The 114,651-nt window shown below is 56.8% G+C and carries 121 protein-coding genes, 1 tRNA gene and 1 riboswitch (2 of these 123 cut by a window edge); of the genes, 98 read left to right on the top strand and 24 right to left on the bottom strand.

Annotation, left to right across the window (positions count from 1 at the left end):
- On the bottom strand, positions 1 to 241 hold the 5' portion of the coding sequence (locus BN1190_RS14120; RefSeq protein WP_244898739.1) for a YusW family protein. It extends 221 nt beyond the left edge of the window; only the first 241 of its 462 coding nucleotides appear in the window; the start codon lies at positions 239 to 241; the stop codon falls past the left edge of the window.
- A 96-nt stretch (positions 242 to 337) separates the two neighbouring features.
- Positions 338 to 1,357, bottom strand: coding sequence for a DUF2804 domain-containing protein (locus BN1190_RS14115; protein WP_040287624.1), 1,020 nt, complete (start codon positions 1,355 to 1,357; stop codon positions 338 to 340).
- Between the two features lie 111 nt (positions 1,358 to 1,468).
- On the opposite strand from BN1190_RS14115, the gene BN1190_RS14110 reads away from it, so the two are divergent.
- The 4 genes from BN1190_RS14110 to BN1190_RS15125 all read left to right on the top strand — a co-directional run bounded on the left by BN1190_RS14110 (position 1,469) and on the right by BN1190_RS15125 (position 2,999).
- Positions 1,469 to 1,540, top strand: a tRNA-Ala gene (locus BN1190_RS14110).
- A gap of 94 nt (positions 1,541 to 1,634) precedes the next feature.
- Positions 1,635 to 2,120: an amidase domain-containing protein gene (locus tag BN1190_RS14105; protein ID WP_040287623.1), complete on the top strand. Its 486-nt coding sequence runs from the start codon at positions 1,635 to 1,637 to the stop codon at positions 2,118 to 2,120.
- 83 nt (positions 2,121 to 2,203) lie between these two features.
- Positions 2,204 to 2,788 carry a nitroreductase family protein gene (locus BN1190_RS14100; RefSeq protein ID WP_040287622.1) on the top strand — a complete coding sequence of 195 codons (585 nt, stop codon included), beginning with the start codon at positions 2,204 to 2,206 and terminating at the stop codon, positions 2,786 to 2,788.
- 37 nt (positions 2,789 to 2,825) lie between these two features.
- A complete protein-coding gene (locus BN1190_RS15125) occupies positions 2,826 to 2,999 on the top strand; it encodes a hypothetical protein (protein WP_179860802.1) in 174 nt (57 codons plus the stop codon).
- A gap of 312 nt (positions 3,000 to 3,311) precedes the next feature.
- Here BN1190_RS15125 and BN1190_RS14090 read toward each other — a convergent pair whose 3' ends face one another.
- Positions 3,312 to 4,709, bottom strand: coding sequence for a dipeptidase (locus BN1190_RS14090; RefSeq protein ID WP_040287620.1), 1,398 nt, complete (start codon positions 4,707 to 4,709; stop codon positions 3,312 to 3,314).
- Positions 4,710 to 5,057: 348 nt separating this feature from the next.
- Between BN1190_RS14090 and BN1190_RS14085 the strand changes: the two genes are divergently transcribed.
- The 3 genes from BN1190_RS14085 (at position 5,058) to BN1190_RS14075 (ending at position 8,556) form a co-directional block, all read left to right on the top strand.
- Positions 5,058 to 6,308, top strand: a complete 1,251-nt coding sequence (locus tag BN1190_RS14085; protein WP_040287619.1) for a hemolysin family protein — start codon at positions 5,058 to 5,060, stop codon at positions 6,306 to 6,308.
- Between the two features lie 109 nt (positions 6,309 to 6,417).
- A complete protein-coding gene (locus tag BN1190_RS14080; protein WP_040287618.1) occupies positions 6,418 to 6,963 on the top strand; it encodes an RNA polymerase sigma factor in 546 nt (181 codons plus the stop codon).
- 111 nt (positions 6,964 to 7,074) lie between these two features.
- Positions 7,075 to 8,556, top strand: a complete 1,482-nt coding sequence (locus tag BN1190_RS14075) for a phospholipase D family protein (protein WP_052461902.1) — start codon at positions 7,075 to 7,077, stop codon at positions 8,554 to 8,556.
- Between the two features lie 80 nt (positions 8,557 to 8,636).
- On the opposite strand, the gene BN1190_RS14070 is transcribed toward BN1190_RS14075, so the two are convergent.
- Together BN1190_RS14070 and BN1190_RS14065 are read right to left on the bottom strand one after the other, a co-directional pair.
- The gene (locus BN1190_RS14070) at positions 8,637 to 8,822 is read right to left on the bottom strand and encodes an SE1832 family protein (protein ID WP_040287617.1); all 186 of its coding nucleotides are present in this window, start codon (positions 8,820 to 8,822) and stop codon (positions 8,637 to 8,639) included.
- 26 nt (positions 8,823 to 8,848) lie between these two features.
- Entirely contained in the window at positions 8,849 to 9,898 is a 1,050-nt protein-coding gene (locus tag BN1190_RS14065; RefSeq protein WP_052461901.1) for a hypothetical protein, read from the bottom strand.
- Between the two features lie 121 nt (positions 9,899 to 10,019).
- Between BN1190_RS14065 and BN1190_RS15120 the strand changes: the two genes are divergently transcribed.
- The 9 genes from BN1190_RS15120 (at position 10,020) to BN1190_RS14020 (ending at position 19,639) form a co-directional block, all read left to right on the top strand.
- Positions 10,020 to 10,184 carry a hypothetical protein gene (locus BN1190_RS15120; protein WP_179860801.1) on the top strand — a complete coding sequence of 55 codons (165 nt, stop codon included), beginning with the start codon at positions 10,020 to 10,022 and terminating at the stop codon, positions 10,182 to 10,184.
- Positions 10,185 to 10,221: 37 nt separating this feature from the next.
- Positions 10,222 to 12,162 carry a cation:proton antiporter gene (locus BN1190_RS14055; protein ID WP_052461900.1) on the top strand — a complete coding sequence of 647 codons (1,941 nt, stop codon included), beginning with the start codon at positions 10,222 to 10,224 and terminating at the stop codon, positions 12,160 to 12,162.
- Positions 12,163 to 12,230: 68 nt separating this feature from the next.
- Entirely contained in the window at positions 12,231 to 12,794 is a 564-nt protein-coding gene (locus tag BN1190_RS14050; RefSeq protein WP_040287615.1) for an NADPH-dependent FMN reductase, read from the top strand.
- A 113-nt stretch (positions 12,795 to 12,907) separates the two neighbouring features.
- Positions 12,908 to 15,079 carry a DNA topoisomerase III gene (locus BN1190_RS14045; protein ID WP_098060142.1) on the top strand — a complete coding sequence of 724 codons (2,172 nt, stop codon included), beginning with the start codon at positions 12,908 to 12,910 and terminating at the stop codon, positions 15,077 to 15,079.
- 81 nt (positions 15,080 to 15,160) lie between these two features.
- Entirely contained in the window at positions 15,161 to 15,721 is a 561-nt protein-coding gene (locus tag BN1190_RS14040; RefSeq protein WP_040287613.1) for a hypothetical protein, read from the top strand.
- A gap of 72 nt (positions 15,722 to 15,793) precedes the next feature.
- Positions 15,794 to 16,267: a Cys-tRNA(Pro) deacylase gene (ybaK, locus tag BN1190_RS14035; RefSeq protein WP_040287612.1), complete on the top strand. Its 474-nt coding sequence runs from the start codon at positions 15,794 to 15,796 to the stop codon at positions 16,265 to 16,267.
- Positions 16,268 to 16,583: 316 nt separating this feature from the next.
- Entirely contained in the window at positions 16,584 to 17,216 is a 633-nt protein-coding gene (locus BN1190_RS14030) for a membrane protein (RefSeq protein WP_040287611.1), read from the top strand.
- Positions 17,217 to 17,303: 87 nt separating this feature from the next.
- Positions 17,304 to 18,377: a hypothetical protein gene (locus tag BN1190_RS14025; RefSeq protein ID WP_144036119.1), complete on the top strand. Its 1,074-nt coding sequence runs from the start codon at positions 17,304 to 17,306 to the stop codon at positions 18,375 to 18,377.
- A gap of 71 nt (positions 18,378 to 18,448) precedes the next feature.
- On the top strand, positions 18,449 to 19,639 hold the full coding sequence (locus BN1190_RS14020) for a glycine C-acetyltransferase (protein WP_040287610.1): 1,191 nt from the start codon (positions 18,449 to 18,451) through the stop codon (positions 19,637 to 19,639).
- Between the two features lie 169 nt (positions 19,640 to 19,808).
- On the opposite strand, the gene BN1190_RS15115 is transcribed toward BN1190_RS14020, so the two are convergent.
- Together BN1190_RS15115 and BN1190_RS14015 are read right to left on the bottom strand one after the other, a co-directional pair.
- The gene (locus BN1190_RS15115; protein ID WP_179860799.1) at positions 19,809 to 19,979 is read right to left on the bottom strand and encodes a hypothetical protein; all 171 of its coding nucleotides are present in this window, start codon (positions 19,977 to 19,979) and stop codon (positions 19,809 to 19,811) included.
- A gap of 11 nt (positions 19,980 to 19,990) precedes the next feature.
- Complete coding sequence (locus BN1190_RS14015) at positions 19,991 to 20,659, bottom strand: hypothetical protein (protein WP_040287609.1); 669 nt, start codon at positions 20,657 to 20,659, stop codon at positions 19,991 to 19,993.
- 187 nt (positions 20,660 to 20,846) lie between these two features.
- Between BN1190_RS14015 and BN1190_RS14010 the strand changes: the two genes are divergently transcribed.
- Positions 20,847 to 21,791, top strand: a complete 945-nt coding sequence (locus BN1190_RS14010; protein ID WP_040287608.1) for an L-threonine 3-dehydrogenase — start codon at positions 20,847 to 20,849, stop codon at positions 21,789 to 21,791.
- 577 nt (positions 21,792 to 22,368) lie between these two features.
- Here the strand turns inward: BN1190_RS14010 and BN1190_RS14005 are convergent.
- From BN1190_RS14005 to BN1190_RS13985, 5 genes are all read right to left on the bottom strand, one after another.
- Positions 22,369 to 23,724, bottom strand: a complete 1,356-nt coding sequence (locus tag BN1190_RS14005) for a YjiH family protein (RefSeq protein ID WP_040287607.1) — start codon at positions 23,722 to 23,724, stop codon at positions 22,369 to 22,371.
- A 170-nt stretch (positions 23,725 to 23,894) separates the two neighbouring features.
- Positions 23,895 to 24,563, bottom strand: coding sequence for a bacillithiol biosynthesis deacetylase BshB2 (gene bshB2 / locus BN1190_RS14000; protein ID WP_040287606.1), 669 nt, complete (start codon positions 24,561 to 24,563; stop codon positions 23,895 to 23,897).
- 25 nt (positions 24,564 to 24,588) lie between these two features.
- Complete coding sequence (locus BN1190_RS13995; protein ID WP_040287605.1) at positions 24,589 to 24,939, bottom strand: YojF family protein; 351 nt, start codon at positions 24,937 to 24,939, stop codon at positions 24,589 to 24,591.
- Positions 24,940 to 25,065: 126 nt separating this feature from the next.
- Positions 25,066 to 25,899 carry a bifunctional hydroxymethylpyrimidine kinase/phosphomethylpyrimidine kinase gene (thiD, locus tag BN1190_RS13990; protein WP_040287604.1) on the bottom strand — a complete coding sequence of 278 codons (834 nt, stop codon included), beginning with the start codon at positions 25,897 to 25,899 and terminating at the stop codon, positions 25,066 to 25,068.
- A 74-nt stretch (positions 25,900 to 25,973) separates the two neighbouring features.
- On the bottom strand, positions 25,974 to 26,222 hold the full coding sequence (locus BN1190_RS13985; protein ID WP_040287603.1) for a hypothetical protein: 249 nt from the start codon (positions 26,220 to 26,222) through the stop codon (positions 25,974 to 25,976).
- A gap of 118 nt (positions 26,223 to 26,340) precedes the next feature.
- Between BN1190_RS13985 and BN1190_RS13980 the strand changes: the two genes are divergently transcribed.
- From BN1190_RS13980 to BN1190_RS13960, 4 genes are all read left to right on the top strand, one after another.
- Positions 26,341 to 27,123, top strand: coding sequence for a DUF4230 domain-containing protein (locus BN1190_RS13980; protein ID WP_040287602.1), 783 nt, complete (start codon positions 26,341 to 26,343; stop codon positions 27,121 to 27,123).
- Positions 27,124 to 27,128: 5 nt separating this feature from the next.
- Entirely contained in the window at positions 27,129 to 27,806 is a 678-nt protein-coding gene (locus BN1190_RS13975; RefSeq protein WP_040287601.1) for a uracil-DNA glycosylase, read from the top strand.
- 197 nt (positions 27,807 to 28,003) lie between these two features.
- A complete protein-coding gene (locus BN1190_RS13965; RefSeq protein ID WP_040287599.1) occupies positions 28,004 to 28,276 on the top strand; it encodes a YwdI family protein in 273 nt (90 codons plus the stop codon).
- Between the two features lie 36 nt (positions 28,277 to 28,312).
- Positions 28,313 to 28,693 (top strand): DUF423 domain-containing protein, encoded by a 381-nt coding sequence (locus BN1190_RS13960; protein WP_040287598.1) that lies wholly within the window; start codon positions 28,313 to 28,315, stop codon positions 28,691 to 28,693.
- Between the two features lie 49 nt (positions 28,694 to 28,742).
- On the opposite strand, the gene gerQ is transcribed toward BN1190_RS13960, so the two are convergent.
- Positions 28,743 to 29,099 (bottom strand): spore coat protein GerQ, encoded by a 357-nt coding sequence (gerQ, locus tag BN1190_RS13955; protein ID WP_052461917.1) that lies wholly within the window; start codon positions 29,097 to 29,099, stop codon positions 28,743 to 28,745.
- Between the two features lie 72 nt (positions 29,100 to 29,171).
- The gene (locus BN1190_RS13950; RefSeq protein WP_040287597.1) at positions 29,172 to 29,591 is read right to left on the bottom strand and encodes a cell wall hydrolase; all 420 of its coding nucleotides are present in this window, start codon (positions 29,589 to 29,591) and stop codon (positions 29,172 to 29,174) included.
- Between the two features lie 477 nt (positions 29,592 to 30,068).
- On the opposite strand from BN1190_RS13950, the gene BN1190_RS13945 reads away from it, so the two are divergent.
- A complete protein-coding gene (locus BN1190_RS13945) occupies positions 30,069 to 31,022 on the top strand; it encodes a nuclease-related domain-containing protein (RefSeq protein ID WP_040287596.1) in 954 nt (317 codons plus the stop codon).
- Positions 31,023 to 31,347: 325 nt separating this feature from the next.
- Here the strand turns inward: BN1190_RS13945 and hemQ are convergent, their stop codons facing one another.
- Complete coding sequence (gene hemQ / locus BN1190_RS13940; protein WP_040287595.1) at positions 31,348 to 32,100, bottom strand: hydrogen peroxide-dependent heme synthase; 753 nt, start codon at positions 32,098 to 32,100, stop codon at positions 31,348 to 31,350.
- Between the two features lie 213 nt (positions 32,101 to 32,313).
- Here hemQ and BN1190_RS13935 point away from each other — a divergent pair, with 213 nt between their 5' ends.
- Positions 32,314 to 33,156 (top strand): lipoate--protein ligase family protein, encoded by an 843-nt coding sequence (locus tag BN1190_RS13935; RefSeq protein ID WP_052461898.1) that lies wholly within the window; start codon positions 32,314 to 32,316, stop codon positions 33,154 to 33,156.
- A gap of 29 nt (positions 33,157 to 33,185) precedes the next feature.
- On the opposite strand, the gene BN1190_RS13930 is transcribed toward BN1190_RS13935, so the two are convergent.
- Positions 33,186 to 33,821: an RsfA family transcriptional regulator gene (locus BN1190_RS13930; RefSeq protein WP_040287594.1), complete on the bottom strand. Its 636-nt coding sequence runs from the start codon at positions 33,819 to 33,821 to the stop codon at positions 33,186 to 33,188.
- Positions 33,822 to 33,998: 177 nt separating this feature from the next.
- On the opposite strand from BN1190_RS13930, the gene BN1190_RS13925 reads away from it, so the two are divergent.
- Positions 33,999 to 35,297: an HD domain-containing protein gene (locus BN1190_RS13925; RefSeq protein WP_040287593.1), complete on the top strand. Its 1,299-nt coding sequence runs from the start codon at positions 33,999 to 34,001 to the stop codon at positions 35,295 to 35,297.
- Positions 35,298 to 35,312: 15 nt separating this feature from the next.
- Complete coding sequence (locus tag BN1190_RS13920; protein ID WP_040287592.1) at positions 35,313 to 35,816, top strand: YwgA family protein; 504 nt, start codon at positions 35,313 to 35,315, stop codon at positions 35,814 to 35,816.
- Between the two features lie 53 nt (positions 35,817 to 35,869).
- Here BN1190_RS13920 and BN1190_RS13915 read toward each other — a convergent pair whose 3' ends face one another.
- Positions 35,870 to 36,055: a 2-hydroxymuconate tautomerase gene (locus BN1190_RS13915; protein ID WP_040287591.1), complete on the bottom strand. Its 186-nt coding sequence runs from the start codon at positions 36,053 to 36,055 to the stop codon at positions 35,870 to 35,872.
- Between the two features lie 68 nt (positions 36,056 to 36,123).
- On the opposite strand from BN1190_RS13915, the gene BN1190_RS13910 reads away from it, so the two are divergent.
- Positions 36,124 to 36,654, top strand: a complete 531-nt coding sequence (locus tag BN1190_RS13910) for a YwhD family protein (RefSeq protein ID WP_040287590.1) — start codon at positions 36,124 to 36,126, stop codon at positions 36,652 to 36,654.
- A gap of 622 nt (positions 36,655 to 37,276) precedes the next feature.
- Here BN1190_RS13910 and BN1190_RS13905 read toward each other — a convergent pair.
- Entirely contained in the window at positions 37,277 to 39,334 is a 2,058-nt protein-coding gene (locus tag BN1190_RS13905) for a transglycosylase domain-containing protein (RefSeq protein WP_040287589.1), read from the bottom strand.
- Positions 39,335 to 39,495: 161 nt separating this feature from the next.
- On the opposite strand from BN1190_RS13905, the gene BN1190_RS13900 reads away from it, so the two are divergent.
- The 25 genes from BN1190_RS13900 to BN1190_RS13785 all read left to right on the top strand — a co-directional run bounded on the left by BN1190_RS13900 (position 39,496) and on the right by BN1190_RS13785 (position 68,128).
- Entirely contained in the window at positions 39,496 to 39,933 is a 438-nt protein-coding gene (locus BN1190_RS13900; protein ID WP_052461897.1) for a DUF1934 domain-containing protein, read from the top strand.
- Positions 39,930 to 41,597 (top strand): arginine--tRNA ligase, encoded by a 1,668-nt coding sequence (gene argS / locus BN1190_RS13895; RefSeq protein WP_040287588.1) that lies wholly within the window; start codon positions 39,930 to 39,932, stop codon positions 41,595 to 41,597. Before BN1190_RS13900 ends, argS begins: the two co-directional genes overlap by 4 nt.
- A 512-nt stretch (positions 41,598 to 42,109) precedes the next feature.
- Positions 42,110 to 42,295, top strand: a riboswitch (cobalamin riboswitch).
- A 118-nt stretch (positions 42,296 to 42,413) separates the two neighbouring features.
- Positions 42,414 to 43,421: an ABC transporter substrate-binding protein gene (locus tag BN1190_RS13890; RefSeq protein WP_040287587.1), complete on the top strand. Its 1,008-nt coding sequence runs from the start codon at positions 42,414 to 42,416 to the stop codon at positions 43,419 to 43,421.
- Positions 43,418 to 44,413: a FecCD family ABC transporter permease gene (locus BN1190_RS13885; protein ID WP_040287586.1), complete on the top strand. Its 996-nt coding sequence runs from the start codon at positions 43,418 to 43,420 to the stop codon at positions 44,411 to 44,413. Before BN1190_RS13890 ends, BN1190_RS13885 begins: the two co-directional genes overlap by 4 nt.
- Positions 44,410 to 45,879 (top strand): adenosylcobinamide amidohydrolase, encoded by a 1,470-nt coding sequence (locus tag BN1190_RS13880; protein ID WP_338066441.1) that lies wholly within the window; start codon positions 44,410 to 44,412, stop codon positions 45,877 to 45,879. The genes BN1190_RS13885 and BN1190_RS13880 overlap by 4 nt, the downstream gene beginning before the upstream one ends.
- Entirely contained in the window at positions 45,867 to 46,835 is a 969-nt protein-coding gene (gene cbiB, locus BN1190_RS13875; protein WP_040287585.1) for an adenosylcobinamide-phosphate synthase CbiB, read from the top strand. Before BN1190_RS13880 ends, cbiB begins: the two co-directional genes overlap by 13 nt.
- Positions 46,822 to 48,471 (top strand): threonine-phosphate decarboxylase CobD, encoded by a 1,650-nt coding sequence (gene cobD, locus BN1190_RS13870; protein WP_082023430.1) that lies wholly within the window; start codon positions 46,822 to 46,824, stop codon positions 48,469 to 48,471. Before cbiB ends, cobD begins: the two co-directional genes overlap by 14 nt.
- Positions 48,468 to 49,304 carry a cobyric acid synthase gene (locus BN1190_RS13865; RefSeq protein ID WP_052461896.1) on the top strand — a complete coding sequence of 279 codons (837 nt, stop codon included), beginning with the start codon at positions 48,468 to 48,470 and terminating at the stop codon, positions 49,302 to 49,304. The genes cobD and BN1190_RS13865 overlap by 4 nt, the downstream gene beginning before the upstream one ends.
- The gene (gene cobS / locus BN1190_RS13860; RefSeq protein ID WP_040287584.1) at positions 49,301 to 50,062 is read left to right on the top strand and encodes an adenosylcobinamide-GDP ribazoletransferase; all 762 of its coding nucleotides are present in this window, start codon (positions 49,301 to 49,303) and stop codon (positions 50,060 to 50,062) included. Before BN1190_RS13865 ends, cobS begins: the two co-directional genes overlap by 4 nt.
- Positions 49,999 to 50,334, top strand: coding sequence for a histidine phosphatase family protein (locus BN1190_RS13855; protein ID WP_082023429.1), 336 nt, complete (start codon positions 49,999 to 50,001; stop codon positions 50,332 to 50,334). The genes cobS and BN1190_RS13855 overlap by 64 nt, the downstream gene beginning before the upstream one ends.
- Positions 50,334 to 50,963 carry an adenosylcobinamide-GDP ribazoletransferase gene (locus tag BN1190_RS13850; RefSeq protein ID WP_040287583.1) on the top strand — a complete coding sequence of 210 codons (630 nt, stop codon included), beginning with the start codon at positions 50,334 to 50,336 and terminating at the stop codon, positions 50,961 to 50,963. Before BN1190_RS13855 ends, BN1190_RS13850 begins: the two co-directional genes overlap by 1 nt.
- Entirely contained in the window at positions 50,936 to 51,523 is a 588-nt protein-coding gene (locus tag BN1190_RS13845) for a histidine phosphatase family protein (protein ID WP_040287582.1), read from the top strand. Before BN1190_RS13850 ends, BN1190_RS13845 begins: the two co-directional genes overlap by 28 nt.
- Positions 51,475 to 51,867, top strand: coding sequence for a bifunctional adenosylcobinamide kinase/adenosylcobinamide-phosphate guanylyltransferase (locus tag BN1190_RS13840; protein WP_040287581.1), 393 nt, complete (start codon positions 51,475 to 51,477; stop codon positions 51,865 to 51,867). The genes BN1190_RS13845 and BN1190_RS13840 overlap by 49 nt, the downstream gene beginning before the upstream one ends.
- Positions 51,868 to 51,881: 14 nt before the next feature.
- Positions 51,882 to 52,475, top strand: coding sequence for a cob(I)yrinic acid a,c-diamide adenosyltransferase (locus BN1190_RS13835; RefSeq protein ID WP_040287580.1), 594 nt, complete (start codon positions 51,882 to 51,884; stop codon positions 52,473 to 52,475).
- Complete coding sequence (locus BN1190_RS13830) at positions 52,472 to 53,155, top strand: hypothetical protein (RefSeq protein WP_052461894.1); 684 nt, start codon at positions 52,472 to 52,474, stop codon at positions 53,153 to 53,155. Before BN1190_RS13835 ends, BN1190_RS13830 begins: the two co-directional genes overlap by 4 nt.
- Before the next feature lie 658 nt (positions 53,156 to 53,813).
- Positions 53,814 to 55,964, top strand: coding sequence for a (Fe-S)-binding protein (locus BN1190_RS13825; RefSeq protein ID WP_040287579.1), 2,151 nt, complete (start codon positions 53,814 to 53,816; stop codon positions 55,962 to 55,964).
- Positions 55,965 to 56,156: 192 nt separating this feature from the next.
- Positions 56,157 to 57,353: an acetyl-CoA C-acetyltransferase gene (locus tag BN1190_RS13820; RefSeq protein ID WP_040287578.1), complete on the top strand. Its 1,197-nt coding sequence runs from the start codon at positions 56,157 to 56,159 to the stop codon at positions 57,351 to 57,353.
- A gap of 548 nt (positions 57,354 to 57,901) precedes the next feature.
- Positions 57,902 to 58,753, top strand: a complete 852-nt coding sequence (locus BN1190_RS13815; RefSeq protein ID WP_040287577.1) for a 3-hydroxybutyryl-CoA dehydrogenase — start codon at positions 57,902 to 57,904, stop codon at positions 58,751 to 58,753.
- Positions 58,754 to 58,767: 14 nt separating this feature from the next.
- Entirely contained in the window at positions 58,768 to 59,904 is a 1,137-nt protein-coding gene (locus BN1190_RS13810) for an acyl-CoA dehydrogenase (protein WP_040287576.1), read from the top strand.
- Positions 59,905 to 60,030: 126 nt separating this feature from the next.
- On the top strand, positions 60,031 to 61,170 hold the full coding sequence (locus tag BN1190_RS13805) for an acyl-CoA dehydrogenase (protein ID WP_040287575.1): 1,140 nt from the start codon (positions 60,031 to 60,033) through the stop codon (positions 61,168 to 61,170).
- 15 nt (positions 61,171 to 61,185) lie between these two features.
- Positions 61,186 to 61,821: a TetR/AcrR family transcriptional regulator gene (locus BN1190_RS13800; protein WP_040287574.1), complete on the top strand. Its 636-nt coding sequence runs from the start codon at positions 61,186 to 61,188 to the stop codon at positions 61,819 to 61,821.
- 29 nt (positions 61,822 to 61,850) lie between these two features.
- Positions 61,851 to 65,120 (top strand): fused isobutyryl-CoA mutase/GTPase IcmF, encoded by a 3,270-nt coding sequence (icmF, locus tag BN1190_RS13795; RefSeq protein ID WP_040287573.1) that lies wholly within the window; start codon positions 61,851 to 61,853, stop codon positions 65,118 to 65,120.
- Between the two features lie 191 nt (positions 65,121 to 65,311).
- A complete protein-coding gene (locus BN1190_RS15110) occupies positions 65,312 to 65,479 on the top strand; it encodes a hypothetical protein (RefSeq protein ID WP_179860798.1) in 168 nt (55 codons plus the stop codon).
- A gap of 52 nt (positions 65,480 to 65,531) precedes the next feature.
- Positions 65,532 to 66,089 carry a DNA-directed RNA polymerase subunit delta gene (gene rpoE, locus BN1190_RS13790; RefSeq protein ID WP_040287572.1) on the top strand — a complete coding sequence of 186 codons (558 nt, stop codon included), beginning with the start codon at positions 65,532 to 65,534 and terminating at the stop codon, positions 66,087 to 66,089.
- Between the two features lie 437 nt (positions 66,090 to 66,526).
- On the top strand, positions 66,527 to 68,128 hold the full coding sequence (locus tag BN1190_RS13785; RefSeq protein ID WP_040287571.1) for a CTP synthase: 1,602 nt from the start codon (positions 66,527 to 66,529) through the stop codon (positions 68,126 to 68,128).
- A gap of 253 nt (positions 68,129 to 68,381) precedes the next feature.
- Here the strand turns inward: BN1190_RS13785 and BN1190_RS13780 are convergent, their stop codons facing one another.
- Complete coding sequence (locus tag BN1190_RS13780; RefSeq protein ID WP_040287570.1) at positions 68,382 to 68,897, bottom strand: DUF2529 family protein; 516 nt, start codon at positions 68,895 to 68,897, stop codon at positions 68,382 to 68,384.
- A 148-nt stretch (positions 68,898 to 69,045) separates the two neighbouring features.
- Here BN1190_RS13780 and BN1190_RS13775 point away from each other — a divergent pair, with 148 nt between their 5' ends.
- The 33 genes from BN1190_RS13775 (at position 69,046) to BN1190_RS13615 (ending at position 99,121) form a co-directional block, all read left to right on the top strand.
- A complete protein-coding gene (locus tag BN1190_RS13775) occupies positions 69,046 to 69,417 on the top strand; it encodes a response regulator (protein ID WP_338066440.1) in 372 nt (123 codons plus the stop codon).
- 107 nt (positions 69,418 to 69,524) lie between these two features.
- Entirely contained in the window at positions 69,525 to 70,382 is an 858-nt protein-coding gene (locus BN1190_RS13770) for a class II fructose-bisphosphate aldolase (protein WP_040287568.1), read from the top strand.
- Between the two features lie 103 nt (positions 70,383 to 70,485).
- Positions 70,486 to 71,133, top strand: coding sequence for a fructose-6-phosphate aldolase (gene fsa, locus BN1190_RS13765; RefSeq protein ID WP_040287567.1), 648 nt, complete (start codon positions 70,486 to 70,488; stop codon positions 71,131 to 71,133).
- Positions 71,134 to 71,152: 19 nt separating this feature from the next.
- Positions 71,153 to 72,436: a UDP-N-acetylglucosamine 1-carboxyvinyltransferase gene (locus BN1190_RS13760; RefSeq protein ID WP_040287566.1), complete on the top strand. Its 1,284-nt coding sequence runs from the start codon at positions 71,153 to 71,155 to the stop codon at positions 72,434 to 72,436.
- Positions 72,437 to 72,535: 99 nt separating this feature from the next.
- Positions 72,536 to 73,501, top strand: coding sequence for a class II fructose-bisphosphatase (gene glpX / locus BN1190_RS13755; protein WP_040287565.1), 966 nt, complete (start codon positions 72,536 to 72,538; stop codon positions 73,499 to 73,501).
- Positions 73,502 to 73,628: 127 nt separating this feature from the next.
- Positions 73,629 to 74,912 carry a transcription termination factor Rho gene (gene rho / locus BN1190_RS13750; RefSeq protein WP_040287564.1) on the top strand — a complete coding sequence of 428 codons (1,284 nt, stop codon included), beginning with the start codon at positions 73,629 to 73,631 and terminating at the stop codon, positions 74,910 to 74,912.
- 1,153 nt (positions 74,913 to 76,065) lie between these two features.
- On the top strand, positions 76,066 to 76,290 hold the full coding sequence (gene rpmE / locus BN1190_RS13745; RefSeq protein WP_040287563.1) for a 50S ribosomal protein L31: 225 nt from the start codon (positions 76,066 to 76,068) through the stop codon (positions 76,288 to 76,290).
- 104 nt (positions 76,291 to 76,394) lie between these two features.
- A complete protein-coding gene (locus BN1190_RS13740) occupies positions 76,395 to 76,997 on the top strand; it encodes a thymidine kinase (protein WP_040287562.1) in 603 nt (200 codons plus the stop codon).
- Between the two features lie 109 nt (positions 76,998 to 77,106).
- Positions 77,107 to 78,183 (top strand): peptide chain release factor 1, encoded by a 1,077-nt coding sequence (prfA, locus tag BN1190_RS13735; protein ID WP_040287561.1) that lies wholly within the window; start codon positions 77,107 to 77,109, stop codon positions 78,181 to 78,183.
- On the top strand, positions 78,176 to 79,027 hold the full coding sequence (prmC, locus tag BN1190_RS13730) for a peptide chain release factor N(5)-glutamine methyltransferase (RefSeq protein ID WP_082023426.1): 852 nt from the start codon (positions 78,176 to 78,178) through the stop codon (positions 79,025 to 79,027). Before prfA ends, prmC begins: the two co-directional genes overlap by 8 nt.
- Before the next feature lie 46 nt (positions 79,028 to 79,073).
- On the top strand, positions 79,074 to 79,649 hold the full coding sequence (locus tag BN1190_RS13725) for a stage II sporulation protein R (RefSeq protein WP_040287560.1): 576 nt from the start codon (positions 79,074 to 79,076) through the stop codon (positions 79,647 to 79,649).
- Between the two features lie 56 nt (positions 79,650 to 79,705).
- Positions 79,706 to 80,734 (top strand): L-threonylcarbamoyladenylate synthase, encoded by a 1,029-nt coding sequence (locus BN1190_RS13720; RefSeq protein ID WP_040287559.1) that lies wholly within the window; start codon positions 79,706 to 79,708, stop codon positions 80,732 to 80,734.
- A 92-nt stretch (positions 80,735 to 80,826) separates the two neighbouring features.
- Complete coding sequence (locus BN1190_RS13715; protein WP_052461893.1) at positions 80,827 to 81,327, top strand: manganese efflux pump MntP family protein; 501 nt, start codon at positions 80,827 to 80,829, stop codon at positions 81,325 to 81,327.
- Between the two features lie 55 nt (positions 81,328 to 81,382).
- Entirely contained in the window at positions 81,383 to 81,823 is a 441-nt protein-coding gene (locus BN1190_RS13710; protein WP_040287558.1) for a low molecular weight protein arginine phosphatase, read from the top strand.
- Positions 81,823 to 83,115 (top strand): methyl-accepting chemotaxis protein, encoded by a 1,293-nt coding sequence (locus BN1190_RS13705; RefSeq protein WP_040287557.1) that lies wholly within the window; start codon positions 81,823 to 81,825, stop codon positions 83,113 to 83,115. Before BN1190_RS13710 ends, BN1190_RS13705 begins: the two co-directional genes overlap by 1 nt.
- 118 nt (positions 83,116 to 83,233) lie before the next feature.
- Positions 83,234 to 83,674: a ribose 5-phosphate isomerase B gene (gene rpiB / locus BN1190_RS13700; RefSeq protein ID WP_040287556.1), complete on the top strand. Its 441-nt coding sequence runs from the start codon at positions 83,234 to 83,236 to the stop codon at positions 83,672 to 83,674.
- Positions 83,675 to 83,690: 16 nt separating this feature from the next.
- A complete protein-coding gene (locus BN1190_RS13695; RefSeq protein WP_040287555.1) occupies positions 83,691 to 84,236 on the top strand; it encodes a TIGR01440 family protein in 546 nt (181 codons plus the stop codon).
- 55 nt (positions 84,237 to 84,291) lie between these two features.
- Entirely contained in the window at positions 84,292 to 85,545 is a 1,254-nt protein-coding gene (gene glyA / locus BN1190_RS13690; RefSeq protein ID WP_040287554.1) for a serine hydroxymethyltransferase, read from the top strand.
- 312 nt (positions 85,546 to 85,857) lie between these two features.
- The gene (gene upp, locus BN1190_RS13685) at positions 85,858 to 86,487 is read left to right on the top strand and encodes a uracil phosphoribosyltransferase (protein ID WP_040287553.1); all 630 of its coding nucleotides are present in this window, start codon (positions 85,858 to 85,860) and stop codon (positions 86,485 to 86,487) included.
- A 40-nt stretch (positions 86,488 to 86,527) separates the two neighbouring features.
- Entirely contained in the window at positions 86,528 to 87,628 is a 1,101-nt protein-coding gene (gene wecB / locus BN1190_RS13680) for a non-hydrolyzing UDP-N-acetylglucosamine 2-epimerase (protein ID WP_040287767.1), read from the top strand.
- 627 nt (positions 87,629 to 88,255) lie between these two features.
- The gene (locus tag BN1190_RS13675) at positions 88,256 to 88,627 is read left to right on the top strand and encodes an ATP synthase subunit I (protein WP_040287552.1); all 372 of its coding nucleotides are present in this window, start codon (positions 88,256 to 88,258) and stop codon (positions 88,625 to 88,627) included.
- Between the two features lie 29 nt (positions 88,628 to 88,656).
- Positions 88,657 to 89,367: a F0F1 ATP synthase subunit A gene (gene atpB / locus BN1190_RS13670; RefSeq protein ID WP_040287551.1), complete on the top strand. Its 711-nt coding sequence runs from the start codon at positions 88,657 to 88,659 to the stop codon at positions 89,365 to 89,367.
- Between the two features lie 66 nt (positions 89,368 to 89,433).
- Positions 89,434 to 89,658 (top strand): F0F1 ATP synthase subunit C, encoded by a 225-nt coding sequence (gene atpE, locus BN1190_RS13665; protein WP_040287550.1) that lies wholly within the window; start codon positions 89,434 to 89,436, stop codon positions 89,656 to 89,658.
- A gap of 241 nt (positions 89,659 to 89,899) precedes the next feature.
- Positions 89,900 to 90,451 (top strand): F0F1 ATP synthase subunit B, encoded by a 552-nt coding sequence (gene atpF / locus BN1190_RS13660; protein ID WP_082023423.1) that lies wholly within the window; start codon positions 89,900 to 89,902, stop codon positions 90,449 to 90,451.
- Complete coding sequence (locus BN1190_RS13655; RefSeq protein WP_040287549.1) at positions 90,448 to 90,984, top strand: F0F1 ATP synthase subunit delta; 537 nt, start codon at positions 90,448 to 90,450, stop codon at positions 90,982 to 90,984. Before atpF ends, BN1190_RS13655 begins: the two co-directional genes overlap by 4 nt.
- Positions 90,985 to 91,011: 27 nt before the next feature.
- A complete protein-coding gene (gene atpA, locus BN1190_RS13650; protein WP_040287548.1) occupies positions 91,012 to 92,523 on the top strand; it encodes a F0F1 ATP synthase subunit alpha in 1,512 nt (503 codons plus the stop codon).
- Between the two features lie 50 nt (positions 92,524 to 92,573).
- A complete protein-coding gene (atpG, locus tag BN1190_RS13645; protein WP_040287547.1) occupies positions 92,574 to 93,431 on the top strand; it encodes an ATP synthase F1 subunit gamma in 858 nt (285 codons plus the stop codon).
- A 42-nt stretch (positions 93,432 to 93,473) separates the two neighbouring features.
- A complete protein-coding gene (gene atpD / locus BN1190_RS13640) occupies positions 93,474 to 94,889 on the top strand; it encodes a F0F1 ATP synthase subunit beta (RefSeq protein WP_040287546.1) in 1,416 nt (471 codons plus the stop codon).
- Between the two features lie 24 nt (positions 94,890 to 94,913).
- A complete protein-coding gene (locus BN1190_RS13635) occupies positions 94,914 to 95,309 on the top strand; it encodes a F0F1 ATP synthase subunit epsilon (protein WP_040287545.1) in 396 nt (131 codons plus the stop codon).
- A gap of 103 nt (positions 95,310 to 95,412) precedes the next feature.
- Positions 95,413 to 95,646 carry a DUF1146 family protein gene (locus BN1190_RS13630; protein WP_040287544.1) on the top strand — a complete coding sequence of 78 codons (234 nt, stop codon included), beginning with the start codon at positions 95,413 to 95,415 and terminating at the stop codon, positions 95,644 to 95,646.
- Between the two features lie 410 nt (positions 95,647 to 96,056).
- Positions 96,057 to 97,358, top strand: coding sequence for a UDP-N-acetylglucosamine 1-carboxyvinyltransferase (gene murA / locus BN1190_RS13625; RefSeq protein ID WP_040287543.1), 1,302 nt, complete (start codon positions 96,057 to 96,059; stop codon positions 97,356 to 97,358).
- 112 nt (positions 97,359 to 97,470) lie between these two features.
- Positions 97,471 to 98,421: a stage II sporulation protein D gene (gene spoIID, locus BN1190_RS13620; RefSeq protein ID WP_040287542.1), complete on the top strand. Its 951-nt coding sequence runs from the start codon at positions 97,471 to 97,473 to the stop codon at positions 98,419 to 98,421.
- A gap of 31 nt (positions 98,422 to 98,452) precedes the next feature.
- Positions 98,453 to 99,121 (top strand): M23 family metallopeptidase, encoded by a 669-nt coding sequence (locus BN1190_RS13615; protein ID WP_040287541.1) that lies wholly within the window; start codon positions 98,453 to 98,455, stop codon positions 99,119 to 99,121.
- Here the strand turns inward: BN1190_RS13615 and BN1190_RS13610 are convergent.
- Complete coding sequence (locus BN1190_RS13610) at positions 99,090 to 99,293, bottom strand: hypothetical protein (protein WP_144036118.1); 204 nt, start codon at positions 99,291 to 99,293, stop codon at positions 99,090 to 99,092. The two genes, BN1190_RS13615 and BN1190_RS13610, sit on opposite strands and share 32 nt — an antisense overlap.
- Positions 99,294 to 99,827: 534 nt before the next feature.
- Here BN1190_RS13610 and BN1190_RS13605 point away from each other — a divergent pair.
- The 8 genes from BN1190_RS13605 (at position 99,828) to BN1190_RS13570 (ending at position 104,999) form a co-directional block, all read left to right on the top strand.
- On the top strand, positions 99,828 to 100,112 hold the full coding sequence (locus BN1190_RS13605; protein ID WP_040287539.1) for a sporulation transcriptional regulator SpoIIID: 285 nt from the start codon (positions 99,828 to 99,830) through the stop codon (positions 100,110 to 100,112).
- Positions 100,113 to 100,302: 190 nt separating this feature from the next.
- Complete coding sequence (gene mreB / locus BN1190_RS13600; RefSeq protein ID WP_040287538.1) at positions 100,303 to 101,298, top strand: rod shape-determining protein MreB; 996 nt, start codon at positions 100,303 to 100,305, stop codon at positions 101,296 to 101,298.
- A gap of 51 nt (positions 101,299 to 101,349) precedes the next feature.
- Complete coding sequence (locus BN1190_RS13595; RefSeq protein ID WP_040287537.1) at positions 101,350 to 102,189, top strand: flagellar hook-basal body protein; 840 nt, start codon at positions 101,350 to 101,352, stop codon at positions 102,187 to 102,189.
- Positions 102,190 to 102,225: 36 nt separating this feature from the next.
- Complete coding sequence (locus BN1190_RS13590) at positions 102,226 to 103,047, top strand: flagellar hook-basal body protein (protein ID WP_040287536.1); 822 nt, start codon at positions 102,226 to 102,228, stop codon at positions 103,045 to 103,047.
- 20 nt (positions 103,048 to 103,067) lie between these two features.
- Positions 103,068 to 103,514, top strand: coding sequence for a DNA-directed RNA polymerase subunit beta (locus BN1190_RS13585; protein WP_052461892.1), 447 nt, complete (start codon positions 103,068 to 103,070; stop codon positions 103,512 to 103,514).
- A gap of 22 nt (positions 103,515 to 103,536) precedes the next feature.
- The gene (gene fabZ / locus BN1190_RS13580; RefSeq protein ID WP_040287535.1) at positions 103,537 to 103,971 is read left to right on the top strand and encodes a 3-hydroxyacyl-ACP dehydratase FabZ; all 435 of its coding nucleotides are present in this window, start codon (positions 103,537 to 103,539) and stop codon (positions 103,969 to 103,971) included.
- Positions 103,972 to 104,117: 146 nt separating this feature from the next.
- Complete coding sequence (locus tag BN1190_RS13575; protein WP_040287534.1) at positions 104,118 to 104,504, top strand: hypothetical protein; 387 nt, start codon at positions 104,118 to 104,120, stop codon at positions 104,502 to 104,504.
- Between the two features lie 72 nt (positions 104,505 to 104,576).
- A complete protein-coding gene (locus tag BN1190_RS13570) occupies positions 104,577 to 104,999 on the top strand; it encodes a hypothetical protein (RefSeq protein ID WP_040287533.1) in 423 nt (140 codons plus the stop codon).
- 97 nt (positions 105,000 to 105,096) lie between these two features.
- Here BN1190_RS13570 and BN1190_RS13565 read toward each other — a convergent pair whose 3' ends face one another.
- Positions 105,097 to 105,525 carry a YwpF family protein gene (locus tag BN1190_RS13565; protein ID WP_040287532.1) on the bottom strand — a complete coding sequence of 143 codons (429 nt, stop codon included), beginning with the start codon at positions 105,523 to 105,525 and terminating at the stop codon, positions 105,097 to 105,099.
- 261 nt (positions 105,526 to 105,786) lie between these two features.
- Here BN1190_RS13565 and BN1190_RS13560 point away from each other — a divergent pair, with 261 nt between their 5' ends.
- Both BN1190_RS13560 and BN1190_RS14920 read left to right on the top strand, forming a co-directional pair.
- Entirely contained in the window at positions 105,787 to 106,233 is a 447-nt protein-coding gene (locus BN1190_RS13560) for a single-stranded DNA-binding protein (protein ID WP_082023422.1), read from the top strand.
- Between the two features lie 213 nt (positions 106,234 to 106,446).
- Positions 106,447 to 106,725, top strand: a complete 279-nt coding sequence (locus tag BN1190_RS14920) for a hypothetical protein (protein WP_144036117.1) — start codon at positions 106,447 to 106,449, stop codon at positions 106,723 to 106,725.
- 50 nt (positions 106,726 to 106,775) lie between these two features.
- On the opposite strand, the gene BN1190_RS13555 is transcribed toward BN1190_RS14920, so the two are convergent.
- The 3 genes from BN1190_RS13555 to BN1190_RS13545 form a co-directional block, all read right to left on the bottom strand.
- A complete protein-coding gene (locus BN1190_RS13555; protein ID WP_098060140.1) occupies positions 106,776 to 109,520 on the bottom strand; it encodes a DEAD/DEAH box helicase in 2,745 nt (914 codons plus the stop codon).
- Complete coding sequence (locus tag BN1190_RS13550; RefSeq protein WP_040287530.1) at positions 109,517 to 111,097, bottom strand: hypothetical protein; 1,581 nt, start codon at positions 111,095 to 111,097, stop codon at positions 109,517 to 109,519. Before BN1190_RS13550 ends, BN1190_RS13555 begins: the two co-directional genes overlap by 4 nt.
- Before the next feature lie 94 nt (positions 111,098 to 111,191).
- Complete coding sequence (locus BN1190_RS13545) at positions 111,192 to 111,686, bottom strand: helix-turn-helix domain-containing protein (RefSeq protein WP_040287529.1); 495 nt, start codon at positions 111,684 to 111,686, stop codon at positions 111,192 to 111,194.
- A gap of 180 nt (positions 111,687 to 111,866) precedes the next feature.
- On the opposite strand from BN1190_RS13545, the gene BN1190_RS13540 reads away from it, so the two are divergent.
- The 4 genes from BN1190_RS13540 to BN1190_RS13525 all read left to right on the top strand — a co-directional run.
- A complete protein-coding gene (locus BN1190_RS13540) occupies positions 111,867 to 112,235 on the top strand; it encodes a hypothetical protein (RefSeq protein ID WP_040287528.1) in 369 nt (122 codons plus the stop codon).
- A gap of 101 nt (positions 112,236 to 112,336) precedes the next feature.
- On the top strand, positions 112,337 to 112,801 hold the full coding sequence (locus BN1190_RS13535; RefSeq protein ID WP_040287527.1) for a hypothetical protein: 465 nt from the start codon (positions 112,337 to 112,339) through the stop codon (positions 112,799 to 112,801).
- Between the two features lie 474 nt (positions 112,802 to 113,275).
- The gene (locus BN1190_RS13530) at positions 113,276 to 113,956 is read left to right on the top strand and encodes a hypothetical protein (RefSeq protein WP_040287526.1); all 681 of its coding nucleotides are present in this window, start codon (positions 113,276 to 113,278) and stop codon (positions 113,954 to 113,956) included.
- A gap of 3 nt (positions 113,957 to 113,959) precedes the next feature.
- Positions 113,960 to 114,651, top strand: the 5' portion of a protein-coding gene (locus tag BN1190_RS13525; protein ID WP_040287525.1) for an efflux RND transporter periplasmic adaptor subunit. 604 nt of this gene lie beyond the right edge of the window; only the first 692 of its 1,296 coding nucleotides appear in the window; it begins with the start codon at positions 113,960 to 113,962; its stop codon lies off the right edge, out of view.

The raw sequence follows: 114,651 nt of genomic DNA, 5'->3' as shown, positions 1-114,651 counted from the left end.
GATCGAAATCTTTTTCCACCTTGTATTCCGCGTCGACCGCATCTTCACCATTCACGTCGATTTCAAGATCAAAGACATTGAAACCGTAACCGTCGCCGGTGTCCCGGTCGCCGCCTTCTTTTTCATCTGTCGTCACGATGTCCGCTTCATCCCGGTTGTCCTTGTCGGCGTCCTTGCTGAAATTCCCGCATCCGCCGGTAAAGAGAACACCCGCGAACAGGGCTGTTCCGACTGTCATCATTTTCTTCACCGTCTCACGTCCTTTCCGGATAAGCTCGATTGTCTGTTTGTACTACTCTACCTGTTTTCCATCGAATTTAAACAGTCAGGACCGAACTCACCACTTGGCTGTGAACGCCTCACAAGAGCCGAGCAGCCGGCGGATCGGGAGGCGTTCTCCGGAGTCCAGCTTGACAGACCCGTTGAAGTAGCCGAACACTTGCGTAAAGTCCGCCCGGATGCTCCGTCTTCGTGCTTCTGCTGTGCGTTCGAAAAACGGGGTGAAGGTCAGGTCGACACAATCGGTGAATTTAGTGTGGATTGTCCACCGGTCTTTCATGCGTTCCGGATTCCAGGAAAAAATGACATCTTCGTGGATTTTGGTCATGCTGCCATCCACGATGACCGCATTCTCTGTCAGCCCCGTTCCATCGGACCATTGGCCGCCGAGGTTGAGGCCGATACGGCGCCCGCCGGACCGCTGTGACGCCATCCCCCATTGCCAGTCCGTACTCTTCGGCCAGATACCTCGCGTACAGTTATACACCGTGAAGCTGTAATCGGGATTGAATTCGTATCGTTTATCACCGATCTGGAGGATTCCGGAAGTCGGCAGAATATGGTGCTTTGCGGTGAATTGGAACACACTGCGGTTTTTCGGAACGACCACATTGACAGACTCATCGTCCGCCGGATGGCTGATATGGAAGTCTGCATGCAGGGGTTCATTGTCAAAATCGGAAATGGAAACGGACAGATGGCTTTTCCGGTTTTCCTGGATGACATGGAGCGACAGGCGGCTGTCTTCGAACTTCATGCTCGACAGAACATCTTCCGGCATCTTGACGTGGCGGGCGAATGGCAGGGCGACCCGCTTTTCGAAGAAGCGCTCCGTCTCGTAGTCCAGGAAGTAGATGAGGCAGACGGCGCCGATATCGAAGTGGGCCACCGTCGCTGTGAAGAGCACTTCCTCCCCATAGACTGTCCACGTATTCCATTTTTTCTTATTGGGGAACTGCCCCCTCAGATTGCTCCGGACGATCGGCTGCGATGCATACCCGATCGCTTCGGGGTTCAGCAGCCCTTTCGTGTCACAAAGCAGGACCGGTGATGTCAATTCTCGTTCTGCATGCTGCATAAGCCGTCCTCCTGACAGTTGTCTTTTCGCACAGTTCTTGGTATACTTTCAATTGTAGCAGATTGGTACGGAATTATCGTCAATGAAACGTGTCCGTCACCAACTCCATACGGGGCATTAGTTCAGCGGGAGAATACTTCGCTGGCAGCGAAGGGGTCACCGGTTCGAATCCGGTATGCTCCATACGAATTAGGGGAAAGCGTCCGCATTGTGCGGGCGTTTTTTTGCGGCATGAACTGCCCGTGACCGGCATAGTCTCTTCCGAGGAGGCGAAACGATGTATGACCGTGAAGCGGCCGTCCGGTATGCAGATCGCTGGTGGAATTCACGCAATCCTGCATATCCGTCGTTCGATGATGATTGCACGAATTATACTTCACAGTGCCTGCGGGCAGGCGGGGCACCGATGCACGGCAGTCCGGCGCGGGACCGCGGCTGGTGGATGACCGGCGGGAACTGGAGTTTCAGCTGGTCTGTCGCACACTCACTGCGCTGGTATCTGGCCGGATCGAAACGGGGACTGACGGCAAGGCAGGTCGGGTCCGCTGAAGAGCTGCAGCTCGGTGATGTCATTTTGTATGATTTCCAGGGGGACGGCAGGTTCGATCACTCGACGATCGTCACTGCGAAAGACGGGGCTTCCCCTCTTGTGAATGCCCATACGTACAACGCTAAGCACCGCAGCTGGGATTACAAAGACTCCTATGCATACCGTCCGGAAGCGAAATACATCTTCTTTCACATCAACGACGAGTTTTCATGAGATGCTGAATTCGACGGTTGGCAAGTATTGAACACCATTATGTTGTATACTGGAATGTATCAACTGCAAAAGGAGATACATTCATGGACGAACAAGCATTATCTGTAAGAGACGCAATCACATCCCGCCGCTCCATCAAGAACTTCAATGGGCAGCCGGTGGAACAGAGCGAGATTACGGACATTCTGGAAGATGCCGTCTGGGCGCCCAATCATGGAAACCGAAATCCATGGCGATTTGTCCTCGCTGCAGAAGACACATACGAACGATTTCTTGACGTCCTTCGTGAATTCGGTGTACCTAAGTGGAAAGAGCTGGACGACGAAACGCTGGATAAACAGATGAGCAAATTTTCGAAGGCGAGCGCAGCGCTGTTCGTCATCGTACCGGAAGACGCGCGTCAGAAACAGCGGCACGAAGACTTCGCAGCCGCAAGCACGCTGATTCAGAACGTCCAATTGCTGGCGTGGGACAAAGGCATCGGCACCTGCTGGAAAACGCCGGGCTTCCTGGATGACCCGAAATTCCGTGAGCGCCTCGGCGTACAGCGGGGGGAGCGGATCATCAGCATGCTGCAGTTCGGCCATTTCGACGAGCTGCCGAAAGCGAAACCGCGTACGCCGGTGGAAGACCTGGTCACCTATTGGCAGGAAAACACAGCAGAATGATCAAAAGCCCCTTTCTTCTCGGAGAACGGGGCTTTTTTTGCGAAAAATTTTAGCGGCTGTCCTTGAAATGTGTCCGGATGCCGATAAATTCGGCGGAGTGTCCGATACTTGCGATGAAGTGTCCGATACTTTCCGCGATCTGTCCGATACCCCACGCCAACTGTCCGATACATCGCCCGAACTGTCCGATACCGCTCTGGAGGAGGGCTGACTTGTGCGTTTCTTCGCGCCATGAAGCCGTCCGGGACTTTTGAGAGCCACCGCGCCCGCGACGGGGCTGACAGGAAATGAGCGGAGCGAACACCAGCCATGCTCTTGAATTGTGCCCGGATGCCGATAAATTCGGCGAAGTGTCCGATACTTGCGATGAAGTGTCCGATACTTTCCGCGATTTGTCCGATATCTCCCGCCAACTGTCCGATACATCGCCCGAACTGTCCGATACCGCCCCCGCCCCCCAAACGCTCCCTGCCACACGAAAAACCCCCGGCACACAGTATGCCGGGGGGCTGTCTCATCAGATTCAGATCTTCAGCTGATCCTTCGTCAGGCCTGACAGTTCCCCGTAATAATTGCCGAGGACACGCAATCCTTTGTCGAAGTTTTCGAGCGTCAGATGTTCGTTCGGTCCGTGCAGATTCTCGGTTTCAAGACCGAAGCCCATGAGGACAACGGGGAGCCCGAGGATTTCATCGAAATCAGCTACGATCGGAATCGATCCGCCGCCGCGTGTGTAGACTGTCGGGACATTGTACACCTTTTCGTACGACCGGCTCGCTGCTTCGAGTGCCGGGTGATCGAACGGTGTGATGTATGGAAGTCCCTGGTCGAACGGAGTTACCGTGACAGTCACGCCCTCCGGCTTATGTGCTTCGATGTGGGCCTTCAGCTTATTGACGATCTCACCCGGCGTCTGGTCCGGTACGAGACGGCATGTGATCTTCGCGCCGGCTTCGGACGGCAGCACGGTTTTGATGCCTTCCCCGCTGAATCCGCCGAAGACACCGTTCACTTCGAGTGTCGGCCGGGCCGATGTGCGCTCGAGGAACGAGTACCCCGGTTCGCCGAACAGCTCGGGGACATCGAGTTCCTTGCGCTGTTCGTCTTCATCGAAATTCAGATCCTTGTAAGCCTGCCGCTCTTCATCGCTCAGCGGGCGCACATTCTCATAGAAGCCGTCGACCGTGATTGTGCCTTCCTTGTCGTGGAAGGAGGCAATGATTTCCGCGATGGCATGGATCGGGTTCGCCACGCCGCCGCCGAACGTGCCGGAGTGCAGGTCGCTTTTCGCGCCTTTGACATCGATCTGGATACCGCTCAGACCGCGGAGTGCGTAACAGATCGCCGGCTGGCCGGGTGCATAGAGCGCCGTATCGGAAATGACGATTGCGTCCGCTGCGAGCTTGTCCTGGTGGTCTTTGATGAAGGACACGAGGTTCGGACTGCCGACTTCCTCTTCCCCTTCGATGATGAATTTCAAGTTGACAGGGAGTTCCCCGTCGAGCTGCATGAGCGCCTCGGCCGCCTTCACGTGCATGAAGGCCTGCCCTTTGTCATCCGTCGCGCCGCGTGCATAGAGCTTGCCGTCACGTTCTTCAGGTGCGAACGGTTCGCTGTCCCATAAATTCAGCGGATCGACCGGCTGTACATCATAGTGACCATAGACGAGGATCGTCGGCTTGCCTTCCGCATGCAGCCAGTCCGCATATACGGCAGGGTGCCCGCCGGTCGGTTCGATCGAGACGTTCTCGAGGCCGGCCTGCTTCAGCGATTCCGCCAGCCACTCAGCGGCTTTTTTCATGTCCCCCTGATGTTCGGACAGGGCGCTGATGCTCGGGATGCTCAGAAATTCCTTCAGCTGGTTCAGGTGTGTGTCCCGGTTCTTTTCGAAGTACTCATTCAATTGATCCATAGTTGCCATGGAAATCCCCTCATTTCGATTAAATTCACCGCTAAGCGGGAAGAACAGAAATAACTTCCGCGACTGGCCCGGTCTGCTGCCGCACTCGCACAGCTTTCCCGGTCAGCCGGGGCAGTATGTGTGAAGCGGAACTTATTTCTTAAGTATAGCAGAGTTTCAGGGAATTCTAAAAAGAGCAGACTTCCGGCACCGCCCGGACACCCCTCATATGCTATACTGTTCCAACAGCTTGGAAAACCTTCATACATAAGCAGGAAAGCGTTTTGCGGCTATGCAACCTGGCGGCCGGAATGCACGTCAGTACTGTATCCCAAAACAAACCAGGAAACTTACCGGGAGGAATCGCTCTTGTTCATCGCACTTGCCTTCTTTTTAGTGATGTCATTTTTCTTATCAGGAAGTGAAACTGCACTTACAGCTGTCAACCGGATGAGAATCCAGATGCGGGCAGAGCAAGGGGATCCGAAAGCCATCCGTCTCCGCGCACTCATTTCGAAGCCGGACCGGATGATCACCGCCATCCTGATCGGCAATAATATCGCCAATATCATGATGCCGACTATCGTCACGAAGATCGCCATTGACAAAGGGTGGCCGCTCGGACTTTTGACAGGGACTCTGACAGTCGTCCTCATCATTTTCGGTGAAGTGCTGCCGAAGACGATTGCCGCCACATTCGCGGAAACGCTCGCCTACACAGTGGCTCCCGTCATCCGGCTGCTCGTCAAGCTGCTGACACCGCTCACATACTTGCTTGCGCTGTTCACGAACCTTTTCATCCGCATCCTTTCGAAAGGGAAAGTGAAGGAAGCGACGCTGACAAAAGAGGACTTGCGTTCAATGGTCGACATCGCGTCGACGGAAGGGACGTTCCAGCACGAGGAATCCGAGCGGCTCAAAGGAGTGCTCGATTTCCCGGAGAAGGATGTGCTGGATGTCATGGGCACGCACCGGACCGACGTCGTTGCGCTGCCGCTCGAATCGACGTATGAAGAAGTGCGCGGCACGGTGCTCGAATACTTCTACACCCGCTACCCGATCTATGAGGAGAGCATCGACAAGATCATCGGTGTGTTCTATTCCAAGCGGCTGATCGAATGGTCCATGGATCCTGACTTGCCGTTTGATGAAATGATCGACCGCGATCCGCTGTTCGTCGTCCAGACGGCAAGTGTCGAGAAAGTGTTCAAGATGATGCTGGCCCACAAAAAGCATATGGCGATCGTGCTGGATGAATACGGCGGCACTCTCGGCGTTGTCACACATGAAGACATCATCGAGGAGATGATCGGCCAGGAGATCGAAGATGAGACCGACGAGGCGGAAGACGCCATGGTCTATGAGCATACGGAAGATACGCTCGTCTGCCAGGGCCGGCTTGAAATCGAGGAAGCCGTTGCCCTGCTCGGCATCGACCTGCCGACAGAGAATGAAACGATCGGCGGCTTCGCCTTCCAGGAGCTGGACCATGTGCCCGATCCGGGCGAGCGGTTCACCTATGGGCCGCTGCTGTTCGAGATCGAGGAGATGGACCGCAACCGGATCGTCCGCCTGAAAATCACACGGCGTCCTGACGAAGTCGTGGAAGATGAAACGTAAATTGCGCAACCTTACACGTTTGTAAGATAGCTGAAAGAAAGACCGATAGTTCGTCCCCGGGTTCTGGTGCATACTGTATGTAACAGCTAGAACACGGAGGCGTTTACGCATGAACCCAACATTGGATGAATTACACGAACAATATGGTCGTTACCTATATCATTTATGCCTGAAACTGACACGCAACAAAGAAGAAGCGGAAGACCTCATGCAGGATGTATGGGTGAAGGTCGTCCGCTCAAGCGGACGCATGGAAGGTGTCGACCGCATGAAAGCCTGGCTGACGACGATCTGCATGAACACGTTCAGGGACCGGTACCGGAAAGACGTGCGCCGCAGCAAGTATGTCATGAACCAGCCGGACACGCTCGATATCCCGCTGCTCGATCTCGTGCCGAGCGGAAGTCCGCTGCCGGGCGACATCGTGGAACAGCAGGATCTGCGGGCCGCTGTCCGCAGCAAAATCGAACAGCTCGACGGCATCTACAAGACGACGATCGAATACTTTTACGTCAACCAGTATTCACTCATCGAGATTGCGGAAATGATGCAGGTCTCAATCGGAACCGTGAAATCGCGCCTGTTCCGTGCAAAGAAGTATTTGAAAGAACTGCTGACCCAGGACCAATCCGTCAGCGAGCTCGTCATTGCCTGAATAAGCAGCCGGAGAGGCTTTCCCGACATCAGCCGGGGAAGCCTTTTTTAGTTTGCCGGCCGGTCCGACAGGGAATGTGTCAGTGATGGACGTTCATTGAGGAGGCAGCTGATGGCGAAGAAAAAGGATAAGACCAAACGGAAGTGGCTGAGCCGCACACAGAAACATATATTGTTGGCCGTCCTTGTGATCTACCTGATGGTCTATGTAGCAGAAATCATCTACCATACATACAAGCCGCTGCCGGAAGGCGTCGATTACGCGGGCGCCGTGCACAAGACCGACGACGTAAAGATGTTGACGGACCTGACCTATGCACAGAACCAGAAAGGGGACGGCATGCGCCATGAACTCTATATATTCGATGAAGTCTATTCCATGATCGATGATGCGGACGAGTTCATCATCCTGGATATGTTCCTCATGGATCACTACACCGACGAACCATATGATTTCCCGAAAATCGCGGAGACACTGACGCATAAGCTGGTGCAGAAGAAGACGGCGCATCCGGACATGCCGATCGTTTTCATCACCGATCCCCTCAATATGGGCTATGGATCGTACGAATCGAAGTGGTTTTCGAAGCTGGCGGACGCCGGCGTGGAAGTCGTCTATACGGACCTCGAGCCGCTTCGGGATTCGATGCCGCTGTATTCGGGTCTGTACCGGACGATCTTCCGATGGGGTGATATCGGCGGAAAAGGCTGGATTCCGAACGCCATGTCGTCGGAAGCGCCGAAGTTCCGGCTCGCGTCCTACGTCGAACTGCTCAACGTGAAATCGAACCACCGGAAGATGATCGCGACTGACAAAGCCGGACTCGTGACATCGGGAAATCCGCATAATGCGAGCGGATTTCACGGTAATGTCGCGTTCAAGGTGAGCGGCCCGATCATCAACGACATGGTCGAAGCGGAAGAGGCTGTCGTGAATTATACGAAAGAGGAGTCCGGTCAGACGCTTCCCCGGGTGGAAGCGGACGAACCGGAGGACGGAGAGTATGCCATCCAGTATCTGACCGAGAAGAAGGTCAAGGACGTCCTGATGGAGCAGCTGGCTGCCGCGAAGGAAGGCGACCGTATCCGCATGGGCATGTTTTTCATTGCGGAGCCGGATGTTGTGAAGGCCGTGACGGAGGCGGCGGACCGAGGGGTGGAAGTCAAGCTGATCCTCGACCCGAACCAGAACTCGTTCGGCAACGAGAAATCCGGCCTGCCGAACCGGCCGGTCGTCCAGAAACTCGTGGAAGACAGCGGGGGCCGGATCGAGGTGCGGTGGTATAACACGGTCGTCGGCCAGTTCCATACGAAACTCGTCATGATCGAGCGTGCGGGGAACGTGCATGTCCTGAACGGTTCCTCCAACCTGACGGAACGGACGCTCGATAATTATAATTTGGAAAACGATCTGTACATCACCGCGCCGGCAGACAGCGGGCTGTCCGATGAGCTGGATGCGTACTTCACCCGGCTGTGGGACAACGAGGATGCCATGTACACACTGGATATCGATGAATACCAGAGCAAGCTGACCCGGCCGCAGCGGATTATCTACGCGCTGCAGGAGTGGCTTAAGCTGACCTCTTATTGAACCGGAAAAGACCTCCCAACCAGATCAGGAAGGGAGGCCTTTTTTATGGTTCGGTTCAATTCAACTTAGATAAGTTTAGGTCATCCCAGTTCGGCAAGCTGCCGGTTGAGGTCTGCAAGACGCTCTTCCATCCGTGCCAGGCGGCTTTCCGCCTTCTGTACGGAGTCTCCGTGCCCAGTCGATTCGAGTTTTTCGATATCCCCCTGCAGGCTGATGTACTCCATCTTCAGTTCTGCAATTTCCGATTCGATCTGTGATTTGGTCATAAATTGGACCTCCTGATGTGTTTTCATCAGTTTACCACATCAGGGACCGGCTTGCCGGGGACAGCCCGTTTCGGATGCTCAAGCAGGTAACGGACGGCTTCGAATACGCTGTCCGCCTCTTTGCCGAGCGGCAGGGACAGCTGGCGGTCGATATCGCGCTGCCGGAGGGAGTCGTGGAGGAGCGGTTCCATGATGGCGTTCAAAAGGTTCGACTGCTTCACTTTGCGGCCGAGGCCGAGATGCGTGAAACCGTCTCGGTCAGACGGAAATTGCAGCTCGGTTTCGAAGGAGCTCTGGGCCAGGACGATGCACGGAACACCGAGACTCGCCGCGTCGTACGGCATGTAGCCACCGCCGCAGAGGACGATATCCGATGCCGCCGCCAGGCTCAGGAAGTCGTGCGGCGCTTTCTTGATGGCCGTGTTGCGCCGGCTGAGCGCCATCATCCGGAGGGAGCTGTCATCATGTGCGTAGGACGGGCCGAGCAGGATCGTGACATTGAGCGGGATCTGGAGGTTCATGACATGCCGGAATGCCCGGAATGTCAGATTGCCCGGATCGCTCTCGCCGAATGCGATGAGCAGCCGGGGCGGATCACCGGCAGTCTGCCCGTCCCGCTGTCTGCGCAGCTCGTCGGCGCGCGGATCCGGCAGGAATGTCCCGATGCCGGTCTTATAGGTTTCTGTCACATTGAATTCCGAGTCTCCATATAATGTCTGGATGACGAGATCGGCAGCCTGTCCGCCTTCGCCGAAATCGTCGAAATGGAGGACGGCGGGCACGAGATTCCGCACGGCTTCCGATTCCTCTTTGGCGGTGTTGCCGCAATCGCGGACCAGAACATCCGGTTTCAGAAAGGCGAGTGTGCTCAGCAGGTCGCGCTGGGTGGCGGCCTGAATGCGGCGGCATGTGTCGGGCAGGGCCAGGTCCTGGCTGGTGATGAAGACCGTGTCAGCCTCCGCTGCGAGTTCTTCTGCAATCCGGAGCGCACGGCGCACGGGGTATCCGTTCTTTTCGTCAGCCGATGATAGATCGAATGCAATCAGCTTCGTCGGTTGTGTAAGTATAGGAATCATCCTTTCCTGCAATCTCTTGCTGTCCACTCTATGAGCAGCGGGACGAGATTATGAACATTGCGGCCGGCGGAGCAGCGGGGGATTGGATGATATCGGACAGTTGGGGTGGTGTATCGGACAGTTGGCGCGAAGTATCGGACAGATGGCCGGCCATATCGGACAGATTGCGCGAAGTATCGGACACTTCATCGAATTTATCGGCATCCTGACACAATTCGGCCGGATGCCGGGCACTCTCGCAATCTGGGTGAAAAAGTTGTTTCCGAGTCTGATTGTGGTACACTAAAACGAAATTTCAACGCGTTAGGAGTGTCAAAAACCGAATGTTTGGATCACTAGCTGCGGATCTCATGCTTGTCGTGCTGATCGGCATCCTGTCCCAGTGGGTCGCCTGGCGCTTCCGGCTGCCTGCCATCGTCGTCATGGCGCTGGCCGGGCTGGTCGTGGGGCCGGTCTTCGGCTTCATCAACCCGAAAGAATCGATGGGGGACCTGTTCAGCCCGATCATCTCGTTTGCCGTAGCGATCATCCTGTTCGAAGGGAGCCTGAACCTCGACTTCCGGGAGATCAAAGGATTCAGCCGGCCGCTCACACGCATCGTCACGGCCGGCGCGTTCATCGCCTGGATTGCGGGGTCGCTCGCGGCACACTATGTCGCCGGCCTGTCCTGGGCGGTCGCCTTCGTAATCGGCGGGCTGTTCATCGTCACGGGACCGACCGTCATCCTGCCGATGCTGCGGCAGGCGAAACTGAAACCGCGGCCGGCGGCACTCCTGAAATGGGAAGGCATCATCGTGGACCCGTTCGGTGCACTGCTCGCCGTCTTCGCCTTCGAGTTCATCAAATTCATCAACGCCCAGGTGACGCTCGGCGCGCTCGGCCTGTTTGCGGCCGCCTCGCTGTTCGCGGTCTTCATCGGCTGGGCATCCGCCCGTGTCCTCGGCGCAGCGTTCGAGAAAGGGGCCGTCCCGGAATTCCTGAAAGCCCCCGTCCTGTTCGCAGTCGTGCTGTTTGCATTTGTCGTATCGGATGAAATCATGCACGAAACCGGACTGCTAGCCGTCACGGCCATGGGGATCGTCATGGCGAACATGCACCTGACATCCATCCATGATATCCGCCAGTTCAAGGAAAACATTTCCGTCCTGCTCATTTCCGGAATTTTTGTCATGCTGACGGCGTCGCTCGATCCGCACGTCCTCATCGAGATTGCGGACTGGCATATCATCTTCTACGTGCTGGCGATGCTGTTCATCGTCCGGCCGCTGTCCATCTGGATCTCCACAATCGGCACCGATCTCTCCTACCGGGAGCGTAACCTGATCGGCTGGATCGCCCCGCGGGGAATCGTGGCCCTGACCGTGTCCGGCTACTTCGCATCGATTCTGCTGGAAAACGGCTACAAAGACGCGGATCTGCTGACGGCGCTCACCTTTGCGCTCGTCCTGTCGACAGTCGTCCTGCACGGGTTCACGATCGGACCGTTCGCCCGCCGCCTGAACTTGACGACGACAGACGAATCAGGCGTCCTCATTGTCGGCGGTACGAAGTTCGGTGCCGAACTGGCGAGGTCCATCGAAGAGACCGGCAATGCCGTGCTGATGATCGACAACTCCTGGGCGGGTCTGTCCCATGCCCGCAAGCTCGGACTGCCGAGCCGCGTCGGCGACATCCTGTCCGAACAGACCGAGTACAATCTCGACATGACACCGTACCGGTATATGCTCGCCATGACGAAAGCGGACACCTACAACGCCCATATCTGTGCCGACTTCCTGCACGATTTCGGGCGCGAGCACCTGTATCAGACGGCCTTCCATGTTGGCAAAGGGGTCGACTCCTTCAACGTCACGGGCGGAAGGACTTTATTCACACCGGGCCTGTCGATCTACGACCTGGAGGAACGGATGAACCTCGGGCATGTCTTCCGGAAGACGGTCCTCTCCAAACAGTACAGCTATACACAGTACTTACGGGAGCGGGACGACCGGTCCGTCCTGCTGTATATCCTGCGGGAAGACGGCAGTGTCGAGTTCTACACACCGGACGAGGAGCTGCAGGCGTCTGCGGGGGATACGGTCGTCGCCCTGTCGCACCCTGTGAAGCAGATCGAGCGGGCGAAAGAGCGGGTGGCCGTCGAAAAAGGGGAAGACGGCGCCGACCAGGTCCAAGTGGAAAAGCGGTTCACCGAAGAGGCGGGCAAAGGGAAGCCGGCATTGCCCGGCGATGCCCCGCCGCCGATCCAGCCAGGGCCGTCAAGCTGATTGCAAGTCAATTCCCATTCTTTCTGATACCATGAAGAGTGAGAAAATCGCTAGGAGGTACGGTCATTGTGAAAGTTTTGTTTGTGGACGGGACCATTATCGGCAGCAAAACGGGCATTGTGCTCGATACTGTCGAGGAATACATTAAGGAAACGGGCTGCGGGTTCGACATGGAGCGGCTCAGTTTCGCAGATTACGATCACCAATTCGTCGACGGGCGCCCCGCTGACGACTATAACGACGATATGAAACAGCTCATCCGCAAGTTCGAGGAAGCGGATGGATACGTCATTGCAACGCCGGTCTTCCAGGGCTCGATCCCCGGTGTGCTGAAAAATGCGTTCGATATGCTGCCGCCGCGCACGATGCGCTACAAACCGGTATCGATCGTCGCGAACGGCGGCACGTACCAGCACCACCTCGTCGTCGAGAACCAGATGAAACCGATCCTCGACTACTTCCGGTGCCTCGTGACACCGAACTACGTCTACACGCACCGAGATCACTTTGATGAAACCGGCAAGATCATCGATGACAACGTGCATGACCGGCTGAAGGAGCTCGCCCGGGTCTTCGTGAAATATACGGAGATGGGCAAAGAGCTGACAACCGGTATGATTGACGAACAATAAGAACAACCGCCCGTCCCGCACCGGAATTCCGGAGGGCGGGCTTTTTTAACGGATGAACACTGAAAAGCTAGCGCCGATTCCGTATAATGGACTTAAGTGAAAGGGGACTGACCATGTCAAAATCAGTAGTACTCGCAGAAAAACCATCCGTCGCGCGTGATATCGCACGTGTGCTCGGCTGTCATAAAAAAGGGAACGGCTCTCTGGAAGGGGACAAGTACATCGTCACATGGGCGCTCGGCCACCTCGTGACACATGCGGATCCCGAAGGCTATGGCAATGAATACAAAGAGTGGAAGATGGAGCACCTGCCGATCATTCCGGAGCCCTTCAAGCTGACACCCATCAAACAGACAACCAAACAATATAACGCTGTGAAAGCGCTGCTTCGCCGCGACGACGTGAAAGAAGTCATTATCGCGACCGATGCCGGACGTGAAGGGGAACTCGTGGCCCGCTGGATCCTCGAACTCGCGAAAAACCGTAAGCCGATCAAACGGCTCTGGATTTCATCCGTCACGGATAAGGCCATCAAAGACGGTTTCGCCCATCTGAAAGACGGCAAAGCGTATGACAACCTGTACGAGGCGGCGGCTGCACGGGCAGAAGCCGACTGGGTCGTCGGCATTAACGCAACCCGGGCGCTGACCGTGAAGCACAATGCCCAATTGTCGACAGGCCGCGTGCAGACACCAACCCTCGCGATGATTGCTGAACGCGAAAAGCAGATCCAGCAGTTCCAGCCGAAGCCGTATTGGGGCATGCAGGCGCTGACCGAAGCAGGGCGCTTCACGTGGCGTGACGCCAAGGGGCAGACGCAGGCCTTCGACGAAGCGGTCATGAACGAGAAACTCAATAAGCTCGACTCGGTTACGGAAGGCAGGATCACAGATGTCAACGCGGCGCCGAAATCGCAGCCGGCACCGCCGCTGTTCGACCTGACCGAGCTACAGAAAGAAGCGCACCGCCGCTGGTCATGGTCCGCGAAGGAAACACTGTCGACCTTGCAGAACCTGTATGAGCGCCACAAAGCGGTGACGTACCCGCGGACGGACTCGAAACACTTGACGGGCGATATGGAAAACACATTGAAAGACCGTGTGAAAGCGGTCGAAATCGGGCCATACCGGAAAGCGGTGAACGCACTGCTGCGCAAAGGTGCACTCAAGCCGCAGAAAGGCGTCATCAACGACAGTAAAGTGTCCGATCACCATGCGATCATCCCGACAGAGGAAAGTCCGTCGCTGCATGCGCTCTCCGATAAGGAGAACCGGCTCTACGACCTGATCGTCAAGCGGTTCCTCGCTGTCTTCTACCCGCCGTTCCGGTATGAGCAGCTGACAGCAGAACTGACCGCGGGCGGCGAGACGTTCACATTGAAAGGCCGGACGATCACCGATGAAGGCTGGAAAGCCGTCTATTCATCCGATGAAGAAGAAGCGGACACCGATGCTCTGCCTGCACTGAAGAAAGGCGAGACCCTGCAGATCCGCGCGTTCAACCGCACGGAAGGCAAAACGAAGCCGCCCGCACGGTTCAATGAAGGGACACTGCTCGCTGCGATGGAGAACCCAGCGCAGTTCATGGCAGGGGAATCGAAAGAACTCATCAAGACAATTGGTGAAACCGGCGGACTTGGAACCGTGGCGACGCGGGCGGACGTCATCGAGCGGCTGTTCGGTATGTTTGTCATCGAAAAAAGAGGGAATGACATTTACACTACATCCAAGGGCCGGCAGCTGCTTGAACTGGTCCCTGAAGACTTGAAATCGCCCGCACTGACGGCGGAATGGGAGAATGACCTGTCCAAGATCGCCGCCGGCAAACTGAAGAAAGACCAGTTCATCCAAGGCATGATCGACTTCTCGAAGAAAACGATCCGGGACATCAAAGCCGATGACAAGAAGTTCAAGCACGATAACGTCACCGGCAAACTGTGTCCGGACTGCGGAAAACCGATGCTTGAAGTGAACGGCAAACGCGGCAAGATGCTCGTCTGCCAGGACCGTGAATGCGGTCATCGCCAGACCGTCTCCACATTGACGAATGCCCGCTGCCCGAACTGCAAGAAGAAATTAGAACTGCGCGGGCACGGCGACGGCAAGATCTTCGTCTGCAAATGCGGCTACAGGGAAAAGCTGGCGGCGTTCGAAAAACGGCGGGCCCAAAGTTCAGGCAAAAAGGCCGATAAGCGCGACGTCCAGAAGTATCTTAAGAAGCAGGAGCACGAAGAACCGGAAAACACAGCAATGGCGGATGCGCTGAAGAAACTATTTGACAAGTAAGAAAAAGTTTCCTTGGCCTCATGAACCTCAAAAAGCCTTGCTGTATACTGAATACACAAGTTTTGGACGGAGGTGAGCAGGATGGTTTCCATATCGATGAGCCCGGCAGTGTCCCAGCAAGTGCGAGCCGGCAGACTGAAAGCCGAAGCGGCCTACAGCCGGGATGACGCCTATGTGCGCGGCAACGCGGCCAGACGCGAAGAGGCGGCCCGCAATCTGCAGGCGGCCCAGGAACTGCCGGCAGCGGAGCCGTTCCGTAAACTCGGAGCCGGCCAGCTCAAGCAGGTGGCCCTGCCGCTCGGTGAAACGCTGGAAGAGACGATCGACAGCTGGCGGAATGTCCGCCGCGAAGCGCTGTCCGCATCGGATCCCGCCGAAGTGGACCATCAGCTCGCTGCGGCTGCGTCCGCTAAAATTATGGAAGCCGAAGCGCAGCTCGCACTCGAAGACCGTCTCCGGTCCGCTCAGCTTGCCGAGGCGGCTCTCGAAGAACGATCGGAAGGCACGGTATCGGCAGAGCAATCCGTAACCGATGTGATGCGCGAACTTTACGAACAGGCAGCATCCGCCTATGCTGTACAGACGGAGGCACGTGCGCGCGGCTATGAAGTCGCGGCACCCGCCTTCTTCCTGACAGCCTGAATGACGCACAGCCTTCGAACCCGCCCATCCAGTGGCGGGTTTTTTAAATGACGTAGAAAGGGGAGATGCATTATGGCGAAAAAGAACAAGCACATCAAAACGAATGCCATCCGCATACTCGAAGCCGAGGGCATCCCGCATGAGCTGCTGGAACGTGACCTGTCAGAGGACGCCAATGCAGCGGCGGATGGGGGAGACGAAGCGGACGTCTTTAAAACGCTCGTTGCAACAGCCGGCACGGACCGGTATTATGTTTTCGTCATCCCCGTCATCCGTGAACTCGATCTGAAGAAGGCGGCACGGGCAGCAGGGGAGAAGAAGATCGAGATGCTTCCGCTGAAGCAGCTCACCGCTGTCACCGGCTACGTGCGCGGCGGCTGTTCCGCCATCGGCATGAAAAAGCAGCTACCCGTCTTCCTCGACGAATCGGCGGCAGCCAAACCTGCCATTTACGCAAGTGCGGGTAAACCTGGCTTCCAGATGAAACTCAAGCCGGAAGACTACGCCCGGGCGACAGGAGCGCCCTTTGTGGAGTTGTGTAAATAAAGTGGCTGTGCGGGAACGGGGAGCCTCGCTGAGAGCAAAGTGATCATAAACAGCGTCGAACCGCTCATAAACTCGTGAAAGTGATCATAAAAACTGTATTTCGCTCACAAATCACGGAAAGTGATCATAAACCCAGGAAAGTGCTCATAAACAAGCCGAAACCGCTCATAACTTCACACCTTCGGCATCCCGCCTCATAAAAACCCGGCAGACAAAAACCCTTCCATCGCGCCAAACCACGATCTCAGGCATATGCTACAATGGACAGTGACATTTCGCCGTCCATCCAGCGACGGCTTCAGAAAGAAGAATGCATATGATGACATTACGGAAATGGAGATGGATTTTTTTCATAGTGGGACAGATGATCTTGGCGCTCGGAATCGCGATGACCATCAAAGGGCAGCTCATTGGCATCGGACCGTGGGACGTCCTGCATGTCGGCCTGTACCAGAAGGTCGGCCTGACAATCGGTTCCTGGAGCATCATCACGGGGCTCGCCATCGTCCTGACGACGGCCGCCTTCCAGAGGAAATGGCCGAAATACGGCACATGGCTCAACATGCTGCTGCTCGGGTCGTTCATCGACCTGTTCAACTGGCTGCTGCCTGACATTCACACCATCCCGGGCGCCATCGGCATGTTCATCGCCGGGGTCGTGATCATGTCGTACGGCATCGGGCTCTATGTTTCGCCGAATATGGGAGCAGGCCCGCGGGACAGCCTCATGCTGCTCATCGTCCATAAATTCAATATAAGCGTAAAAGTCGTCCGGACCTCGATCGAAGTGATCGTCGCGCTGCTCGGCTGGGCGCTCGGCGGACCCGTCGGCATCGGCACGGTTCTCATCGCCCTGCTGATCGGGCAGGTCGTCCATATCGCCATGCCCCAGTGCCAGCGGCTGCTGCTGCGCGCGGCGGGCGAGCCCAATATCGAAGCCCTTCTATGAGTCTCCCGGCACAGCCCCCAGCGGCTGTGCTTTTTTCGTCCCCTTCCTCATATCTTGTAAGAGACGTGTTCAGAAAGGGTGGTCATGATGACAGGAAGCATCACGGAATCTATGGGAACAGCCTATACAGGAGACGGCATCATCCATAAGTATGATCATCTCATCCGGCAGGCGGCGGTCACGGTATTCATCAAAACACCGCCGGCATTCGCCCTGTCCGGCCTGCTCAACGAACTGGCAGCACTCTACGCTAGCCGGGGCTGCGAAATTGAGCGGTTCCGCAGCCCGCTGCATCTGGAGAAGACCGACGGCATCTACGTCAAGGACGCCGGCATCCTCTACATCTCCGCCTCCGCGCCGGTCTCTCTGGAACCGGCAGACCTCGGCGGCCGGCACCGTGTTGTCAGCTTCTATGATGTCTATGATGAAGACAAACTGCGGGCGGTCAATCCGTCGATCGTCCAGCATACGGAGGAAGCGGAAGCGGTATTAGGAAAAGCGCTGCAGTCCCTCTCGGAAGCGAAGGCCATCCACGACGAATGGGAGGCGGTCAACATCGCACGGATGGACTGGGCCGAGCATACGGCCATCACCGCGAAACTTGCAGCGGACCTGTTGGGGACCTTGCGGCTGAACAAGGAAGCCGTTGTCACCCACCGTATCATCGGCTCGCTGTCCGCATCAGGTGCGCATGACTTCATCCCCTCCATCACGAAGACGGCGAAACGGCGGATCCTCATCAAATCACTCCCGGGCACGGGGAAGTCGACGATGATGAAAGCGCTCGCTGCGGAAGCGGAGAAACGGGGCATCGATACCGAATACGGCTGGTGCGGATTGGACGCCGGAAGCATTGACGTCATCCAATTCCCGGAGCTGTCAGTCTGTCTGATCGATGCTACGGAACCGCACGTCTACGACATCGAGCGGGAAGGCGATGAAATCCTGAACCTTGCAGGCCTTTGCGCGAAAGACGAACTGGCCGAACGGAAAATCGATGCCATCCGTCTCCGCTACAAGGCTGCGATAGGCGAAGCGGCGGAAGCGATGCACCGATATGCCGGATTGACAGGCAGAATCGATGCCGCAATGGACAGCGCGCTCGATCAGCAGGCATTCTCGGAAAAATCGAAGACACTGCTCACCCTGCTGCCGGTCTGACACGCAACGGTACCGGGAACCGGTCCGATTATGCTACACTTAAAGCATCACGTGTCGAAAGGGAGATCAGTTTGTCACACATACTCAACCAATTTCTAGACGAAAACCTGCAGGAACTGAAAGACCAGGGACTGTATAACGAAATTGAACCTGTCGAAGGCCCGAACGGCCCGATCATCAAAATCAAAGGCAAAGAACTCATCAATCTGTCCTCCAACAACTATCTCGGTCTTGCGACAGATGAAGACCTGAAACAGCTCAACATCGAAGCGGTCAAGAAATACGGGGTCGGTGCAGGTGCCGTCCGCACCATCAACGGAACGCTCGACATTCATATCGAACTCGAGAAGAAACTCGCCGAGTTCAAAGGCACCGAAGCGGCGATTTCGTTCCAGTCCGGCTTCAATTGCAACATGGCGGCCATCTCCGCGGTCATGAACAAAAACGACGCGATCCTGTCCGATGAACTGAACCACGCGTCCATCATCGACGGCTGCCGCCTCTCCGGTGCGAAGATCATCCGGGTGAAACACCAGGATATGGATGACTTGCGCGCGAAAGCGAAGGAAGCGACGGAATCGGGCCAGTACGGCAAAGTGATGTACATCACGGACGGCGTCTTCTCGATGGACGGCGACATCGCGAACCTGCCGGGTGCGGTCGAAGTTGCAAAGGAATTCGACCTCATCACCTACGTTGACGATGCACACGGTTCAGGCGTCACCGGAAAAGGGAAGGGGACCGTCAAGCACTTCGGCCTTGAAAAGGAGATCGACATGCAGATGGGAACGCTCTCGAAGGCAGTCGGTGTTGTCGGCGGTTATGTGGCCGGCACACAGAAGCTGATCGACTGGCTGAAAGTCCGCTCCCGTCCGTTCCTGTTCTCGACGGCTGTACCGCCGGGCGACGTGGCAGCGATCATGGGGGCGCTCGATAAGATCAGCGCATCCACCGAACTGCACGACAAGCTGTGGGAGAACGGCAACTACTTGAAAGACGGCCTGAAGAAGCTCGGCTTCGATATCGGCAATTCCGAAACACCGATCACGCCGTGCATCATCGGCGAAGAGAAGCTGACCCAGCAGTTCTCCAAACGGCTGGCGGAAGAAGGCGTCTACGCAAAATCGATCGTCTTCCCGACCGTCCCGAAAGGCACCGGCCGCGTGCGCAACATGCCGACCGCTGCCCATACGAAAGCGATGCTCGATGATGCGCTTGCTATCTATGAAAAAGTCGGCAAAGAGCTCGGCGTCATCCAATAAAAGAAGGCTGTTTCCGATCCCTTTCCCGGGAACGGAAACAGCCTTTTCCAAAGGAGGCAGTCCTGCTCATTATGCAGCCGTCAGCTGATATGCAGCTATACTGATTACAGAAGGGACCGCTCAAACCCGTGAAAAACAGCCTGGACAAGAAATTCTGTCCAGGCTGTTTTCATTTGACCGGAAAATCGTCTTTGGCCGCAATCTCATCGTGGAAGACGGTCGTGATCTCACCGTCCGTCAGCTCGATGTCATACCGGGTCGGCTCGTCCGCGCGCACGAGGAGGATGACCCCCCTGCGCCCGTCTTTCAGTTCAACGGCTGTGTCTTCGGTGTACTCCATTGCTATCCCTCCTATGAAGGTATCGGGAAAAGGCTGTCTTCCCGTTCAAACAGAGAAACGATAATGTAATGCTGGACACCGCGAGAATGGGCTGCCGCCAGTTCCGCTTCCCTGCGGTAAGCGGTCCGGTCACCGGCCTGCCCGGCAATCCCGGCTTGAAGGGCGTGCGACATCCAGGCCTTCCGGATGGATTGGCGGATTGTTTCGGCGCGTTCCGTATTTCCTTCCATCAGGACAGCACAGGCCGTGTAGTAATTGACGTAATCCGCAGACGGCAGGTGGATGGCGAGACGATGCAGCGCTTCGGCATCCCGCTGCCAGACCGCGAGATTGGCAGCGTACACCGCCTGCAGTTTCGGCTGCTTGAACGTCTGCAAAATGGTTTCCAGCGCGCCGATCACTCGATCCGCCGGTTCATGACCGACTGCATAGGCGTAGCCGAAGATGGCATTCGACCGGTTCTTCGCTAGGAACGCATCAATTTTCTTCACGTTCCTGGACAGGTAGATGATGTACAGGGGCCAGCCCATGGTGACCAGCAATAAGAGCATCATGATGATGGCGAACACCGCCCAGAACGGGATGTCCGCGAACAGCAGGACGACTGTCAGCAGCACACCGCCCGCGAACAGCATCAGCCAGCGGGCAATGCCCCGCACGATAAATGGATTATTCTTCAAGAGACACACCCTCCAATTGCTTTTATTGTAGCATAGTTTTCAGATAATTACCTGCATCACTGTATGAAATATTGTTTTTATGAGCAGAACAGTTTATAATCGATTTCATCGAGAAACAAAGGATCTTTTATTTTATTGATAAAATGTGTCCTCTCCATAAATACAAACAGTCATAGGAGGCAGACAGATGAAAAAAATCATGGTGACCGGAGCACTCGGTCAGATCGGCTCGGAACTGATCGTCAAACTGCGTAACGAATATGGAACGGAAAATGTGCTGGCAACTGATATCCGGGAGCCTCAGACGGAGATGGACGGACCGTTTGCGATTCTTGACGTGACTGACGGTGTGAAGATGACGGAACTCGCGAAAGAATTCGGCGCCGACACACTGATGCACATGGCAGCACTGCTGTCTGCGAAGGCGGAGGAGAACCCGCTGCTTGCATGGAACCTCAATATGGGCGGCCTGGTGAATGCGCTTGAAACGGCGCGCGCACTCGATCTGCAGTTCTTCACGCCGAGTTCGATCGGCTCATTCGGCCCATCGACGCCGAAAGACAATACGCCGCAGGACACATTCCAGCGGCCGACGACGATGTACGGCGTCAACAAAGTCTCCGGTGAACTGCTCTGTGACTATTACTTTGAGAAGTTCGGCGTCGATACGCGCGGCGTCCGGTTCCCGGGCCTCATTTCGTATGTCGCACAGCCCGGCGGCGGCACGACCGACTACGCAGTGGATATCTTCTACAAAGCGGTCGAGGACGGGAAGTATACGTCCTTCATCGCAGAAGGCACGTACATGGATATGATGTACATGCCGGATGCCCTGCAGGCGATCGTCGACCTGATGGAGACGGACGCCTCGAACCTCATCCACCGGAATGCGTTCAACGTGACGGCGATGAGTTTCGATCCGGAAGAGCTGGCCACAGCCATCCGAAAGCACATCCCGTCATTCGAATTGGCGTATGACGTCGACCCGGTCCGCCAGTCGATCGCCGACAGCTGGCCGAATTCCCTCGACTGCTCTGCGGCGGAAGCCGAATGGGGCTTTGCAGCAACCTACGACATGGACACGATGGTCGCGGACATGCTCGAGAAGATCCGTAAAAAAGTGAACGCCTGATGATGAACGCCCCGCCGCGCGGGGCGTTTTGCTCATAAAACAGGGAAAGTGATCATAAACATCGCCATTCCGCTCATAAACCCGTGAAAGTGATCATAAATCCCGGTTTTCGCTCATAAACCCGCGGAAGTGATCATAAACCCAGATTTCCGCTCATAACCCACTCCAAAGTGCTCATAACTTCACAATTGCCGGGTCCGCGGCAAATCAATAACGTCTGCAAATCGCTGAGCCGCGCAGAAAACAGACAAATCAAAGATTGGCTTGTCAGCTCCGCCTGCGGCTCCGCCCTTTTCGTAGTGCCGTCGGGGCAAGGGGGCGCTGGTGAAAGCAAAGTGATCATAAACCCGGCCGTTCCGCTCATAAACTCGCCAAAGTGATCATAAAACCCAGTGTCTGCTCATAAACCCTCGGAAGTGATCATAAACCCAGATTTCCGCTCATAACCCACTCCAAAGTGCTCATAACTTCACAATTGCCGCACCCACGCACTGCATTTTCCCCAATTAAACCCATCCGCCGCATATCATCACACAAAAAACCCCTCTTCCGCAGAAGCGGAAAGAGGGGGGTTTCATTAAAAAATCAAGTGGGCGACGCCTGCCACAATCGGCAGCGCGATCAGTGTACGAATCAGGAAGATGACGATGAGATCCCACAGATTGACTGGGATTTTCGTCCCTAAGATCAGTCCGCCGACTTCAGATAAGTAAATGAGCTGCACGACGGAAATGGTGGCCACTGTAAAGAGCGTGATCGGCTCCGTAAGCAGACCGTTCGCAAGCAAAGCCGGCAGGAACATGTCGGTAATCCCGACAATCATCAGGGAGCCCGCTTCCGCTGCCTCCGGAATGCCGAGCACGTTCAGCAGCGGTACGAACGGTTTCCCGAGAATCGTGAAGAGGCTCGTGTACTCTGCGAGCATCGTCGCGATCGTACCGAACGCCATGACGATCGGCGCGACACCGAGCCACATATCGAGGACGTTGCGGAAACCATCGCCGGCCATTTTGCCAAGGGAACGGTTCTTATCGGCTGTCTCAAGCGCACTTTTCAGACCGTGGGTTACCACATTGTACCCCTCAGGAATCTTTTTTTCCGAGTCGTCCTGCGGAGAACCGTCTATATGTTCGTCAGGTTTCCGGGAAAGCGGATAGATCCGGGGCATGATCAGGCCGAGCACAACGCCGACCAATGCAACCGTCGCGTAAAAAGGCACAAAGTATTGTTCCAAATTGACTTCGCGGATGATGACCAGCGAGAAGGTGATCGAAACGATCGAAAACGTCGTCGCAATGACGGCAGCTTCCCGCTTGGTGTAATGGCCTTCCTCATATTGCTGGCTTGTCAGCAGCACACCGATCGTCCCGTCGCCCACCCAGGATGTCAGCGCATCAATCGATGAACGGCCGGGAAGCTTGAACAGCGGACGCATGATTTTCATCATCATTGTTCCGAAAAAATCGAGCAGACCGAAATTCAGCAGCAAGGGCAGGAACAGACCGGCGAACAGGAAGATTGTATACAGGAACGACACCAGGCCGTCCGGTGATAACAGCATGCCGCCTGTATTTTCGCTCCAGACGGCCTCCGGTCCGAGCTTGAACGTCACCATGACAGCGAAGACTGCCCCGACCACGCGGGTCAGTGTCCAGAAAATTGTCATCTTGAAGAGTTTTTCAGGGAACGTCGGATTCTCCTTATCCTTGAATGGGATGAAGAGGTAAATCACTGAACCGACCGCTGAGATGATGATAAGAACCATCGCCGCAAACGGCATGATCGGTTCCACGAGACCGGAGAGCCAGTCCGCCAATACAGCAACCGGCACGAGCCATTCTCCGCCGAATTTCATCGGCACCATGAACAGCAGGACTCCCGCTAAAGAGGGGAGTAAGAACAATAACCAAGTCGAGAGGGACGCTTTTTTCATACATGAAGGCTCCTTATTAAGTAGTCTTGCATACTATGTATATTTATTCATATTAGTGAATGAACATCGAAAAGTAAACAACAAATTTCGTCCAAAGCTCTGTATGTATACCCGGAGAGATGCCCGGTAAACGGGCAATTCCGGCAGCTTTCTAAGTGGAAGCGTTTACCTTACGAAAAATCATATGTGTAGAAATGTTCTGTATTCAACCATTTTAGCGCATCCGGATCCTGCTCGTCCAGACGTTTTTGCATATCTTCCATCATCCAGACTGTCTGCGAGGCGTGGGCGTTCATGGCGCCGAGTTTTTTCTCATTGACCCCGGATACATCATGATGGATATCCGGCTGGCCGATCTGGTTGACCGTGTCATTGTCGAAGGCGATCGTATACGCTTTCGGCCGGTCGGCGGCGTCCATGCGGCGGATCGTTTCTACGACCGCGCGCGCAGTCGCTTCGTGGTCAGGATGTACCGACAGCCCTGGGTAGAACGTGATGACGAGTGACGGGTTCGTATCGTCGATCAGCCCCTGGATCATCTTCACCATCTTTTCATCGTCTTCGAATTCAACCGTTTTGTCACGCAAGCCCATCATCCGGAGATCGGTGAGCCCCATCGCGTCAGCAGAGGCCTGCAGTTCCTTCTTGCGGATGCCGGGCAGCGTTTCGCGTGTTGCGAACGGCGGGTTGCCGAGGTTGCGGCCCATTTCGCCGAGTGTCAGGCAGGCGTATGTCACAGGGACGCCCATTTCAATATAGGTCGCGATCGTGCCCGACACGCCGAATGCTTCATCATCGGGATGCGGGAAAACGACGAGTACATGTCTTTCTTGTTCCATTGTTCAAGTTCCTCCTTCATCTTCATTAATACGTGAACGGTGTTTCACTGATCTGGAGCGCAACGGCCAGTTTGCCGTCCGGCCCGAGTCCTGCCATGAGCAGGCGGCCGTATTCGTCGAGCTCGTAATGGGTGATGCCCTGGGCGTAGATCCAGCCCGACGGCAGTTTCAGGCCGATACGGTGCGGGGACTGCCCTGCGACTTTCCCGAGTTCGTAATTGACGACAATATTGCGGATGAATGCCCCTGCGTTGAAGAATCCTTCCTGGAAGTGGGCCGCGTAGGCGCCGTTCGTCGTTTCCAGATGGATGTAGACATCTTTGCCTGCAAAGGAATCGATGAGCTTCTGCAGCTCTTCTTGTTTTACTGGTTCCATGGTTGTTCCTCCTCCGGCTGACTTTGTACACTATAGATAAGTATATCGGGTTGCGAAACGAATTGCAGTTTTGCGGTTCCGGCATGGGAAAAGCACTGGATACGGTCCTCCAGTGCCTGTGGTCTGTCATACTTCAGTTGTTGTAATCTCTGGTCCGCCGAATCGACTTTTTGCGCCATGCATGACAGGTCCGACATAGTCGTTCAACTTCCAGCCGTTTGCGATAGCGGCTGCAACGAACGCCTTGGCGTCGATGACTGCGCTCTTCATGTCCGAGCCATTTGCAAGGTTCGCTGTGATGGCCGCTGCGAACGTGCAGCCCGCCCCATGGTTGTAATGGGTGTCCGTCTTCTCGGACTCGAGCAGCAGGTGTGTCGATCCGTCGTAGAACAGGTCCGCCGCTTTGTCGTGCTGCAGCTGCTTCCCGCCTTTGATGACGACGTTCTTCGCACCTAGGGAATGGATCTTCTCGGCCACAGTTTTCATCTGCTCGACCGTAGCCGGCGTCTTCATGCCTGCGAGCTGCCCGGCTTCGAACAGATTCGGCGTGACAATTTCTGCACGCGGCAGCAAGTATTCGATCATTGCATCGACCGTGCCGGGGTTCAGCACTTCGTCTTCCCCTTTGCACACCATGACCGGATCGATGACGACGTGTTCTGCACCGGACTCGCTGATCGCCTCGCCAGCGGTCTGGATGACTTCCTCCGTGCTCAGCATGCCTGTCTTCACTGCGTCGATCCCAGTGGAAAGCGCGGTCTTGATCTGCGCTTTGACGACATCGATCGGCAGGGAATGGACGTCATGGCTCCAGTGGTTGTCCGGATCCATCGTGACGATGACGGTCAATGCGGTCATGCCGTATGTGCCGAGTTCCTGGAATGTCTTGAGGTCTGCCTGGATGCCTGCGCCCCCGGACGTATCCGAGCCGGCAATCGTTAACGTTTTCTTCAAAGTCATTTGTAGAGGACTCCTTTACGAATAAGGTATAATCTAGTGTACTGAAGTGAAATTGCAATTACAAATTGTGAGGACTACGCACGGATGAGCTGCACGAGTATGTAGCCAATGGCGGCTCCGGCAAGCAATAACACTGTACTTCCTATATAATGCCCTGTCTGGACAAGTCCGGCAGCAAGCGCAAATAGGAGCAGGACGGCCGCTCCGAACAGCGCATAGAGGATATACAGGCCGGCCCGTTTCGACGTTTCGGAATACTGGCTGCCATCAGCGGCAGAAGACATGATGCGTTTCACCTTCTCACGTATCGGCACGTTTGCCATACGATCCCCTCCCTGGTGACAGTATACCATGCAGGACAAAACGGAAGCCGCACGTTATAGGAACACAGGAAACGGTTATAGATGGAACAAAGACAGCATCATGCAGAGGAGGACGATCATGGCACAAAAACCGCCGACGGATGACGAACGGAAACTGAAAGAAGTCGAACGGCTGCTGAAGGAATTGAAAGCGTCCGATGAAGAGCATGCCGTCACCGTCGAGGAGACGATGGGGCGGCCGAGGAAAGACCGCAGAAATGTCTGGCAGCTGCTCGGCGTGTTCTTTTCCCTGTGGCGGAAATCATTCCTGCTGATCGGGCTGCTCGTCCTCCTGCTCGTCGTCTCCCTGCCATTCATCGCATTCTACATGCTGAAGCAGGGAAGCACGGCGACCGAACAGAAGACATCGTTCCTGGAGCAGATCCAGGACCTGAACGAGCTGGCGACAGCGGAATCCTTTACGAAGGTGATCATCGAGCGGCAGGACAACGAACTGTTCGGCCAGAGTATCGGGCTCGACCTGCCCGGTACGAAACGGCAGCTGCTCGTCGTCATCCCGGGCGCCATCAAAGCGGGCGTCGATTTCTCCGCAGTCGGACAGAAGGATATTACGATAAATGAAGAAGCGAAGACTGCAGAGCTGACACTGCCGAAACCTGAATTCCTCGGAGGCGCGGAAATCTTCTTCGACCAAGTGGAAGTGTACTCCTACGAAGGGGTGTTCCGCCAGAAAGCGGATATTGAAGAAGCATACGACCTTGCCGAGGAAGCGAAGAAAATGATCCGGGAGGAGAGTGCGGGGCAGGGCGTGCTCACTACGGCCGGGCAGAACGCCGAGCAGACCCTGCGTGAAATGTTTTCATTCGCCGGCTATGATGTCACGATTTCATTCAAGGAGTGATCGCTATGAAACCGGAATTCAACAACGGATGGGATGACGTCCTGGACGATGTATTCAGCGCGCCGTTCTATCAGGAGCTGCGCGGCTTCCTGAAGACCGAGTATGCAGCAGGCGCAGTTTTCCCGGACATGCACGACATCTGGAACGCATTCCGGCAGACCCCCTATGAAAACGTGAAAGTCGTCATTCTCGGCCAAGATCCGTACCATGGTGCCGGGCAGGCGCACGGACTCAGTTTCTCCGTCCAGCATGGTGTCCGGACGCCGCCGAGCCTCCGCAACATCTTCAAGGAGCTCGAGTCGGATATCGGCTGTGCCAAGCCTGAATCCGGCTCGCTGACAGGCTGGACGGCGCAGGGGGTGCTGCTGCTGAACACGGTCCTCACCGTGCGGGAAGGGAAGGCCCATTCCCACCGCAAGCATGGCTGGGAGCAGTTCACCGATGCAGTCATCCGCAAGCTGTCCGGCCGCGAAGAACCGATTGTCTTCATCCTCTGGGGAAGGCCTGCCCAGGAGAAGAAGCGGCTCATCGATTTGACAAAGCATGTTACGATTGAATCAGTGCATCCGAGCCCGCTAAGCGCAAGCCGGGGGTTTTTCGGATCCAAGCCGTTTTCCAGGACGAACGAGCAGCTTGGGAAATGGGGCGAGCTGCCGATCGACTGGTGCAGGACCGACAGCTGAATCGTAAAGGAGGGCGCTGCCGTCATGGCCGTCAATTGTTTTGAATGCCGCAACTTCTATGTCACCTGGGAGCCGAGACATCCGCGGGGCTGTAAGGCGTACGGATTCAAATCGCGCGAGCTGCCGTCTGCGGTCGTTCTGCGGTCGTCAGGGTTGGAATGCATGAAATTCGAACCGAAGAAAGGGAGCGGGGGACGATGATCTCAGTGAACCGTGTGCTGGACGAACTGCAGACACAGCTGACAAAAGCCAGGACATCGGGGGATGAAGCCGCAATCCGGGAGTCGGTGGCGGTCATGGAATCGCTATGCGGCCTCATCCTGGACAGGGAGCGGGCAAGCGGGAGGCAGGTTGAGCCCTCCTCGCCTGCTGCCATGCCGGCCGCTTCATCCATGCCGGTGAGCCAGCCGCTCGAAGGCCGGGTGCTTGAAGAAGACGATGCCAACGGCGGGTCGCTGTTCGATTTTTGATTGAATTCATCATATAGAGGAAAGTAGGAACTGCATATGCCATTTTTCATCATCGCAGGGGCGGTCAATGGAGCGATTTCCGTCGCCCTTGGCGCATTTGGCGCCCATGCGCTTGCGGACAGGCTGTCTGCCCACTATCTGGACGTCTGGGAGAAGGCGGTCCACTATCAGATGTTTCATGCCATCGCTTTGCTTGCGGTCGGCATCCTGATGAGCCCGTCACTGTTCGGCCCGTCGGCATCGCTGACATGGGCCGGCTGGCTTCTGCTCGTCGGAATCATCATCTTTTCCGGCAGTCTGTACATTTTGAGCCTGTCGGGAATCGGTATCCTCGGTGCCATCACGCCGATCGGCGGTATGGCGTTCATCGCCGGGTGGATCATGCTGATCATCGCCGCTGTGAAGTTCAGCCACTGATTGCAAAAACACCGGAACTCCCTTCACTGCAAAGGGGTCCGGTGTTTTTTCATGGGCGCTGCGGGAAGTAATTGAGCTCTTCATTGAACTCCGCGTAGTCGAAGTAGATCATCGGGAACAGGAACCGCTTGCCGGTGCGCTGTTCGCTCAGGATGACGTGGTCACGGCCGGCCGCTTCCACCATACCGGTGACGGCCTTGACGTTTGTGCCCGCTTCCATGGCATTCTCGAATGAAAAATGGAACGTGCCGACTTTCCCGCGGTTGAGCCGCAGAATGTTCTCGATGTACGATTCTTCGCGGAACGGTCCTGCAGGCGGCCGCCCGCTCGGAATGGTGACGGCCGGCGGCACTGTCTGCGGCTGGCCTTGTGAAGGATACCCGTACTGCCCCTGCTGATTGTGCATAGGATAGCCGTACTGGCCCTGCGGATAAGTAGGTGTTCCCTGATACTGAACCAAACTGTCATCCTTTCAAAATTAGATGTTCGGGCAGTCCTGCTCCGTCGGCGAGAAGAAGCAGTGTGACTTGTAGCGCCCGGTGTTGTACTGGCCGTACCATTGTGACGGACAATCCCCGGCCGGCATGAAGAACCAGAGCGACCGCTCTGCCGGGTGGAAACGTTCGCCATTCACCGCCCGCCGCGCGAGTTTGCGGTCCTGCTCACGGGCCCGCTGGTAGAAGTAGCCTTTCGTCGTCGCCTCGAATCCGCCCGGCCGCTGGAACACCATGTCCTCCAGGTTGCGGATGTCATTGAAGTCGAGGCAGCCCGACCGCACCCGGTTCACGCCGACATTCCCGACCATCAGCATCCCGAGATTGCCCTCGCCCTCCGCCTCCGCACGCATCAGGCGTGCGAGCAGATCGATATGCTTATTCGTCGCTTTGATCACCGCCATGCGATCACCCCCTCACATCTATCCTATTGTATCTAGCGCACAAGTATTCCATTTGTCCCCGCTGGATATTCAGGGAGCGCCCTGCGGCAGGAGGACCCACATAAAGCCGGGGAATGCTCATAAACCTGGCAAAGTGATTATAAACTCGCGATTCCGCTCATAAAATTGAGAAAGTGATCATAAATCTGCGGTTCCGATCATAAACCTGGCAAAGTGATCATAAACTCCGGAAAGCGATCATAAACTGCACTAAACCGCTCATAACTTCACAAACACCGGTGTGTCAAAAAAAGAACATGTGAATATAAGTTGGAATTACAGAAAAATCCAGCTCCGCACAACTCCATTTTGCCCTGTTTTCATCGCCAAACTTCAAGTTTGGCCGTTGAAAAGGGGTCAAAATGCGGCTTTCGCAAAAGCCATTCCCTTTTGCGGGGAAACAGGATACACTCGATGAAAACAAGGGGGATGTCAGCGATGCTCATGAAACAGCGAACGGCACCTGAACAATTGAAAGGGTTACAGGCATTGGCGAGACGGCTGCCAATAGCACATGAAAAATACCGGTTCATCCAGGAAGAGCTCTACAAACAGCGCGCCGGCTATGGAGGGGAGCAGGAGTATGACCGCTGCATGCAGGAAGTGAGGACAGAGTATGCCCACGCCATCCTGCATGATCTCAGTCTGCGGCATGACGGGGTCCGGTTCCAGCTCGATTCCGTTTTCATCGCACCCGACCGTATCGTCGTCACGGAAGTGAAAAACGTGGCAGACCGGATTGTTGTCAAAGCGAACCCGCTGCAGTTCTTGAAAGAGACGCCCGGCGGCACCCGCACCGTGTTCCGCAGTCCGGCGGCCGAACTTGATCGGAAAATCCACTTTCTGACCGGCTGGCTCCGCGACCGGGGCATTGATGTCCCTGTCACAGGGCTGATCACGTTTGCGCACCACAATGAGCTCGTATTCGAAGAGGAACCGACAATACCGATCGTCCCGAATTACGAAGCGCCTTCCTGGTTCCGGAATCTGCGAGTGGAGCAGGAACGGCTGTCCGAGGGGGAGATCCGGCTGCTGGCGGATGAACTGATCACGTGTGACTGCCCGTACAGCCCGTTCCCGCTGACGGAACGGTATGGCATTGCGCCGGGTGACTTGAAGGCCGGACTTCTGTGCGGTGACTGTTCATCTGACAGGATTATGATAAGGGCAGGGAAGAAGTGGAAGTGCCTGCAGTGCGGGGAGACTGCGCGGACGCCGTATGTCCAGGCGATCGAGGAGTTTTTCATGCTTGCCGGCGGCGCGCTGACCAACCGGGCATTTTGTGAGTTCACCGGCGTCACATGCCGCCATACGGCAAAGCGGGCGCTCCAGCATCCGCTCCTGCGGCAGACCGGCACCCGGAAAGCCGCCGTCTATATGTTCGCCGACTGAAACCGAGATTGACTTGCTGCGCTTCGCCTTGCGAAGCGTTTTCTGTTTCGGGCAGCAGTGCAGAAGGGGGGAGCTGCCGCAAACTGAACTGATCATAAACAGCGCCGTTCCGCTCATAAACCGGCAAAAGTGATCATAAAACTCCCAAAGTGATCATAAACATGTGATTCCGCTCATAAATCTCCCAAAGTGATCATAAACCCCAGAAAGTGATCATAAACCATCCAGAACTGCTCATAACCCCCCCAGCCCCGGCCGCGAGCCCCTCAACCCACAAAAAAACCGCCCGGCCCCAAAAAGGCCGCGGCGGTTCTCATACGTCCATTCACACGGTGAAGAAATCAGCGCGCTTGTCGTCCTGCAAAATCGTACCGACGAAGAACTCGCCAAACTCGCTGTAGCGGGCGCTCACTTCGTCAAAGCGCATTTCATAGATCAGTTTCTTGAACTGGAGCACGTCATCCGCGAACAGCGTGACGCCCCACTCGTGGTCGTCGAAACCGACGGAGCCGGAGATGATCTGCTTCACTTTGCCGGCATAGCTGCGGCCGATGAGACCGTGGCTGCGCATCATCTCTTTCCGGACATCCATGTCGAGCATGTACCAGTTGACGTCACCTTCGCGCTTCTTGTCCATCGGGTAGAAGCAGACGTACTGGCTGCGCGGCAGTTCCGGGTACAGGCGCCCGCGGACATACGGATTCTGATACGGATCTTCATCCGAGTCGCCGCCTGCCAGATAGTTCGACAGTTCCACAACCGAGACGTACGAATACGCAGGAAGGGTGAAGTCTGCAATCGACAGCTTGTTGAACTCCGCTTCGAGCTGCTGCAGTTCATCCATTGTCGGACGCATCGTCATCAGCATGAAGTCGGCTTTCTGGCCGACAATCGTATAGAACGCGTGCGCACCGGTCTTGTTTTCATCCGCCTTGTTCAGCTTGTCGAGAAACGCCACGAATTCGTCGACAGCATGCTGCCGTTCTTCCTTCGAGATGAGTTTCCAGGAAGTCCAGTCCATCGAACGGAAATCGTGCAAAACATACCAGCCGTCAAGCGTTTGTGCTGCTTCAATCATGAGAAATCGAACTCCTTTGAAATGGGATGCGGACGGATCAGCGGGCGATCGCACCCACAGCCGCCGTTCTGTTTTCAGTGTACCATATCACTGCAAGCGTATCGGGCGGCAGCCCTCGATGTCACCAATTCGCCACCCATCAGCCGGTGGATGGGGCGGCTGCAGTAGTGTAAACTGGAGAAACGACATCACTTAACAGGAGCTAAGCCTATCATGAAACTGACAGACTCTTATCTGCACGTGCCGATATGGCGTTTTATGGATGAATCCCTATCCGCGCGCACCCGATCCGCCCTCGAATCGTTCGCAGCAGACGACACCCTCTGCCATCTCGTCGGCCAGCAGCAGAGCCCGCCGGCAGTCCGCACCTGGGTGCACGACAATACGATCGTGCTCGGCATCCAGGACCACCGGCTGCCCCACCTTGAAGACGCGCTTCCCGCCATCCACGCTGCAGGCTACCGCACGATCGTCCGGAATTCAGGGGGACTGGCCGTCGTCCTCGACCAGGGTGTCCTCAATATTTCCATCGTGCTGTCCGAACAGACGGGGTCGATCGATATCCCCGCCGGTTATGAGGTCATGCTCGAATTCGTCCGGATGTTGTTCCCGGAAGCTGGGACGGCGATCGAAGCCTATGAAATCACCGGTTCCTACTGCCCGGGCAGCTATGACTTGAGCATCGGCGGCCGGAAGTTTGCGGGCATTTCACAGCGCCGCCTCCGGCAGGGCGTCGCCGTCCAAGTCTATCTCTGTGTCGAGGGCAGCGGCAGCGGACGGGCTGCGCTCGTCCGTGACTTGTACGACAAGGGTCTCGCAGGGGAGGAGACGAAGTTCGCCTATCCGCGTATCCGTCCGGAGACGATGGCGTCGCTGTCGGAGCTGCTCGGCATGCCGCTCACCGTCGCGGACGTCAATATCCGTGTCCAGCAGCTCCTTCAAGCGCTTGCCGGCAGTCTGCAGACCGGGGGCTTCCGTGAAGAGGAGATGGATCTGTATGCGTTCTATCTGCAGCGCGTCGTCGACCGGAACGCCAAAATGATCGCCCGCGGCTGATGCGTCCGCCGGCAGGAAAGAACCGCCTATTAGTGAGTCATAGGCGGTTCTTTTGATACGAGATTGCCGTTCGGTTCCATCTGGAAGGACGGGGCAGTGTGCTCGCTGTCTTCGTCGAGCGCGACCAGGCGCCGTGCGCGGTTCATGATTTCGACGAACTGCTCATAATCATCCCGGATCGACCGGTTCTCCTTCTTCAGCAGCTCGATCGTCTTTTCAAGCTCTTCCGCGCGTTTCTGCGCCGCCTTGGCGGTCTGTTCCCAGCGCAGCGCATCCTGGTTTGCCCCGCCTGTGTGCTGCACCCGGAGCAGATAGGCAATCACGGTATCCATCGTCAATGCTGACAGCGGAACGGCTGCCCCGCGGGGATCGTCACCCGTTTCCTGTGGCTGGTAGAGCGGAACGGAGCGGCGTTTGAAATCGCTGCCGAGCACGCGGAGTGCCTGCTTCCGTTCTTTCTTCGCCTGTGCGAGCTCCTTTTCGTAATCCTGGCGTACGACCGCATTCCAGCGGAAGCCGCACGCGGCAGCCGTCCGGTTCAGGACATCCCCGACTTCTTCGAAGGCGCTCAGCTGGGTGCTCCCTTCACGTACATGCCGCAATACCGTGTCCGCCAACAACTTATCGTTTTCTTCAAGCCATGCATCCTGTCTGATTTTCACCATCTCCAATGCCTCCTAGTAATAACGTTCTCGCTTTCTACCGACAGCATGGTCAGCTTGCGCGATGTTTATACAGAACAAAAGATTAATACTTTCAACTTCTTCCGGATGGGCCGATTTGCGCTGTCCAAATCCCTGTCATTTGGTATACTGGAAGGAAACGATGAACGGAGGTGCGGCATGTCCTACGAGCATGAAAAACTGGCGGAAGAGAAGGTGTTCAAAGACCCGGTGCACCGCTATATCCACGTACGCGACCGGGTGATCTGGGATGTTATCGGCACGCGGGAGTTCCAGCGCCTGCGCCGGATCCGGCAGCTCGGCACGACCTATCTCGTCTTCCACGGCGCGGAACACAGCCGGTTCCAGCATTCCCTCGGTGTCTACGAAATTGTCCGCCGCATCATCGACAGCGGCTTCGGCGGCAGACCCGAATGGAATGAGGGTGAACGCCTCGTCGCGCTTTGCGCAGCACTGCTCCACGACCTCGGCCACGGCCCGTTCTCCCATGCATTCGAAAAAGTGTTCGACCTCGATCACGAGAAGTTCACGCAGGCCATCCTGCTCGGCGATACGGAAGTGAATGCCGTCCTGAAGCGGGTCAGTCCGGAATTTCCGCAGCGCGTCGCGGATGTCGTCGGCAAGACGTATGCGGACAAGCTCGTCATCAGTCTGATCTCCAGCCAGATCGATGCTGACCGGATGGACTACCTGCAGCGCGACGCCTATTACACAGGCGTCCAGTACGGCCACTTCGACATGGAGCGGATCCTCCGCGTCATGCGCCCGGCGGAAGAGCAGGTCGTCATCAAGTCGAGCGGCATGCATGCCGTCGAGGACTACATCATGAGCCGCTACCAGATGTACTGGCAGGTGTACTTCCACCCGGTTTCCCGGAGCGCTGAAGTCATTCTCATCAAAATTTTGCACCGGGCGAAAGAATTGTACAAAACAGGGTATACGTTTCAACAGGACCCCATCGCCTTCCGTGCTTTTTTCGATAAAACCATTACATTGGAAGACTACATCTCGCTCGACGAAGGCGTGCTGTTCACCTATTTCCAATTGTGGATGAAGGAACAGGATCCGATCCTGTCCGACCTGTGCGGCCGGTTCATCAACCGGAAACTGTTCCAGTACGCGGAATTCGATCCTGCGAAGGAATACCGCAAACTGCTGCGGCTCGACGGCCTGTTCCGGCAGGCAGGACTCGATCCGGAATATTATCTGGTGACCGACTCATCCTCCGATCTGCCATACGACTTCTATCGGCCCGGTGAAGAGAACGAGCGCGTCCCGATCTACCTGCAGCTGCCGAACGGGGAGCTGAGCGAACTGTCGCGCTCCTCGGACATCGTCGATGCGATCTCCGGCAAGCGGCGCACGGACCACAAAATCTATTTCCCGGAAGACGTCTTGGAAGCACAGCAGGGGGACAACCCGCTGTACAACGAAATACTGCAGCTGCTGAGAAGCTAGAAAGGAGCGTGCGCAATGCTTGCGGAACACGCGAAGATCGTCCAGATGATCTCCCTCGCGGAGGAAGTGAACGGGCGGAAGAAATTACAGAAGATGGTATACATACTGAAGAAACTGCAGTTCGATTTTGCGGAGAAATACGAGCTGCACATGTACGGCCCTTATTCGGAGGAACTGACATTGCGGATCGAGGAATTGTGCGAGATGGGATTCCTGCATGAAACCTGCACCGACAAAGGCTCTTATGTGCAGTACACGTACAAGGCGACGGAGGACGGCGTGAAGTTTTCCGAGACGGCGGATTTCCCTGCGGACGAGCTCGGCCCGTGCATCAGCCGGCTCAATACGCAGAGTTCCCGTTTCCTGGAACTCGTGTCGACACTGCTGTATTTCGACCATCTCGACCGTGCGGACCAGATTGCGAAAGTGCGGATCGTCAAGAACAAGCTCAACTTCTCCGATGAGGAGATGGACACCGCGTTCGCCTTCATCGCTGAAATGTCAGCGTGCGTGGCGTGAAACGAAGAAAGCCGGATGGCACAGGGGTGACCTGGCTGCCATCCGGCTTTTACTCAATTGTCGCTGAGGCGCTTGCCGGCGACCGCGTAATGCGATTTCGGCATTTCTTCAATGAACACGACGACTTTTTCCTTCGGTGCATTCACAGTCTCGGCAACGACGGCTGTCACTTTCTCACACAATTCGCGCTTCTGCTCATCCGTCCGCCCTTCCAGCATCTTCACAGTTACATACGGCATCCTGGTTCCACCTTTCCGGTAAATTGGGTATAGTAGATATACTACCAGAAAGGAAGGGGCTTGCGGAAATGGCAGACGAGCAGAAACCGAAACAGAAGCTGGGCTTCACGATCATCAAGAACGATCCGACTGACGGACACAAAGGGTTCGGCATCGGATCGCTGTCGCTTGAGAACGTGACACCCGTCATGATCGATACAGAAGAAGGCACGGCCTCCATCGAAGTGGGCGCCATGCATGCGAAAAGCGATATCGAGCGGGGCATCAAGTTCACAACGAACCGCGAAGACTCGGAGGGCGGCAAGCTGTACTGGCTCATCTGGGTGACGATCGATTTCAATGAAAACGGACCCTATTACGCGGGCGTGACATCCTGTGAAATGATCGTCAACCGGGAGAAGCGACGCGGCTATAAGATCCTGGCCGATCATGTGAACCGGATGGACAAGTCGATGAAACGCCAGATCCTCGTTGACAATATGGATGAAACTTCGAAGGAGATCCTCGCAGATTTCCTGAAAGAGCATAATGAAGAAATGTGGAACAACAGCGAGCCGAAGCTCCACATCGCACTCAGCGAATCGTCCCCTCATTTATGAAGGCTTTGTGACAACGGGAAAAACCGGTAACATGTAGTTGAATGTCACACGGAAACACAGTAAACTAAAAGATAGCTTGCTATTGTAGGCTAGGACACGCGGGCTCGCCCGCCGCATAAAAAGCTTCCCGCCGTTCGACCCAACGGCAGGAAGCTTTTTTCGTGGTTGTGCATAGTGCGGGCGGCGGACCGCTCCATTCACGCGGCGACCCGATCCATAATGCTGCACGGTATTTCAACAGGCTGAACCGCTCCATTCCGCTGCCTAAGCGATCCATTCCGCCCGCAAACCGCTCCATTCACGCGGCAGCTCGAAGCACCGCGCTCAAGCAGGTTGTCCCGCGCTCAAGTAAGTCGTCTTGCGCTCAAGCAGGGTCATCCCGCGCTCAAGTAAATCATCCCGCGCTCAAGCAGAGTCATCCCGCGCTCAAGCAGAGTCATCCCGCGCTCAAGCAAGTTGCCTCTGCGCTCAAGCAAAGCCGTCCCCCGCTCAAGCAACACCACAGAAGCATGTATGCGGGCTATCCGGCTGTATGGAGGCTGCCCCATTCAAAGGAGGACAGGCTGCCGCCCAATTTGCGGAAGGACGCAAATGGTGCAGCAGGCTGTCCTCCGCCCCTGTATCACTCAAAGAACGAAAATGGGAACAGATCGAACCCTTTTTTCTCCTTCGTCCCCTGCAGCCGGGTCTCCCGCAGCGTCTTATCCGTACAGAGCTGCTTCGGCACATCGCGTTCTTTCAGATAGACGAGCCGCTGCTTCGCACAGCCTTCCACCGCGATGCCGCCTGTCTCGATATCGACGGTGACCCCTTTGACTCCGTGCGGCGGCAGGAACGGCTCAGGCCGTAGACCGGAATGCGCACTTTCCATGAAGTCGATCCAGATCCGTTTCGAGGCCGCCTTGTCCTCGGCTTCCTCGATCTGCCTGCCGACGTCGTAGCCGGTCCAGATGCCTGCCGTCAGTGTCGGGGAGTAGCCGATCAAGTATTGGTCGGACAGCGTCGTCCCGGACTTTGCGGCATACGGCCGCGTCTGCGAAGCGCGCATCGATACGCCGGTCGCGGTCAGATAGTCATTGAACACCGGGTCGAACATCCCCGTCATCAGATGGGTCAGGACGAACGCATTCTCCTCGGTCATCGCCCGCTTCTTCGTCTGTTCAGGGTGCTCATACACCAGTTTCCCGCGGGAGTCCTCGATGGAGAGGATCAGGACAGGATCGATCTTCCGGCCGCCCGACGCCACCCGGTTGTAGGCGCCTGTCATCTCGAACAGTGTCACTGCGGACGTACCGAGAGCGACAGCGGGGGACTCGGGGAACTTCACTTGGATGCCGAGCTTCTCGGCCATTGAATTGTATTTCCGGTAGCCGATCTCCTCGAGCGTCTTCACGGCATAGATATTGTCGGACACCGCGAGCGCCTGTGCCAGTGAAATCGGGTGATCGCCGAATTTTCCGTTGACATTGCTCGGTTCGTACGACGAACGCCCGTCGTCATACGTGAAAATCGTCTTTTCCGTCGAGATGAACGTCAGCGGATTGAACCCGTCTTCAAGCGCCGCCGCATACAGGATCGGCTTCATGGCGGAGCCCGGCTGCCGCTTCGCCTGTGTGACCCGGTTGAACGGACTGTCCGCAAAGCTCCGGCCGCCGACCATCGCCGTCACTTCACCGGTATCCGGTTTCATGGAGACGAACCCGATCTGCAGGTCATTGTCCGGCATCCGGTCCGCGATGATCTCCTCCGCCTTCTGCTGATGCGCCAGATCGAGCGTCGTCTTGATGGTCCAGCCGCCTTCCGCAGGATACCTCCCTTTGCCGACCAGGATCTTTTCTGCGTCCTGCCACACTTCGTTCAGGAAGTAGGGAGCGATGTCCTTCTGATCCGACCACTCTTCCGTTTTCAGCACAAGCTGCTGGCCGCCTGCCCGTTCCCTCTGGTCGGGGGAGATGAACCCCTGTTCCGCCATCAGCCGCAGCACGATCTGGCGGCGGTTTTCCGCTTTCTCCTTGTTGGCGGCAGGGGAGTAGATCGACGGCCCTTTCGGGATGGCGGCGATGGCCGCCGCCTCCTCAAGCGTCAGCTCCCCCGCCGGCTTCGCGAAGAAGTACCGGCTCGCGGCTTCGACGCCGTACATACCATGACCGAAATAGACAGTGTTCAGATAGCCTTCGAGGATGCGTTCTTTATCGTAAAAAAGCTCCATCCGGTATGCATAGAGCGCTTCGTTCGCTTTCCGGGTCCATGATTTTTCGTTCGTCAGATAGAGGTTCCGTGCGTACTGCTGGGTGATCGTGCTGGCCCCTTCCGCTTTCCGGCCCGCCTTCACATCCTTCAGGACAGCGCCCGCAATCCGCTTATAATCGAACCCGCCGTGCTTGTAGAAATTCTTATCCTCCACCGCGACGAACGCATCGACGAGGAACGGAGACATCTCATCCAAGCCGACCCAGTAGCGGCGCTCCCCGGAGAACCGGTCGCCGATCTGATGGTCATTCCGGTCGATGAACACCGTCGCCTCGGGCACACTGAGCGACGGCGGGCCTGCGATCTGCGCATACACCCGCAGGCAGATGAGAACCGTCAGCACCGCCGTGAACCCCGTGATCGTCAGCAGCCCTGCGAAACGGTACCGGGCTTTCCGTCTGGTCTTCTTCACAAAATCCGTCCGCCGCATAGCATCCTGTCCTTTCCAAAACGTTTGCGGTCAGTATGGGAATGGCGGAGGTGAATTAAACGGAACTCTCCAAAAAAGGGCAACGGACAGGCCGGGATTGAAAAAAACGTGCGGCAGCCGCTATAATAGATAGAATATAGACTCGAAAAGGCGGTGGACGGATGGGAACGCAGCCCCCAATCGTACCGGTGACGATCAACTTGAAATCGGAGATCCGGCATCCCGGACAGGACACGGATTTCATGGAACTCGAACTGGCAGGGACGATCACGGAAAAAGGCGGCAGACGGTACTTGCGCTACGAAGAGAAGCAGAACGCGGAAACCGTCCGGACGACGATCAAGCTCGATCCGGAAGACGCGGTCATCATGCGGACCGGCGCAATCCGGATGCGGCTGCCATTCGCACCCGGCGGGACCCGGCCCGGCACGTATGCAAACGGCCCGCTGGCGCTCGATCTGCACGTGGTCACGAATGAGCTCCTGCTGACGGAAGATCACGACCGCGGCGAATTCCGCGTCAGCTACGATATGCACGCTGAAGACGGATTGCTCGGACACTATGAACTGACTATTACTTACGCGGAGGGAACACGATGAATGCAGTTGAACAGATCCAGAACGAAGTGAAAGACGCCCTGCATACAGCAGTGCTGAGAACCGGCCTGGCGGATGAGACCAGCCTGCCGGACATCATGCTCGAAACACCGAAGAACAAGGACAACGGCGACTATGCGACCAACATCGCCATGCAGCTGACGAAAATTGCGAAGAAGCCGCCGCGCTCGATTGCGGAAGCGATCCTCGAGAAGCTCGATACATCCGGCACATCGATCGAGTCCGTCGATATCGCAGGTCCGGGATTCATGAACATCATCCTCAAGAAGGATTACTTGAGCGACGTCGTCAAGACGGTGCTCAGCCAGGGAGAATCTTACGGCCGCACAGAGTCCGGGCAGCACGAAAAGATCCAGGTCGAGTTCGTCTCGGCGAACCCGACCGGCGACCTGCACCTCGGCCATGCCCGCGGCGCATCGCTCGGCGACGCGCTCTCCAGCATCCTCGACTTCGCAGGCTATGATGTCTCCCGCGAATATTACATCAACGACGCCGGCAACCAGGTCGAAAACCTTGCACGCTCCGTCGAAGCCCGGTATTTCCAGGAACTCGGCCTCGACAAGGACATGCCTGCGGACGGCTACCAGGGCGCGGACATCATTGATATCGCCAAGCAGCTCGTCGCGGAATACGGCGACAAATTCGTATCTGTGCCGGATGAAGAACGCTATCAGTTCTTCCGCAAATACGGCCTGGACATCGAGCTCGGCAAGCTGAAGCAGGACCTCGCCGATTTCCGCGTGCCGTTCGACGTCTGGTTCTCCGAGACCTCCCTCTATAAGGACGGCAAGATTGATGTAGCCCTGAACAAGCTCCGTGAAAACGGTCATGTCTATGAGGAGGACGGCGCTACGTGGTTCCGTTCGACCGAATTCGGCGATGATAAAGACCGTGTCCTCATCAAAAAAGATGGCACATACACATACTTGACGCCGGATATCGCGTATCACGAAGACAAGCTGCGCCGCGGGTTCGACACACTCATCAACATCTGGGGTGCCGATCACCACGGCTACATTCCACGCATGAAAGCGGCCATCCAGGCGCTCGGCTACGATCGCGACACGCTGGAAGTGGAAGTCGCGCAGATGGTGCAGCTGTATAAGGACGGCGAGAAGTTCAAGATGAGCAAACGGACGGGCAAGGCGGTCACGTTGCGTGAGCTCGTGGAACTCGTCGGTCTGGATGCAGCGCGCTACTTCTTCGCGATGCGCTCCGGCGATTCGCAGATGGACTTCGACCTCGACCTCGCTGTGTCCAAGTCGAATGAAAACCCGGTATACTATGCACAATATGCGCATGCCCGCATCTCGTCGATCCTGCGTGCAGCAGCGGAGCAAGGGTTCGCAGCATCCATGGAGCACGTCGATCTGCTGAAGGCCGAGAAGGAGATCGAGCTGCTGAAGAAGATCGGCGACTTCCCGCAAATCGTCGGCGATGCGGCGCGCCTCCGTGCGCCGCACCGCATCACGACATACATCCAGGAGCTGGCGGCGACGTTCCACAGCTTCTACAATGCGGAAAAAGTGCTCGACCCGGACAACCGTGAGCTGACGGAAGCCCGTATCGCACTGGTCACCGCGACCCGCACAACAATCGCCAACGCACTGAAACTGGTCGGTGTCGCAGCACCCGACCGCATGTAACCGAAAGCCCGGCGCCGAACGCGCCGGGCTTTTTGCATGCGCGGAATCGGTGAGAATTGTGTCCGGATGCCGATGAATTCGGCGAAGTGTCCGATACTTCCGCCCAAGTGTCCGATACATCTCGCCAACTGTCCGATACCACACGCCAAGTGTCCGATATCTCTCAGCAACTGTCCGATACGCCCGGCAGTGCAAGGGATGGCTTGTCTTTTTCTGCGCGCCGCACAAGCCGTCATGGTTCTGGAGAGCTGCCGCGTCCAAGACGGCTCCGGCAGCAAACGAGCGGGAGCGAGCACAAGCCAGGCTCGTGAATTGTGTCTGGATGCCGATAAATTCGGCGGTGTGTCCGATACTTCCGCCCAAGTGTCCGATACCACGCGCCAAATGTCCGATAACCCCAGCCAACTGTCCGATATGCCTGCGGGAAGCGTCCTCCCAGGGCGTTCCCTCCACACGGCACTCGACAAATCCAGACAGTTCTGTATAATAAGAGCGGAACACTATCAAACTACATACCAAACTCGCAAAAAGGTGCCCCGTCCCGACGGGGGTAAAAGGGAAGCCGGTTCAAATCCGGCGCGGTCCCGCCACTGTAAGTGCCGAGCTCGTCCGCAACCGCCACCGGCTGAACCCCGGGAAGGCGCGGATCGGGTGTCTGACGCACAAGCCAGGAGACCTGCCTTCTTTGCTGATCACCCGGACCCTACGCGGATAGGCACGGTGAAATGCGGCGGTTCTCCGCCTTATTTCGACTGCGCTCATCCCTCGTGTCCGAACGGGGGATTTTTGTTTGGCGAGAAAACAGGAGGAACGACCATGAAGAAACTTTGGCAGTTTTGGCTCACAGCCATCCTCGCCGTCCTGCTTCTGACAGCATGCGGCAGCGCCGATAACGCAAAAGACAGCGGATCGGACAACAGCACTTCGACGACCGAACAGTCGGACAGCAGCAAGGATGCAAGCAGCGAATCGGACGGCCAGGCGGATGCCGTCGCCTATCCATTGACCGTCACTGATGCGACCGGTGAGGAAATCACCCTCGACAAAGCACCGGAAACCATCATCTCCACATTGCCGAGCAACACGGAAATCCTGTTCGCCCTCGGTCTGGATGACGAAATCATCGCGGTCGATGATTATTCCGATTATCCGGAAGCCGCACAAAGCAAGGATAAGATCGGGGACATGAACCTCAACATCGAAAAGATCATCTCCCTCAACCCGGATATCGTCTTCGCCCATGAAATGTCGCTGCCTGGTGCGGAAGAAGGCTTCCAGCAGATCCGCGACGCCGGCATCAACCTGTACGTCGTCAAGAACGCCATGAACTTCGATGAAACGTACGGAACGATCGAGGCGATCGGCGAAGCAACAGGCAAGAAGGCAGAAGCGGCACAAGTCATCGAAGACATGAAAACGAAAGTCGATGAAGTCGCAGAGAAAACAAAAGATGTCAAAGACAAGAAACGCGTATTCGTCGAAACATCCGATGTGCCTGAAATCTACGCACCCGGCAAGAATACGTTCATGCAGGAGATCCTCGATAAGATCGGCGCCGAGAACGTCGTGACGGAAGACGGCTGGATCATGATCAGCCCGGAAGAGATCGTCAAACAGGATCCGGATGTCATCGTCGTCATGCATGACTACACGCCGGACGTCGTCAACAGCGTCAAGAAGCGTGAAGGCTTTGCGGACATCACGGCCGTCAAGGAAGACCGCGTCGTCCAGGTCGACGCCAACCTGACGAGCCGGACAGGCCCGCGTCTCGCGGACGGACTGGAGGAAGTCGCGAAAGCGGTCTATCCGGAGGCGTTCCAGTGAGACGCCCGCTGATCGCCTATACCGTCTCAGCGGCCGTCCTTGTAACGGCTGTCTGGCTCGGTGTATCGATCGGGGCGGTGCACCTCCCGCTGAGCACGCTGTGGAACAACGGAGCGGATCAGACAGCATCCACCATCCTCTGGAAGATCCGGATGCCGCGCGTCCTGCTGGCAGGGCTTGTCGGCGCATCGCTTGCGATCGCCGGCGCTGCCTTCCAGGGCCTGCTGAAAAACCCGCTTGCGGATCCATACACGCTCGGAGTGTCATCCGGCGCCTCAGTCGGCGCTGTGATGACACTCTTTTTCGGTATCAGCATTCCGATGTTCGGGCTGTACACCCTGCCCGTCTTCAGCATGCTCGGTGCCGCCGCCACGATGTTCACTGTGCTCGCATTCGCGAAACTCGTCGACCGCGGACTCAATATGGAGACGATCATCCTGACCGGCATCATCTTCGGCTCGTTCCTCGGCTCGGTGCTGTCACTCATGATCGCACTCACCGGCGAGGAGCTGCGCCAGATCATCGGCTGGCTGCTCGGCAGCGTGTCGATGCGCGGCTGGAAGTACGTCTGGATGATCCTGCCGTTCACTGTGATCGGCGCATTCCTTCTCTGGATGAACCGGAGGGAGCTGAACGCGATGCTGTTCGGGGAGGAACGGGCGAAGCACCTCGGCGTCGACGTCGCCCGCCGCAAGCTCACCATCCTGATCGGCGGCTCCATCCTGACAGGCGCCGCGGTGTCCGTCTCGGGCACGATCGGCTTCGTCGGCCTCGTCGTCCCGCACATGACACGCCTGCTGTTCGGGTCCGACCACCGGCACTTGCTGACGCTGTCATTCCTGAACGGAGCCTCGCTGCTCATCATCTGTGACCTGCTCGCCCGCACGATCATCGCGCCGACCGAACTGCCAGTCGGCGTCATCACCGCATTCATCGGCGCGCCGGTGTTCGCATTCATCTTCTACAGGCAGAGGAAAGGGGGGACTGCATGATGCTGCACGTGGAAAACGTCTCAGGCGGCTATGGAAAAGGGCTCATCGTGGATGGCGTCTCCTTCGATGTACGTCCGGGTGAAGTGCTCGGCATCCTCGGGCCGAATGGCAGCGGCAAATCGACGCTGCTCAAGATCATCTCGGGCATCCTGCCGAAACAGGGAGGCACCGTCGAAATCGGCGGCCGGCCGTCAGACAGCTATACTGCGAAAGAATTCGCCCGCCGCGTCGCCGTCCTGCCCCAGCTGCATGCCCATGCCTTCTCGAACACGGTGCGGTCGACCGTGGAGCTCGGGCGCTATCCGTACCAGTCGGGCCTGTTCGCAAGCTGGACGGCAGCGGATGAGGAGGCCGTCTGCCGCGCGATGGAGCGGACAGGTGTAACACGCTATGCGGAGGCATTCATCGAATCACTGTCCGGCGGCGAACAGCAGCGCGTGTTCGTCGCCCAGGCGCTCGCCCAGCAGGCGCCGCTCCTGCTGCTCGACGAACCGACGAACCATCTCGACATCGCCTACCAGCAGCAGCTCCTCGACACGGTCAGGAGCCTGGCTGCAGACGAAGGCAAGACCGTCGTCTCCGTTTTCCACGACGTCAACCTGGCGGCTCTGTACTGCGACCGCCTGCTGCTCATGCAGGATGGCCGCATCGCCAAGATCGGCGAACCGCAGGAGATCGTCCGGGAAGCGGTCATCCGCGAGGTCTACGGGGCGGACGTCAGGACGCAGGCGCATCCGTCGCTGCCGAAACCGCAGATGACCCTGCTGCCGTCCGCTGTGCAGAGTCCCATACCGTTCGAGGTGGATGAAGCCCAGTTCACCGTCACGTCCGATGCCGTCGTGCTCAAGACGCCGATCGCCTTGAAAACGGTTTCGTCGGCTGTCCATAACCCGGGCACGGGCTGGTACCGGACCTTCGTCAACCGGCGGGTGGATGCCGCCTACAATACGGATGACGTCAGCAAAGAGATGGCCGCCTATCTGCAGGCGGCCGGGCACCCGCTGACCGGCACAGTCGGCATGATGACCGCCGTCCATACGAAGGATGCGGAAATCCGCCGCTATGAAGAGGACGGGTTCTCGGTCGTCATCGCCGTCACGGCCGGTGTCGGAAATGCCGTCGATGCGTCCTGCGCCGCCATGCGCGAAACGGCCGCCGGCACCATCAATACATGGGTGTTCGTCAATGGCCGCCTGACGGACGAAGCATTCATTCAGGCGATGATCACGGCGACCGAAGCGAAAACACGCGCCCTGCAGGCAGAGAATGTCCTCGACCCGCTCACAGGCACACAGGCGACCGGAACGTCGACGGACAGCATCCTGGTCGCGGCGGTCCAGCAGGGGGCGGAACTTCCGTATGCAGGGCCGGTCGCGTCGCTCGGCAAACTAATCGGGACCGGTGTGTTCGAATGCACGGTCTGCGCAATCCGGACCTACAAGGAGGCGAAAGGATGGACACGCTGATTGCACTGCATCTGCTGGCGGTAACGATCGGCTTCCTCCTCGACCGGCTGCTCGGCGATCCGCCGCATTGGCCCCATCCCGTACGTTGGCTCGGCGCGTGGATCGCCTTCCTGACAAAGAACCTGAACCGGGGCGGATACCGGTCAGCGAAGGGTGTGCTCCTGCTGCTTCTCACCGTGCTGCCTGCGATACTTGCGGCCGGCGTGATAACGGCCGGCGGCTATTGGCTCCATCCGGCCGCCGGTGTGATTGCGGAGAGCATTCTCATCGCCGTCGCACTCGCACAAAAGAGTCTGGCGGATGCGGCGCGCGGCGTGGCGCATCCCCTTGCTGCGGGTGATGTGACGGAAGCGCGGCGCAAGCTGTCCTGGATTGTCGGACGCGACACGGAAATGCTCGATGAACCGGAGATTACACGAGGAGTCGTCGAAACCGTCTCCGAAAACATTTCGGACGGCGTCACCGCCCCTCTGTTCTTCGCATTCCTAGGCGGGGCGCCCGGCATCTGGCTGTACAAAGCCGTCAACACGCTCGACTCGATGGTCGGGTATAAAGATGATCGGTACTTGCAGTTCGGCACCGCTTCCGCACGCCTGGACGACATTCTGAACTTCATCTCCGCCAGGATTTCGGGACTTGTGATCCTGCTCGTCTCCCCGAACCCGAGCGGCATCCCGCTGATGGACCGGCTGGCCGGCTGGCGGACGGACGCCCGCAAACATCCCAGTCCGAACAGCGGCTATCTCGAAGCCGCCACCGCCTGGCAACTCGGCGTCCGGCTCGGCGGAACAAATACATACCGCGGCGTGCCGTCGCACCGGCCGCAGTTTGGACCGGGGCTGCGGCGGCTGTCCGCGAACGACATCGACGAGACCATCGTACAGCTCACCCGCACCTCATGGATCATCTGGCTCATCGGCATCCTGATAGGAGGAATCTGTTATGCACTTGCCTGAACACGGCGCGAATCCGCATATGCTCTATAGACAGCTCAATATCCCGGTGCCGCCCGCCGTCACCGATTTCAGCGAAAACTGCAACCCCGCCGGACCGCCGGCTGCTGTGTTCCGGCACTGGGAATCGCTCTATCCGGCGATCGTCCGGTATCCGGACCCATCCGGCGAGCCGTTCCTGTCCGCTGCAGCGGCGTATCACGGAGTCGCGGCGGAGCGGATCCTGCCGGGGAACGGCGCTGCGGAACTGCTGTCACTCCTTGCGCAGCAGTATGCCGGAAAGCGGGCGATCCTCATCGATCCGGCATTCTCCGAGTACGAAGCGACACTGACGGCTGCCGGTGCGCACATCATCCGGATCCAGGCACAGGAAACCGGCGGATTCGCCCTGCCTGCAGATGAAATCCGGGAACAGCTGGCCGGTGCCGATGTGCTCTATCTGTGCACGCCGAACAATCCGACAGGCCTGCTGCCGGACCGCCGGATACTCCGGGGGCTGATCGAAGAAGCCGGGCAGGCACACTGTGATGTCATTCTGGATGAAGCCTTCATCGACTGGGCGGACGAAGCCCATTCCTTCATCCCGGACATCGGGGAATTCGATCACCTCACCGTCGTCCGGTCGATGACGAAGCTGTATGCGGTCCCTGGCATCCGGCTCGGGTATGCAGTCGCGCATCCTGAACGGATCGGCCGTCTGCGCACCATGGCCCCGCATTGGAATGTCAATGCAGTCGCCGCGCAGATCGGCGCGCTCTGTCTGAAGCAGGAGGACTACCGCCAGAAAGCGGTCAGCCGGGCCGCAGCCGAGCGTGTGAAGATGACGGAGTTCCTCAGGTCGCATGGCTGTACGGTGCTGCCGTCTGCTGCAAATTTCCTGCTGTTCAAGCCGCCGGCATCCCGGTCCGCAGATTCTGTCCTGAAAGGCCTGCTCGAACAGGGGCTGGTCGTGCGGCATACGGAGAATTTCCGAGGGCTCGACGGACGCTGGCTCCGGATCGGCATGAAGACCGCCCGCGATATGGAGCGGCTGCGGAAAGCGCTTGATGAACTATTCAGCAGGGGGACGCTCGCCTTCATCTGCGGGGGAGTGCGCAGCGGCAAAAGCGCCTTTGCGGAGTCATTCGTCAAAGAGAGGGCTGCAAAGACCGGCGGCCGGCTCGTCTACATCGCCTCCGGCCGGCCGGATGATGCCGAGATGAAAGCTCGGATCGAACGGCACAAAGCCGGCCGGGCTGGCGACGGCTGGGTCACCATCGAGCAGCCGGTCGATCTCGGGGACGCGGTACCGCAGCTGCAGCCCGGCGACCATGTGCTGTGGGACTGTGCGACGACCTGGCTTGCAAATGAGGCATTCACGGGCTGGGAGACGGGCACGCCTTGCATCCTGGAACCCGGCTGCCTGGAGCGCAAAATGGAGCGTCTGCTCACGACGCTCGATGAAATACTGGAAACCGCCGGCGTGCTCGCCATCGTGTCCAATGAAGTGTTCGATGAACCGCTGAAAGACGACGAAACGACCCGCAGCTACACGGAATGGCTCGGTCGTCTCCACCAGCAGCTCGCTCTGCGGGCAGATATCGCAGTCGAAATGGACAGCGGCATTCCGGTGTTCCACAAAGGGGGCGGCGCCCGATGAAAGGTATCATGGTGATGGGCACCGCATCCGACGTGGGAAAGAGTCTCGTCTGCACGGCATTCTGCCGGCTGCTCGCAGAAGAGGGAATCCGGACGGCGCCGTTCAAGTCGCAGAACCTGTCGCCATACAGCGTCCCGGCATCGGACGGCATCCCGATCAGCCGGGCGCAGGCGATCCAGGCGGAGGCCGCCCGTACGGAAGCCGTCTCCGCCATGAATCCGATTATCCTGCAGCCGGGGCCGGACGGCATACTGACGGGAACATTCTGCGGACGCCCGCTTATGCCGACAGACGGTCTGGCGTACCGTGAGCAGTATTTCGAGGAAGCGCTCCGGACGATCCGCTCGTCACTCGATACGCTGGCAGCGGCATACGACGCCCTCGTCATCGAAGGGGCAGGCAGCCCGGTGGAGATGAATCTCCGCGACCGTGACATCACCAACATGCGCATCGCGGAGATGGCTGACGTCCCCGTGATCCTCGTGGCAGACATCGACCGGGGCGGCGTGTTCGCATCCATCGCAGGGACACTCGCACTCCTGCGCCCCAATGAGCGGGCCCGTGTCAAAGCGATTGTCATCAATCAATTCAAAGGCGATCCGGCATCGTTCCGGGACGGTGTCGAGTGGCTTGAATCCTACACCGGGATACCTGTTGCGGGAATCATCCCGCATCTGCCGGCTCATGGCATCGCCGAGGAGGACGCCGACAGAGAGATCGCCGCTTATACAGCGGGCGGCGACAAGTATGACGGCTGGGCGGCGCACGTCCGGAAGGCGGTCGACTGGCCATTCATCCGCTCGCTCATTGATGGCGGGGAGGGACGGCCATGACCGGTCTCCTGCTCGCCCTGCAGTTCTTCACGAGCCTGCCGGTGCGCCGTGAACTCCCGATGGACCGGCGGACGGTCACCGTCATGTACGGCGCCCTTCCGTGGGTCGGCGCGCTGATCGGAATCCTGATGCTCGGGATCCATGCGGCTGGAGCATATGCGGGGTTCAGCCCGCTCCTGACCGCTGCACTCATGCTTGCGGCGGGCGTCATCCTGACAGGAGGGCTCCATCTCGACGGCGTTGCGGATACGTGTGATGCGTTCTTTTCATATCAAGATCGAAAACGACGTCATGAGATCCTCGGCGATCCGCGGATCGGCGCGTTCGGGGTGCTCGGCCTGCTGGTGCTCGTACTGCTGAAGTTCGCGGTCCTGTACGAATGGGCAGCGGCCCATGCGGACAGCTGGGGCTGGGTCATCATCATCCCGTTTTTGTCCAGAAGTGCCATGGCTGTCTATTTCGTCATCACGGAACCGGCCAAGGAGACGGGCATCGCCCATTTCTTCCGGAGCCGGCTGAACAGCAGTGTGCTGGCCGGCTGGACGGCAGGCTGCCTGGGAGCGGCTGTCGTGCTGTGCGGGCGGTACACGGGGACCGTCATGCTGCCCCTCGCCCTGGCCGCGGTCATCGCCGGAGCAGTCCTGCTGTTCCGTTTTTGGAGCCGGCGGCACTTCGGCGGTGTCACGGGTGACTTGTGCGGGGCATTCATCGAAGGGATGGAGGTGCTGTTGTGGATCACGGTGTTGAGCTTGTCCTGATCCGGCATCTGCCGACGGACGGCAATGGACGGAAGGCCTACGTCGGCTGGTCCGACGAACCGATCCGCCCGGCGGTAACCGGCCCGGCGGACGAACAGCTGCAGACCGTGTACGGCAGCGATCTGCTGCGTGCGCGGCAGACGGCGGAACTGCTGTATCCCGGAGCCCGCTACGTGCCGGACAGCCGGTTCCGCGAATGCAATTTCGGGGAATTTGAAGGGAAAACGTATGCGCAGCTTGAAAACAATACAGCATACCGGCGCTGGGNCTGATGCTCGGGATCCATGCGGCTGGAGCATATGCGGGGTTCAGCCCGCTCCTGACCGCTGCACTCATGCTTGCGGCGGGCGTCATCCTGACAGGAGGGCTCCATCTCGACGGCGTTGCGGATACGTGTGATGCGTTCTTTTCATATCAAGATCGAAAACGACGTCATGAGATCCTCGGCGATCCGCGGATCGGCGCGTTCGGGGTGCTCGGCCTGCTGGTGCTCGTACTGCTGAAGTTCGCGGTCCTGTACGAATGGGCAGCGGCCCATGCGGACAGCTGGGGCTGGGTCATCATCATCCCGTTTTTGTCCAGAAGTGCCATGGCTGTCTATTTCGTCATCACGGAACCGGCCAAGGAGACGGGCATCGCCCATTTCTTCCGGAGCCGGCTGAACAGCAGTGTGCTGGCCGGCTGGACGGCAGGCTGCCTGGGAGCGGCTGTCGTGCTGTGCGGGCGGTACACGGGGACCGTCATGCTGCCCCTCGCCCTGGCCGCGGTCATCGCCGGAGCAGTCCTGCTGTTCCGTTTTTGGAGCCGGCGGCACTTCGGCGGTGTCACGGGTGACTTGTGCGGGGCATTCATCGAAGGGATGGAGGTGCTGTTGTGGATCACGGTGTTGAGCTTGTCCTGATCCGGCATCTGCCGACGGACGGCAATGGACGGAAGGCCTACGTCGGCTGGTCCGACGAACCGATCCGCCCGGCGGTAACCGGCCCGGCGGACGAACAGCTGCAGACCGTGTACGGCAGCGATCTGCTGCGTGCGCGGCAGACGGCGGAACTGCTGTATCCCGGAGCCCGCTACGTGCCGGACAGCCGGTTCCGCGAATGCAATTTCGGGGAATTTGAAGGGAAAACGTATGCGCAGCTTGAAAACAATACAGCATACCGGCGCTGGGTGGATGATCCGCTGCAGGTTTCCCCGCCGGACGGGGAATCGCTGCTGCAGATGGAAAAGCGGGTGACCGACGCGTTCCGCGAGCTTCCGGCGGGCGCCCGGGTCGTCACGCACGGCGGACCGATCCGGCTGCTGCTGGACCGTTTCGCACCGGACCCGCTGGAATTCTGGGAATGGGACGTCCCGCACGGAAGCCGCCACCGCCTGTACTGGGCGTCGGCGGCTGCATGGAAGGAGGGACGGCGATGCACGTCATACTCGGCGGAGCTGCCAATGGAAAACGGAAATATGTGAGGGAACTGCTCGGGGACCGGGCTGTCTGGCTCGGCGGAGACGGTCCGTTCGATCCGACGTCGGCGGCCGGACTTCCGGCGGACCGGCCACTCGTCCTCTGCGGATTGGAACAATGGATGGCCGGGCGCCTTGCGGATGAACAGCAGGCAGCCGACGAACTGCTGTCGTTCGTCAAGGACCGCAACGTCACCGTCATCATGACGGACATCGGACGCGGCATCGTGCCGGCGGATCCGCAAGAACGCGCGCTCCGGGATGCGTGCGGCCGGCTCAGCCAGCGTCTCGCACACGAAGCGGAATCCGTGACCCGGATATGGTTCGGCATCCCGCAAAAACTGAAATAGGGAGAGGATTACTCATGAAATTGTATACGAAAACAGGCGACAAAGGGCAGACGAGCCTGATCGGCGGCCGTGTCGACAAAGACAGCCTCCGGGTGGAAGCGTATGGAACGATCGATGAACTGAATTCATTCATCGGCCAGGCAATGGCGGAACTCGACCAGGCGGCATGCCGGGATATCTTCGACGATCTCGAAGCCGTCCAGAACGAATTGTTCGACGGCGGCGGCGACCTTGCGAACGTCATGAAAGAGCGGCATTACAAACTGTCCGACGAACCGATCGGGGTGCTCGAGCAGCGGATCGATGAACTGATGGAAGAAGCGCCGCCGCTCGAGAAGTTTATCCTGCCGGGCGGATCGAAGGCAGCCGCGGCCCTGCACGTATGCCGCACGGTCACACGCCGCGCGGAACGGGTCACCGTCACGCTCATGAAACAGGAAGAGGACGTACCGGGCACCGTGCAGCGCTATCTGAACCGACTCTCCGATTACCTGTTCGTCGCAGCGCGCATCGTCAACAAACGGGCGGATGTGCAGGACAACGAATACGTCCGCAGTGCGAAAGTGTTCCGCACCGAGGACAATAAGAAAGCGAAAGACGGCGAGTGACCGGGCTGCGGAATGCGCTCGAGATCGGCGGTCTCATCATCACGACCGACAACTCCGGCGGCATTGGGCAAAAGCGGGAGGATCTCGTCGCTGTGCCGGACCGCGTGACGGCGCGGTTCGCAGCCCGCGTCTGCCTGCTCGAACAGTGGGCGGCGGATGCGGAACCGGAAGCCGTCCTGCTCCACAACTTCAGCGGGGAGGCCAGCTGGGAGCCGTACTGTGAAGGGATCCGGGACGTGTTCGATGAAATCGGCGAACTGGCTCCGCCAATCAAAGGGAGCAGTGAAACAAACATGCTGCTCCGCCAGTCGGCAGTCGCCGTGACGTTCATCGGGCGGAGTACAGCCGGTCTGCAGCCTGCTGCGGGCGACTGGTTCATCTATGGCACACCGCTCACCGGCGGCGCCGTGCTCGAACTGCCGGGAAACATTGCATCGCTCGCCAAGCTGCAGGAGGCCCGGCGGCAGAACCTCATCTGCCGCATCTGGCCCGCCGGCTCGGGCGGCATCCTCGCAGAACTTGAACACGCGGTGCCCGGCGCGGTCCCGGCTGATACTCTGGTCGACCTGTCTGCATCCGCAGGCCCGGCGACCGCCGTCCTGCTTCAGATTGCGCCGGACAAACAACCCGCTGCCCATGCCCACTTCGGCCCGCTGCTGCAGCCGCTTGCGCGCGGCTGACAGCCGGGGCGGGGACGACGGCGAACCGCTCGATTGATCACGCTGACCGATCCATTCGTACGGCGAACCGCTCGATTCCGCGGGTAAGCGATCCTTTTGTACGGCAAACCGCTCGATTCCCGCCGCTGACCGCTCCATTCCGCGGAAGCCGAAGCCCTGCCCCCCACTCGCCGGCTCGCGCTGAATGGGCACTTCCCCAAACCAGACCAAGATTGATTGGCCGGCTCCGCTGCGCTTCACATTTTCCAATCAACACATGACCCCCGCTCAAACGCTGCTCTGAACGCTCAAGCGAAGTGTCAAACGCTCAAGCAAACCGCGGAACGCTCAAGCGAAGCGGCGAACGCTCAAGCAAACCGCGGAACGCTCAAGCGAAGCGGCAAACGCTCAAGTAAAGCGGCGAACGCTCAAGCAACCTCCGGAACGCTCAAGCAGACGTGCCAAACGCTCAAACAAGACCCACGCCCGCTCAAGGTTCCTCCTAATCTCCTCGCCCGATTCACAGCTGCTCCCACCCCTGAATTCCGAATCATTTCAAAATACTCATTGACTGAATGCTCATTCATATCTTAAACTAATAAATAATGCATCGACAATCTGCCTGAATTCATCTAGACTAGTAAGAACATTCATATCATACAAAAAAGGGGAGGACCTCATGTCACCATTACTCATCGCCAACTGGGTGCTGTTCCTGGCCATCGTGGCGTACGGCCTTGCGCTCTTCACATACGTCGTCAAAACAAGGACGCAATTCATCCGTCTCGGACAGAAGGAAGAGTTCGATAACAATATCCAGCGCCGTCTGAAAGAGGTCTGGATCAACGTATTCGGCCAGAAAAAACTATTGAAGGATAAGAAAAGCGGCGCCATCCATGTCATGTTCTTCTATGGATTCCTGCTTGTGCAGTTCGGCGCCATCGATCTCATCTGGAAAGGGCTCAAGCCGGATTCACACCTGCCGCTCGGACCGGTGTATCCGTTCTTCACGTTCTTCCAGGAAATCGTCGTCGCCGTCATCCTCGTCGCGGTCGTCTGGGCATTCTACCGCCGCTACATGGAAAAACTTGTCCGCCTGAAGCGCGGATGGAAATCCGGTCTCGTGCTCATCTTTATCGGATCCCTCATGATTTCGACACTCGTCGCAAATGGCATGAACCTGATTTGGCACGGCCACGATACGACATGGACGGAACCGATGGCATCGGGAATTGCAACCGTTTTCAGTTTCCTGCCGCCGACTGCTGCGGCTGCCATCTTCTTCGGCGCCTGGTGGGTCCACCTGCTGACGCTCTTGACATTCCTCGTCTATGTGCCGCAGTCGAAGCACGCGCACTTGATCGCCGGACCGGTCAATACGTATATGCAGCGGTTCGACCGACGCGGTAAGCTCGCACCGGTCGACTTTGCAGCGTTGGAAGAAGTGGAAGATGAAGACGAGATGCCGGCACTCGGCGTCGGCAAGATCACCGACTTCACCCAGCTGCAGATGATCGACCTGTATGCATGCGTCGAATGCGGACGATGTACGAATATGTGTCCTGCGACAGGCACGGGCAAGATGCTGTCGCCGATGGACCTCATCACGAAACTGCGTGATAACCTGACGAACTACGGTGCGCTCACGACAAAACAGAAGCCGTGGGTCCCGGCGCCAATGTTCAAGAACACGAAAGGCAACCAGATCGCCCTCGCTGCAGGCCTCGAAGGCGCGACCATGGACGATATCTACAACCCGTCCCTTATCGGCGACGTCATCACCGAAGAGGAGATCTGGGCGTGCACGACATGCCGGAACTGTGAGGACCAGTGCCCGGTCATGAACGAACACGTCGACAAGATCATCGACTTGCGCCGTTATCTCGTCATGACGGAAGGGAAGATGGACGCGGATGCACAGCGCGCGATGACCAACATCGAACGCCAGGGCAACCCGTGGGGGCTGAACCGGAAAGAGAAAGAGAACTGGCGGGATGCCCGTCCGGATCTCAAGATTCCGACCGTGAAAGAACTGAAGAAAGCGGACGAAGAGTTCGAATACCTCCTCTGGGTCGGCTCGATGGGCGCATTCGACAACCGCTCGCAGAAAATCGCGCTGTCATTCGCGCACCTGCTGAACGAAGCGGGCGTGTCGTTTGCAATCCTCGGCAACAAAGAGAAGAACTCCGGCGACACACCGCGGCGTCTCGGGAATGAGTTTTTATTCCAGGAACTGGCGACTGCCAACATCGCGGAATTCGAGAAAGCGGGCGTCAAGAAGATTGTCACGATCGATCCGCACGCGTTCAACATCTTCAAGAATGAATACCCAGACTTCGGTTTCGAAGCGGAAGTATTCCACCATACGGAACTGCTGAACAAACTGGTCAAACAAGGCAAGCTGAGTCCGAAGCACGCGATCGACGAAACGATCACGTTCCACGATTCGTGCTACCTCGGCCGCTACAACGATGTGTACGACGCACCGCGTGAAATCCTGAAGGCCATCCCGGGCGTCAACCTGGTCGAGATGAAGCGGAACCGCCAGGACGGCATGTGCTGCGGCGCCGGCGGGGGACTCATGTGGATGGAGGAAGACGCAGGCCACCGCATCAACGTCGCGCGCACCGAGCAGGCGATGGAAGTCACGCCGGGCATCATTTCATCCGGCTGTCCGTACTGCCTGACGATGCTGTCGGACGGGACGAAAGCCATCGAAGTCGAAGATTCGGTCGGCACGTACGACATCGCAGAGCTGCTCGAGCGCTCGGTATTTGGGGAAGAACCGTCGGAACCGGCTGTAAGTGAGCAGGAGCCGGTCCTGCAATAAATAATTTGCGAGTTTGCAAGACTTGTTTTACAATTGAGACAGTCGGACAGAACAGAATTGTCGGAAACAGAACAGGAAAAAGGGGAAGCACAGGCGGCTTCCCCTTTCTTCCGAGCTTACGCCGAGCGAGCGTTCAGTCGTTCGTTCATCATGGAAATGAAAACGCTATCAAAAAACTGGGGGATGACACAAATGGCAAAAACAGTACTGATTGACGGCGCACGGACACCTTTCGGAAAAATGGGGGGCGCCCTGATGACGAAGACGGCGAGCGACCTCGGCGGCATTGCGATCGAAGAAGCCTTGAAACGGGCGGGTGTTGCTCCTGACCAGATCGACGAGGTCATCATGGGGACGGTGCTGCAGGGTGGCCAGGGGCAGATCCCGTCCCGTCAGGCAGCGGTGAAAGGCGGAATCCCGTGGAGTGTCAAGACGGAGACGGTCAACAAAGTGTGTGCCTCCGGCATGCGCAGCGTTACACTTGCCGACCAGCTCATCCGCCTCGGCGACGAGGAAGTGATCGTCGCAGGCGGCATGGAATCGATGTCGAACGCGCCGTACTACCTGCCGAATGCACGCTTCGGTCTCCGTATGGGCGACGCGCAGCTGATCGACGGCATGATCTACGACGGGCTGTCGGATTCATTCGCACCCGGTCATGCGCACATGGGGACATTCGGCAATAAGACCGCAGACGAATTCAGTGTGACACGCGAGCGCCAGGACGAATGGGCGCTCCGCAGCCATGAACGTGCGGTAAAGGCGATGGAAGACGGCATCTTCGCGGAAGAGATCGTATCCGTCGAAATCCCGCAGCGCAAAGGGGACGCGGTTGTCGTGAGCCAGGACGAAGCACCGCGGAAAGAGACGTCCCTCGACGTGCTCGCGAAGCTGCGCCCGGCATTCGGCAAGGACGGTTCCGTCACAGCGGGCAACGCACCGGGCGTCAATGACGGCGCGTGTGCGATGGTCCTCATGAGCGACGAACGTGCGGAGCGCGAAGGCAAAGACGTGCTCGCGACAGTCATCGGCCATGCCGAAGTCGCCATCGAGCCGGAGAATTTCCCGCAGACACCAGGCCTTGTCATCAATGAAATCCTGAAGAAGACCGGCAGATCGATCGAGGACATCGACCTGTTCGAGGTCAACGAAGCGTTCGCAGTTGTCGCACTCGCAAGCTCGGATATCGCAAAACTCGATCCCGAGAAAGTGAACGTCCACGGCGGCGCGGTCGCTCTCGGCCACCCGATCGGCGCAAGCGGTGCGCGCATCATCCTGACGCTCGCCTACGAACTGAAACGCCGCGGCGGCGGAATCGGCATCGCAGCCATCTGCTCCGGCGGCGGCCAGGGCGATGCCATCATGATCGAAGTGCCGAAGCAAGGGTGACGATCCGGCTCGGCTTTGTGAAGTTATGATCACTTCGGGCCCGGTTATGAGCGGAAATTTGAGTTTATGATCACTTTTCGAGTTTTATGAGCGAAATCGCAAGTTTATGAGCACATTTCGTGATTTATGATCACTTTCGCAGGTTTATGAGCAAATTCACAAGTTTATGGGCAAACCGCCAGCCTGCCGCCCAGCCCGCCCGACAGAAAAGGCTCCGCCCGGCGGAGCCCGCAAGCTGATCTTGGTTTTGATTGGACAAAAGACCACTTGGCGCGGCCGGCAATGCGGTCAGCGATAGAGATCGGCCGCGGACCGGGGCAGGTGGTCGGCGTTATGAGCGGAAACGCAAGTTTATGATCACTTTTGTGAGTTTAAGAGCGCAAATCCAATTTTATGAGCGAAACGGCAAGTTTATGAGCGGTTCCCGTGTTTTATGTTCACTTCAGCGGATTTAAGAGCAAAAACCAGAGTTTATGAGCAGCTGCACGGAGTCCCGGCGGCAGCCGGGCTTCATCACATACAGAAACGACTCGAAAGGATGACAGCAAATGGACATTCAAAACGTAATGGTGATCGGCGCAGGACAGATGGGCGGCGGCATCGCGCAAGTGTGCGCGCAGGCCGGCTTCAACGTCTATCTCAATGATGTCAAGGAAGAATCGTACACGAAAGGGATTGGTGTCATCGAGAAGAACCTGTCCCGCAGCGTGGAAAAAGGGCGCATGACCGAAGACGAAAAGGCTGCAGTCCTCGGACGACTCACAAAGTCGCTCGACATCCAGGATGCAAAGCACGTCGACATCGTCATCGAGGCGGCTGTCGAGAACATGGAGGTCAAAAAATCCATCTTCAAGCAGCTCGATGACATCGCACCGGCTCACGCGATCCTCGCGACGAACACCTCGTCGCTGCCGATCACGGAGATTGCCGCAGTCACGAAACGCCCGGAACAGGTCATCGGCATGCACTATATGAACCCCGTGCCGGTCATGAAACTCGTCGAGATCATCCGCGGCCTGGCGACATCGGACGGCGTCTACCAGGCGGTTGAGGACATGACGAAGAAACTCTCCAAAGTGCCGGTCGAAGTGAATGACTTCCCGGGATTCGTCGCAAACCGCGTCCTCATGCCGATGATCAACGAAGCGATCTTCACGCTGCAGGAAGGCGTTGCAACGAAAGAAGCGATCGACGAAGTCATGAAGCTCGGCATGAACCATCCGATGGGACCGCTCCAGCTCGCCGATTTCATCGGACTCGACACATGCCTCTACATCATGGAGACGCTGCAGGAAGGCTACGGCGATCCAAAATACCGTCCGTGCGCCCTGCTCCGCAAGTACGTTAACGCCGGCTGGCTCGGCAAAAAATCCGGACGGGGCTTCTACTCGTACACATAAAAGGAGACGAAACAATGGATTTCCAGTTCACCGAAGAACAGCAGATGATGCGGAAACTCGTCAAGGACTTTGCCAAGGCGGAAATCGAGCCGTTCATCCCGAACCTTGAGTCGGATGAATTCCCGACGGAGATCGTTCGGAAGATGGGGGAGCTCGGCCTCATGGGCATCACGATGCCGGAACAATACGGCGGCGCCGGCATGGACTTCGTGTCCTACATAAGCGCTATCCATGAATTATCGAAAATGCATGCGACGGTCGGCGTCATCCTGTCCGTCCACACATCGGTCGGCCAGAACCCGATCCTCTACTTCGGCAGTGAAGCACAGAAACAGCACTACCTGCCGAAGATGGCAGCAGGCGAGTGGCTCGGTGCGTTCTGCCTGACGGAACCGTCCGCCGGGTCGGATGCCGGCTCGCTGAAGACGCGTGCCGTGAAAAAAGACGGCGGTTACGTGCTGAACGGCTCCAAAGTATTCATCACGAATGGCGGGGAGGCGAACGTCTACATCGTCTTCGCCGCAACCGATCCGTCGAAAGGGACGTACGGCATTTCGGCGTTCATCGTCGACAGTGAGACACCGGGTCTGATCGTCGGCAAGAACGAAGAGAAGATGGGCATGCACGGCTCGCGCACCGTCCAGCTGACGTTCGAAGACATGTTCGTGCCGGAAGAGAACCGGCTCGGCGCAGAAGGCGAAGGATTCAAGATTGCGATGGCGAACCTCGACGTCGGCCGGATCGGCATCGCCGCGCAGGCGCTCGGTATTGCGGAAGCGGCCCTCGAAGCCGCTTCCGACTATGCAAAAGAACGCGTGCAGTTCGGCAAGCCGATCGCCGCCAACCAGGGCATCGGCTTCAAGCTCGCTGACATGGCGACCGCCGCCGAAGCCGCACGCCTGCTCGTCTACCGGGCGGCCGCGCTGCGTGCTGAAGGCAAATCGTGCGCGAAAGAAGCCTCCATGGCGAAACTGTTCGCCTCGCAGGCAGCGATGGACAACGCCATCGAAGCCGTCCAGGTATTCGGCGGCTACGGCTACACGAAAGACTATCCTGCCGAGCGCTTCTTCCGCGACGCCAAAGTGACGCAGATCTACGAAGGCACGAGCGAAATCCAGCGCATCGTCATCTCCAAACACCTGACCAAGTGATTGCATTGTGATAAACCATAGGGGAGCCGGGGCGCTCAAGCAGGCGGCAAAGCGATCAAGCAAACCACGGAACGCTCAAGCCCCCCGCCCCACATCACCAAATCCAACAGAAAAGAGGAACTCACCATGAATTTCCAACTGTCCGAAGAGCATGAAATGATCCGCAAGATGGTCCGCGATTTCGCAGAGAAGGACGTCGCGCCGACTGCGGCCGAACGCGATGAGGAAGAACGCTTCGACCGGGAGCTGTTCGACAAGATGGCGGAACTCGGCCTGACGGGAATCCCATGGCCGGAAGAGTACGGCGGCATCGGCAGCGACTACCTCGCATACGTCATCGCGGTCGAGGAACTGTCCCGTGTCTGCGCGTCCACAGGCGTGACGCTGTCCGCGCACACGTCCCTCGCCGGCTGGCCGGTGTTCAAATATGGAACGGAAGAGCAGAAGCAGAAATACCTCCGTCCGATGGCGGAAGGAACGAAAATCGGGGCATACGGTCTCACGGAACCGGGCTCAGGCTCGGACGCGGGCGGCATGAAGACGACGGCGAAGCTCGACGGGGATGACTATGTCCTGAACGGCTCGAAGATCTTCATCACAAACGGCGGCATCGCGGATATCTATATCGTCTTCGCGGTCACCGATCCGGAATCGAAGCACAAAGGGACGACGGCGTTCATCGTCGAAAGCGACTTCCCGGGCTTCTCGGTCGGCAAGAAAGAGAAGAAACTCGGCATCCGATCCTCACCGACGACGGAAATCATCTTCGACAACTGCCGCGTGCCGAAAGAGAACATGCTCGGCGAAGAGGGCCAGGGCTTCATCATCGCCATGAAAACGCTCGACGGCGGCCGGAACGGCATCGCCGCACAGGCAGTCGGGATTGCGCAGGGTGCGCTCGATGCGGCCACGGACTATGCGAAAGAGCGCGTCCAGTTCGGCAAGCCGATCGCAGCCAACCAGGGCATCGGCTTCAAGCTCGCCGACATGGCGACAGCGACGGAAGCATCACGCCTGCTGACGTACCAAGCGGCTTGGCTTGAATCGAACAATCTGCCATACGGCAAAGCGTCTGCCATGGCGAAACTGATGGCCGGCGACACGGCGATGAAAGTGACGACGGAAGCGGTCCAGGTGTACGGCGGCTACGGCTATACGAAAGATTATCCGGTCGAGCGCTTCATGCGTGATGCGAAAATCACCCAGATCTACGAAGGAACCCAGGAAGTGCAGCGGCTCGTCATCTCCCGTATGCTGACGAAGTAAAGGGGGGAGCGTCCTATGGAACTGAAACACGAAGTGAAGTCCTCGGTGAAGGATGGCGATCTGATCGCGAAGCGGCGTGAGCAGATCGTCGAGGGCGCCGTCCGGCTGTTCAAGGAAAAAGGCTTCCACCGGTCGACGACACGCGAGATCGCCAAAGCGGCCGGGTTCAGTATCGGCACACTGTACGAGTACATCCGGACGAAAGAAGACGTCCTGTACCTCGTCTGCGACATGATCTACGACCAAGTGCAACACAGGCTGTCCGGCATCGCCGACGAAGAGCCGACCGTCGGCGGACTGAGACGGGCGATCGATGCGTACTGCCGGCTCGTCGACGACTTGAATGACGAATTCGTCGTCATGTATCAGGAATCGAAGTCGCTGCCGCCGAAAGCGCTCGACTACGTGCTCGAGAAGGAGCGTGCAATGACGGCGCTGTTCGAGTCGCTCGTCCGTGACTGCGCCGACGCTGGCGAACTCCGGATCCCGGAACGCGCCATTCCGCTTGCGGCGCATCACATCGTCATCCAGGCGCAGATGTGGGCGTTCCGCAGATGGACGGTGCAGCGCATGTACTCACTTGATGAATATATCGAATACCAGACGGAACAGCTGCTGAACGGGCTCGTCAAACCGGAAGCGGCGGATTGAAGAAAACGGACACAAAGGGGTGCACGAATATGGCAACAGCAGAAACCCAGCAGGAAATCTACAAGCCGGTCCATCACGTACGTTTCGTGACGGCCTCCAGCCTGTTCGACGGACACGATGCGAGCATCAACATCATGCGGCGCATCCTGCAGTCGACCGGCGCGGAAGTGATCCACCTCGGCCATAACCGCAGTGTCGAGGAAGTCGTCAACGCGGCGATCCAGGAAGACGTCCAGGGCATTGCGATCTCGTCCTACCAGGGCGGACACGTCGAGTATTTCAAATACATGTATGACCTCCTGAACGAACGCGGCGCAGGCCATATCAAGATCTACGGAGGCGGCGGCGGGGTCATCATCCCGCGGGAAATCAAGGAACTGCATGACTACGGCATCGCCTGGATCTTCTCGCCGGAGGACGGCCGTAAGATGGGCCTCCAGGGGATGATCAACCGCATGGTCGAAGAATGTGACTACGCGACCGAAGTGAAGGATGAAATGGGCTATCTGGAGAACGTCACGACGGAATCCCCTGAAAAGCTCGCCAATCTCATCACATTCGCGGAAGAGCACTTTGACAATCAAAACAAAAAATCAAAAACACTGATGGACCGCGCGCGCAAGCTGTCGAAAGGCACGCCGGTCCTCGGTATCACCGGAACGGGCGGCGCTGGAAAAAGCTCGCTGACGGATGAACTGATCCGCCGCTTCCTCCATGAACTGCCGGACAAGAAAGTGGCCATCCTGTCGATCGACCCGACGAAACAGAAGACGGGCGGCGCGCTGCTCGGCGACCGGATTCGCATGAACGCCATCTTTAACAAGCGTGTCTTCATGCGAAGCCTCGCGACCCGCGGTTCCCGCACGGAATTGTCGGGTGCGCTGAAAGACGTGCTCGACATCGTGAAGACGGCAGGCTATGACCTGATCATCGTCGAAACGAGCGGTATCGGGCAGGGGGATGCTGAAATCGACGAAGTATCCGACGTCTCGATGTACGTCATGACGAGTGAATTCGGTGCGCCGACACAGCTTGAAAAAATCGATATGATCGACTTCGCCGACCTCGTCGCCATCAACAAGTTCGAACGGAAAGGTTCGGAGGATGCCCTGGCACAAGTGCAGAAACAGTACCAGCGCAGCCGCATGCTGTTCGATGAGCCGATCGAATCGATGCCGGTGTACGGCACAATCGCGAGCCAGTTCAACGACAAAGGGACGAACACGCTGTTCGCGGCGATCGTCGACACGCTCAATAAAAAATGCGGCACGGACTGGACGACTTCCTATACGGAGTTCGTCAAGACGCAGAAGCAGAACATCATCATCCCGAACGACCGCCTGCAGTACTTGCGCGAGATCTCGATGACCGTCCGGAACTACCACAAGCACGCGGAGCAGCAGGCGCACCTTGCCACCCGGCTGTACCAGCTCGAAGGGGCGATGAGCGAAGTCCGTGAACACGCACCGGACGATGCACTCGTCCAGTCGCTGCAGTCGCTGCACGACAACGTGCGCAACGAGATGACAGCGGAAACCCGCCGCGTCCTCGACAACTGGAACACCCTGAAGCAATCGTATGCGCAGGATGAATTCGTCACGAAGATCCGCGATAAGGAACTGCGCACGGCACTGACGACAACGAGCCTGTCCGGTCTGAAGATACCGAAAGTCGCCCTGCCGAAGTTCAAGGACTACGGCGAAATCGTCCGCTGGGTCTACAAAGAGAACGTCCCGGGCTCCTATCCGTACACAGCAGGCGTCTTCCCGTTCAAGCGCGAAGGGGAGGATCCGAAGCGCCAGTTCGCAGGCGAAGGGACACCGGAACGGACGAACCGCCGCTTCCACTACTTATCGAAGGATGACGATGCGAAGCGCCTGTCGACCGCATTCGACTCCGTCACATTGTACGGGGAAGACCCGGATGAACGTCCGGACATTTACGGAAAAGTCGGCGAGTCTGGCGTAAGTATTTGTACGTTGGAAGATATGAAAAAACTGTACGCTGGGTTCGACCTGTGCGCACCGGCGACGTCCGTCTCCATGACCATCAACGGGCCGGCGCCGATCATCCTCGCGATGTTCATGAACACAGCGATCGACCAGCAAGTGAAGGCGAAGGAAGAGGAACTCGGCCGTACGCTGTCCGTCGAGGAATTCACCGACGTGCGTGATGCGACGCTGAAAGTCGTCCGCGGTACGGTGCAGGCGGATATCCTGAAAGAGGACCAGGGGCAGAATACGTGCATCTTCTCGACGGAATTCGCACTCCGGATGATGGGCGACATCCAGCAGTATTTCATCAACAAAAAGGTCCGCAACTATTATTCCGTCTCGATCTCCGGCTACCATATCGCGGAAGCGGGCGCGAACCCGATCTCCCAGCTTGCGTTCACACTCGCGAACGGCTTCACGTACGTCGAGTATTACTTGAGCCGCGGCATGGACATCGACGAATTCGCACCGAACCTGTCGTTCTTCTTCTCGAACGGCCTCGATCCGGAGTATACCGTCATCGGCCGGGTGGCTCGCCGCATCTGGGCGGTCGCGATGCGCGAGAAATACGGCGCGAACGAACGCAGCCAGAAGCTGAAGTACCACGTCCAGACATCCGGCCGCTCGCTGCATGCGCAGGAGATCGACTTCAATGATATCCGCACGACGCTGCAGGCGCTCATGGCTTTGCAGGACAACTGCAACTCGCTGCACACGAATGCGTACGACGAAGCGATCACGACCCCGACGGAGGAATCCGTGCGCCGCGCGATGGCGATCCAGATGATCATCACGAAGGAGCACGGCCTGTCGAAGAACGAAAACCCGCTCCAGGGATCGTTCATCATCGAAGAATTGACCGACCTCGTCGAAGAAGCGGTGCTGCAGGAATTCGACCGGCTCAACGACCGCGGCGGCGTGCTCGGCTCCATGGAGACCCAGTACCAGCGCGGCAAGATCCAGGAAGAATCCATGCTGTATGAGATGAAGAAACATTCCGGCGAACTGCCGATCATCGGCGTCAATACGTACTTGAATCCGAATCCGCCGTCGGAGGACAGCATCGACAGCATGGAACTCGCGCGGGCGACGCAGGAGGAGAAGGAAACGCAGATCCGCAACCTGCGCGCTTTCCAGTCCGCTCACGGCAGCGAGGCGGACGAAGCGCTCGCAAGCCTGAAACAGACAGCGATCACAGGCGGCAACATCTTCGAGGCGCTCATGGAGACGGTCAAGGTCGCAAGCCTCGGCCAGATCACGAACGCCCTGTACGAAGTCGGCGGCCAATACCGCCGCAACATGTAACACAGCACCGGAGCGGGGGGACTTCCCCGCTCTATTTCGTGTTCTGCCATTCGGCCGCAGGGAAAAAGCATCCGTCTGCACCAGGTATTCGCGGTCTGGAGAGTTTCACGCTGCACGAAAACAAGTTTCAGTGGATTTTAAACCCAAAACGCGCGTATACTATAAGGAATGGCCGAAAAGGGGTGCGGAAGTTGAAGACGGCAGTGCATCTTGTTATTATAATCACACTCATCACACTGACCTATCTCCTGTACGGCAAAGGGCTCGGTGCGATTCCCTTCCTGCTCGCCGCCATCTACCTGCTGACCGTTACCTGGAAGGAATTCCGGCGGTTCCGCAGCAGACGACGAACACAGTAGCCGCTGCACCACCTCATAATATGAATGAAGCTGAAGAAAGGGCGTGCCTCCCATGGACGTAACAAACATGACAAAAGAGCAATTACGCGAAGAATCCCTCATCAATATCACGTTCGCGATTTTCGAGCGGACGAGAAACCCGATCGCTTTCAATGACCTGTTGCACGAAATCCAGCAGCTCACCGGGCTGTCCGACAGTGAGATGCAATCAAGACTCCCGCAATTCTATACGGACCTCAACATCGACGGCCGCTTCATGGCCATGAATGACGGCCGCTGGTCACTCCGCGAGTGGTACCCGGTCGACCAGATCGAAGAAGAGACGGCACCTGTCGTCAAAGTCCGCAAGAAGAAGAAAAAAGCGGTCGATGAAGACGAAGAGGAAGAGGAACTGGAAGAGGAAGACCTTGAGGACGCTGAATTCTTCGAGGAAGACTACGAAGAACTCGGAGACGAAGCCGATGAGGCGGACGACGAGGAAGACGAAGTCGATTCGGACGAAGACGAAATCGACGATCCGGCGGAAGGGCTTGAAATTATTCCTGACGAAGACATCGACCTCGATGAAGAGGAAGACGAGGAAGAAGACGAAGAGGAAGAGGAATTATAATCCATCCTTGACTTTGCCGGACATCCGCTATACAATTCAATTGGGCTCCTTTTTAAAGGACAAACGAACGGATGTTTAAGCGCTCCTTCTGCAGTGAACACTGCAGCAGGGGCGTTTTTTCGTTATTATATTGAATGGAAAAGAAGAGGTTGCATGGACATAGCAGAGTGGACCGCAGTGCAGGGAGGCGACTCCTGGCAGCCTGAGAACGCCGCGTACTGCGGCGACGGCTGCATGACCGACGTCCTGTCGGCCCGGGGTAGCGAAGATTGAAGACCCCGCAGGCGCGCAGCGGCGAGGAGGCTGAAATCGAGCCCCCGGAAAGCGTCCTCCCGGAACGGAGATCCACTCGGTATCGTCACTGTATACAGTTTTAATTCAATATACTCCGGTTCCGGCCAAGCCATCCTGACTACAAAACAATGGAGGAATTCACTATGACGAAATATATATTCATCACAGGCGGCGTTGTCTCATCACTCGGAAAAGGCATCAATGCCGCTTCACTCGGACGGCTTCTGAAAAACCGCGGCCTGCAGGTCACGATCCAGAAATTCGACCCATACATCAACATCGACCCGACCATGATGAGCCCGCTGCAGCACGGCGAAGTATTCGTCACACAGGACGGCGCGGAAACGGACTTGGATGTCGGCCACTATGAGCGGTTCATCGACATCGATCTGAACCAATACTCCAATATCACGATGGGCAAAGTATACTCACTCGTCCTGCAGAAAGAACGGAACGGTGAATACAACGGCGCAACCGTGCAGGTCATCCCGCACATCACCAACGAAATCAAGACCCTCATCAAGCGCGCAGGCCAGGAAATGCATGCGGATGTCGTCATTACGGAGATCGGCGGAAGCGTCGGCGACTTCGAATCCCTGCCGTATCTCGAAGCAATCCGCCAGATGAAAACCGATCTCGGCAAAGACGACGTCATGTACATCCACAACACGCTCGTGCCATACTTGAAAGCCGCCGGGGAGATGAAGACCAAGCCGACCCAGCACAGTGTCAAGGAACTTCGCAGTCTCGGCATCCAGCCGAACATGATCGTCCTGCGGAGCGAATATGCGATCCCGCAGGAAATGAAAGACAAGATCGCGCTCTTCTGCAACATCAAGCCGGAGGAAGTCATCGAAGCGACCGATGCGGAAACGCTGTACGAAGTGCCGCTCCGCCTGCACGAACAGAAGATGGACGATATCGTCGTCGACTACCTCGGTCTGGAAGCGAAACAGCCGGAGATGGATGAAATCAAAGAGCTCGTCAGCCGCGTGAAGAACCTTTCAAAGACCGTACGTGTCGCGCTCGTCGGAAAATACGTCGAACTGCAGGATGCGTACATTTCCCTGGTGGAAGCATTGAACCACGCGGGCTATGCATTCGACACGACGATTGACATCAAATGGATCAACTCCGAAGACGTGACTGCAGAGAATGCTGCGGAGCTGCTGTCCGACGTCGACGGCCTGCTCGTGCCGGCCGGCTTCGGGGAACGCGGAGTCGACGGTATGATTCACGCGATTGCCTTTGCCCGGAAATCAGGCCTGCCGTTCCTCGGAACTGGTCTCGGCATGCAGCTCGCGATGGTCGAATATGCACGCGATGTCATGGGGCTCGGCAATGCACACTCCGTCGAATTCGACGCGCATACACCGAATCCGATCTTCCTGCTGCACCCGGACTTCCGCAACGGCCGCGAAGACGAAAGCGCCCTGCGCCTCGGCAGCTATCCGTGCGAAGTGAAGGAAGGCACGAAAACGTATGAAGCGTACGGCAAGGACCTCATCGAGGAGCGCCACCGCCACCGCTATGAATTCAACACGGCATACCTGGACCGCTTTGAAGAAGCCGGTCTCGTGATCTCCGGCATCAGCCCGGATGAGCGCCTCGTTGAAATCATCGAACTGCCGAGCCATCCATTCTACATCGGCTGCCAGTTCCATCCGGAATTCGTCTCCCGCCCGACACGCCCGCAGCCGCTCATCAAAGGCTTCGTCGAAGCGGCACTCAGCCACCAGAACTAAATGAATATACGAAAAAACCTCCCGAGCCGGGAGGTTTTTTTGCTTGTGAAGCGGGTGATACACCGTGCCTTGCCAGCGGCTGCGCTCATACAACCGAGGAAAGTGATCATAAAACCGGGATTCCGCTCATAAACCCGAAAAAGTGATCATAAACGCCGCCAAAGCGCTCATAACTTCACACGTCCACCCCGCCGAGCGGAATGTCCTGCAGCTGCGCCCAGCATCCCTCAGGTTAGCCGGACCCAACAAATCGTTATAAATCCATCAACATTTCATCGTAAGAAAGTTTCACTGCGCTGAAGATGAAAAGGGCTGCAAACAAATGCGGCTGAACGACACGGCCGCCGTCATCATCCGGCAGAAGCCCCCTTGTCACGCCGGTTGCAATGTAAGCATCTGCCAGAGAGGAGAGCTCATTGTCTTCCGATTTTTTCACATCACCGACCGCTGCAAATGCAATCCCGCGTTCTGCAAGTGAGCGGGCAATCTGCAAAATTTTCTCGTCTGCCGCACTCCGCGCAAACAGCCAGACGCGGTCCGCCTGATCGGGCGTCTCTGGGCTTTCAAGAACTGCAGCCTTCAGGAACGGCTCTGCACCGGCAATCGCGTTTAACACGACACCGTGCATTTCCCCTGTCCCACTCAGCAGTACACGCCCTTCGCCAGCAGCAGCCTGCGCCAGCAGTCTCGCCGTGTCTTCCACTGCCTCTTCCTGGCTGCCCGCGATCCGCTGCAGCAGTCCCGTCAGCTGGGTTGTCAGCATTTTCATTGTCCCACCTCCATGGACTCCAGTATAAAGAAAAAATCGGGATTCCGCAGTAAAAGAAAGGGTTTTCCCTTAGCGGTGTCAAAGATAGACAATACATACGGCTTTACGATTTCATGTAATTCTAAAACTAACTGATCATTTCTAAGGAGTGAATGGATTGAAGAAACTGCTGATTGTCGATGACCAGGCGGGTATCCGAATGCTGTTGAGTGAAGTGTTCAAGAACGAGGGCTATGACACCATACTCGCTGCGAACGGAATAGAAGCGATCCGGAAGCTGAAAGAGGAGGAGCCCGACTGCCTCCTCATGGACCTGCGTATGCCCGGAATGGATGGAAAGGAAGTGCTGCAGAAAATCAAGACCAGCTATCCTGACTATCCGGTCGTCCTGATGTCCGCCTTCAGTGAGGAAGAGATGGTCCGGAGTGTCCCTGGCCTGCGGGCAGATCATTATTTCAAGAAGCCGTTCGATATCCATGAAGTCCGCCGTGTCATCAACCATTTGCTGGAGGAATCCTGATAGCCTTCTCCCCCCAAGTGGAACTGATCCGGGTTATTTGGTATGATAATAGCGGCAATACCCGTGAAAAAATCATACCGGTCCACCATTCGAAGGAGGAAATCTGCATGGCACTCGAGTCTATGAAACAAATGATGATCAAGGGAAAGAAAGAAGGATATGCCATCGGGCAATTCAACTTGAACAACCTTGAATATACACAGGCGATCCTGAAAGCGGCCCAGGCCGAGAATTCACCGGTCATCCTCGGTGTTTCCGAAGGAGCTGCGCGTTACATGGGCGGCTTCTCGACAGTCGTCCACATGGTCAAAGGTCTCATTCAGGACTACGGCGTGACAGTACCTGTCGCCATCCACCTGGACCACGGATCGAGCTTCGAGAAGTGCAGGGAAGCGATCGATGCCGGCTTCACCTCTGTCATGATCGATGCATCCGCGAAACCGATCGAGGAGAATATCTCGATTACGAAACAGGTCGTCGAGTATGCACATCCGAAAAACGTCTCCGTGGAAGCGGAACTCGGACTCGTCGGCGGCCAGGAAGACGATACCGTGGCGGAAGGTGTCATGTATGCGGATCCGGCAGAGTGCAAGCGGCTTGTGGAAGAGACGGGTATCGACTGTCTCGCACCTGCCCTCGGCTCCGTCCATGGTCCGTACAAAGGCGAACCGAACCTCGGATTCAAGGAAATGGAACAGATTTCAACCGAGTCCGACTTGCCGCTCGTCCTTCATGGGGGGACCGGAATTCCGACGAAAGATATCCAGCGTGCCATTTCACTCGGCACCTCGAAGATCAACGTCAATACAGAGAATCAGATCCAGGGAACGAAAGCTGTCCGCGACGTGCTGACAGCAGATCAGGACGTCTACGATCCGCGCAAGTATCTCGGACCGATGCGTGAAGCGATCCAGGCAACCGTCGTCGGCAAGATGCGCGAATTCGGCAGTTCACAGAAAGCGTGAAACAGACCGGCCGCATGCATTGCAGCCGGTGAAGAAGGGGGCGGCATCCCGTCAGCCGGATGATCCGCCTTCTTTCCATTCAATCTGAGGAGGAAGATCCATTATGAAATTTTTCATTGATACCGCAAACTTTGATGAAATCAAAGAAGCACACAGCTGGGGCATCCTGTCCGGCGTGACAACCAACCCGTCGCTCGTCGCGAAAGAGAACATTTCGTTCCATGACCGCCTGAAGGAGATCACAGCGCTCGTTCCGGGATCGGTCAGTGCGGAAGTCATCGCACTCGATGCGGAGGGCATGGTCAAGGAAGGCCGCGAACTCGCAGCACTCGCGCCGAACATCACCGTCAAACTGCCGATGACGCCGGAAGGTCTGAAAGCCTGCTCCGTCTTCGCGAAGGAAGGCATCAAGACCAATGTGACACTGATCTTCAGTGCGAACCAGGCGCTCATGGCTGCACGTGCAGGCGCTACATACGTGTCTCCGTTCATCGGACGGCTCGATGACATCGGCCAGGATGGTCTTGCATTGATCGAAACGATTGCGGACATCTTCACAATCCACAACATGGACACGGAAATCATCGCGGCGTCCATCCGCAGTCCGCAGCAGATCACGAATGCAGCACTTGCAGGTGCGCACATTTCGACCGTTCCATTCAAAGTGCTCAATCAGCTGTTCAGCCATCCGCTCACAGACCAGGGGATCGACCAATTCCTGAAGGACTGGGAATCCCGTGACAACAAGTGATCGTGTAAAGGAGATTGAAATGGAAGTATATAAAGTGCAAGGCGGCAAACCTCTGAAAGGCAGCATCAAAGTCAGCGGAGCGAAGAACAGTGCCGTAGCTCTCATCCCGGCGTCCATTCTCGCGGATACCCCGGTGACAATTGAAGGCCTGCCTGAAATTTCCGATGTCCATACGCTGCAGCGGCTGCTTGAAGATATCGGCGGCCATGTCGAATTCGAAGACGGTACGATGACGATCGATCCGGCTGATATGATCTCCATGCCGCTGCCGAACGGCAACGTCAAGAAACTCCGGGCGTCGTATTACCTCATGGGTGCGATGCTCGGCAAATTCAAGAAAGCCGTCATCGGGCTGCCGGGGGGCTGCCACCTGGGACCGCGGCCGATCGATCAGCATATCAAAGGTTTCGAAGCACTCGGTGCGAAGGTGACGAACGAACACGGCGCCATCTACCTGCGGGCGGATGAGCTGAAAGGCGCGAAGATCTACCTCGATATCGTCAGTGTCGGCGCGACCATCAACATCATGCTCGCGGCCGTCCTTGCAAAAGGCCGTACGACAATCGAGAACGCAGCGAAGGAACCAGAGATCATCGATGTCGCGACCCTTTTGTCCAATATGGGTGCGAATATCAAAGGTGCCGGTACGAACGTCATCCGGATCGACGGCGTGGAGAGCCTGAGCGGCACCCGCCACACGATCATCCCGGACCGGATCGAAGCGGGCACCTTCATGATCATGGCGGCTGCAGCAGGAGAAGGCGTCTCCATCGAAAACGTCATCCCCCTCCACGTGGAAGCTGTCACGGCGAAACTCCGGGAAATGGGCGTCACGGTCGAAGAAGAAGAAGAACGGATCTTCATCCCGAAACATCACGGCCTCCAGGCGGTCGATGTCAAAACGCTTGTCTACCCGGGGTTCCCGACAGACCTGCAGCAGCCGTTCTGCGTCCTTTCCACCCAGGCGGAAGGGACTTCGATGCTGACGGATACGATCTATTCCGCGCGATTCAAGCAGATCGACGAGCTCCGCCGCATGAACGCCGAAAGCAAAGTGGAAGGCCGTTCCGCCATCATCAGCGGACCGACGCCGCTCCACTCGGCGAAAGTGAAGGCGAGCGACCTCCGTGCAGGTGCCTCCCTCGTCATCGCAGGTCTGATCGCAGACGGTGAGACCGAAATCCAGGGGATCTCCCATATCGAACGCGGGTATGGCGGGCTGATCGGAAAACTGCAGGGACTCGGCGCATCGATCCGGAAAGTGGACGTGCCCGATCCGGCGGAAGAGGCGGAGAGCCTGTAAACTCAGCCATGCGCTCGTTTTGCGCTGTGCTATAATGGAGTGAACGAGCAACACGGTCAGACAATCTGCAAGCAGCAGAAAACGGGAGGAATTCAAGAGATGGAACGCAGTTTATCGATGGAACTTGTACGTGTGACAGAAGCCGCGGCCGTAGCCGCATCGCACTGGATGGGACGCGGTCTGAAGAACGAGGCGGACGACGCGGCCACGACAGCCATGCGGACCGTATTCGATACGATCCCGATGCAGGGCGTTGTCGTCATCGGCGAAGGTGAGATGGACGAAGCTCCGATGCTCTATATCGGGGAGGAGCTGGGAACAGGCTCCGGTCCTGCAGTGGACGTCGCTGTCGATCCGCTCGAAGGGACCAACATCGTCGCATCCGGCGGCTGGAATGCACTCGCCGTCCTCGCAATCGCGGACAAAGGAAACCTCCTGAATGCCCCGGATATGTATATGGATAAAATTGCGGTCGGCCCGGAAGCGGTCGGCAAGATCGACATTAACGCCTCCGTGACGGACAACCTGAAAGCCGTCGCAAAAGCGAAAAACAAACAGCTCAACGAAGTGACGGCAACCGTCCTGAACCGTGAACGCCATCAGAAGATCATCGACGAGATCAGGGAAGCCGGCGCGCGCATCAAACTCATCAACGACGGTGATGTCGCCGCAGCCATCAACACGGCATTCGAAGGGACAGGCGTCGATATCCTGTTCGGCCTCGGCGGCGCACCGGAAGGCGTCATCGCCGCTGTCGGCCTCAAGTGCCTCGGCGGGGAGATCCAGGGTAGACTCATCCCCATGAACGACGCGGAACGGGAACGCTGCGAAAAAATGGGCATCGACGTGGACAAAGTCCTGTATATGGATGACCTGGTGAAGGGAGACGACGCCATCTTCGCCGCAACAGGCGTGACAGACGGCGAACTCCTGCGCGGTGTGCAGTTCACAGGCGGCCATTCCAAGACGCATTCCCTCGTCATGCGCTCGAAGTCGGGGACCATCCGCTTCGTGGAAGGGCGCCACAGCATGGACAAGAAACCTCACCTTGTGATGAAAGACTGAACGGCCTCATAAAAATTGCCCGGTGTGAAAACCGGGCGATTCTTCTGTACTTCGTACGCTCATTCTGAACATCCCCAACCGATTTTCACCCTGATAGCAGACTATACCTAAAAGAGTGGTGCCGATAATGACAATGATTACCCTCGCTGATCTGGAGAACATGACACTCAAAGAACTCTATGCGCTCGCAAAAGAATTCAAAATCAGCTATTACAGCAAACTGACGAAGAAGGAACTCATCTTTTCCATATTGAAATCGCGCGCCGAGCAGGAAGGCTTCTTCTTCATGGAAGGGGTGCTGGAGATCATCCAGTCGGAAGGCTATGGATTCCTTCGGCCGATCAACTACTCCTCCAGTTCCGAAGATATCTACATCTCTGCGTCCCAGATCCGCCGGTTTGACTTGCGGAACGGGGACAAAGTGACAGGGAAAGTCCGTCCGCCGAAAGAGAACGAGCGCTACTACGGCCTCCTGCAGGTCGAAGCCGTCAATGGACAGAACCCGGAAGTCGCGCGTGAACGCGTCCACTTCCCGGCACTGACACCGCTCTATCCGACCCGGCACATCAAGCTCGAGACGGAGCCGCGCAACCTGTCGACCCGCATCATGGATCTTGTATCGCCGGTCGGTTTCGGCCAGCGGGGACTGATCGTCGCACCGCCGAAAGCGGGGAAGACGATGCTGCTGAAAGAAATCGCGAACGCCATCACGACGAACCACCCGGAAGCCGAACTCATCGTGCTGCTCATCGACGAACGTCCGGAAGAAGTGACCGACATCGAACGCTCCGTCCAGGCGGATGTTGTCAGCTCGACATTCGATGAAGTGCCGGAAAACCACGTCAAAGTGGCGGAACTCGTCCTCGAGCGCGCCATGCGTCTCGTCGAGCACAAACGCGACGTCGTCATCCTGATGGATTCGATCACACGTCTTGCGCGTGCCTATAACTTGATCATTCCGCCGAGCGGCCGCACACTGTCAGGCGGTATCGACCCGGCTGCCTTTCACCGGCCGAAACGGTTCTTCGGCGCGGCCCGCAACCTGGAAGAAGGCGGCAGCCTCACAATCCTTGCGACGGCCCTCGTCGACACCGGATCCCGCATGGACGAAGTCATCTACGAAGAATTCAAAGGCACCGGCAACATGGAGCTGCATCTCGACCGGGCGCTCGCCGAACGACGGATCTTCCCGGCTATCGACATCCGCCGCTCCGGCACGCGGAAAGAGGAACTGCTCGTCCCGAAAGAACAGCTCGACAAACTATGGGCCATCCGCAAAACCTTCTCGGACGCCCCCGACTTCGCCGAGCGCTTCCTGAAAAAACTGCGCCACACCAAAACCAACGCCGAATTCTTCGACAAACTCAACGAAGACATGAAAACCCAGAGAAACGGCAAAGGGCTAATATAAAAGCGGAAGCGGCCGTTTAGCCTCGACAGGCGTTGGAGGCCAAGCAGAAAAGGCGCACTTTGCCTTTCCTGCTTGGCCGAAACGACCCGAGAGGCTGGCCGCTGGAGCTGGATAATCTAAAAGCGCAGGCGGCTCGCCAGTCCCGACGGGCGTTGGAGGACTGTCCAAAAAGGCGTCCTTTGCCTTAATGGGCAGTCCGAAACGACCCCGAGGGACTAGCCGCCGGAGCTGGATAATCTAAAAGCGCAGGCGGCTCGCCAGTCCCGACGGGCGTTGGAGGCCATCCCGAAAAGGCGCTTTTTGCCTTTACGGAATGATCGAAACGAACCCGAGGGACTCGGTCATCCAATAACTAACAAAAAAGCAGGCAGCCAAACCCGGCTGCCTGCTTTTCATAATGCAGGACAGGCACTGAACCGCCGGCAGTGCAGCGTTTGTGAAGTTATGAGCGCTTCGCCGGGGTTTATGAGCAGAATCCATAGTTTATGATCACTTTCCCGGTTTTATGAGCAGAATCCTGAGTTTATGATCACTTTCCATGTTTTATGATCACTTTCTCGATTTTATGAGCAAAAACCCGGGTTTATGATCACTTTGCTCTCAGCAGGTCTCTTTCGCTGTGACGGTACCACGAAAAAAGCGAAGCGCAGGCGGAGCAGACAAACCAGCCCTTGACTTGCAGGTTTCCTGCGCGGCACAGCATCAGAGAGAAGCTGCAGATCGGCCGCGTCCAGGGCGGCATTTGTGAAGTTATGATCGCTTCCGCATGGTTTATGAGCGGAACCTTGGTTTTATGATCACTTTCCCAGGACTATGATCAAAATCTCAGGTTTATGATCACTTTTCACGGTTTATGAGCGGAACCCCGTTTTCATGATTAATTTACACAGTAGACTGCCCGCATGCAGCGCAGCCCCGGTGGCAGCATGGAAATCATGTCCGCCGCCTCCTAATCGTCCAAGAAAAAGCCAAACAAAAATCTTGCACAGCCCGTCCGGTTTTGGTAAGATTAACTCATATGGTTCACACCATATCTGCATATACGGCTGACATATACGGGCCGTGTAAGGCATCAGTCTTTTACTGGGAAGGCGCAGGCCGACCAGAAATACAACTCTGTTCCAGATGGTCCAGGGCGAAAGGAGAGAGACCGATGAAAGCAGGAATTCACCCGAATTACAAACTAGCAACTGTTACTTGTTCATGTGGCAACACATTCGAAACAGGTTCTGTCAAAGAAGACATTAAAGTGGAAGTTTGTTCTGAATGTCACCCATTCTACACTGGACGTCAGAAATTTGCTGCAGCGGACGGCCGTGTCGACCGCTTCAACAAAAAGTATGGCCTCAAAGAAGAAAACCGCGAAGAAGACAAGTAAGAACGGCTTCTGCAGTTCCCGTCCGGTGCAAGACGCCGGGCGGGACTTTTATTTTCCGCAGCATTTCACCTGCCATCTGTTCCGCTCACGAAAGGGGATTCCTCATGTACGTTACCATGCAAGGGGGCTGGGTCGAAGTCATCTGCGGCAGTATGTTCTCCGGGAAATCCGAAGAACTCATCCGCCGGATCCGCCGCGCCCAGTTTGCTAAACAGAAAATCGCCGTCTTCAAGCCGGCCCTCGATAACCGCTACAGTGACGAAGCGGTCGTCAGCCATAACGGCACTACCGTCCTTGCCGTGCCCGTCTCGTGCGCTTCTGACATTCCGGCGGAAGTGACAGACGACTTCGACGTCGTCGCCATCGATGAAGCCCAGTTTTTCGATGACGGTCTCACCGATATCGTCATGGAACTCGCCGACCGCGGCTTCCGGGTCATCGTCGCGGGTCTCGATCAGGATTTCCGCGGAGAACCGTTCGGGCCGATGCCGCGCATCATGGCGGTCGCGGAAATGGTGACCAAGCTCCAGGCGGTCTGCACTGTCTGCGGGTCACCGTCCAGCCGCACCCAGCGGCTCATCAACGGAAAGCCCGCGGGCTACGATGATCCGATCATCCTCGTCGGGGCATCCGAAGCATATGAACCGCGGTGCCGCATGCATCATGACGTACCGAAAGGCATCTCCATCCGCACCCATGCAGAATAACGAACCGCCAGAGACAGACTGCCCGGCAGCCTGTCTCTTTGTTCACATACAAGAACGCGGACTCCCGTACCCCTATCAAATCAACCAAAACAAATCCGAGGTGACTGCCATGTATGACCGGCTGCAAGCTGTCGAAGACCGTTATGAAAAACTGAACGAACTGCTGAGCGACCCCGACGTCGTCAGCGATCTGGACAAACTGCGCACCTATTCGAAAGAGCAGTCCGACATCCAGGAAACCGTCGAAGCATACCGCGCCTACAAAAAAGCGATAGCGGCGGCGGCGGACGCGAAAGAGATGCTCGAGGACGCGGATGATGAAGAGATGGAAGACCTCATCAAAGCGGAACTCGGCGAGCTTTCCGAAACAATCGATTCACTCGAAGCCCGCATGAAATTGTTGCTCGTGCCGAAAGACCCGAATGACAGCAAGAACGTCATCATGGAAATCCGCGGCGCTGCTGGCGGCGACGAAGCGGCCTTGTTCGCGGCGAAGCTGTACCGCATGTACAGCCGGTACGCCGAACTCAACCATTGGAAGATCGATGTCATGGAGGCCGCGCCGACCGAGCTCGGCGGCTTCAAGGAGATCATCTTCATGGTCAGCGGAAACGGCGCCTACTCCAAGCTGAAATTCGAAAACGGCGCACACCGTGTACAGCGGGTGCCGGAGACGGAATCGGGGGGCCGCATCCACACATCCACTGCAACCGTCGCTGTGCTGCCGGAAGCGGAAGAAGTCGAAATCGACCTGCATGACAAAGACATCCGGACTGACACATTCGCCTCATCCGGTCCCGGCGGCCAGTCCGTCAACACGACGATGTCCGCCGTCCGGCTGACACACCTGCCGACCGGCATCACGGTCTCCTGCCAGGACGAAAAATCGCAGATCAAGAACAAGGAGAAGGCAATGAAAGTACTGCGTGCCCGCGTCTATGACAAATTCCAATCGGAAGCGCAGGCCGAATACGATGAAAAACGGAAATCCGCTGTCGGCACCGGTGACCGCTCGGAACGGATCCGCACGTACAACTTCCCGCAGAACCGGGTGACTGATCACCGCATCGGGCTGACGATCCAGAAACTCGACCAGGTGATCGAAGGTAAGATGGACGAAGTGATTGAAGCGCTGACACTCGAAGATCAGGCGCGGCGCCTCGAACATCTGGAATCCAATGACTGAGACGATCCAGCAGGCGCTCCGCGGGCTGCAGGAAGATCTCGACAGGCAGCAGCTGGATACGAATGCGGCGTATCTCCTGCTTGAGCACATTACACAGAAATCCCGTGCATCCCTGCTCGCCGACCTGCGTGAACCGCTGACCGAACCGCAGGCGCAGCAGTTCCGGAACGCAAGCGCCGACCTGCTGACAGGCAGGCCGATCCAGCATATCATCGGCGAAGAATGGTTCTACGGACGGCCGTTCATCGTCTCGGAAGATGTACTGATTCCGCGTCCGGAAACGGAGGAACTCGTCCTGAACGCCCTGCAGCGCACAACGAAACTGTTCGGCGATGTGCCAGTCAAAGCCGCGGATATCGGGACGGGCAGCGGCGCGATCGCCGTCACATTCAAGCTCGAGCATCCGCAGGCAGCCGTCACGGCGACCGATATCAGCAGTCCTGCTCTGCGGATCGCCATGCAGAATGCGGAAAAGAATGGGGCCTCCATCGATGTTCGGCTCGGAAACCTCGCCGAACCACTCGCGGGTGAGACATGGGACGTCATTTTGTCCAACCCGCCGTATATCAGCGAAACGGATGCCGCCGTCATGTCGCGGACCGTCACCGGTTTCGAACCGCACAGCGCCCTGTTCGCCGAAGAGGGCGGACTTGCACTCTACAGGGAGCTCGCCCGTACACTGCCGGCCGTTCTCGGTTCAAAAGCATTGATCGGTCTCGAGATCGGTCACCTGCAGGGGACAGCCGTGCGGGATCTGTTCCAGGAAGCCTTCCCGGCTGCACAGGTCGACATCGTAAAAGACATCAACGGGAAAGACAGAATGATATTTTGTGAGATAGTGTGAATAATCCCCGGATATCCTGTGCACAATGAGGTCAGGAGGGGATGACATGCTGCAAGATTATCCACAGTTCACACAAACAGAGACGATTGGCAATGATACAAGACATACATGGAAGAGAAAACTGATAGTATTCGCCGAATTCCTGCTCATCATGGTGATGCTGCAGGCGGTTCTCTCACTCTTCCAGACACACGAAAACGAAGAACCGGTCCGCTACCGCATTCTCGCACACTCCGATTCGGCATCCGACCAGGCGGTGAAAGTCCGTATTCAGCAGGAGATCGAGCCGATGATCACAGCTGTGCTCGCGAATACATCGACACAGCCTGAAATCGATGCGGCCCTGAAAGGGATCGAAGCGGACATGCTCGCAGCTGCAGAAACGATTGCCCCGGACATGCCCGTTGCGCTGGAACGCAGCCAGGCGCTGTTTCCGGCGAAACGGGCCGGCCTCTGGATTACGCCGCAGGATACGTATGATGCGTATATCCTGACGATCGGAAGCGGCCGCGGATCAAACTGGTGGTGTTCAATTTTTCCGAAAGTGTGCTATGAAGAAGAAGATGAGGAACCTGTAAAATTCTTTGTCTGGGAGTGGATAACTTCCTTGTTCAAAGCGTAATATCCACTTTTTGTTGCGGATAACTTAGTGGAAAGCGGTATGAAGGAGATGAAATGATGCACACTCGACTTGTGAAAGTGGATAACACTGTGGATAACGATGAAAGATATCAACAAGTTGTGGATTGTTTGAAAAAAGGGGAGCTCGCTGCCTTTCCGACCGAAACGGTGTACGGACTTGGGGCGCTTGCGACAGATCCGGAAGCGGCGCAGAAGATCTTTGAAGCGAAAGGCCGCCCCTCCGACAATCCACTGATCGTGCATATCGGAACCAAAGAAGAAGCCGGGCACTATGCCGACGAAATCCCGGAAGCGGCAGTCCGGCTCATGGATGCATTCTGGCCGGGTCCGCTGACGCTGATCTTCCGGGAAAAGCCGGGGGTCATCGCAAAAAGCGTAACAGCAGGCATCGGCACGGTCGGCCTTCGCATGCCCGATCATCCTGTCGCGCTGAAACTGCTCCGGCTGCTCGGGGGGCCGCTCGCCGCACCGAGTGCAAACCGGAGCGGCAAGCCGAGCCCGACGAAAGCGGAGCACGTCCTTCGGGATATGCACGGAAAGATCCCGTTCATCCTGGATGGCGGGGCGACAGGCGTCGGTGTCGAATCGACCGTCATCGACATGACATCGGTGCCGCCAGCAATCCTGCGTCCGGGCGGTGTGACAGCTGAAATGATCGAATCGGTCATCGGTCCCGTCCGTTCCGAAACGTCAGCAGCCGAAGCGGAAGCGCCGCGCGCGCCGGGCATGAAGTATTTGCATTACTCACCTGACGCACCGGTCTGGCTTATCAAACCTGATTCCGGCAAAATCGAAGCAGCCATCGGTTCATTCCGATCGGAAGGCGGAAAAGTCGCCGTCATCGGACCGGACGAGCTCAGGACGGATACAGCGGACTGGTATTTTGCAACCGGACCGTACGGCGATCCGCGCGAACTCGCAGCCCGTCTCTACGATGCGCTGCGGACTTGCGATGACACGGATGCATCCGTCATCCTCGCCGTCGAGACACCGGCCGAAGGGATGGGCCTCGCCGTCATGAACCGGCTCAGGAAAGCGGCGGACGGCAAACGGCTCGATCCGTAATCTGTTTCAGCGGCAATTGGATAGTATTCATGAATGGCCTCCCCGCGCGCCGCATACGATTTACTGGCGCAACATGCGGGGAGGTTCTTATATTGGTTGAACTCATTGCGGCAGCGGTGACCACGATCGACATCCTCGTCATCTACACACTGCTGCATGTACGGAGACGCAAGTGGCTCATCGCCTTATGGACCGGCCTGCTGAATGTCCTGTTCCCGCTTGCGGGATTTCTGATGGGCGAGTGGTCGGCGCATCTGCTCTCGGATTGGAGCGGTATCCTTTCAAGCGTGCTGCTCGTATTGATCGGTGTACATATGCTTCTGCAGGAGGAGGACACGGCATCGCAGAAACTTGCGGGTCCGCTGCTGCTGGCTGTCGCGGTCAGCCTGGATGGCCTGTCGATCAGCATGTCATTCGGATTGCAGCAGCTGAACAAAACGCTGTTCGTGAGCGCGACCGGATTCTTTTCATTGGTGCTCTCCTGGTTCGCCTTGCGGACGAATATGGCAATGACACTGGGCATGCGTGCGTTTCTGAGACGTTTAGCAGGGGTGATCCTGATCGTGATGGGAATATTGGCTTGGATTTCATAATAAAACAGTTTCCGTATCTTGGAGAATCAGGTATGATGGTTGTTAGGTGATAATAATGAATATTTGTTTTATCTGCACAGGAAATACATGCAGAAGTCCGCTTGCCGAAGGGCTTCTGAGATCGAAGGAACTGCCGGGTGTCGCAGTCCGGTCCGCAGGCATCTATGCAGCAGACGGAATGCCTATTTCCGATCATTCGAAGGATATAATGGAAAATAATGGGTTTCCGTACACGCCCGTATCCAGGCAGTTCTCCAGGGCGGATGCCGAATGGGCGGATCTGATACTGACGATGACAGCGGGTCATCGGGAGACGCTGCGCCGGTCATATGCAGACCATGCGGCCAAGGTATTCACGCTGAAGGAGTATACGGGGCAGGCGGACCACGATGTCCAGGACCCGTTCGGCGGCAGCTTCTCTTTGTACGAATCAACATTCGGCGAATTGGCGGAACAGATCGATCTGCTCGCAAGCAGACTACTGGGGGAACAATAATGGCAGAGACAAAGAGGAAATTCGGGTTGAAATGGAAACTGGTTGTGTTCGTAACAATATTGGCGGTCGTCACGTATTCGTTCAGCGCGCTGTTCATCAATTTCCTGCAGCCGCGCTTCTTTCCGGGCTTCAACCCGCTCTGGTTCGGTATCATGACATACGGTCTCGGGATCATCTGGTCGGCGATCCTCGCTGCATTGTTCAGCAACATCCTGACCAAACCGCTCCAGAAACTCGAACGGGAAGCGATCCGGGTGGCGGACGGCAGAATCGGCACGGATATCGAACTGCCGGATTCGTCGGATGAAATCCGCTCTGTTGCGGAAGCGTTCCAGCAGGTCGTCCTGAACCTGCGCGGCATTGTCGGGCAGATCGAAGAGAATTTCGAAAGGACATCACGTTCTGTCGGCGTCCTGCATACCGAAACAGGGTCCGCTGCAAGTCAGGCGGATGCCATCGCGTCGACAATCGCGGAGATTTCCTCCGGTGCAGAAGCGACAGCCGTGTCCGTCCAGGAGACTGCGGAGGCGATGGAAGATGTCCGCTCGATCGCGGCAGACGTCAGCAGCCGTGCGGAGGAATCGTCCAGGCAGTCGGAGGAGATGCTGGACGAATTGAAGAAGACGACAGATGCCTACCGGGCGCTTGTCGTCGGCATACGGGACATGTCCACACAAAGCGAAGCCTCGCTCTCGACCATCCGGGACCTCGACCGCAACGCACAGAAGATCGGGGAAATCGTGGAACTGGTCGGCGGCATCGCTAATCAGACGAATCTCCTGGCACTCAACGCGTCGATCGAAGCTGCCCGTGCAGGGGAGCATGGCAAAGGGTTCGCTGTCGTCGCAGAGGAAGTGCGCGTGCTGGCGGATGAAAGCGCGAAATCGGTCCAGATGATCGGCGGCCTCGTCAGCACGATCCAGTCCGATGTCACGAAAGTCGTCAGGGAGATCGAGATGCAGGTGAAAACAGCCGGTCAGGAAGCGGACCGGGCTGATGAAACGAACAATAGTATCACCGTGATGGCATCGACCATCAATACGATGGCCGGTTCGATCACAGGCATCACGGAACTCGTCGAACACCAATTGACACAGATCGAAAAGACAGCGCATCAGTCCCAGGAAGTCGCAGCGATTGCGGAAGAGACATCCGCCGGAGCGGAAGAAGTCCAGGCGGCGACCGAGGAGCAGGCGCATTCCATCGAGCAGACAAGCAATCTCGCAAGCGATCTGAAAGATCAGTCCGAAGCGCTGTATGCGGTCATCCGCCGATTCGATACATCCAACTGACCTGAAAGCCGGCCGAGTGCCGGTTTTTTTCATAGGGGCGGCTGCGCAGTTCCCACTGTGTTTTTACGCAGAAGAGTGATAGAATCATTGTAAGTATATTAAGAAAAGAGGGACGCACGTGAAACTCGCGATATCATCCGATCACGGCGGCAATAACCTTCGCCGCGAAATCAAAAACCTATTGACTGAACTGGACATCGACGTCACCGACTTCGGACCTGACTCCGATGCTTCCGTCGACTATCCTGATTATGCAAAAGAAGTGACGGCAGGCGTCGCGTCCGGCAAGTTCGACCGCGGCATCCTGATCTGCGGCACGGGCATCGGCATGTCGATCGCCGCCAATAAGACGAACGGGATCCGCTGTGCGCTCTGCCACGATGTCTTCAGCGCAAAAGCGACCCGCGGACATAATGATACGAACGTACTCGCAATGGGCGAACGGGTCATCGGCCCTGGACTGGCCCGTGAAATCGTCCAGACATGGCTCGACACACCGTTCGAAGGCGGACGGCACGAGCGCCGCATCGAAAAACTCATGGAACTCGAAAACAACTAGGAAGCGGGGGAGCAGCATGGATACCAGCATTTTATGGAGACTGCAGATCGAGCAGGTGCTCACGGAATTCGCCGAGCAGGCGCCGCCTGAAGCAGGCACGTTCTTCGTGATCGGCTGCTCCACGTCGGAAGTCGCAGGCAAACGGATCGGAACGGCAGGTGCACTCGAAGTGGCGGAAGCGCTGTACGGCCCGCTCGCCCAATTCGCGGAGACGCACAAGGTGCATCTGGCCTTCCAGGGCTGCGAGCACATCAACCGCGCGGTCACGATCGAGCGCAGGGCTGCGGCACAGCACGGCTATGACCGCGTGTCCGTCGTGCCGGTCACGACCGCAGGCGGCTCGATGTCCGCCTATGCCTATGAACACCTGGATGATGCGGTCGTCGTCGAGTCGGTGCGGGCACATGCCGGCATCGACATCGGCCAGACGCTGATCGGCATGCAGCTGAAGCCTGTCGCGGTGCCGATCCGCACATCCGTCAAACAGATCGGTGAAGCTGTCGTCACCTGCGCCACGACCCGTCCGAAACTGATCGGCGGCGCCCGCGCGCAGTACGAATAAACCGGGACCCGTTCCCGGACTGCACGGCCAAAAAGACGCTAAAGGGGAAATGATCATGGATTTGAGCAATGTGAAACGTGAAGACAGTGCAGTATTTGAAGCGATCATGGCTGAAAAGAACCGCCAGAACGCAAACATCGAACTGATTGCTTCTGAAAACTTCGTCTCGGAAGCGGTCATGGAAGCACAAGGGTCCTACTTGACGAACAAATACGCAGAAGGCTATCCGGGCAAGCGCTACTACGGCGGCTGCGAGCACGTCGATGTCGTCGAGAACATCGCACGCGACCGGGTCAAGGAACTGTTCGGTGCGGCCTATGCGAACGTCCAGGCACACTCCGGCGCACAGGCCAACATGGCAGTCTACTTCACCGTCCTGAAACCCGGCGATACCGTCCTCGGCATGAACCTGTCCCACGGCGGCCACCTGACGCACGGCAGCCCGGTGAACTTTTCCGGGAAACTGTACAACTTCGTCGAATACGGCGTGAGCGAAGGGGACGAGCGTATCGATTACGAAGACGTCCGCCAGAAAGCGCTCGAGAATAAGCCGAAGATGATTGTCGCGGGGGCAAGTGCCTATCCGCGTGAAATCGATTTTGCGAAGTTCCGTGAAATCGCGGATGAAGTCGGCGCCTTCCTGATGGTCGATATGGCACATATCGCAGGACTCGTCGCAGCAGGGGAGCATCCGAGCCCGGTGCCTCACGCGCATTTCGTGACGTCGACAACGCACAAGACACTGCGCGGCCCGCGCGGCGGCATCATCCTCATCGGCGAGGAATTCGCAGAGGAATACGGCAAGAAGATCGACAAGACGGTCTTCCCGGGTATCCAGGGCGGTCCGCTCATGCATGTCATCGCAGCGAAAGCGGTTGCGTTCGGAGAGGCGCTCCAGCCGGAATTCAAGACGTACGCCCAGCAAGTGAAGAAGAACGCGGTTGCACTCGGCGAAACGCTCGTTGCAGAAGGCATCGACATCGTCTCCGGCGGCACGGACAACCACCTAGTGCTGCTCAACCTGACAAGCCTCGGCCTGACGGGTAAAGTCGCCGAGCACGTCCTCGACGAATGCGGCATCACGGTCAACAAAAATACCGTACCGTTCGATAAGGAAGGCCCGTTCGTCACATCCGGCATCCGCATCGGCACACCGGCCGTCACCTCCCGCGGCTTCAAGGAAGACGACATGAAAGAAGTCGGCGCCATCATCGCGAAACTCCTCAAGAACCACGAGGACGATACGGTGAAAGAAGAAGCGAAACAGCGCGTCAAAGCACTCACCGACAGTCACGCACTCTACGCGTGATCGATCGGCAAAACCCGCCATCCGATCCGGATGGCGGGTTTTGTGCGTTCCGGGACGTGTGGAGTTGTGCCCGGATGCCGATGAATTCCGCGAAGTGTCCGATACCCCGGCTCAAATGTCCGATACATCGCGCCAAGTGTCCGATAATGCCGCCCAAACGTCCGATACCACGCACGATTTGTCCGATACGCCCTCCGCCCCACGGCGCTCGTACCGTGCCAATCTTCCGCGAATTCCAAACTTCCGTCCATGCAACCTAATGCGCCGCCATTCTGTTATACTAAGTGGGACAAAGTTAAAGGAGCGATCTCAATGGCAAAAGTACACGTATTCGATCACCCGCTCATCCAGCACAAACTGACATTCATCCGGGACGCCAGCACAGGCACGAAGGAATTCCGCGAACTCGTGGACGAAGTCGCCACGCTGATGGCATACGAAATCACACGCGACCTCCCGCTGCAGGAAGTGGACGTCCAGACACCTGTCAGCCAGGCGAAATCCCAAGTGCTGGCAGGGAAGAAACTCGGCATCGTTCCGATCCTCCGCGCCGGTATCGGCATGGTCGACGGGATGCTGAAACTCATCCCGGCTGCCCGCGTCGGCCACGTCGGCCTGTTCCGCGACCCGGACACGCTGGAACCGCACGAATACTTCGTCAAACTGCCATCGGACGTCTCGGAACGGGAATTCATCGTCGTCGATCCGATGCTCGCGACCGGCGGTACCGCCGTCGAAGCCATCAACTCGCTCAAAAAGCGCGGTGCGAAACACATCAAATTCATGTGCCTCGTCGCTGCTCCGGAAGGCGTGAAAGTGTTCACGGAAGCACATCCGGATGTCGACGTCTATATCGCGGCACTCGATGAAAAACTGAATGACCACGGCTACATCGTCCCAGGTCTCGGCGACGCCGGCGACCGCTTATTCGGAACGAAATAATGGGGAAGGCGTGACTACTGTGAAACGCAAATGGAAAGTAATGACGATCTTCGGGACGCGGCCGGAAGCCATCAAGATGGCTCCGCTCGTTCTTGAACTGCAAAAACACGGGGATGACATCGAATCGATCGTGACCGTCACTGCGCAGCACCGTGAAATGCTCGACCAAGTGCTCACCACCTTCGGCATCACGCCCGATTACGACCTGAACATCATGAAAAGCCGGCAGACTCTGATCGATGTCGCAACACGCGGACTGGAAGGGCTCGACGGTATCATGAAGGAAGCGGAACCGGATATCGTGCTCGTCCACGGTGACACGTCGACGACATTCGTCGGCAGCCTGGCCGCCTTCTATAACCAGATCGCAATCGGCCACGTCGAAGCGGGCCTGCGCACATGGGACAAATACTCCCCGTACCCGGAGGAGATGAACCGCCAGCTGACAGGCGTCCTCGCCGACCTGCATTTCTCGCCGACCGAGAAATCCGCACAGAACCTGCTGGATGAAGGGAAGCCGCAGGACCGCATCTTCATCACCGGCAATACGGCGATCGATGCGCTGCAGACGACTGTCGACGAAACGTACACGCACCCGATCTTCGAAAAACTCGGTGACGACCGTCTCGTCCTGCTGACAGCGCACCGCCGGGAAAACCTCGGAGAACCGATGCGCAACATGTTCCGGGCTATCAACCGGCTGCTGGACAAGCACGATGACATCCAGGTCATCTATCCTGTCCATATGAACCCGGCCGTCCGCGAAGTCGCAGATGAACTGCTCGGCAACAATGACCGTATCCATCTGATCGAACCGCTCGAAGTGGTCGACTTCCACAACTTCGCGGCCCGTTCGCACATCATCCTGACCGACTCGGGCGGCATCCAGGAAGAAGCACCGTCTCTCGCAAAACCGGTCATCGTACTCCGCGACACGACCGAGCGCCCGGAAGGCATCGACGCTGGCACACTCAAACTCGCCGGCACCGACGAAGACACCATCTTCCGTCTGGCCGACGAGCTGCTGTCCGACCAGGCCGCCTACGAAGCCATGGCGAAAGCGTCCAACCCGTATGGTGATGGCAAAGCTTCGCAGCGAATCGTCGAAGCGCTGCTCAACTACCTGAATAACCAACGTTAAAAAGCAGAGGCCCGCAAGCCTCTGCTTTTCCATTTTCATCGTTTCCTCCTTGCCGCGAGGAAGACGATTTTCCAAACAACGACCCCGGAACAAAGCGGAATTTATCCGTCAGCACCGCAATTCACCTTCATCACACCTTCCTGAATCCCTAAGGGAATCCCCTATTTCTCGACTTTGAACAATTTAAACATTAAAATGTGACGATTCCTTGACAGCTCACCAACTATGTGAAGATTTTCACGGGAATCAATTGACAGCAAAATACCCCTATTGTATGCTAACAGAGGGTAACAATGATAGGGTTTATACATAGATAAATCAGCATTTTCCGCCTGATTTTCGGCTAAGTTCTATCATCCGCTCGCAGCCTGCCGCACACCCGGAACCGGGCAATGTGCAGGTTGGACAACGTGTCCTGGTGAACGCCAAGCAGCCGGCATGTCAGTCACCTCCTTCAAGCCGCGGAATCGTCCGCAGCCGCTGATTAGGAAGTATTGACGGCTGCAAAAAACCGGCAGAACCGGAACGCATCTGTCCGGCGAACCCATCCGTCCGCCGCACGTCTCACAGACCTCAGGCACGGTCCGGTCCTTAACTAAACTTATCGTAATAGGAGACTCACCTACCATGCAGACAATGCAGGAAATCTTTACAAGGCAAAAGAGGGCTCTATTTTTTTTGCTCGCATTGCTCATTTTAGGCTGGGCATTTACGGAAGCCAAGACCATTTTCGCAGGGCTCCTGCTCGGACTTGTCTTCGGATTGTACAACTTCTGGATCCTGATCCGGAGAATGGAACAATTCGATAAGAAACTGGACCAGGGCAAAAAGGCTTCGCTTGGCACAGGACTGCGTTTCGCCGCAGGGATTGCTGCGGCCGCCATCGCGATGTCGATGCCAGAATACTTCAATCTGATCAGTACAGTGGCCGGTCTGATGATTCCCTACGCCCTATTGCTCATCGATAGGATCGTCTACCATGTGAAACATCATTCCTAAACTGATCACAAAAGGGAGGTGAACGAAACGTGGAACACAAAAATCCGAGTTGGGACTTATTCTTTATCACTTTCAACCCAGCCAACATCATGATGCTCTTCGTCACATGCCTCATCGTCTTCATCATTGCCGTGCTTTCCACAAGGAAGCTGCAGATGAAACCGACCGGCATGCAGAACTTCATGGAATGGATCATGGACTTCGTCAAAGGGATTATCAAGAACAACATGGACTGGAAAACAGGGGGCCGTTTCCACGTACTCGGCATCACGCTGATCATGTTCGTGTTTGTAGCCAACATGCTTGGTCTGCCGTTCTCAATCCATTGGGATGGCTACCTGTGGTGGAAATCACCGACAGCCGATCCGGTCATCACGATGACACTCGCCGCGACGGTCGTCATCCTGACGCACTATTACGGGGTGAAGATGCTTGGGGTCAAAGGGTATTTCAAGACCTACATCCAGCCGATGCCGTTCCTGGCACCGCTGAAAGTCATCGAGGAATTTGCAAATACGCTGACACTCGGTCTGCGTCTTTACGGTAACATCTTTGCAGGGGAGATTCTGATCGGCCTGCTTGCAACACTCGCAGCCGGCAGTATCGGCGGCTTCCTCGGAGCCATCATACCTGCACTCGCCTGGCAGGGATTCTCGGTGTTCATCGGGGCGATCCAGGCATTCATCTTCGTTATGTTGACGATGGTTTACATGTCACACAAAGTGTCTGCAGACCACTAAACATAAAGCCCGTCTTCGGGTGAACACGCACCACCAAACCAAACAATACTAGGAGGAAATAACACTATGACAGGTTCACTTGGTCTATTAGCAGCAGCTATCGCAGTTGGTCTTGGCGCACTCGGCGCTGGTATCGGTAACGGTTTGATCGTCTCACGTACAGTTGAAGGGATCGCCCGCCAGCCGGAAGCACGCGGTGTCCTTCAGACAACAATGTTCATCGGTGTCGCGTTGGTCGAGGCATTGCCGATCATCGCTACAGTTATCGCGTTCATCGTCATGAACAAATAATCTGTACCTTAACTTACAAGTTATGTACCGTAACGGGATAGGGCCGGGGCTGCCTTGTGCGGCGGTCCCGACAGCCTGTCTGACTCCCCTTTGGTATGTAACCACTTTATAACAAAACGAAACAATGGCGGAGAGCGGGAACAGTACGATCTTGCGCCATTCATTTATGTAACAGGCGGCATGCCGCTGCACCAAACCGTTTGACTTGCAAACGTAAGTTTCTGAAGGGAGTGAAACAATCGTGTTTTTGGATACCTTCGTCCTTTTGTCATCGAATCCTGATGCAGGGTTCCTGGCCAGCCTGAACGACCGGCTGAATCTTGGGGACATCATTGCCACTGTCATCTTCTTCACGATCCTCATGCTTCTCTTGAAGAAATTCGCATGGGGTCCGCTGATGGGCATCATGAATCAGCGTGCTGAGCTGATTGCCAACGAAATCGAAGCGGCTGAAAAGAGCCGTGCCGAATCACAGAACGTACTCGAAGAGCAGCGCGCTCTTTTGAAAGAAGCACATACAGACGCACAATCGATCATCGAAAACGCGAAGAAGCAGGGCGAAGCGACACGCGAAGACCTCGTCCAGACGGCACGCGCTGAAGTGAGCCGCATGAAAGAGAACGCTGCACGTGAAATCGCTACGGAGAAAGAGAAAGCGATCGCCGCTGTCCGCGAAGAGTTCGTCTCTCTCTCGATCATGGCCGCGTCCAAAGTACTCGGCAAAGAAGTGTCCGAGGAGGATAACCGCGAGCTGATCGAAGAAACGATTGTGAAGGCAGGGGAAGGCCGATGAGCCGATCAATCGTCTCGGAACGCTATGCTGCCGGGCTGTTCAAAGCAGCGATGGCGCAGGGCGCTCTCAAAGAAGTCCATACAGACGTCCGTGAATTGCAGAAGGCGCTCGAAACCGGCCGCGGCTTCATGGAACTCATGAGCCTGCCGCAAGTATCGCTTGAAAAGAAACATTCACTGATCGCTTCCGTCATGCCGGGTGCGCACCAGCTCCTGCTGAATGCGCTGAACGTCATGCTGGACGCAGACCGTATGGAAGAACTGCCAAGTGTCCTGGAAGAATTCAACGAACTTGCAAACGACGCAGCCGGCATCGCCGAAGCGACCGTCTATGCAACCCGTGAACTGACAGAGCAGGAACAAACCCGAATTTCCAGCGCGTTCGCCGCACGAGTCGGCAAACAGTCGCTTCATCTTACAACGATTATCGATCCGTCCCTGATCGGCGGCATCCGCCTTCAGATCGGCAACCGAATCTTCGACAGCAGTCTCAGTACTAAACTGGCTTCACTGCAGCGTACGTTGATCGGCTAAAATTTTGAAAAATGAGGGGTGACATACATGGGCATCAAAGCTGAAGAAATCAGCACACTGATCAAGCAGCAGATCGAGGGCTATCAGTCTGAGATGGAAGTTAGCGAAGTCGGTACCGTACTTACAGTCGGTGACGGTATCGCCCGTGCTCATGGTCTCGACAATGTCATGGCCGGTGAACTCCTTGAGTTCTCCACTGGTGTGCTGGGTATGGCACAGAACTTGGAAGCGAACAACGTAGGTATCGTAATCCTCGGACCATACACAGACATCAAAGAAGGCGATGAAGTACGTCGTACAGGCCGTATCATGGAAGTACCGGTCGGAGAGGAATTGGTCGGACGCGTCGTCAATTCACTCGGACAGCCGGTGGACGGGCTCGGCCCGATCCAGACAACGAAAACACGTCCGATCGAAAGCCCGGCGCAAGGCGTCATGGCCCGTAAATCGGTCGACGAACCGCTTCAGACAGGTATCAAAGCGATCGACGCACTCGTTCCGATCGGCCGCGGCCAGCGTGAGCTGATCATCGGAGACCGTCAGACGGGTAAGACGACCGTCGCGATCGATACGATCCTGAACCAGGCAGATCAGGACATGATCTGTATCTATGTAGCGATCGGACAAAAGGAATCGACCGTCCGCTCGGTTGTTGAAACGCTCCGTGAACACGGCGCACTCGACTACACGATCGTCGTCACGGCATCGGCATCACAGCCGGCTCCATTATTGTACCTGGCACCATACGCAGGAATCACGATGGGTGAAGAGTTCATGTTCCAGGGCAAGCACGTCCTGATCGTGTACGATGACCTGTCGAAACAGGCTGCGGCCTACCGTGAACTTTCCCTGCTCCTCCGCCGTCCTCCGGGCCGTGAAGCATACCCGGGTGACGTCTTCTACTTGCACTCACGCCTTCTTGAGCGTGCGGCGAAACTGAACGACTCCCTCGGCGGCGGTTCCATCACGGCACTGCCATTCGTCGAAACGCAGGCGGGCGATATCTCCGCGTACATCCCGACGAACGTCATCTCGATCACGGACGGCCAGATCTTCCTGCAGTCCGACCTGTTCTTCTCGGGCGTGCGCCCGGCGATCAACGCCGGACTCTCCGTATCCCGTGTCGGCGGATCCGCGCAGATCAAAGCGATGAAGAAAGTCGCGGGTACCCTGCGTCTTGACCTCGCTGCATTCCGTGAACTCGAAGCGTTCTCCGCATTCGGTTCGGACCTCGATCCGGCAACGGCTGCGAAACTCCAGCGCGGATACCGGACGGTCGAAGTACTGAAGCAGGACCTGCATAAGCCGCTCAAAGTCGAGTATCAGGTCGTCATCCTGTACGCACTGACCCGCGGATTCCTCGACGATATCCCGGTCAAGGACATCCAGCGCTTCGAAAGCGAAATCGATATGTGGCTTGAAAGCAACCACACGAACATTTTGGAAACCATCCGTACAACGAAAGGGCTTCCTGCAGACGACGAATTTGCAGCAGCCATCAATGAGTTCAAGAAGAACTTTGCGGTTTCTGAATCGTAAGACTCGGCTGCAATACGGACAACGGACTAAAAAAAGGTGGTGAATAGCCAATGGCCTCATTACGCGAGGTGGAACAGCGTATTAAATCGACGAAGAATACACGGCAGATCACGAAAGCGATGCAGATGGTGTCCGCTTCCAAGCTGAGCCGTGCAGAAGCGAACGCCAAGCAGTTCGTCCCCTACATGGACAAGATCGAAGAAGTGGTCGGCTCCATCGCATCCGCGACGCAGGGATCCAGCCACCCGATGCTCGTGACCCGTCCTGTCAAAAAGACGGGCTACATCATCGTGACGTCCGACCGCGGACTCGTCGGAGGATACAACTCCCACATCCTGCGGAAAGCGAAACGCGCCATCGAACAGCGTCACGCGTCGAAAGACGAAGTGTCCCTGTTCGTCATCGGGAGCAAAGGGACCGAGTTCTTTGAACGGCTCGGTTTCGAGGTGGAGGAGAGCCTTGTCGGCGTCTCCGATCACCCTTCGTTCGAAGAGATAAAAGACATCGCGAATAAAGCTGTTGGCATGTTCACGGAAGGCAATTACGATGAATTGTACTTATACTACAATCATTTCGTCTCCGCCATCTCCAACGAACCGACGGAACGGAAATTGCTTCCGCTTACCGACCTGGAAACATCCGGCGTGAGCTCCTCTTATGAATTCGAGCCTTCTGCGGAAGTCATCCTCGAATCCCTTTTGCCGCAATATGCGGAGAGCCTCATCTACGGAGCGGTCCTCGACGGTAAAGCGAGCGAACATGCTTCCAGTATGACAGCGATGAAGACTGCAACCGATAATGCAACAGACTTGATAGATGATTTGACGCTCGTATTCAACCGTGCCCGTCAGGCAGCGATCACCCAGGAAATCACGGAGATCGTCGCAGGCGTCGCCGCGCTCGAATAACAGCGATTACCAGAACGTACCAGTACGACAGGAGGGAATAGCATGAGCAAAGGACAAGTTCTTCAGGTTATGGGTCCGGTCGTTGACGTCCGTTTCGCGGACGGTCAGCTGCCTGCGATCTATAACTCACTGAAAGTCCAGATCAATCGCCCGGGTGCTGAAGCGGAAACGCTGACGCTGGAAGTGGCGCTTCACCTTGGGGACGATTCCGTACGTACGATTGCGATGTCCTCCACAGACGGTCTGAGACGCGGCGAGGAAGTCACCGATATGGGTGCGCCGATCTCAGTTCCAGTCGGAGACGCGACACTCGGACGTGTATTCAATGTGCTGGGTGAGGAGATCGATCTGCGCGAGCCCGTTCCGGCGGACACACAGCGCGACCCGATCCACCGCCAGGCACCAACATTCGAAAACCTTTCGACGAAAGTCGAGATCCTCGAGACAGGCATCAAAGTCGTTGACCTGCTCGCTCCGTATATCAAGGGCGGTAAGATCGGCCTCTTCGGCGGTGCGGGTGTAGGGAAGACCGTACTGATCCAGGAACTCATCAACAACATCGCACAGGAACACGGCGGTATCTCCGTATTCGCAGGTGTTGGGGAGCGGACACGTGAAGGGAACGACCTGTACTTCGAAATGACGGATTCCGGCGTTATCAAGAAAACGGCGATGGTCTTCGGTCAGATGAACGAGCCGCCTGGTGCGCGTATGCGTGTTGCACTGACGGGTCTGACAATGGCGGAATACTTCCGTGACGAACAGGGCGCTGACGTTCTGCTCTTCATCGATAATATCTACCGTTTCACACAGGCCGGTTCCGAAGTATCCGCGCTGCTCGGCCGTATGCCGTCCGCGGTTGGATACCAGCCGACACTTGCAACGGAAATGGGTCAGCTCCAGGAGCGGATCACTTCCACGAACAAAGGATCCGTCACATCGATCCAGGCGATCTACGTCCCTGCCGATGACTATACGGACCCGGCTCCGGCAACGACGTTCGCCCACCTTGACGCGACGACGAACCTGGAGCGTAAACTATCCGAGATGGGGATCTACCCTGCCGTTGACCCGCTCGCGTCGACATCCCGCGCACTAAGCTCGGACGTTGTCGGTAAAGAGCACTACGAAGTGGCGACGCAAGTCCAGGAAACGCTCCAGCGCTACCGTGAACTGCAGGATATCATCGCCATCCTCGGTATGGACGAACTGAGCGAAGACGACAAGCAGGTCGTGGACCGTGCGCGCCGTATCCAGTTCTTCCTGTCCCAGAACTTCCACGTGGCAGAGCAGTTCACAGGCCAGAAAGGATCCTATGTACCGGTCTCTGAAACAGTAGCCGGCTTCAAAGCGATCCTCGAAGGCAAGTATGACCACCTGCCGGAAGATGCATTCCGTCTCGTCGGACGCATCGAGGAAGTTGTGGCGAAAGCGAAAGAAATGGGCGTAGAAGTCTAATATAAGGGACCAGGAGGGAAAGTCATGAAGATAAAAGTCAATATCGTCACTCCCGACGGCCCTGTCATGGAAACAGAAGCGGATATGGTCATAGCGGTCACCGAAACCGGCGAACTGGGCGTCCTGCCCGGTCACATCGCCATGGTGGCACCGCTCGACATCGGCGCGCTGCGTCTGAAGAACGGCAATGAAACCGATCACGTCGCAGTCAACGGAGGCTTCCTTGAAGTCCGTCCTGACGTCGTGACCGTCCTTGCCCAGAGTGCGGAGCTTGCTTCGCATATCGACTTGGCGCGTGCAGAAATGGCGCGCAAGAAGGCGGAAGTCGCTCTTCAGCAGAAGACGAACGCACTGGAAGCCAAGCAGGCGGAACTCAGTCTGCGCCGGGCCATCAACCGCATCAAAGTTTCCGGCATGTAAGGCGGATCACACCGAATCGGGCAGAAGGGTTTCCTTCTGTCCGGTTTTTTAGCGTACAAACCAACCCGGACAGCATCCGGGCAGGCAGGGAGAGACGAAGCATATGGATATCTACGGGGTCAATCCGCTCCTTGCGATCGGATCTCACATCTTTTTCATCGGCATCTCATTCTACGCGCTGCAGGCCATCATGCCGCAGGCGATCATCCGCAAAAACCGGGTCTTCCAAACCCAGCTGCTGTATATACTGCTGAGCATTGCCATCGGTTCGGCCGTATCGAATTTCTTTTTGGACATATCCTACTGGTCAGGGAGGCTGCCGTTCTTCTTCGGCTGATTCGTCTGATCGCCGCGCAGGCATACATGCCTCCGGGGCGATCAGACGAACTATCAGCGTATCGGCAGCAGACAGCTGGGATGCGGCGGAATTATTATAATTCAATGAGAAAGGTTTACTCGGGACGGCGGTCGGGAAACCAAACGACTGTAACCTCCTTGTAATATTGGAGGGAAAAAGAGTAAGCTATTCACCCACACGGATCTTCTTAGGCATACATATCATGGACTGAGACGGTCTTTTGTCGGAAACAGTCACAATGACGCTTGTGAACCGATGCGGTACGTTGTACAATGGACTGAGTTTGGTTGATTTTTCTATCAGATTACTAATTTAAGTTTTCATCGATACACAATGACTTTGACAATGACACGGGAACGAATTATAACTTTGAGTCGGAGGGGCTTGTTTTGGATAAAATTATTATTAATGGTGGACGGCAGCTGCACGGGACGGTGCGCGTGGAAGGGGCTAAAAACGCAGTACTCCCGATCCTTGCCGCTGCCCTGCTTGCAACGGAAGGTGTAAACATCATTCGGGAAGTGCCGAATCTGTCGGATGTCCGCACGATCAACGAAGTGCTGAAAAGCTTATATGCGAAAACGGACTATAAGCCGGAGGAAGGCGAGCTGATCATCGACTCGACCGAGACACTGACGAGCGAAGCACAGTTCGAATACGTCCGTAAAATGCGTGCATCCATCTTGGTAATGGGTCCTCTGCTTGCACGCAATGGGTTTGCACGCGTGGCAATGCCCGGCGGCTGTGCGATCGGATCACGTCCGATCGACCAGCACCTGAAAGGCTTCGAAGCGATGGGCGCTGAAATTTCCTTTGGACACGGCTTCGTCGAAGCACGTGCGAACGGCGGCTTGAAAGGCGCCAAGATCTATCTCGATTTCCCGAGTGTCGGAGCGACTGAAAACATCATGACAGCTGCCGCCCTCGCGAAAGGGACGACGACGATCGAAAACGCCGCAAAAGAGCCGGAGATCGTGGACCTTGCGAACTTCATCAATGAGATGGGCGGCCGTGTGATCGGTGCCGGTACTGATGTCATCCGTATCGAAGGGGTGCCGTACTTGAAAGGCGCTGTCCATAATATCATCCCGGACCGCATCGAAACAGGTACATTCATGGTTGCTGCAGCGATTACAGGCGGAGATGTGACGATCGAAAACGCTTTGCCTGAGCACAATGCTGCCCTGATTTCCAAACTGCAGGAAATGGGTGTCGTGATCACCGAGCTTGACGAAGGCATCCGCATTACGGCCGAGCACCCGCTGAAGTCGGTCGATTTGAAGACGATGCCGCACCCTGGATTCCCGACAGATATGCAGTCCCAGATGATGGCACTCATGCTGAAAGCTGAAGGAACAGGCGTCTTGACGGAAACCGTATTCGAGAACCGGTTCATGCATGTGGAGGAATTCCGCCGCATGAATGCCGACATCAAAATCGAAGGCCGTTCCGTCATCATGAACGGACCATCGAAGCTGCAGGGCGCTGAAGTGGCAGCGACCGACCTGCGTGCTGCTGCCGCCCTCATCTTGGCCGGCCTCGTCGCAGACGGCGTGACACGTGTCACGGAGCTCGTCCACCTGGACCGCGGCTACGTCAATTTCCATCACAAACTGAAAGCACTCGGCGCGGACATCGAACGCGTTTCTTCCCAATCCGAAACAGCAGATTCCGAAATCGTGCATTCATAATACTATTGGCTGTCCTCCATCACCGGGGGACAGCTTTTTCATTGGATGGAAACAGCAGGGCGCCCAGCTGACTGCTGCGAATAAGCTAGGGCTGTGCTGCATAGAATGCGGCATGGACAAACGATTAGCAGCAGTATTCATCATCTTGCTCTTTTTCATTCCGATCTTGCTGAATGCCAAGGACAAACCGCCGGACCGCGCGTCGGCAACCCCCGGACCGGCTGTATGCCAGGCCGAGATTACAGTGGAAGGAGAGGACAAGCCCCTGCAGCTGGAAGAGTACATCATCGGCGTCGTCGCTTCCGAAATGCCGGTGTCCTACTCGCCGGAAGCCCTCAAGGCGCAGGCGATCGCCGCGCGGACCTATGCCCTGAAGGAAACGGCGGAAGGGACGAAACCGATCGGCCGCGATGTCAGCGCACAAGTCTATTCCAGTGAGAAGCAGCGGAAAGAACGCTGGGGCAAGGCGTTCAAGGAGAACGAAAAGAAAATACGGGATGCTGTGGAGGCCACGGCGGGCAAAGTCCTCGTACACGAGAATGAAATGATCACTGCCATGTTCTTCTCCACGTCGAACGGCCAGACGGAAACCGCCGAGAACTTCACAGGCAGCCCGATCCCGTATTTGCAGAGTGTGGAGAGTCCGGACGAACAGACGGTCTCCGAGGAGATTGAGCGCAAGAAGGACATGCCGCTCAGTGAATGGAATGCAAAGCTCGGGGTTTCATGGAAAGAAGCTGATTTCCGCGCACTCCAGCTGGTCCGCAACGAAACAGGCCGTGTCCAGAAAGTCATATCGGGGACGGCTGAATTCACCGGCCGGGATATCCGTGAACGCCTCGGGCTCGCCTCCACCGATTTCAACATCGGATTCGATGTGACCAACAAGGTCGTCCATATTACGACGAAAGGGTACGGCCACGGTGTCGGCATGAGCCAGAACGGCGCAGAAGCCTATGCCAAGAAGGGCTGGACTGCCGAGCAGATCGTCGGACACTACTATACCGGGACGCAGATAAAAAAATTCGAGAAGCCGGAAAGCGAATGTTTAAAAACACCGTAACTTGCAGAGAATAGCGAGTGAGGTGATCATAATGGGAGAAGAAAAAAAACCGAAAGCCCCTTCTCAGAAAAACAAGAGCACGAAAAGCAACTGGTTCTGGCCCGCCGTCTATGCAAGTTTCGCTGTGTTGTTCGTTGGAATGGTCTGGGGATACAATGCACTGAATAAGACGGAAGCACCGCAGCAGGCTGCAGTCGAGAAAGAAACAGGCAAGGACAAAGGAGGCGTCACCGTTGAAACGAACGCCAAAGCCGAGAATCTGAAGTATCCATTCAAGGAAGACCTGCTTGACCAAGTCGCTATTTTACAAGATTTCTACGATCCGGAAGCTGACGCAGCCACACGTGAAAACGCATTGCTGGTCTTCAAGCAGCAATACGTGACGAACGAAGGTGTGACACTGTCCGTCGGCGGCCAGCCATTCGAAGTCGTCGCAGCCATGAGCGGGAAAGTCGATAAAATCATTTCCGATCCGTTCCAAGGCGACGAAATCGTACTCTCGCACAAAGACGGCCTGAAGACGATCTACCGCTCCGTCACCGGCATCCTGGTGAAAGAGGGCGACGAAATCCAGCAAGGTGAAGTGCTCGCGACAACGGCGGAAAACGAATGGAACGCAGCTGCCGGCATCCACCTGCACTTCGAAGTCCAGAAAGACAACGTCGCGGTCAACCCGCATTCGTTCCTGGCTTTCCAATAACCACATCCAGCCTGCCCCCTCCGGCAGGCTTTTTTGCGTGCGTCGGTGAAGCGCTCCACTCGACGACCGACCCGCCCGTTTCGGAGATGAACCCGCCCGTTTCCAGCAGCAACCCGCCCGTTTCAAGGTTGAACCCGCCCAATCCGGTGTACAGACCCGCCCGTTCCGTCATGCAACCCGCCCGTTCCAGCATCCAACCCGCCCGTTCCAGCATCCAACCCGACCGATTCCGCCGAACTCCCCAGGGTGCCTGTGCACGGCAGCCATTCGCGTCCTTCCGCGAATTGTGGCGTGCACAGACACCCTGTTCGAGACAGCGCCACACACCCCATCTCGCGGGGAACCATCATTGCCAGGCAGTCACCCGCTCGCGCATCATGCCCTTCACCAAATCAAAACCAAGACTGACTTGTCGGGCTCCGCTGCCGCTGCGCCTTTTCTGTCAGTGCCGTCGTCGGAGCGAGCGACGGCGCTCAAGCAGGGGACTGCAACGCTCAAGAGAGAGGGAGAACCGCTCAAGCGAACGCAGAACCGCTCAAGCCCAGCCTCCCACCGCTCAAATAAGGGAGAGAACCGCTCAAGCAAACTACACAACCGCTCAAGAAACCACACACCAACGACCCAGCACCCAGCCCCCAAAAGGAATACACCCCCAGCCTGCCGCATACAGTGAAAGAACAAATGGACGACGAGAAAGGAAGAGGGTGTGCACGAACAAATTCGGAGGCGCAGCGTTCGCCTCGGCAACCTGCTGATCGAAACGGGACTCACGGTGCGGGCACTCGCAAAAGCAACGGGCTACTCGAAAAGCACGATCCACAAAGACCTGACGGAACGGCTGCCCAACATCGATTCCGCATTATCGGAAGACGTCGCCAAGGTGCTGGCCTACCACAAATCCATCCGCCATCTGAGAGGCGGCGAAGCTACACGCCAGAAATGGAAAATGGAACAGCAGAAACTGATCGAAACCGACACAAAAGCGGACTAGCGGCACAGCTGGTCCGCTTTTTCGCGGGGATTTCAGGAAGGCGGCCGGACAGCCCTGGCCGAGTGCGCCGAATCAGCGAAATTCGGCACTTATTATGTTCTTTTGAAGAACATTGTGATAAAATGTTAAGTTAGGAGAACGTGTAAATTTCCAATTTACCGGCCGGACGAACGGAAGGGGCAGGGATGAGATGTTTGCGAAAGATATCGGCATTGACCTGGGTACATCCAATGTACTGATACATGTGAAAGGAAAAGGGATCGAACTGAACGAACCATCCGTGGTCGCAGTCGATCCTGCAGCGAAAAGCATGGTGGCGGTCGGGGAGGAAGCGCACCGGATGATCGGCCGCACCCCCGGTAATATCCAGGTCATGCGTCCCTTGAAAGACGGTGTCATCGCTGATTTCGACAGCACCGAAGCGATGCTGAAAGGGTTCATCGACCGTCTGAAGGTCAGAGGCTGGTTCTCGAAGCCCCGCATCCTGATCTGCTGTCCGACCGATGTCACAAGCGTCGAACAGAAGGCCATCAAGGAAGCCGTCCAGAAATCAGGCGGCCGCCAGGTATTCCTGGAAGCCGAACCGAAAGTCGCAGCAATTGGCGCCGGCATGGACATCTACCAGCCGAGCGGCAACATGGTCATCGACATCGGCGGCGGGACGACGGACGTCGCAGTGCTCTCCATGGGGGATATCGTCACCTCCGCATCCATCAAGATCGCCGGCAATACGTTCGATAACGATATCATCCAATCCATCAAGAAAAACCATAAATTGCTGATCGGGGAACGCACCGCTGAAGACGTCAAAATCGCCGTCACGTCGCTGTTCCCGGGCGGCGAAGAAAAAGAGCTGGCCATCCGCGGGCGCGATCTTGTCTCCGGACTTCCGCGCACAGTGACCATCACGTCGAAGGAGGTCAGCGATGCGATGGAGGAATCGGTCGCCTGGATCCTCCACACCGCGAAGAACGTGCTCGAGAAGACACCGCCGGAACTGTCCGCGGACATCATCGACCGCGGCATCATCCTTACAGGGGGCGGCGCACTGCTCCGCGGACTCGATCAGCTGCTTGCAGAAGAGCTCAAAGTACCGGTATTCACAGCAGAGGATCCGCTTGCCTGTGTGGCGAAAGGGACAGGCATCATGCTCGACAGCCTGGATAAAAAACGCAGGAAATCTTGAAGACAGCAGCCACTGGACCATTTGCATCACAGCACAAAGGAGGCGGAGCGGATGTTCCGTGGATTCTATACAGCCGGTTCCGGCATGATTGCACAGCAGCGCAGAACCGAAATGCTTTCAAATAATATGGCGAACGCCAATACCCCCGGATTCAAGGCCGAGCAGTCATCCATCCGGTCATTCCCGGAAATGCTTCTGTCCAGCCTCGAGACGGCGAAGATCCCGGTCGAGAACCGGTTTCAGATGAAAGGGCTGCGCCCGGTCGGACAGCTGTCCACCGGGACGTACATGCAGGAGACAGCCCCGCTGTTCACGCAGGGCCAGCTCCGCGAAACGGAACTGACGACGGATATCGCCCTCATCGACGGCTCACTGCCTGTCGATGAAGAAACAGGACGTCCGGGCGCCGTGTTCTACACACTCGAAGGGCCGGGCGGGGAACGGGCCTACACGAAAAACGGGAACTTTGCCCTCAACGCGGAAGGCTACCTGACGAATGCTTCCGGAAACTACGTGCTCGATGACCGCGGTCAGCGCATCCAGCTGCCGGACGATGACTTCGATGTTTCGCCCGAAGGCGTCATCTCCTATGGCGGCGCCGGACAGGGCATCCGTCTCGGCATCGGTTTCGCCGCACAGCCGGAGACGCTCGCAAAGCGTGATAACGGTCTGTTCTATGCATCAGAGGACCTGCCGGACGCAGCAGATGCAGACGGCGTCACCTATTCGTTCCAGCAGGGGTTCGTCGAACAGTCGAATGTCGATGCCGCCCGCACGATGACGGATATGATGACGGCCTACCGCGCGTTCGAAGCGAACCAGAAAGTGCTTCAGGCGTATGACCGCAGCATGGAAAAAACGGTGTCCGAAGTGGGCCGGGTCAATGGCTGACCGCGTCCGCTGCATGAGTGAAAGGAGTCAACCGAGATGATCCGAACGATGACAACAGCTGTCAACACCATGAACCAGCTGCAGAACAATATCGATATGATCGGCAATAACCTGTCCAACCTGACGACACACGGCTATAAGGCGAACCAGGCGAGCTTCCAGGAGATGCTCTACCAGCAGTTCAATAATGACAAGGCGGACAAGGCACCGCGCGAAACGCCTGCAGGCATCCGCTATGGTGTCGGTGCGATGCTTGCCCAGACGCAGATGAACTGGAAAGTCGGCACTCTTCAGCCGACGGACCGGAATCTCGACTTTGCGCTGACGGAGCCGAAACAGTATTTCAATGTACTCGCAGGAGGGGAGACCGTCTACACGCGCCAGGGGAACTTCTACCTGTCGCCTGACGGGAACCGGACGGCGCTCGTCGACGGGGAAGGCAATGCAGTCGCGGACAGTACTGGCAGACCGATCTCCTTCACCGGAACGGTTGCTGACTTCGAATTGCGGGACGGCGGTGTGCTGACGGCAAGACGGGCGGACGGCACGGAACAGACGGTCACCCTGGGCATCACACGCATGGAGCGGCCGAACCTGATGACGCGGCTGTCGTCGACACATTTCAAAGTGCCGGACAATCTGGATGAACTCGGCGTCACGGAAGCGGATATTTTAACAGAACTTACTGGAGCTGCGGAATCGGAGATTGCCATCCGGCAGGGGGCGCTCGAAGGTTCCAACGTGGACTATCAAAAAGAAATGACAGACCTCATCAACGTCCAGCGATCGTATCAATTCAACTCACGTACGGTCTCCATCGCTGATCAGATGCTCGGCCTGGTCAACAACATCCGGTGAGCGAAGTGGGGAGCATTGATATGACCGAAGAGAAACGAATCACAAGCACACCGGCAGAAACACCGGCAGAATCGTCGCAAAAACCGATCATGAGCCGCACGGAAGCAAGAAGAGCGCATGCCGCAACCGTTGCCGAGACAGCAGCGGAACAGGAGAAGCCGGTGCGCAGCAGACGGAGCAAAGAGCCGTATGCCGGACAGACGGTTCCTGAAACACGGAACGAACGGCCGGCAGCCGCGAACGCACAAGCAGACGAAGAAGCGGCGGATGTGAAACCGGTCCGCTGGGTGCAGATCCGCATCCTGCCGATCTATGTCCGTGTCCTGCTCGTCATTTTGTTATTAGCTGTGGCAGTCATTGCCGGCGCGATGATCGGCTACAGCATCCTCGGGGACGGTCCGGCCGGTGATGTCTTCCAAAAAGAGACATGGACGCACATTTTCGATATCATGAACGGGAAAGAATAGTATACGCCAAAGGGGGAATTCCATGCTGACAGCTGAACAGATCCAGGCTATCATCCCGCACCGCTACCCATTCCTGCTCGTCGACCGCATCCTCGAAGTCGAAGCGGGCGTACGGGCGGAAGGATTTAAGAACGTAAGTGTCAATGAAGACTATTTCAACGGCCACTTTCCTGGATATCCCGTCATGCCGGGTGTCCTGATCGTCGAAGCGCTGGCCCAGGTCGGTGCGGTCGCGATCCTGCAGAAGGAAGAGAACAAAGGCCGTCTGGCATTCTTCGCGGGCATCGACAACTGCCGTTTCAAGCGCCAGGTCGTGCCGGGGGACGTGCTGCATCTGAAAGTGGAAATCACCCGGATGCGCGGATCGATCGGCAAAGGGCATGCGGTGGCAACTGTGGAAGGTGAAGTCGCCTGCGAGGCGGATATCACATTCGCACTCGGGGCAAAAGAGGACTGAACCGGTTAAAAGTTGCAACCGATTCCAGTATCCGATAAAATTTCAAGTAATGCAGTACGGAAATCGGCCTGTGCAAGAGCTGCACAGCAAGCTGATCAGACATGCCGCAAGCGGCATATGTACACTGTGGGAGGTACGAAACGAGAATGTTCAAAAGTCTTTCACCCAACCTGAAGAGCAGCATCACGAGGTCGATCACACAGACCTTTGAACAATACATGGCAGAAATCGGATGGGATCCCGACCGGTATGACATGAATGATTTCATGAAACGGTGGAGCGAGTACATCACGAAAAAAGCACTGTGGTATGAAAAGATACCGGATGACGTCAAACTGTCGGCGGAATTCCATGAAGACGTCGCAACGCGTATCAACGAAGTGATCCGGAAAGTGCTCAGCGAACCGCCATCCGAAGAACAGATCGCCTCCATCCAGCAAATGCAGGAAAAGCTGGAGACGCAGTACTTCTACGAGTGCAAAGCGGAAGCGGCCTACGTGGAGTCAGAATTGAAAAAACGGGTGGACGCATAAGAAATCACGGATAGTTCCCCTTTTCCAGGCCAAGCTATGACAGATGGCTGAATGGAGAGGAGGGAACTTTTTATGTGGAAAAAAGCGATACCGCTGGCGGCAGCGGGGTTCCTGCTGACGGCGTGCGGCAACAATGACAACGATGCAATGCCGGACAATGACGAAACACCGATGGAAGACCTGGACCGCCGGACGGACGACTGGACGCCGGAAATGGATGCGGACAATCCGGACGGTACAGCTGGCCCGAATCTGGATGGCGTGGAAGAGGCACGTCCGGAAAACGGTGACGACAACCTGCTCGACAATGGCGGGATGGACGGCAATGGTACCGGCGGGGTGAATGGGATGGACGGCGATGGTACGCTTAAAGGCAACGGCAACGCAGAAGGCGATGACTGGGGCGCGAACAGTACGGAGGACGGCGACAACACGGCGGGCACCGGAAACAACGGCGGCTCCCCGAAGAAAGACGACAAGAACGGCATGAAATAAGGAGCGGCACGACGCACTTATTTGGAATGCGGATACAAAAAAGGGCTGTCCGGCACAACAGATCACTGATCTGCCCGGACAGCCCTTCTTCCATGTATTAGGTCTTCTTCTTCAGACGCGGACGCGACCGCATGTCATGCTCGAACCGCTCCAGCAGCTCCGGTCCCTCCAGCCCGCTCTCCATCAGTTCACCCAGCAGCTGTTCTGCATACTCGCTCCGCTGCCGCTTCAGCCGTCCCTTCAGCAATACGGACAGCCTGTCTCCGATCTGCTGGACAGTATCGATCGCCAGCAGGAATGCAGCCGGTTCGTTCTCGGGATAGGAAATAACCACTTTTGCTTCGAGCAATTCCTCGTTGGTCTGCAGTTTCTCGAACCGCTCCTTGAGCGAAGCGTCCAGGAACAGTTCCAGTATCCACATCCGATGGCTGTTTTCCTGATTGATGATGATGCCGTCAAGCAGCGGCAGCTCTTCTGCCTGGTCGTCCGCGAGAAAGTTGAACGATATCATTTTGAATGTTTTCATCCCCTCTGCAGCCCCCTTTTCCACCCAGTATACCATAGCGGAAATAAACTTTTTCAAAAATGGTCAAAGCCGAATTATCGTGGAAACGAGACAATTGCCAAACCTCCTGCCAGCCATGAAATTTGTCGTATCGTCTGGAATCGGACATGCCAAACTTCAAGTTTGACCTGAAAAAGACCATCAAATCCCCGAAATGCCAAGTTGTGCAGAAAAACGGAACATCGTATAGTCAAGGCAGCTTAAAAGAGAGGAGGGGAACAGGTGAATCACGTAGCACTCGTGGGACGGCTCACAAAAGATCCGGAACTCCGCATGGTCGGGGATCGGAGAGCGCAGGCCAGCTTCACGCTAGCTGTGAACAGGAGCTTCAAGAACCAGCAGGGAGAGATCGATGCCGACTTCATCCTTTGCTCGATCTGGGGCAAGACTGCGGAGAGCACGGCCAGGCACTGCGGTAAAGGATCGCTTATCGGTATCAGCGGGCGCATCCAGACACGGACGTATGAGCGGCAAGACCGGACACGCGCCTACGTGACGGAGATCATCGGGGAGGATGTGCGATTCATCCAGACGAAGAAACCGGCATCAGCGGATCATCAGTCTGCCGCGGCGGGCAGCCCGTCTGCCGAGACGGAACGCGAAGCGGCATCAGCGCACTTCGAGCTGCCGCCGTCCAAGCCGGAATCCGAGGCACTGCCGATTTACTGAGCCTGCAGACATACATAGGCGCAGAAACGTGCAGACAGGAAGGAGGGACAGCACCGGGCGCCGATCCGGGTGGAGGAACCGCTTAACCTGTCCGGCTGAAAGACCTGCCGGACAGAGGGGAGTATCAAACGGCCGGGATATTCGGGGGAGCATCCCGGCGTACGCCGCCTGCAGGCGGATCCATCTCAGGCAGACCTGCAGCGGTGCATGTACATGTTAGCTATAACGAGGAGACGACTGAACGCCATAGTATCAGCAGGGCGGCCGCAGCCGGCGGGAGACCGCTTCCCGCTCCACTGCGGCGCTGCTGATGAAAAAAAGGGGGATGGAATGATGGACGCACAGCAGCAGCTCATGTATCGGATGGAACTGCAGATCGGCCAGCTGATCCGCATGGTCGCGAACTTGAACGAACGGATGGAACAGCTTGAACAGCTGGAACGGACGAAAACACTCCGTGTCATACATATGAAACGGCTGACCCGCGTCTAGACGGAAAAACGCAAACCGCCGGAGCGATTTGCGTCTGTTTCCATGCAGGGTCAGCCGAACGTCAGCAGGTCATCGAGTTCCGTATCGGACAGCTCAGTCAGCCACTGGCTCGACTGGATGAGGTCCGCGGATAATGCCGCTTTTTCTTCCAGCATCTTATCTATTTTCTCCTCGATCGTCCCGATCGTCACGAACTTATGGACGTGCACGAACTTTTCCTGCCCGATCCGGTACGCCCGGTCGGTCGCCTGGTTTTCGACCGCCGGGTTCCACCAGCGGTCCGCGTGCAGCACATGGTTCGCAGCCGTCAGGTTCAGCCCCGTACCGCCCGCCTTCAGCGAGAGGATGAATATCGGGAATTCACCTCTCTGGAATGCCTCCACCAGAGCGTCCCGCTGCCCTTTCGGCATACTGCCCGTCAGGAACGGTACATCGAAGTCATACAGGTCGGACAGGCACTGCCGGATCAGCTGGCCCATGCCGATATACTGGGTGAAGATCAGGCACTGCTCGCCGTTCTGGGCGATTTCCGCCGCCAGCTTCACGAGCCGTTCCAGCTTGTCGGAACGCACGAGCATCCGGTCTGCCGTCGTATACGGTTCTTTCAGGAACAGCGCCGGATGGTTGCACAGCTGCTTCAGACGGCTCAGCATCTTCAGGATGAGCCCCTTGCGTTCGAAGCCGGAGAGCGTCTGGAGCTTGAACTTCGTCTCCTCTATGAAACTCTCATACAGCGCCGCCTGTTCTGCGGTGAGCGGCACGTATTCGTTCTGTTCGAGCTTCTTCGGCAGGTTCAGCTGCAGGTCCGGATCGTTCTTCGTCCGCCGCAGCAGGAACGGGTGGATCTTCGACCGCAGCCGGCGTTTCGTCCGATCATCGTCATCCCGCTCGATCGGAATGATATAGTCATCCGTGAAGCGCCGGAAACTGCCGAAGTATCCGCGGTGGATGAAGTCGAAGATCGCCCACAGTTCCGCCAGGCGATTTTCGATCGGTGTTCCGGTCAGGGCGATATGGTGGCCGCCCTGCAGCTTCCGGATCGCCCGCGACTGCTTCGTCTGCATATTCTTGATGTTCTGTGCTTCATCGAGTGTGATACTCGCAAACGGGAATGTTGTCAGGAAGTCGCTGTCCTGTGTCGCGGTCCCGTAAGTCGTCAGTACGACGTCGGGCTGCTCGGCTTCCATCGATTGCGCGAACTGCTCTTCCCGCAGGCGGCCCGGTCCGTAATGGATTGACGCCTTCAGGGAAGGAGCGAATTTCTCAAGCTCCTTCTGCCAGTTGCCGAGTACGCTCGTCGGGCAGATGATGAGCGACGGAGCCCCTGTATCAGCCTGTTCGTGGACGGCGAGCAGGTAGCTGATGAGCTGCACTGTCTTGCCGAGCCCCATATCATCCGCGAGGCACGCGCCGAACTTGTTCTTCCGCATGAACATGAGCCAGTTGAAGCCTTCATGCTGGTACGGCCGCAGTTCCGTCTGCAGACTGGCAGGGATCGTAACCTCCGGCAGTCCCTTTTTGTCCATGATCTGATCGACGTATTCCCGGAGTGACTGCTGCATGGTGAACGCGAGAAGCGGATCTTCTTCCTCCATCTCCTCCTCGATTGGCACGATCTCCTCGGGAAGCTCTTGGAACAGCAGATCCTTCACGGTCCATTCGCCTTCATCCGCCTGTTCCATCAGCTCCCGGATACGTTTCAGCCAGGCGGGATCGATATGGAACCATTCGTCACCCGTACGGATGAACTCCCGGTTTTCGTCCACCATCCGCTGGAACGCATCCCGGTCGATCATCTGGCCGCCGAGGGAGAAGTTCCAATTGAACGACAGCACTTCATCGAGCCCGGCTGCGGATCGGTAGGACTGGATGCCGGCGTCGGTCCGGATCTTCAGTTTCGTATCCGTCACAGTTTTCAGCCAAGCCGGCAGCAGCACTGTGAACCCGAACGACTGGAACAGCGGCAGATCATGCTGGATGAACAGCCGCACTTCCGGATCGCTCATCGGCATATGGAGGAAGCTGCCGTCCGCTTCAGGAGCCGCGGACTGGAGGAATGACATCATTTCGGACTGCTGCTCCTCGAGCGCATCCGCATAGGTCTTCCATTTGGCAGGCAATGCATCCGCAATCGGTGCATTGCGCTTCGACTTCGCCGGTATCCATTGGGTACCGCGCTCGTTCAGCAGGACCGTCTCGAGCAGCCAGTCCACGGTCCGGTCGGCATCAGGTTCCGTCAGCCGGAGTGCACAGCGGACAGGCAGATCGGTCCGTGCCTCCCCCGGCCAGCCATAGGTCTTCAAATGCGGCAGCAGGGCAGTGACGGAATCGGGTCCGACGCCGAGCGCTTTGAACTTGCTGATGACCGCCTGCTTCAGCAGGCCGGCAGCACCGTCAGACAGGCCTGCAGCCTCGCCGGCGAGATGGATGACCTCGTCGGCATCGGGCTGGATGTACGAAAACAGATCCGCGGACTGCCATAACGCAGCCGCCTCTTCTGCAGTCTTCAGCTGGTCCGCGTCGTGTTCCGTGCTGCCGGCATACGAAACGAACGGGTGGCGTCCTGCGCCGAGCGCCTGGACCCATTCGTGGGGACGCAGGATAACGGAGTTTTCCTCGACCGGCACCGACAGACCGAAGAGTGTTGATTCATCATTGAAGAAGAGGAACGAGACAAGACGGTCTGCAGGCAGCGCTGTCCCGTAATCATCGGCAGCTGCCACGGCGAAATTTTCGCGGTCCGTCGGCTGGACTGTCAGATGCAGCGTGCGGACGAGCGGATTGGCTGGATTCATAATTCCAGATTCCCCCTTTCCATTTCTTCGACCAGTGCCCGGAGACGCCGGTGTTTCTCGCGTACGGAGCGGATGTAGCGGTTCCAGAAATCGTTCCGTCCGCTTCGTTTGCAGGCGGTCCGCATCCGTTTGAACAATTTGACGGCCCGGCGGTAGCTCATCCGGTTCTTATCGGCGATGAACTGCTGGGCGTAGTCATGCAGCAGCGGCATGGCGGCATCCGGCTGATGGGCCAGTACTTCCTTCATCTCTTCCGCATCCACACTGTCGAACGGTACGGCGAACCGGTGCAGCAGGGCGGCCCACTCCATGTAGCGCTCCCGTTCGGCGAGGAAACGCGAATAGCGGCTGATGCCGATCTTGCCGTACATCGAATAGACCGTTTCATATTCTTCATCGGTGAAATCACCGCTGTCGAGCAGTGCGTCGATCTGCTGGGCGGCGGCCAGTTGTTCACTGCGGCTCGTCTGCCGGCTGAAGTAAGAGCCGACCGACGGATACAGTCCCCGGGCGATCGCGCCGGCCGTCGGCATGAGTGCCGACTCCCTGGCGAATTTCGCAAGCATCATCCAGCTGCCGAAATCAGGTGCCTGTTCGGCGGAGAGCGCTCCTTCCAGGATATCCCCGCGCCCTTCGATGATCGCAAAGTACATCGAAAGCAGTTTCGCTTCTTCCGACCCATCTTCCGCAAGCCGGCGTTTTTCCTCTTCGCGTTCATCACGGCCGGAAAACAGCTGGCCCCAGACCGCTTCGTAAATACGGAAGCGGTATGCGAACTGGCCGCTGTGCCGGACACAGACCGAGTAGACTAAGGTCTTCAGACGGTTCATGAACGGATCGGTCTCGAACAGTTTCGGTTTGCTGCCGAACGTACCGGCAAGGCGTTCGATATCGGCGATCTGATCGTTCAGCCATGTCGTCACCTGCCACGTGCCATAGGCATGCTGCGAATGGCCCGCATCCAGCACGTCCGAAATATAGGCCCAGGCAGCGTCGAGAAGGTGCAGGCGATAATACAGATCGAACAGCGGCTTCCACTCATACTCGAACGGCATGAGCGGGCGCACCCGGTTTTCGATTTCCGCGCATTCGTATGTGAAGACGGAGGAGTTCACGGCCGGCGTCAGCTTCCGCAGCGGAGCTGTCACGTTCGCCAGTGCGGCATCCCAGGCATCCGGCGTACGCTCGGTGATCTTCACGGCGAGCTCTTCCTTCTCGGACGTCCGCCAGTCCTGGTACCACTCCGTCAGTGAATTGAATTGTGAATATAAGTCGAAGACAACTGCCAGCTGATGCTCACAGCGGTCTTTCGTGCCGCATGTGCAGCTGAGCGCCTGGTCGCCGAATGAAAACCGGACGAATTCCGACGCCCGATCGTTGAGCTGCGCCAGCACTTCGCCATCGTCCTGTGAATACCGGTAGGACGAAATGGCTCCCCGCCGGACCATCGTGATCGCCCGGCGGACCAGGTCAGCCTGCTCCGGCTGGTCCGGCCGGAATCTGTATCGGATATCCTTCATCATCTTTTCAATTTCCCGTTCATGCAAATACGAAATCCGTTCTGCAGCGACGCGCAAAGTTAACCCTCTCCCTCGACAAAGCATTCTTTCTATTATACCCCATGTCGGGCAGGTGCGTAAATCATCACATTCCAAAGGAAAACCCCTTCCCTCATTCCTGTTCAGGAGAGGGAAGGGGCTGGCCTGTATCGCCGTGCTTCCTCAGGAGGCTGCGGAACACGAGCAGGTTCGATTTGATGGAATTCAAGTACAGGCGGCGTTCTTTTTCAGTCATGGAAGCGACGATGGCGATGATCTCCCGCAGCTCGTTCGATTCCTGCAAAAGAGTCCTGTGGTGATCGACGAACCGATCACGGTAGGCGGCCTGGATCTCGGATGTTTTCCCGGCCGCTTCCGGTGCACCGGCACGGACATCACGAAGCGGTCTGCCTGTCACCATGGCGACGAAGTAGTCATCCGGGATGTCGAAGGTCTCCTTGAATTCCGCCAGCATTTCGGATGTGAGGTCCCGGTCGGTCCGCTCATAATTGGACAGGGCGGACGAAGAGATGGAGAGCTGTTCAGCGGCCTCCAGCTGTTTGATGCCCAGATATTCTTCACGGTACTCTTTGAATTGCTTACCGAAATGACGAGTTTTTCGTGTCATAATGCCCTCCGTTTTTTGTTCTACCGTATAGGAGTAAAACGAAGGATTTATCAAAACTCACGAATTGTGAAAATAATAATCAACAATATGTGAAGTTCGACAGACGGATCGATGAGAGAGCAAGAATCGGCCCGGACATGTAACATCAGGTGAGAACATATAGTGAAGGAGGAGGAAGCGATGCAGCCGGATTCGATAGTGCTCCATGTCCCCGGGCTCGGGGAACTGCTTGGCGGAAACCGCGGGCAGATCCATGAAAAGCTTGGTTTGCGGAGTCCCGGGAATGCTTCAGGAATACGGGAGGGCCGGATGATGTATTTGACCGGAAGGACGATCGGCCGCGTGTATTTCGATTCAATCGTCGTGGATGGCAGGCGAAACAGAATTACGTTCAGGCGACTGAATACGGACAGGGGTCAGTTCGAGGAGACGGTCTGCAGGGTGATGGAGGAGCTGGGGATCAGCGAATATTCCCCTGCAAGCCTGTCCTACTGGCTGCTGGCACCGGGCTGGCAGGTGCGGGAAGACGACGGACCGGCGCCTGTCTGACGGCGACAGGGCAAAAAACACAGGCATCTGTCATTCACAAAACAGGGGTGGATGTGATAAACTATTAATAATCGGAATATTCAATATAGGAGGAGATCCATATGCTGTCCGTTAAACGAATGACACCGTTTTATACGAGCAAAGAGGATTTCAGGCTCCGGCTCGTGTTTGCCTACCAGTATTTCTCCATCGTAAAAGGCCAGGAAGTGTTTCAGTTTGTTCCGATTGAAGGAAAAGAGATCATCATCAACATGAAGAGCCTGCAAGTCGAGAATCTGGGGGAGATCTTCGTATTCCAGCGAGGCAGCCAGTTCATCCGATTACCGCTGTACCAGCTGCTCCTGATTTCCGATTTGCATATGCACCTGTCCGACGTTCTTGATGGCATCTTCCAGCTCGCTCCCGAACTTTCCATGCCGCAAGCGCGTGAAATCGAGGACATGATCGGAGAGCTGGAACTGCGGAACCGGCTGCGTATGATCGATTATGCACTTGAGATGAACGACAGACTCCTGTTCAATGAACTGACGGAAGGAATGCACACGCCCAATGTCACACAAGAATAATGCCAATTGAAAACACCTATCCGCAAGCTGTTCTGCCGGATAGGTGTTTTACTGTTTTTTATATAGGCTGTTCCGTGTCCGTCTCATAGGAAGAAATACAGCAGCGCTACGAAACCGGTCGAACCGGCAAGCCCGAAAGCTACATCCTGCCAAGTCATCTGTGCAATTCGTTTCGCTTGGATATTGTTTTCCATTGGAATCCGCTCCTTTTGTCGATTTCCCGGGAAATAAATCGGATACCCCCGGTCTGTTGTATGTCCGTGGTGTCATCAGGAGTCACTAGAGTGTGTAATAGTTATGTAATACCCACGTTTCGGCATATGGGAAACCTCCTTTCCGTAAATATTCTTATCCTGATAAATTACGAGTCTTGTACGTGAAAACTTTGCAAATTCCGCGGTTTTTGCTAAAGTATAGGATAGGAAGTTTTCAGTGTTGACCGTTTCCCATCCTCTTTAAGAAAGGAATTATCCGATGTTTTTCAACTTTTCGTTTTGGCGCTATGTGACGAAGCCGTCAAAACTCGCCATCGATCATCAAAATTCGGCAATGCGCGGGTTCACCGTACGGATCGTTCTTCTTTTCCTTGCGGGTATCGTGCTGTTTGCATTGCGCGATATATGGGGAATGACAACCGATTCGCTCAGCCCGATGCTTGCGGCAGGCGGAAGTTACACGGTCGCCCGGATCGTCTCCGTGATCGGCGCAGTCCTCTGGTCTGTCATCTACATAGCTTTTCATCTGTTTTTCATTTCATACGTCCTTGGCCTCATCACCTCGATCCCGGTGCGCCGGATCGTTCCGCTGCAGCTGCTGACAACCGGTGTGCTGCTGATGGAGAAAGCACTCGTATTCTTCGTCTTCGCTTTGAAAGGGGAGGCGGCGAACGTGTCATTCCTGTCATTTGGACCGCTCACGGCGACATTTTCCGAAACGTGGTTCCTGGTCATGTTCCTCAACCAGCTGACACTCGTTTCCGCGCTCATCGTCAGCATGCAGTTCAGCTTCATCCGCTCCTATACGAAAACGATGAACTGGAAGAGCCTGCTTGCCGTTTTGATCGGCCTGCAGATCGCCATGGCCCTGCTGACAGCAGCGATCGGCTACATCCCGTTCGAGCGTCTCTTCAATTACGTCGTGCAAGGAGGCGCGTAACCGATGAACAAATTACAGAATGCAGCCATCGCGGTCGTCGTCAGTGTGTTCGTCGCACTGAACCTGTACCTGCTCTATTCGGATAAAAGCATCATCCCGAAAACAGTCTACGTCAGCGACTACGAAACGATGACAGCGAACGAATACAAAGAAGAACTGCCGAAAGAAGGATTGATCGCGCCTGCTGAGACATTCACTGTTTACACGGATGACAGTAACACGATCGATACATGGCTCGTCTCTCCTGGCGATACGGTCAGCGCAGGCGACGAACTTGCGAGCCTGCAGACCGAGCAGGCGGACGGCCAGCGGGCAGTGTGGGAATCCGAGAAGGAAGCACTGCTCGCGCAGCAGAGCGCCATCCGCTCGACGATTTCCGACTTGGAGTCCGGCGATCAGTCCGACAGTTCGAATTCATCGAAATCCGACCGGGCCCAAGCCGATGAAGACACAAAAGTGGAGTTGAACGTCAATGTCAACGTCGACGTCAGCCAGAAAGGGTCGTACGCGCAGGCTGTCGCAGAAGCGGAACGTGAGCTTGCTGATATCGACCGCCGGCTGAAAGTCGTCGAGTCACAGCTCGACCAGAACCCGGGCAATCCATCGCTCATCAGCCCTGCGGACGGTGTGATCGCGCGCATCAACAGTGAAAACGACCGCCCGACCATCGTCATCTACAGCAATGAGCAGGTGAT

Origin of the sequence: Sporosarcina koreensis, from assembly GCF_000826145.2 — a bacterium.
Lineage (GTDB): Bacteria > Bacillota > Bacilli > Bacillales_A > Planococcaceae > Sporosarcina > Sporosarcina trichiuri.
This window is presented reverse-complemented; position numbering and strand designations above follow the sequence as displayed.

Bases quoted from the DNA above. Each gene is read 5' to 3' on its own strand.
- BN1190_RS13900 (WP_052461897.1), top strand. From the start codon at position 39,496: ATGGGAACGCAGCCCCCAATCGTACCGGTGACGATCAACTTGAAATCG.
- BN1190_RS14070 (WP_040287617.1), bottom strand. From the start codon at position 8,822: ATGACCAAATCACAGATCGAATCGGAAATTGCAGAACTGAAGATGGAG.
- BN1190_RS13950 (WP_040287597.1), bottom strand. From the start codon at position 29,591: ATGGCGGTGATCAAAGCGACGAATAAGCATATCGATCTGCTCGCACGC.
- BN1190_RS13630 (WP_040287544.1), top strand. From the start codon at position 95,413: ATGGATATCTACGGGGTCAATCCGCTCCTTGCGATCGGATCTCACATC.
- BN1190_RS13835 (WP_040287580.1), top strand. From the start codon at position 51,882: ATGAAATTGTATACGAAAACAGGCGACAAAGGGCAGACGAGCCTGATC.
- BN1190_RS13980 (WP_040287602.1), top strand. From the start codon at position 26,341: ATGGCACAAAAACCGCCGACGGATGACGAACGGAAACTGAAAGAAGTC.
- BN1190_RS13615 (WP_040287541.1), top strand. From the start codon at position 98,453: ATGGGAGAAGAAAAAAAACCGAAAGCCCCTTCTCAGAAAAACAAGAGC.
- glpX (WP_040287565.1), top strand. From the start codon at position 72,536: ATGGAACGCAGTTTATCGATGGAACTTGTACGTGTGACAGAAGCCGCG.
- cbiB (WP_040287585.1), top strand. From the start codon at position 45,867: ATGGACACGCTGATTGCACTGCATCTGCTGGCGGTAACGATCGGCTTC.
- BN1190_RS14045 (WP_098060142.1), top strand. From the start codon at position 12,908: ATGTCAAAATCAGTAGTACTCGCAGAAAAACCATCCGTCGCGCGTGAT.
- BN1190_RS13805 (WP_040287575.1), top strand. From the start codon at position 60,031: ATGAATTTCCAACTGTCCGAAGAGCATGAAATGATCCGCAAGATGGTC.
- hemQ (WP_040287595.1), bottom strand. From the start codon at position 32,100: ATGATTGAAGCAGCACAAACGCTTGACGGCTGGTATGTTTTGCACGAT.
- BN1190_RS13880 (WP_338066441.1), top strand. From the start codon at position 44,410: ATGATGCTGCACGTGGAAAACGTCTCAGGCGGCTATGGAAAAGGGCTC.
- BN1190_RS14100 (WP_040287622.1), top strand. From the start codon at position 2,204: ATGGACGAACAAGCATTATCTGTAAGAGACGCAATCACATCCCGCCGC.
- BN1190_RS14065 (WP_052461901.1), bottom strand. From the start codon at position 9,898: ATGATTCCTATACTTACACAACCGACGAAGCTGATTGCATTCGATCTA.
- BN1190_RS13825 (WP_040287579.1), top strand. From the start codon at position 53,814: ATGTCACCATTACTCATCGCCAACTGGGTGCTGTTCCTGGCCATCGTG.
- BN1190_RS14010 (WP_040287608.1), top strand. From the start codon at position 20,847: ATGAAAAAAATCATGGTGACCGGAGCACTCGGTCAGATCGGCTCGGAA.
- cobS (WP_040287584.1), top strand. From the start codon at position 49,301: ATGACCGGTCTCCTGCTCGCCCTGCAGTTCTTCACGAGCCTGCCGGTG.
- BN1190_RS13985 (WP_040287603.1), bottom strand. From the start codon at position 26,222: ATGGCAAACGTGCCGATACGTGAGAAGGTGAAACGCATCATGTCTTCT.
- BN1190_RS14055 (WP_052461900.1), top strand. From the start codon at position 10,222: ATGTTTGGATCACTAGCTGCGGATCTCATGCTTGTCGTGCTGATCGGC.
- BN1190_RS13865 (WP_052461896.1), top strand. From the start codon at position 48,468: ATGAAAGGTATCATGGTGATGGGCACCGCATCCGACGTGGGAAAGAGT.
- BN1190_RS13770 (WP_040287568.1), top strand. From the start codon at position 69,525: ATGGCACTCGAGTCTATGAAACAAATGATGATCAAGGGAAAGAAAGAA.
- cobD (WP_082023430.1), top strand. From the start codon at position 46,822: ATGCACTTGCCTGAACACGGCGCGAATCCGCATATGCTCTATAGACAG.
- BN1190_RS13905 (WP_040287589.1), bottom strand. From the start codon at position 39,334: ATGCGGCGGACGGATTTTGTGAAGAAGACCAGACGGAAAGCCCGGTAC.
- prmC (WP_082023426.1), top strand. From the start codon at position 78,176: ATGACTGAGACGATCCAGCAGGCGCTCCGCGGGCTGCAGGAAGATCTC.
- BN1190_RS13975 (WP_040287601.1), top strand. From the start codon at position 27,129: ATGAAACCGGAATTCAACAACGGATGGGATGACGTCCTGGACGATGTA.
- BN1190_RS13780 (WP_040287570.1), bottom strand. From the start codon at position 68,897: ATGAAAATGCTGACAACCCAGCTGACGGGACTGCTGCAGCGGATCGCG.
- fsa (WP_040287567.1), top strand. From the start codon at position 70,486: ATGAAATTTTTCATTGATACCGCAAACTTTGATGAAATCAAAGAAGCA.
- BN1190_RS13595 (WP_040287537.1), top strand. From the start codon at position 101,350: ATGTTCCGTGGATTCTATACAGCCGGTTCCGGCATGATTGCACAGCAG.
- BN1190_RS13720 (WP_040287559.1), top strand. From the start codon at position 79,706: ATGCACACTCGACTTGTGAAAGTGGATAACACTGTGGATAACGATGAA.
- BN1190_RS13610 (WP_144036118.1), bottom strand. From the start codon at position 99,293: ATGACGGAACGGGCGGGTCTGTACACCGGATTGGGCGGGTTCAACCTT.
- BN1190_RS13535 (WP_040287527.1), top strand. From the start codon at position 112,337: ATGCTGTCCGTTAAACGAATGACACCGTTTTATACGAGCAAAGAGGAT.
- BN1190_RS13635 (WP_040287545.1), top strand. From the start codon at position 94,914: ATGAAGATAAAAGTCAATATCGTCACTCCCGACGGCCCTGTCATGGAA.
- atpA (WP_040287548.1), top strand. From the start codon at position 91,012: ATGGGCATCAAAGCTGAAGAAATCAGCACACTGATCAAGCAGCAGATC.
- BN1190_RS13960 (WP_040287598.1), top strand. From the start codon at position 28,313: ATGCCATTTTTCATCATCGCAGGGGCGGTCAATGGAGCGATTTCCGTC.
- argS (WP_040287588.1), top strand. From the start codon at position 39,930: ATGAATGCAGTTGAACAGATCCAGAACGAAGTGAAAGACGCCCTGCAT.
- BN1190_RS13935 (WP_052461898.1), top strand. From the start codon at position 32,314: ATGAAACTGACAGACTCTTATCTGCACGTGCCGATATGGCGTTTTATG.
- gerQ (WP_052461917.1), bottom strand. From the start codon at position 29,099: ATGCACAATCAGCAGGGGCAGTACGGGTATCCTTCACAAGGCCAGCCG.
- BN1190_RS13725 (WP_040287560.1), top strand. From the start codon at position 79,074: ATGCTGCAAGATTATCCACAGTTCACACAAACAGAGACGATTGGCAAT.
- wecB (WP_040287767.1), top strand. From the start codon at position 86,528: ATGACGATCTTCGGGACGCGGCCGGAAGCCATCAAGATGGCTCCGCTC.
- atpG (WP_040287547.1), top strand. From the start codon at position 92,574: ATGGCCTCATTACGCGAGGTGGAACAGCGTATTAAATCGACGAAGAAT.
- BN1190_RS14115 (WP_040287624.1), bottom strand. From the start codon at position 1,357: ATGCAGCATGCAGAACGAGAATTGACATCACCGGTCCTGCTTTGTGAC.
- BN1190_RS13930 (WP_040287594.1), bottom strand. From the start codon at position 33,821: ATGGTGAAAATCAGACAGGATGCATGGCTTGAAGAAAACGATAAGTTG.
- BN1190_RS13890 (WP_040287587.1), top strand. From the start codon at position 42,414: ATGAAGAAACTTTGGCAGTTTTGGCTCACAGCCATCCTCGCCGTCCTG.
- BN1190_RS13555 (WP_098060140.1), bottom strand. From the start codon at position 109,520: ATGAATCCAGCCAATCCGCTCGTCCGCACGCTGCATCTGACAGTCCAG.
- upp (WP_040287553.1), top strand. From the start codon at position 85,858: ATGGCAAAAGTACACGTATTCGATCACCCGCTCATCCAGCACAAACTG.
- rho (WP_040287564.1), top strand. From the start codon at position 73,629: ATGACAATGATTACCCTCGCTGATCTGGAGAACATGACACTCAAAGAA.
- BN1190_RS13545 (WP_040287529.1), bottom strand. From the start codon at position 111,686: ATGACACGAAAAACTCGTCATTTCGGTAAGCAATTCAAAGAGTACCGT.
- BN1190_RS14040 (WP_040287613.1), top strand. From the start codon at position 15,161: ATGGTTTCCATATCGATGAGCCCGGCAGTGTCCCAGCAAGTGCGAGCC.
- atpD (WP_040287546.1), top strand. From the start codon at position 93,474: ATGAGCAAAGGACAAGTTCTTCAGGTTATGGGTCCGGTCGTTGACGTC.
- BN1190_RS14105 (WP_040287623.1), top strand. From the start codon at position 1,635: ATGTATGACCGTGAAGCGGCCGTCCGGTATGCAGATCGCTGGTGGAAT.
- BN1190_RS13850 (WP_040287583.1), top strand. From the start codon at position 50,334: ATGCTCGGGATCCATGCGGCTGGAGCATATGCGGGGTTCAGCCCGCTC.
- BN1190_RS13590 (WP_040287536.1), top strand. From the start codon at position 102,226: ATGATCCGAACGATGACAACAGCTGTCAACACCATGAACCAGCTGCAG.
- BN1190_RS14005 (WP_040287607.1), bottom strand. From the start codon at position 23,724: ATGAAAAAAGCGTCCCTCTCGACTTGGTTATTGTTCTTACTCCCCTCT.
- BN1190_RS13915 (WP_040287591.1), bottom strand. From the start codon at position 36,055: ATGCCGTATGTAACTGTGAAGATGCTGGAAGGGCGGACGGATGAGCAG.
- atpE (WP_040287550.1), top strand. From the start codon at position 89,434: ATGACAGGTTCACTTGGTCTATTAGCAGCAGCTATCGCAGTTGGTCTT.
- BN1190_RS13910 (WP_040287590.1), top strand. From the start codon at position 36,124: ATGGCAGACGAGCAGAAACCGAAACAGAAGCTGGGCTTCACGATCATC.
- BN1190_RS13530 (WP_040287526.1), top strand. From the start codon at position 113,276: ATGTTTTTCAACTTTTCGTTTTGGCGCTATGTGACGAAGCCGTCAAAA.
- icmF (WP_040287573.1), top strand. From the start codon at position 61,851: ATGGCAACAGCAGAAACCCAGCAGGAAATCTACAAGCCGGTCCATCAC.
- BN1190_RS15115 (WP_179860799.1), bottom strand. From the start codon at position 19,979: ATGGAGTACACCGAAGACACAGCCGTTGAACTGAAAGACGGGCGCAGG.
- BN1190_RS14920 (WP_144036117.1), top strand. From the start codon at position 106,447: ATGTTAGCTATAACGAGGAGACGACTGAACGCCATAGTATCAGCAGGG.
- BN1190_RS13565 (WP_040287532.1), bottom strand. From the start codon at position 105,525: ATGAAAACATTCAAAATGATATCGTTCAACTTTCTCGCGGACGACCAG.
- BN1190_RS13810 (WP_040287576.1), top strand. From the start codon at position 58,768: ATGGATTTCCAGTTCACCGAAGAACAGCAGATGATGCGGAAACTCGTC.
- BN1190_RS13920 (WP_040287592.1), top strand. From the start codon at position 35,313: ATGCTTGCGGAACACGCGAAGATCGTCCAGATGATCTCCCTCGCGGAG.
- BN1190_RS13965 (WP_040287599.1), top strand. From the start codon at position 28,004: ATGATCTCAGTGAACCGTGTGCTGGACGAACTGCAGACACAGCTGACA.
- BN1190_RS14030 (WP_040287611.1), top strand. From the start codon at position 16,584: ATGATGACATTACGGAAATGGAGATGGATTTTTTTCATAGTGGGACAG.
- rpoE (WP_040287572.1), top strand. From the start codon at position 65,532: ATGGACGTAACAAACATGACAAAAGAGCAATTACGCGAAGAATCCCTC.
- BN1190_RS13675 (WP_040287552.1), top strand. From the start codon at position 88,256: ATGCAGACAATGCAGGAAATCTTTACAAGGCAAAAGAGGGCTCTATTT.
- BN1190_RS13740 (WP_040287562.1), top strand. From the start codon at position 76,395: ATGTACGTTACCATGCAAGGGGGCTGGGTCGAAGTCATCTGCGGCAGT.
- fabZ (WP_040287535.1), top strand. From the start codon at position 103,537: ATGCTGACAGCTGAACAGATCCAGGCTATCATCCCGCACCGCTACCCA.
- thiD (WP_040287604.1), bottom strand. From the start codon at position 25,899: ATGACTTTGAAGAAAACGTTAACGATTGCCGGCTCGGATACGTCCGGG.
- BN1190_RS13785 (WP_040287571.1), top strand. From the start codon at position 66,527: ATGACGAAATATATATTCATCACAGGCGGCGTTGTCTCATCACTCGGA.
- BN1190_RS13540 (WP_040287528.1), top strand. From the start codon at position 111,867: ATGCAGCCGGATTCGATAGTGCTCCATGTCCCCGGGCTCGGGGAACTG.
- spoIID (WP_040287542.1), top strand. From the start codon at position 97,471: ATGGACAAACGATTAGCAGCAGTATTCATCATCTTGCTCTTTTTCATT.
- rpmE (WP_040287563.1), top strand. From the start codon at position 76,066: ATGAAAGCAGGAATTCACCCGAATTACAAACTAGCAACTGTTACTTGT.
- BN1190_RS13655 (WP_040287549.1), top strand. From the start codon at position 90,448: ATGAGCCGATCAATCGTCTCGGAACGCTATGCTGCCGGGCTGTTCAAA.
- bshB2 (WP_040287606.1), bottom strand. From the start codon at position 24,563: ATGGAACAAGAAAGACATGTACTCGTCGTTTTCCCGCATCCCGATGAT.
- BN1190_RS13945 (WP_040287596.1), top strand. From the start codon at position 30,069: ATGCTCATGAAACAGCGAACGGCACCTGAACAATTGAAAGGGTTACAG.
- BN1190_RS13575 (WP_040287534.1), top strand. From the start codon at position 104,118: ATGTTCAAAAGTCTTTCACCCAACCTGAAGAGCAGCATCACGAGGTCG.
- BN1190_RS14075 (WP_052461902.1), top strand. From the start codon at position 7,075: ATGGCGAAGAAAAAGGATAAGACCAAACGGAAGTGGCTGAGCCGCACA.
- BN1190_RS14080 (WP_040287618.1), top strand. From the start codon at position 6,418: ATGAACCCAACATTGGATGAATTACACGAACAATATGGTCGTTACCTA.
- BN1190_RS13585 (WP_052461892.1), top strand. From the start codon at position 103,068: ATGACCGAAGAGAAACGAATCACAAGCACACCGGCAGAAACACCGGCA.
- BN1190_RS13820 (WP_040287578.1), top strand. From the start codon at position 56,157: ATGGCAAAAACAGTACTGATTGACGGCGCACGGACACCTTTCGGAAAA.
- BN1190_RS13705 (WP_040287557.1), top strand. From the start codon at position 81,823: ATGGCAGAGACAAAGAGGAAATTCGGGTTGAAATGGAAACTGGTTGTG.
- BN1190_RS13570 (WP_040287533.1), top strand. From the start codon at position 104,577: ATGTGGAAAAAAGCGATACCGCTGGCGGCAGCGGGGTTCCTGCTGACG.
- BN1190_RS13840 (WP_040287581.1), top strand. From the start codon at position 51,475: ATGCACGTCATACTCGGCGGAGCTGCCAATGGAAAACGGAAATATGTG.
- BN1190_RS13710 (WP_040287558.1), top strand. From the start codon at position 81,383: ATGAATATTTGTTTTATCTGCACAGGAAATACATGCAGAAGTCCGCTT.
- prfA (WP_040287561.1), top strand. From the start codon at position 77,107: ATGTATGACCGGCTGCAAGCTGTCGAAGACCGTTATGAAAAACTGAAC.
- BN1190_RS14025 (WP_144036119.1), top strand. From the start codon at position 17,304: ATGACAGGAAGCATCACGGAATCTATGGGAACAGCCTATACAGGAGAC.
- BN1190_RS14090 (WP_040287620.1), bottom strand. From the start codon at position 4,709: ATGGCAACTATGGATCAATTGAATGAGTACTTCGAAAAGAACCGGGAC.
- BN1190_RS13800 (WP_040287574.1), top strand. From the start codon at position 61,186: ATGGAACTGAAACACGAAGTGAAGTCCTCGGTGAAGGATGGCGATCTG.
- BN1190_RS13695 (WP_040287555.1), top strand. From the start codon at position 83,691: ATGGATACCAGCATTTTATGGAGACTGCAGATCGAGCAGGTGCTCACG.
- glyA (WP_040287554.1), top strand. From the start codon at position 84,292: ATGGATTTGAGCAATGTGAAACGTGAAGACAGTGCAGTATTTGAAGCG.
- BN1190_RS13995 (WP_040287605.1), bottom strand. From the start codon at position 24,939: ATGGAACCAGTAAAACAAGAAGAGCTGCAGAAGCTCATCGATTCCTTT.
- ybaK (WP_040287612.1), top strand. From the start codon at position 15,794: ATGGCGAAAAAGAACAAGCACATCAAAACGAATGCCATCCGCATACTC.
- BN1190_RS13760 (WP_040287566.1), top strand. From the start codon at position 71,153: ATGGAAGTATATAAAGTGCAAGGCGGCAAACCTCTGAAAGGCAGCATC.
- mreB (WP_040287538.1), top strand. From the start codon at position 100,303: ATGTTTGCGAAAGATATCGGCATTGACCTGGGTACATCCAATGTACTG.
- BN1190_RS13925 (WP_040287593.1), top strand. From the start codon at position 33,999: ATGTCCTACGAGCATGAAAAACTGGCGGAAGAGAAGGTGTTCAAAGAC.
- BN1190_RS13815 (WP_040287577.1), top strand. From the start codon at position 57,902: ATGGACATTCAAAACGTAATGGTGATCGGCGCAGGACAGATGGGCGGC.